Annotated in this window: 109 protein-coding genes and 1 riboswitch (2 of these 110 only partly in view); of the genes, 38 read left to right on the top strand and 71 right to left on the bottom strand. The window is 72.0% G+C overall.

The features are described from left to right. The 12 genes from NP777_RS11675 to hisI all read right to left on the bottom strand — a co-directional run. Positions 1-145, bottom strand: the start of a protein-coding gene (locus tag NP777_RS11675) for a VIT1/CCC1 transporter family protein (protein WP_256650050.1). Its footprint begins 587 nt before the window's first position; 145 of the gene's 732 nt are visible here — the first part of the coding sequence; the start codon lies at positions 143-145; its stop codon lies off the left edge, out of view. A gap of 188 nt (positions 146-333) precedes the next feature. Further along, positions 334-1,272, bottom strand: coding sequence for a prolipoprotein diacylglyceryl transferase (gene lgt, locus NP777_RS11670; protein WP_256650049.1), 939 nt, complete (start codon positions 1,270-1,272; stop codon positions 334-336). Between the two features lie 70 nt (positions 1,273-1,342). Then, on the bottom strand, positions 1,343-2,161 hold the full coding sequence (locus NP777_RS11665; protein ID WP_256650048.1) for a DsbA family protein: 819 nt from the start codon (positions 2,159-2,161) through the stop codon (positions 1,343-1,345). Between the two features lie 72 nt (positions 2,162-2,233). Next, positions 2,234-3,052: a tryptophan synthase subunit alpha gene (trpA, locus tag NP777_RS11660; RefSeq protein WP_256650047.1), complete on the bottom strand. Its 819-nt coding sequence runs from the start codon at positions 3,050-3,052 to the stop codon at positions 2,234-2,236. Further along, entirely contained in the window at positions 3,052-4,299 is a 1,248-nt protein-coding gene (gene trpB, locus NP777_RS11655; RefSeq protein ID WP_256650046.1) for a tryptophan synthase subunit beta, read from the bottom strand. Before trpB ends, trpA begins: the two co-directional genes overlap by 1 nt. A gap of 69 nt (positions 4,300-4,368) precedes the next feature. Next, complete coding sequence (gene trpM / locus NP777_RS48475; protein ID WP_369075658.1) at positions 4,369-4,521, bottom strand: tryptophan biosynthesis modulator TrpM; 153 nt, start codon at positions 4,519-4,521, stop codon at positions 4,369-4,371. Positions 4,522-4,544: 23 nt separating this feature from the next. Next, positions 4,545-5,354 (bottom strand): indole-3-glycerol phosphate synthase TrpC, encoded by an 810-nt coding sequence (gene trpC, locus NP777_RS11650; protein ID WP_256650045.1) that lies wholly within the window; start codon positions 5,352-5,354, stop codon positions 4,545-4,547. Positions 5,355-5,511: 157 nt separating this feature from the next. Further along, positions 5,512-5,922, bottom strand: a complete 411-nt coding sequence (locus NP777_RS11645; protein ID WP_256650044.1) for a DUF2752 domain-containing protein — start codon at positions 5,920-5,922, stop codon at positions 5,512-5,514. A 117-nt stretch (positions 5,923-6,039) separates the two neighbouring features. Next, complete coding sequence (locus tag NP777_RS11640; RefSeq protein ID WP_256650043.1) at positions 6,040-6,309, bottom strand: HGxxPAAW family protein; 270 nt, start codon at positions 6,307-6,309, stop codon at positions 6,040-6,042. A gap of 906 nt (positions 6,310-7,215) precedes the next feature. Continuing rightward, positions 7,216-7,911, bottom strand: coding sequence for a TIGR02234 family membrane protein (locus tag NP777_RS11635; protein WP_256650042.1), 696 nt, complete (start codon positions 7,909-7,911; stop codon positions 7,216-7,218). 116 nt (positions 7,912-8,027) lie between these two features. Continuing rightward, positions 8,028-9,563: an anthranilate synthase component I gene (locus NP777_RS11630; RefSeq protein WP_308405092.1), complete on the bottom strand. Its 1,536-nt coding sequence runs from the start codon at positions 9,561-9,563 to the stop codon at positions 8,028-8,030. 70 nt (positions 9,564-9,633) lie between these two features. Further along, a complete protein-coding gene (gene hisI / locus NP777_RS11625; RefSeq protein ID WP_256650040.1) occupies positions 9,634-10,011 on the bottom strand; it encodes a phosphoribosyl-AMP cyclohydrolase in 378 nt (125 codons plus the stop codon). A gap of 179 nt (positions 10,012-10,190) precedes the next feature. Here hisI and NP777_RS11620 point away from each other — a divergent pair, with 179 nt between their 5' ends. Together NP777_RS11620 and NP777_RS11615 are read left to right on the top strand one after the other, a co-directional pair. Continuing rightward, complete coding sequence (locus NP777_RS11620; protein ID WP_256650039.1) at positions 10,191-11,237, top strand: hypothetical protein; 1,047 nt, start codon at positions 10,191-10,193, stop codon at positions 11,235-11,237. A 273-nt stretch (positions 11,238-11,510) separates the two neighbouring features. Beyond that, positions 11,511-12,143 (top strand): TIGR03085 family metal-binding protein, encoded by a 633-nt coding sequence (locus NP777_RS11615; protein WP_256650038.1) that lies wholly within the window; start codon positions 11,511-11,513, stop codon positions 12,141-12,143. A gap of 163 nt (positions 12,144-12,306) precedes the next feature. Here the strand turns inward: NP777_RS11615 and NP777_RS11610 are convergent, their stop codons facing one another. The 3 genes from NP777_RS11610 to NP777_RS11600 all read right to left on the bottom strand — a co-directional run bounded on the left by NP777_RS11610 (position 12,307) and on the right by NP777_RS11600 (position 15,065). Then, complete coding sequence (locus NP777_RS11610; protein WP_256650037.1) at positions 12,307-13,137, bottom strand: endo alpha-1,4 polygalactosaminidase; 831 nt, start codon at positions 13,135-13,137, stop codon at positions 12,307-12,309. Positions 13,138-13,407: 270 nt separating this feature from the next. Further along, complete coding sequence (locus NP777_RS11605; protein WP_256650036.1) at positions 13,408-14,277, bottom strand: polysaccharide deacetylase family protein; 870 nt, start codon at positions 14,275-14,277, stop codon at positions 13,408-13,410. Between the two features lie 53 nt (positions 14,278-14,330). Then, positions 14,331-15,065 carry an SDR family oxidoreductase gene (locus NP777_RS11600; protein ID WP_256650035.1) on the bottom strand — a complete coding sequence of 245 codons (735 nt, stop codon included), beginning with the start codon at positions 15,063-15,065 and terminating at the stop codon, positions 14,331-14,333. A gap of 181 nt (positions 15,066-15,246) precedes the next feature. Between NP777_RS11600 and NP777_RS11595 the strand changes: the two genes are divergently transcribed. Continuing rightward, positions 15,247-15,717: an OsmC family protein gene (locus tag NP777_RS11595; RefSeq protein WP_256650034.1), complete on the top strand. Its 471-nt coding sequence runs from the start codon at positions 15,247-15,249 to the stop codon at positions 15,715-15,717. Between the two features lie 2 nt (positions 15,718-15,719). On the opposite strand, the gene NP777_RS11590 is transcribed toward NP777_RS11595, so the two are convergent. After that, on the bottom strand, positions 15,720-16,820 hold the full coding sequence (locus tag NP777_RS11590) for an alkene reductase (RefSeq protein WP_256650033.1): 1,101 nt from the start codon (positions 16,818-16,820) through the stop codon (positions 15,720-15,722). Positions 16,821-16,884: 64 nt separating this feature from the next. On the opposite strand from NP777_RS11590, the gene NP777_RS11585 reads away from it, so the two are divergent. The 3 genes from NP777_RS11585 (at position 16,885) to NP777_RS11575 (ending at position 19,060) form a co-directional block, all read left to right on the top strand. After that, complete coding sequence (locus tag NP777_RS11585; RefSeq protein ID WP_256650032.1) at positions 16,885-17,250, top strand: MerR family transcriptional regulator; 366 nt, start codon at positions 16,885-16,887, stop codon at positions 17,248-17,250. Positions 17,251-17,378: 128 nt separating this feature from the next. Then, positions 17,379-18,020 (top strand): RNA polymerase sigma factor, encoded by a 642-nt coding sequence (locus NP777_RS11580; protein WP_256650031.1) that lies wholly within the window; start codon positions 17,379-17,381, stop codon positions 18,018-18,020. Continuing rightward, the gene (locus tag NP777_RS11575) at positions 18,017-19,060 is read left to right on the top strand and encodes a CU044_5270 family protein (RefSeq protein WP_256650030.1); all 1,044 of its coding nucleotides are present in this window, start codon (positions 18,017-18,019) and stop codon (positions 19,058-19,060) included. The genes NP777_RS11580 and NP777_RS11575 overlap by 4 nt, the downstream gene beginning before the upstream one ends. 55 nt (positions 19,061-19,115) lie before the next feature. On the opposite strand, the gene hisF is transcribed toward NP777_RS11575, so the two are convergent. From hisF to hisD, 8 genes are read right to left on the bottom strand one after another with little or no spacing between them, the layout of a single operon-like run. Further along, positions 19,116-19,886 carry an imidazole glycerol phosphate synthase subunit HisF gene (hisF, locus tag NP777_RS11570; RefSeq protein WP_256650029.1) on the bottom strand — a complete coding sequence of 257 codons (771 nt, stop codon included), beginning with the start codon at positions 19,884-19,886 and terminating at the stop codon, positions 19,116-19,118. Beyond that, on the bottom strand, positions 19,883-20,293 hold the full coding sequence (locus tag NP777_RS11565; protein WP_256650028.1) for a Rid family hydrolase: 411 nt from the start codon (positions 20,291-20,293) through the stop codon (positions 19,883-19,885). The genes hisF and NP777_RS11565 overlap by 4 nt, the downstream gene beginning before the upstream one ends. Next, positions 20,290-21,021, bottom strand: a complete 732-nt coding sequence (gene priA / locus NP777_RS11560; protein WP_198276797.1) for a bifunctional 1-(5-phosphoribosyl)-5-((5-phosphoribosylamino)methylideneamino)imidazole-4-carboxamide isomerase/phosphoribosylanthranilate isomerase PriA — start codon at positions 21,019-21,021, stop codon at positions 20,290-20,292. Before priA ends, NP777_RS11565 begins: the two co-directional genes overlap by 4 nt. Before the next feature lie 54 nt (positions 21,022-21,075). Beyond that, positions 21,076-21,720, bottom strand: coding sequence for an imidazole glycerol phosphate synthase subunit HisH (gene hisH / locus NP777_RS11555; protein ID WP_256650027.1), 645 nt, complete (start codon positions 21,718-21,720; stop codon positions 21,076-21,078). Continuing rightward, positions 21,711-21,875 (bottom strand): hypothetical protein, encoded by a 165-nt coding sequence (locus NP777_RS11550; protein ID WP_256650026.1) that lies wholly within the window; start codon positions 21,873-21,875, stop codon positions 21,711-21,713. The genes hisH and NP777_RS11550 overlap by 10 nt, the downstream gene beginning before the upstream one ends. A gap of 1 nt (position 21,876) precedes the next feature. Continuing rightward, a complete protein-coding gene (hisB, locus tag NP777_RS11545; RefSeq protein WP_256650025.1) occupies positions 21,877-22,470 on the bottom strand; it encodes an imidazoleglycerol-phosphate dehydratase HisB in 594 nt (197 codons plus the stop codon). After that, on the bottom strand, positions 22,467-23,585 hold the full coding sequence (locus NP777_RS11540; protein WP_256650024.1) for a histidinol-phosphate transaminase: 1,119 nt from the start codon (positions 23,583-23,585) through the stop codon (positions 22,467-22,469). Before NP777_RS11540 ends, hisB begins: the two co-directional genes overlap by 4 nt. Further along, a complete protein-coding gene (hisD, locus tag NP777_RS11535) occupies positions 23,582-24,907 on the bottom strand; it encodes a histidinol dehydrogenase (RefSeq protein ID WP_256650023.1) in 1,326 nt (441 codons plus the stop codon). Before hisD ends, NP777_RS11540 begins: the two co-directional genes overlap by 4 nt. Positions 24,908-25,063: 156 nt before the next feature. On the opposite strand from hisD, the gene NP777_RS11530 reads away from it, so the two are divergent. The 3 genes from NP777_RS11530 to ybaK are packed head-to-tail and all read left to right on the top strand — an operon-like array spanning position 25,064 to position 27,964. Continuing rightward, entirely contained in the window at positions 25,064-26,659 is a 1,596-nt protein-coding gene (locus tag NP777_RS11530; protein ID WP_256650022.1) for an oxidoreductase, read from the top strand. Between the two features lie 55 nt (positions 26,660-26,714). Next, positions 26,715-27,455: an LON peptidase substrate-binding domain-containing protein gene (locus NP777_RS11525; protein ID WP_256650021.1), complete on the top strand. Its 741-nt coding sequence runs from the start codon at positions 26,715-26,717 to the stop codon at positions 27,453-27,455. 11 nt (positions 27,456-27,466) lie between these two features. Further along, the gene (gene ybaK / locus NP777_RS11520; protein ID WP_256650020.1) at positions 27,467-27,964 is read left to right on the top strand and encodes a Cys-tRNA(Pro) deacylase; all 498 of its coding nucleotides are present in this window, start codon (positions 27,467-27,469) and stop codon (positions 27,962-27,964) included. Positions 27,965-28,411: 447 nt separating this feature from the next. On the opposite strand, the gene NP777_RS11515 is transcribed toward ybaK, so the two are convergent. The 4 genes from NP777_RS11515 to NP777_RS11495 all read right to left on the bottom strand — a co-directional run bounded on the left by NP777_RS11515 (position 28,412) and on the right by NP777_RS11495 (position 33,013). After that, complete coding sequence (locus NP777_RS11515; protein ID WP_256650019.1) at positions 28,412-29,143, bottom strand: SLC41A family transporter; 732 nt, start codon at positions 29,141-29,143, stop codon at positions 28,412-28,414. 59 nt (positions 29,144-29,202) lie between these two features. Continuing rightward, a complete protein-coding gene (locus tag NP777_RS11510; protein ID WP_214669090.1) occupies positions 29,203-29,961 on the bottom strand; it encodes an ABC transporter permease in 759 nt (252 codons plus the stop codon). A gap of 273 nt (positions 29,962-30,234) precedes the next feature. Next, entirely contained in the window at positions 30,235-31,275 is a 1,041-nt protein-coding gene (locus tag NP777_RS11500; RefSeq protein ID WP_256650018.1) for an ABC transporter ATP-binding protein, read from the bottom strand. A gap of 421 nt (positions 31,276-31,696) precedes the next feature. Next, complete coding sequence (locus NP777_RS11495; RefSeq protein WP_256650017.1) at positions 31,697-33,013, bottom strand: NYN domain-containing protein; 1,317 nt, start codon at positions 33,011-33,013, stop codon at positions 31,697-31,699. A gap of 302 nt (positions 33,014-33,315) precedes the next feature. On the opposite strand from NP777_RS11495, the gene NP777_RS11490 reads away from it, so the two are divergent. Next, positions 33,316-33,495, top strand: coding sequence for a hypothetical protein (locus NP777_RS11490; protein ID WP_256650016.1), 180 nt, complete (start codon positions 33,316-33,318; stop codon positions 33,493-33,495). Between the two features lie 185 nt (positions 33,496-33,680). On the opposite strand, the gene dnaE is transcribed toward NP777_RS11490, so the two are convergent. After that, the gene (gene dnaE / locus NP777_RS11485; RefSeq protein WP_256650015.1) at positions 33,681-37,226 is read right to left on the bottom strand and encodes a DNA polymerase III subunit alpha; all 3,546 of its coding nucleotides are present in this window, start codon (positions 37,224-37,226) and stop codon (positions 33,681-33,683) included. Between the two features lie 214 nt (positions 37,227-37,440). Between dnaE and NP777_RS11480 the strand changes: the two genes are divergently transcribed. From NP777_RS11480 to NP777_RS11460, 5 genes are all read left to right on the top strand, one after another. Next, on the top strand, positions 37,441-38,766 hold the full coding sequence (locus NP777_RS11480; RefSeq protein ID WP_256650014.1) for a DUF2252 domain-containing protein: 1,326 nt from the start codon (positions 37,441-37,443) through the stop codon (positions 38,764-38,766). Between the two features lie 90 nt (positions 38,767-38,856). After that, the gene (locus tag NP777_RS11475; RefSeq protein ID WP_256650013.1) at positions 38,857-39,876 is read left to right on the top strand and encodes a thioredoxin domain-containing protein; all 1,020 of its coding nucleotides are present in this window, start codon (positions 38,857-38,859) and stop codon (positions 39,874-39,876) included. 64 nt (positions 39,877-39,940) lie between these two features. After that, complete coding sequence (locus NP777_RS11470) at positions 39,941-40,636, top strand: hypothetical protein (protein WP_256650012.1); 696 nt, start codon at positions 39,941-39,943, stop codon at positions 40,634-40,636. Positions 40,637-40,700: 64 nt separating this feature from the next. Continuing rightward, a complete protein-coding gene (locus NP777_RS11465; RefSeq protein ID WP_256650011.1) occupies positions 40,701-41,528 on the top strand; it encodes a thioredoxin domain-containing protein in 828 nt (275 codons plus the stop codon). A 168-nt stretch (positions 41,529-41,696) separates the two neighbouring features. Beyond that, on the top strand, positions 41,697-43,328 hold the full coding sequence (locus NP777_RS11460; RefSeq protein WP_256650010.1) for an alkaline phosphatase D family protein: 1,632 nt from the start codon (positions 41,697-41,699) through the stop codon (positions 43,326-43,328). Between the two features lie 37 nt (positions 43,329-43,365). Here NP777_RS11460 and NP777_RS11455 read toward each other — a convergent pair whose 3' ends face one another. Continuing rightward, entirely contained in the window at positions 43,366-43,956 is a 591-nt protein-coding gene (locus NP777_RS11455) for a dienelactone hydrolase family protein (protein WP_256650009.1), read from the bottom strand. A gap of 132 nt (positions 43,957-44,088) precedes the next feature. Between NP777_RS11455 and NP777_RS11450 the strand changes: the two genes are divergently transcribed. Continuing rightward, the gene (locus NP777_RS11450; protein ID WP_256650200.1) at positions 44,089-45,228 is read left to right on the top strand and encodes a mechanosensitive ion channel family protein; all 1,140 of its coding nucleotides are present in this window, start codon (positions 44,089-44,091) and stop codon (positions 45,226-45,228) included. Positions 45,229-45,270: 42 nt separating this feature from the next. Here NP777_RS11450 and NP777_RS11445 read toward each other — a convergent pair whose 3' ends face one another. The 4 genes from NP777_RS11445 to NP777_RS11430 form a co-directional block, all read right to left on the bottom strand. Continuing rightward, positions 45,271-45,735 (bottom strand): GNAT family N-acetyltransferase, encoded by a 465-nt coding sequence (locus tag NP777_RS11445; protein WP_256650008.1) that lies wholly within the window; start codon positions 45,733-45,735, stop codon positions 45,271-45,273. Further along, the gene (locus NP777_RS11440) at positions 45,732-46,673 is read right to left on the bottom strand and encodes an RluA family pseudouridine synthase (RefSeq protein ID WP_256650007.1); all 942 of its coding nucleotides are present in this window, start codon (positions 46,671-46,673) and stop codon (positions 45,732-45,734) included. Before NP777_RS11440 ends, NP777_RS11445 begins: the two co-directional genes overlap by 4 nt. An 85-nt stretch (positions 46,674-46,758) precedes the next feature. Beyond that, positions 46,759-47,346 carry a signal peptidase II gene (gene lspA, locus NP777_RS11435; RefSeq protein WP_256650006.1) on the bottom strand — a complete coding sequence of 196 codons (588 nt, stop codon included), beginning with the start codon at positions 47,344-47,346 and terminating at the stop codon, positions 46,759-46,761. Between the two features lie 70 nt (positions 47,347-47,416). After that, positions 47,417-48,157, bottom strand: coding sequence for a TraR/DksA family transcriptional regulator (locus NP777_RS11430; protein WP_256650005.1), 741 nt, complete (start codon positions 48,155-48,157; stop codon positions 47,417-47,419). Positions 48,158-48,776: 619 nt separating this feature from the next. Between NP777_RS11430 and ileS the strand changes: the two genes are divergently transcribed. Further along, on the top strand, positions 48,777-51,914 hold the full coding sequence (gene ileS, locus NP777_RS11425; RefSeq protein WP_256650004.1) for an isoleucine--tRNA ligase: 3,138 nt from the start codon (positions 48,777-48,779) through the stop codon (positions 51,912-51,914). A 300-nt stretch (positions 51,915-52,214) separates the two neighbouring features. Here the strand turns inward: ileS and NP777_RS11420 are convergent, their stop codons facing one another. From NP777_RS11420 to rsmH, 16 genes are all read right to left on the bottom strand, one after another. Beyond that, a complete protein-coding gene (locus NP777_RS11420; protein ID WP_256650003.1) occupies positions 52,215-53,399 on the bottom strand; it encodes a DivIVA domain-containing protein in 1,185 nt (394 codons plus the stop codon). Positions 53,400-53,448: 49 nt separating this feature from the next. After that, positions 53,449-53,745, bottom strand: coding sequence for a YggT family protein (locus tag NP777_RS11415; protein WP_014060001.1), 297 nt, complete (start codon positions 53,743-53,745; stop codon positions 53,449-53,451). Between the two features lie 82 nt (positions 53,746-53,827). Next, positions 53,828-54,448 carry a cell division protein SepF gene (locus tag NP777_RS11410; RefSeq protein WP_256650002.1) on the bottom strand — a complete coding sequence of 207 codons (621 nt, stop codon included), beginning with the start codon at positions 54,446-54,448 and terminating at the stop codon, positions 53,828-53,830. A gap of 123 nt (positions 54,449-54,571) precedes the next feature. Beyond that, positions 54,572-55,291 carry a YggS family pyridoxal phosphate-dependent enzyme gene (locus NP777_RS11405; protein ID WP_256650001.1) on the bottom strand — a complete coding sequence of 240 codons (720 nt, stop codon included), beginning with the start codon at positions 55,289-55,291 and terminating at the stop codon, positions 54,572-54,574. Positions 55,292-55,294: 3 nt separating this feature from the next. Next, positions 55,295-56,035 (bottom strand): peptidoglycan editing factor PgeF, encoded by a 741-nt coding sequence (gene pgeF / locus NP777_RS11400; RefSeq protein WP_256650000.1) that lies wholly within the window; start codon positions 56,033-56,035, stop codon positions 55,295-55,297. Positions 56,036-56,078: 43 nt separating this feature from the next. Next, positions 56,079-57,320 carry a cell division protein FtsZ gene (ftsZ, locus tag NP777_RS11395; RefSeq protein WP_256649999.1) on the bottom strand — a complete coding sequence of 414 codons (1,242 nt, stop codon included), beginning with the start codon at positions 57,318-57,320 and terminating at the stop codon, positions 56,079-56,081. A gap of 277 nt (positions 57,321-57,597) precedes the next feature. Beyond that, positions 57,598-58,395, bottom strand: a complete 798-nt coding sequence (locus tag NP777_RS11390; RefSeq protein WP_256649998.1) for a cell division protein FtsQ/DivIB — start codon at positions 58,393-58,395, stop codon at positions 57,598-57,600. A gap of 13 nt (positions 58,396-58,408) precedes the next feature. Then, complete coding sequence (gene murG / locus NP777_RS11385; protein WP_256649997.1) at positions 58,409-59,503, bottom strand: undecaprenyldiphospho-muramoylpentapeptide beta-N-acetylglucosaminyltransferase; 1,095 nt, start codon at positions 59,501-59,503, stop codon at positions 58,409-58,411. Between the two features lie 6 nt (positions 59,504-59,509). After that, a complete protein-coding gene (gene ftsW / locus NP777_RS11380) occupies positions 59,510-60,967 on the bottom strand; it encodes a putative lipid II flippase FtsW (protein ID WP_256649996.1) in 1,458 nt (485 codons plus the stop codon). 54 nt (positions 60,968-61,021) lie between these two features. After that, on the bottom strand, positions 61,022-62,473 hold the full coding sequence (gene murD / locus NP777_RS11375; RefSeq protein WP_256649995.1) for a UDP-N-acetylmuramoyl-L-alanine--D-glutamate ligase: 1,452 nt from the start codon (positions 62,471-62,473) through the stop codon (positions 61,022-61,024). Continuing rightward, positions 62,470-63,537, bottom strand: coding sequence for a phospho-N-acetylmuramoyl-pentapeptide-transferase (gene mraY / locus NP777_RS11370; protein ID WP_086884991.1), 1,068 nt, complete (start codon positions 63,535-63,537; stop codon positions 62,470-62,472). Before mraY ends, murD begins: the two co-directional genes overlap by 4 nt. After that, positions 63,534-64,973 carry a UDP-N-acetylmuramoyl-tripeptide--D-alanyl-D-alanine ligase gene (locus NP777_RS11365; RefSeq protein WP_256649994.1) on the bottom strand — a complete coding sequence of 480 codons (1,440 nt, stop codon included), beginning with the start codon at positions 64,971-64,973 and terminating at the stop codon, positions 63,534-63,536. The genes mraY and NP777_RS11365 overlap by 4 nt, the downstream gene beginning before the upstream one ends. Before the next feature lie 62 nt (positions 64,974-65,035). Further along, complete coding sequence (locus NP777_RS11360; RefSeq protein ID WP_391858481.1) at positions 65,036-66,796, bottom strand: UDP-N-acetylmuramoyl-L-alanyl-D-glutamate--2,6-diaminopimelate ligase; 1,761 nt, start codon at positions 66,794-66,796, stop codon at positions 65,036-65,038. A 12-nt stretch (positions 66,797-66,808) separates the two neighbouring features. Further along, complete coding sequence (locus tag NP777_RS11355; RefSeq protein ID WP_256649992.1) at positions 66,809-68,797, bottom strand: peptidoglycan D,D-transpeptidase FtsI family protein; 1,989 nt, start codon at positions 68,795-68,797, stop codon at positions 66,809-66,811. 139 nt (positions 68,798-68,936) lie between these two features. Beyond that, the gene (locus NP777_RS11350) at positions 68,937-69,569 is read right to left on the bottom strand and encodes a septum formation initiator family protein (RefSeq protein WP_256649991.1); all 633 of its coding nucleotides are present in this window, start codon (positions 69,567-69,569) and stop codon (positions 68,937-68,939) included. Next, positions 69,566-70,528, bottom strand: coding sequence for a 16S rRNA (cytosine(1402)-N(4))-methyltransferase RsmH (gene rsmH / locus NP777_RS11345; RefSeq protein WP_256649990.1), 963 nt, complete (start codon positions 70,526-70,528; stop codon positions 69,566-69,568). Before rsmH ends, NP777_RS11350 begins: the two co-directional genes overlap by 4 nt. A gap of 409 nt (positions 70,529-70,937) precedes the next feature. Between rsmH and NP777_RS11340 the strand changes: the two genes are divergently transcribed. The 4 genes from NP777_RS11340 to NP777_RS11325 all read left to right on the top strand — a co-directional run bounded on the left by NP777_RS11340 (position 70,938) and on the right by NP777_RS11325 (position 76,582). After that, a complete protein-coding gene (locus NP777_RS11340) occupies positions 70,938-71,492 on the top strand; it encodes a beta-class carbonic anhydrase (protein WP_256649989.1) in 555 nt (184 codons plus the stop codon). Between the two features lie 220 nt (positions 71,493-71,712). Continuing rightward, on the top strand, positions 71,713-72,765 hold the full coding sequence (locus NP777_RS11335; RefSeq protein WP_256649988.1) for an AAA family ATPase: 1,053 nt from the start codon (positions 71,713-71,715) through the stop codon (positions 72,763-72,765). Then, positions 72,765-74,153 carry a DUF58 domain-containing protein gene (locus NP777_RS11330; RefSeq protein WP_256649987.1) on the top strand — a complete coding sequence of 463 codons (1,389 nt, stop codon included), beginning with the start codon at positions 72,765-72,767 and terminating at the stop codon, positions 74,151-74,153. The genes NP777_RS11335 and NP777_RS11330 overlap by 1 nt, the downstream gene beginning before the upstream one ends. Then, a complete protein-coding gene (locus NP777_RS11325; protein WP_256649986.1) occupies positions 74,150-76,582 on the top strand; it encodes a transglutaminaseTgpA domain-containing protein in 2,433 nt (810 codons plus the stop codon). The genes NP777_RS11330 and NP777_RS11325 overlap by 4 nt, the downstream gene beginning before the upstream one ends. A 297-nt stretch (positions 76,583-76,879) precedes the next feature. On the opposite strand, the gene NP777_RS11320 is transcribed toward NP777_RS11325, so the two are convergent. The 3 genes from NP777_RS11320 to NP777_RS11310 form a co-directional block, all read right to left on the bottom strand. Further along, a complete protein-coding gene (locus NP777_RS11320; protein ID WP_030831620.1) occupies positions 76,880-77,272 on the bottom strand; it encodes a DUF3040 domain-containing protein in 393 nt (130 codons plus the stop codon). A gap of 271 nt (positions 77,273-77,543) precedes the next feature. Next, on the bottom strand, positions 77,544-78,326 hold the full coding sequence (locus NP777_RS11315) for a methyltransferase (RefSeq protein ID WP_256649985.1): 783 nt from the start codon (positions 78,324-78,326) through the stop codon (positions 77,544-77,546). Between the two features lie 149 nt (positions 78,327-78,475). Then, positions 78,476-79,006: an SAV_6107 family HEPN domain-containing protein gene (locus tag NP777_RS11310; RefSeq protein WP_256649984.1), complete on the bottom strand. Its 531-nt coding sequence runs from the start codon at positions 79,004-79,006 to the stop codon at positions 78,476-78,478. A gap of 191 nt (positions 79,007-79,197) precedes the next feature. Here NP777_RS11310 and NP777_RS11305 point away from each other — a divergent pair, with 191 nt between their 5' ends. The 4 genes from NP777_RS11305 to NP777_RS11290 all read left to right on the top strand — a co-directional run bounded on the left by NP777_RS11305 (position 79,198) and on the right by NP777_RS11290 (position 84,671). Beyond that, positions 79,198-80,070 (top strand): ATP-binding cassette domain-containing protein, encoded by an 873-nt coding sequence (locus tag NP777_RS11305; RefSeq protein WP_256649983.1) that lies wholly within the window; start codon positions 79,198-79,200, stop codon positions 80,068-80,070. After that, a complete protein-coding gene (locus NP777_RS11300) occupies positions 80,042-82,126 on the top strand; it encodes a YhgE/Pip family protein (RefSeq protein ID WP_256649982.1) in 2,085 nt (694 codons plus the stop codon). Before NP777_RS11305 ends, NP777_RS11300 begins: the two co-directional genes overlap by 29 nt. A gap of 35 nt (positions 82,127-82,161) precedes the next feature. After that, on the top strand, positions 82,162-82,782 hold the full coding sequence (locus NP777_RS11295; RefSeq protein ID WP_256649981.1) for a TetR/AcrR family transcriptional regulator: 621 nt from the start codon (positions 82,162-82,164) through the stop codon (positions 82,780-82,782). Between the two features lie 332 nt (positions 82,783-83,114). Continuing rightward, positions 83,115-84,671, top strand: coding sequence for a phytoene desaturase family protein (locus tag NP777_RS11290; protein ID WP_256649980.1), 1,557 nt, complete (start codon positions 83,115-83,117; stop codon positions 84,669-84,671). A 136-nt stretch (positions 84,672-84,807) separates the two neighbouring features. Here the strand turns inward: NP777_RS11290 and NP777_RS11285 are convergent, their stop codons facing one another. The 5 genes from NP777_RS11285 to NP777_RS11265 form a co-directional block, all read right to left on the bottom strand. Continuing rightward, complete coding sequence (locus NP777_RS11285; protein WP_256649979.1) at positions 84,808-85,833, bottom strand: hypothetical protein; 1,026 nt, start codon at positions 85,831-85,833, stop codon at positions 84,808-84,810. Positions 85,834-85,873: 40 nt separating this feature from the next. Then, positions 85,874-86,791 (bottom strand): methylenetetrahydrofolate reductase [NAD(P)H], encoded by a 918-nt coding sequence (gene metF / locus NP777_RS11280; protein WP_256649978.1) that lies wholly within the window; start codon positions 86,789-86,791, stop codon positions 85,874-85,876. Positions 86,792-87,167: 376 nt separating this feature from the next. Next, positions 87,168-87,857, bottom strand: a complete 690-nt coding sequence (gene thiE / locus NP777_RS11275) for a thiamine phosphate synthase (protein WP_256649977.1) — start codon at positions 87,855-87,857, stop codon at positions 87,168-87,170. Between the two features lie 84 nt (positions 87,858-87,941). After that, positions 87,942-88,307 carry an Rv2175c family DNA-binding protein gene (locus NP777_RS11270; RefSeq protein WP_256649976.1) on the bottom strand — a complete coding sequence of 122 codons (366 nt, stop codon included), beginning with the start codon at positions 88,305-88,307 and terminating at the stop codon, positions 87,942-87,944. Between the two features lie 114 nt (positions 88,308-88,421). After that, positions 88,422-89,675 (bottom strand): NAD(P)/FAD-dependent oxidoreductase, encoded by a 1,254-nt coding sequence (locus NP777_RS11265; protein WP_308405085.1) that lies wholly within the window; start codon positions 89,673-89,675, stop codon positions 88,422-88,424. Positions 89,676-90,273: 598 nt separating this feature from the next. Continuing rightward, positions 90,274-90,387: riboswitch (TPP riboswitch) on the top strand. A 75-nt stretch (positions 90,388-90,462) separates the two neighbouring features. Between NP777_RS11265 and thiO the strand changes: the two genes are divergently transcribed. The 5 genes from thiO to pknB all read left to right on the top strand — a co-directional run bounded on the left by thiO (position 90,463) and on the right by pknB (position 95,532). Further along, a complete protein-coding gene (gene thiO / locus NP777_RS11255) occupies positions 90,463-91,650 on the top strand; it encodes a glycine oxidase ThiO (protein ID WP_256650198.1) in 1,188 nt (395 codons plus the stop codon). Continuing rightward, the gene (thiS, locus tag NP777_RS11250) at positions 91,647-91,847 is read left to right on the top strand and encodes a sulfur carrier protein ThiS (protein WP_020872049.1); all 201 of its coding nucleotides are present in this window, start codon (positions 91,647-91,649) and stop codon (positions 91,845-91,847) included. The genes thiO and thiS overlap by 4 nt, the downstream gene beginning before the upstream one ends. A 182-nt stretch (positions 91,848-92,029) precedes the next feature. Then, positions 92,030-92,773, top strand: a complete 744-nt coding sequence (locus NP777_RS11245) for a thiazole synthase (RefSeq protein WP_256650197.1) — start codon at positions 92,030-92,032, stop codon at positions 92,771-92,773. A gap of 155 nt (positions 92,774-92,928) precedes the next feature. Further along, positions 92,929-93,387: an SRPBCC domain-containing protein gene (locus tag NP777_RS11240; RefSeq protein ID WP_256649975.1), complete on the top strand. Its 459-nt coding sequence runs from the start codon at positions 92,929-92,931 to the stop codon at positions 93,385-93,387. 204 nt (positions 93,388-93,591) lie between these two features. Further along, on the top strand, positions 93,592-95,532 hold the full coding sequence (gene pknB / locus NP777_RS11235; protein WP_256649974.1) for a Stk1 family PASTA domain-containing Ser/Thr kinase: 1,941 nt from the start codon (positions 93,592-93,594) through the stop codon (positions 95,530-95,532). Positions 95,533-95,639: 107 nt separating this feature from the next. Here the strand turns inward: pknB and NP777_RS11230 are convergent, their stop codons facing one another. Continuing rightward, positions 95,640-96,449: a maleylpyruvate isomerase family mycothiol-dependent enzyme gene (locus NP777_RS11230; protein ID WP_256649973.1), complete on the bottom strand. Its 810-nt coding sequence runs from the start codon at positions 96,447-96,449 to the stop codon at positions 95,640-95,642. A 129-nt stretch (positions 96,450-96,578) separates the two neighbouring features. Here NP777_RS11230 and NP777_RS11225 point away from each other — a divergent pair, with 129 nt between their 5' ends. Together NP777_RS11225 and NP777_RS11220 are read left to right on the top strand one after the other, a co-directional pair. Continuing rightward, positions 96,579-97,454 (top strand): deoxyribonuclease IV, encoded by an 876-nt coding sequence (locus NP777_RS11225; RefSeq protein WP_256649972.1) that lies wholly within the window; start codon positions 96,579-96,581, stop codon positions 97,452-97,454. Positions 97,455-97,559: 105 nt separating this feature from the next. Further along, positions 97,560-98,081: a DUF4396 domain-containing protein gene (locus NP777_RS11220; RefSeq protein WP_256649971.1), complete on the top strand. Its 522-nt coding sequence runs from the start codon at positions 97,560-97,562 to the stop codon at positions 98,079-98,081. A gap of 187 nt (positions 98,082-98,268) precedes the next feature. On the opposite strand, the gene NP777_RS11215 is transcribed toward NP777_RS11220, so the two are convergent. Beyond that, a complete protein-coding gene (locus NP777_RS11215; RefSeq protein ID WP_256649970.1) occupies positions 98,269-98,892 on the bottom strand; it encodes a sulfite oxidase-like oxidoreductase in 624 nt (207 codons plus the stop codon). A gap of 158 nt (positions 98,893-99,050) precedes the next feature. On the opposite strand from NP777_RS11215, the gene bfr reads away from it, so the two are divergent. Continuing rightward, a complete protein-coding gene (gene bfr / locus NP777_RS11210; RefSeq protein WP_086880960.1) occupies positions 99,051-99,566 on the top strand; it encodes a bacterioferritin in 516 nt (171 codons plus the stop codon). 43 nt (positions 99,567-99,609) lie between these two features. On the opposite strand, the gene NP777_RS11205 is transcribed toward bfr, so the two are convergent. Further along, positions 99,610-99,921 (bottom strand): (2Fe-2S)-binding protein, encoded by a 312-nt coding sequence (locus NP777_RS11205; protein WP_256649969.1) that lies wholly within the window; start codon positions 99,919-99,921, stop codon positions 99,610-99,612. Positions 99,922-100,071: 150 nt separating this feature from the next. Beyond that, the gene (locus NP777_RS11200; RefSeq protein WP_256649968.1) at positions 100,072-101,421 is read right to left on the bottom strand and encodes a class II 3-deoxy-7-phosphoheptulonate synthase; all 1,350 of its coding nucleotides are present in this window, start codon (positions 101,419-101,421) and stop codon (positions 100,072-100,074) included. 166 nt (positions 101,422-101,587) lie between these two features. Here NP777_RS11200 and NP777_RS11195 point away from each other — a divergent pair, with 166 nt between their 5' ends. From NP777_RS11195 to NP777_RS11190, 3 genes are all read left to right on the top strand, one after another. Further along, positions 101,588-102,175 (top strand): Uma2 family endonuclease, encoded by a 588-nt coding sequence (locus NP777_RS11195; RefSeq protein ID WP_256649967.1) that lies wholly within the window; start codon positions 101,588-101,590, stop codon positions 102,173-102,175. Between the two features lie 23 nt (positions 102,176-102,198). Further along, positions 102,199-102,255: a trp operon leader peptide gene (locus NP777_RS48470; protein WP_106516695.1), complete on the top strand. Its 57-nt coding sequence runs from the start codon at positions 102,199-102,201 to the stop codon at positions 102,253-102,255. A gap of 100 nt (positions 102,256-102,355) precedes the next feature. Then, positions 102,356-104,287, top strand: coding sequence for an anthranilate synthase family protein (locus NP777_RS11190; RefSeq protein ID WP_256649966.1), 1,932 nt, complete (start codon positions 102,356-102,358; stop codon positions 104,285-104,287). A 123-nt stretch (positions 104,288-104,410) separates the two neighbouring features. On the opposite strand, the gene NP777_RS11185 is transcribed toward NP777_RS11190, so the two are convergent. The 4 genes from NP777_RS11185 to NP777_RS11170 all read right to left on the bottom strand — a co-directional run bounded on the left by NP777_RS11185 (position 104,411) and on the right by NP777_RS11170 (position 108,406). Next, entirely contained in the window at positions 104,411-105,439 is a 1,029-nt protein-coding gene (locus NP777_RS11185) for a 6-phosphofructokinase (RefSeq protein ID WP_256649965.1), read from the bottom strand. A 181-nt stretch (positions 105,440-105,620) separates the two neighbouring features. Next, positions 105,621-106,301, bottom strand: a complete 681-nt coding sequence (locus NP777_RS11180) for a response regulator (protein ID WP_256649964.1) — start codon at positions 106,299-106,301, stop codon at positions 105,621-105,623. Next, a complete protein-coding gene (macS, locus tag NP777_RS11175; RefSeq protein WP_391858480.1) occupies positions 106,298-107,542 on the bottom strand; it encodes a MacS family sensor histidine kinase in 1,245 nt (414 codons plus the stop codon). Before macS ends, NP777_RS11180 begins: the two co-directional genes overlap by 4 nt. Before the next feature lie 138 nt (positions 107,543-107,680). Next, complete coding sequence (locus NP777_RS11170; RefSeq protein WP_256650195.1) at positions 107,681-108,406, bottom strand: lysophospholipid acyltransferase family protein; 726 nt, start codon at positions 108,404-108,406, stop codon at positions 107,681-107,683. A gap of 125 nt (positions 108,407-108,531) precedes the next feature. Here NP777_RS11170 and NP777_RS11165 point away from each other — a divergent pair, with 125 nt between their 5' ends. Both NP777_RS11165 and NP777_RS11160 read left to right on the top strand, forming a co-directional pair. Next, on the top strand, positions 108,532-109,350 hold the full coding sequence (locus NP777_RS11165) for an alpha/beta hydrolase (protein ID WP_256649963.1): 819 nt from the start codon (positions 108,532-108,534) through the stop codon (positions 109,348-109,350). Beyond that, positions 109,343-110,002: a hypothetical protein gene (locus tag NP777_RS11160; RefSeq protein ID WP_256649962.1), complete on the top strand. Its 660-nt coding sequence runs from the start codon at positions 109,343-109,345 to the stop codon at positions 110,000-110,002. The genes NP777_RS11165 and NP777_RS11160 overlap by 8 nt, the downstream gene beginning before the upstream one ends. A gap of 52 nt (positions 110,003-110,054) precedes the next feature. Here NP777_RS11160 and NP777_RS11155 read toward each other — a convergent pair whose 3' ends face one another. The 5 genes from NP777_RS11155 to NP777_RS11135 all read right to left on the bottom strand — a co-directional run. After that, complete coding sequence (locus NP777_RS11155) at positions 110,055-110,903, bottom strand: endonuclease/exonuclease/phosphatase family protein (protein ID WP_256649961.1); 849 nt, start codon at positions 110,901-110,903, stop codon at positions 110,055-110,057. Positions 110,904-110,919: 16 nt separating this feature from the next. Next, complete coding sequence (locus NP777_RS11150; RefSeq protein ID WP_256649960.1) at positions 110,920-111,861, bottom strand: ROK family glucokinase; 942 nt, start codon at positions 111,859-111,861, stop codon at positions 110,920-110,922. A 57-nt stretch (positions 111,862-111,918) separates the two neighbouring features. Further along, entirely contained in the window at positions 111,919-112,383 is a 465-nt protein-coding gene (locus tag NP777_RS11145; RefSeq protein ID WP_256649959.1) for a DUF5304 family protein, read from the bottom strand. A gap of 190 nt (positions 112,384-112,573) precedes the next feature. Beyond that, entirely contained in the window at positions 112,574-113,932 is a 1,359-nt protein-coding gene (locus tag NP777_RS11140; protein ID WP_256649958.1) for an ArsA family ATPase, read from the bottom strand. A 148-nt stretch (positions 113,933-114,080) separates the two neighbouring features. After that, a protein-coding gene (locus NP777_RS11135) for an SRPBCC family protein (protein ID WP_137977593.1) crosses the window boundary here: on the bottom strand, positions 114,081-114,319 show its 3' portion. Its footprint extends 202 nt past the window's final position; the window shows 239 of its 441 coding nt (coding positions 203-441); its start codon lies off the right edge, out of view; its stop codon occupies positions 114,081-114,083.

The raw sequence follows: 114,319 nt of genomic DNA, 5'->3' as shown, positions 1-114,319 counted from the left end.
CACCGGTCATCAGCGCGAGGTTGGAGACCAGTCCGTCCATGGCCCCGAAGACGGCGGGACGCAGCCAGCCGCCGTTCACATCACGGTGGGTGTGGTTGTCGCGGTGGGCGATGTGCGGTGACTCGGCGCTGTCGATGACGGACATATGAAGATGTGCTCCCTTCGAGAAGGGTGTGGCGATGCGGCCCTCACCCCAACGGTTCGAAGGTACGCACGAATTCCCCCGCTCCGCCAGCAAGGAAGGCCGAACTTACCTCGCTGACCTGCGCAAACGTAAGGAGGCCGCCGAACCCCGAGGGGTTCGGCGGCCCGATGGACGCACGCGGGCGCGCGTCAGGGATTCTTGGTGGGCTCCGCCTCGGCGGCCACCGCACCGGCCTCGTCCGCGCCGCCGCTCTTGGCCGGGGCGTCGCCGCTCGTCCCGGTGGCCGGGGCCGCGCCGTCCTCGACCGCGGCCGGTTCCACGACCTCCTCGCGGCCCGGGGCCCGCTTCGCGGAGATCACCAGATAGGCGATGGCGGCCAGGAAGACCGCGATGGACGTCCAGTTGTTGAGCCGCAGCCCCAGTACGTGGTGGGCGTCGTCCACCCGGAGATACTCGATCCAGAAGCGACCTACGGTGTACGCCGCGACGTAGAGGGCAAACGCCCGGCCATGCCCCAGCTTGAAGCGGCGGTCCGCCCAGATCACCAGCAGCGCCACACCGACGCACCACAGCGACTCGTACAGGAAGGTCGGGTGGTACGTGCCGGCCACCCGGCCCGCGTCGGCGTCGCCGTCGATCTTCAGCGCCCAGGGCAGTGTGGTGGCCTTGCCGTACAGCTCCTGGTTGAACCAGTTGCCCCAGCGCCCGATGGCCTGGGCGAAGGCGATCCCGGGGGCGATGGCGTCCGCGTACGCCGGGAGCGGGATCCCCCGGCGGCGGCAGCCGATCCAGGCGCCGAGCGCGCCCAGCGCGATGGCTCCCCAGATCCCCAGGCCGCCCTGCCATATCTTGAAGGCGTCCACCCAGTCACGGCCGTCGGTGAAGTACAGCTCGTAGTCGGTGATGACGTGGTAGAGGCGGCCGCCCACCAGGCCGAAGGGCACCGCCCAGACGGCGATGTCGGCGACGGTGCCGACCCGGCCGCCGCGGGCGACCCAGCGCCGCCCGCCGTACCAGACCGCGACGAAGACGCCGATGATGATGCAGAACGCATAGCCGCGCAGCGGGACCGGACCGAGGTAGATCACGCCGGACGACGGGCTGGGAATGTAAGCGAGGAGGTCCATGACAGGACCGACGCTACCTTGCCGGGCGGGAGATGCGGCAACCCACCCGGCAACGGCTGCGTAACAAGGATCAGTCGCGGACCGCCGCGAGGACCATGCGCTTGAGCTTGTTGGGACTCAGCGGCTTCTTGGGGTCACCGTAGATCGACTCCCCGTCCAGCAGCACGGTCGGGGTCGAGGCGTAGCCGGAGTGGGCGAAGACGTCGTTGGACTTGCGCACCCAGGCGTCGTGCCGGCCGTCCTCGACGCATGTCCGGAAGGCGGGCGTGACCAGCCCGGGGACCTGGTCCGCGAGCTTGATCAGCCTGCCGTTGTCGGCGTAGGTGTCCCGGGTCTCCTGGGACTGATGGCGGTAGAGCACATCGTGGTACGCCCGGAACTTCGCGGGGTCCTTGTCCTGGGCGCAGGCCGCCGCGTTGGCGGCGCGGAGCGAACCGGTGCCGCCGAGGTTTCCGTCGATGATCGTCACCAGGTGGTACTCGACCCTCATCCGGCCGGTGTCCTGCAGCTCGTGGACGGTCTTGCGGAAGACGTCCTCGAACTGCTTGCAACCCGGGCAGCGGAAGTCCTCGTAGACCGTCAGGGTCACCGGGCCCGCCTTGCCCGCCTTCCCCTCCTGCGCGGACTTCTCCGACTTCCCCGAGGGGATCACCAGACGGCCCTTGCCGACGGCTCCGCGCGGCGGCACCAGCGCGCTGCTCGACTTGCCCGAGTCGTCGCCGGTCCTGGACGCGAACATGCCCACGCCCACCGCCGCGCCGAGGACGGCCACCACCGCCCCCAGGACGCCCAGCGTCCGCTTACGCTTCGCACGCGCCCGGTCCCGCTCGCGTTGTTCCCGCAGGCGCTCTCGGGCGCCGCGCTTTCCCTCACGGTTTCTCTGGCTCACGCCCTCGCCTAACGAGGCGGAGGAGCACCGCTGAGCTCCTCCGCCCCGTTGTTCCCTCGAACGAGCGACCCTCTAACGGGCGGTGCGGACGCCCTCCGCCAGCTCACCCGCGAGTTCGCGCAGACCCGCCAGACCGGCCTCGGTGTCACCCTCGGCGTCCAGCAGCCGCTTGACGAAGGCCGAGCCCACGATGACCCCGTCGGCGAACACCGCGACCTCCGCCGCCTGGGTGGCGTTGGAGACGCCGAGGCCCACGCACACCGGGAGCGAGGTGGTGGCGCGGGTGCGCTCCACCAGCGCGCGTGCCTCCTGGCCCACCGATTCCCTCGTTCCGGTGACACCCATCAGGGACGCCGCGTAGACGAAACCGCTGCCCGCCGCCGTGATCTTCGCCAGCCGCTCATCACGGCTGCTGGGCGCGACCACGAACACGGTCGCCAGACCGTGCTGCTCGGCGGCCTTCCGCCAGATCTCCGACTCCTCGACCGGCAGATCGGGCAGGATGCAGCCCGCGCCGCCCGCCTCTGCGAGATCGGCGGCGAACCGCTCGACGCCGTACCGGTCCACGGGGTTCCAGTACGTCATGCACAGGATCGGGGCGCCGGTGCGGGCGTGCACCTCGCCCACCGTGCGGATCACATCGCGGATCCGGACCCCGTTGCGCAGCGCGATGTCGTCCGCGGTCTGGATCACCGGCCCGTCGAGCACCGGATCGCTGTGCGGCAGCCCGACCTCGACGATGTCGCAGCCGCCCTCGATCATGGCGGTCATCGCGTCAACCGCGCCGTCGATGGTGGGGAAACCGGCGGGCAGATAGCCGACGAGCGCGGCGCGCCCCTCGTCCTTGGCGGCCGCCAGGACGGACCCCAGCAACTCCAGGTTCCCGGTCATCACTTCGCCCCCTCGTCGCGTCGCTGGTCGTAGAGGCCGAAGTACTTGGCCGCCGTGTCCATGTCCTTGTCGCCGCGCCCGGAGAGATTGACCAGCACCAGGCCGTCGCTCCCCAGCTCCCGGCCGAGGTCCAGGGCGCCCGCGAGCGCGTGGGCGCTCTCGATCGCCGGGATGATGCCCTCGGTCTCCGACAGCAGCCGCAGCGCCCGCATCGCCTCGTCGTCGGTGACCGCCCGGTAATCGGCGCGGCCGATGTCCTTCAGATACGCGTGCTCGGGGCCGACGCCGGGGTAGTCGAGACCGGCCGAGATCGAGTACGGCTCGGTGATCTGGCCGTCCTCGTCCTGGAGGACATAGGACCGGGAGCCGTGCAGGATCCCGGGCTCGCCCTTGCTCAGCGTGGCCGCGTGCTCCCCGGAGGCCACGCCGTGCCCGGCGGGCTCGAAGCCGACGATCCGTACCTTCTCGTCCGGCAGGAAGGCGTGGAACAGCCCGATCGCGTTGGATCCGCCGCCCACGCAGGCCGCGACCGCGTCCGGCAGCCGCCCGGTCCGCTCCAGGATCTGCCGCCGCGCCTCCACACCGATCACCCGGTGGAAGTCGCGCACCATCGCCGGGAACGGGTGGGGTCCCGCCACGGTGCCGAAGATGTAGTGGGTGCGGTCGACATTGGCGACCCAGTCCCGGAACGTCTCGTTGATGGCGTCCTTGAGGGTGCGGCTGCCGGACTTCACGGCGATGACCTCGGCGCCCAGCATCCGCATCCGCGCCACGTTGAGCGCCTGCCGCTCGGTGTCGACCTCGCCCATGTAGATGGTGCACTCGAGCCCGAACAGCGCGCACGCGGTGGCCGTGGCCACCCCGTGCTGACCGGCGCCGGTCTCGGCGATCACACGGGACTTGCCCATCCGCCGGGTGAGCAGGGCCTGTCCCAGCACGTTGTTGATCTTGTGGGAACCGGTGTGGTTGAGGTCCTCCCGCTTGAGGAAGACCCGAGCGCCCCCGGCGTGCTCGGCGAACCGCGGCGCCTCGGTCAGCGCGCTGGGCCGACCGGTGTAGTTGACCAGCAGATCCTCGAGCTCGGCCGCGAAGGCGGGGTCCGCCTTGGCCTTCTCGTACTCGGCGGCGACCTCGTCCACCGCGGCGACGAGCGCCTCGGGGATGAACTTGCCGCCGAAGGCGCCGAAATACCCTTCGGCGCTGGGCACCTGGCCCTCCGGGTCAGGGATGAAGAAATCAGAGGACATGCGACGTACTCCTCGATCGGGGCAGCGCCCCGCGACAGGTGGGATGGTGGGGAAGCGTGCGGCGTGCGCTCAGCGCGCCGCCGCCCGGCGCCATCGCCGCCCGTTGATCTGCCCCGGCTCGCATCCGATGTGGTAGCGCACGCGCCGCCCCCGCACCCGCCTCGCGGGCGCGCGGCAGCCCCGGGGCCGACAGCCCCGTGCCAGGCGCGCGTACGTCTCCATGGTCCGCCGATCCCGCCCCGTCGTCAGTCCCGGCCGTGGCGCAGCGCCGGATGGGCGCCCGCCGCCACCAGATCGGCCACCGCGGCCTTGGGGTCGCGCCCGGTCACCAGGGACTCGCCGACCAGCACCGCGTCCGCGCCGTCGTTGGCGTAGGCGATCAGGTCGTGCGGGCCGCGCACCCCGGACTCCGCGATCTTGACGATATGGTCCGGGATCTCCGGGGCGATCCGGGCGAAGTTCGAGCGGTCCACCTGGAGGGTCTTGAGGTCGCGCGCGTTGACGCCGATGACCCGGGCCCCGGCGTCGACGGCCCGGCCGGTCTCCTCCTCGTCGTGCACCTCGACCAGGGGCGTCAGCCCGATCGACTCGGCCCGCTCGATGAGCGAGACCAGCGCCTGCTGCTCCAGCGCGGCGACGATCAGCAGGATGACGTCGGCGCCGTGCGCCCGCGCCTCCCACAGCTGGTACGAGGTGACGATGAAGTCCTTACGGAGCACCGGAATGTCGACCTTCGCCCTTACGGCTTCCAGGTCGGCCAGCGATCCGCCGAAGCGCCGCTGCTCGGTCAGCACGCTGATCACGGCCGCGCCGCCCGCCTCGTAGTCCGCGGCGAGCCCGGCGGGGTCGGCGATCGCGGCGAGCGCGCCCTTGGAGGGGCTGGACCGCTTGACCTCGCAGATCACCTTGACGCCGTCGCCCTTGAGCGCCGCGACACCGTCCTTCGCCGGCTGGGCCTTGGCCGCCCGCTCCTTGAGCTCGTCGAGGGCGACGCGCGCCTGCCGCTCCGCGAGGTCGGCACGGACTCCGTCGATGATCTCGTCGAGCACACTCACCGAGCGGCCCCCTTCCGTGACGGGGATGAAGCTTCTGATCTGTACCGGGTGAGGCGGTCCACCGCGTCACCTGGCACTGCGATGGTAGCCGCCGGTAGGCCGAGGTCTCGCATCCGGTTGACGCGGACGCTCGCCACATGCACATACACAACAGCGGTCAGGGCACCAGTAGTCCCCCGAACGGGAAATTCCGGACGATTGTGAAGACCAGGGCCAGCACACCGAGCGCCCCCGCGTGCCACAGCCGCGGCGCCGGGAAGCGTCCGCGTACGCACCACACCGCCCAGCAGACCGCGAAGACCGCGTAACAGCCGACGGCCAGGGCGTTGTCACGCAGCGCGGCCGCCAGATCGCCATGAGCCAGGGCATGGGCGCCGCGCAGCCCGCCGCAGCCGGGGCAGTACAGCCCGGTGAGCCGCAGCAGCGGGCAGACGGGGTAGTGGCCGGGCTCCCGGGGGTCGACGGCGGCGACGTAGCCGAAGGCGGCGAGGACGCCCGCGAGCACGCCGAACGGGGCGGCCAGACGCCGCACCAGGGGGGCCAGGACGGTCGGCGGTGGTTCGGTCACACCGCCGAGTCTGCCCGGGGATCCACGAAGGCGCAGCTCAGGGCCGGTGCGCCGACCTCCGTACGGCGCAGTGCCGCATGCGGTGGAGGCGGGCGCGGCCCCGGGCCGCGCCGGGGCTCACTGCTGGGTCTGCGCCTGCGACTGCGCCGCGGGCTGCGACTGCGCCGCGGGCTGCGGCTGCGGCGGGTGCTGCGCCTTGGGCATGCCCAGCCCGGCCGCGCGCATCGCCGCGCCGACGACACCGCCGAGGGCGATGATCACCATGCCCGCCCAGAAACCGAGCGGGTTGGCCGCCACGGTGAACGCGCCGGCGACGCAGAAGCCGATGAAGGCGATGGTGACACCGGTCCAGGCGGCCGGGGTGTGTCCGTGGTCGTGACCCGCCATGAATTCTCCTCGTAGCTGTACGCGCCTGCTCCGGGCGCTCGGGGGCGAACGCTCCCACGCCATTGTCCCCGATGCGCGAAACGCCCATGAGCGGGGGTGGGACCTTACGGTGCGGGGCCGTGCCGACGCGCGGCCCCGCCGCGTGGCAGGGGCTTCGCCCCTGGACCTCCGGGGGTGGACCTCCGAGGGTTTGGGGCGGAGCCCCGGTCCGGACGGAGTATCTGGGGCGCAGTCCCGCTCCGGGGTCAGGGACGTGGATCCCGCCCGGGAGCCTGGGGCGGAGCCCCGGTCCGGGGTCTGGGGCGGAGCCCCGGTTCGGGGGCTGGGGCGGAGCCCGGTCCGGGGTCAGGGGCACAGCCCGGTCCGGGGTCAGGGGGCGGAGCCCCGGTCCGGGGTCAGGGGCCACAGCCCGGTCCGGAGTCTGGGGCGGAGCCCCGGTTCGGGGGCTGGGCTCGGAGCCCCGGTCCGGGGTCAGGGGCGGAGCCCCGGTCCGGAGGCCGGGGCACAGCCTGCGGTCCGGGGTCAGGGGCGGAGCCCCAGTTCGGGGTCAGGGGCGGAGCCCCGGTCCGGAGGCCGGGGCACAGCCCCCGGTCCGGAGTCTGGGGCGGAGCCCCAGTTCGGGGTCAGGGGCACAGCCCGGTCCGGAGGCCGGGGCACAGCCCCCGGTCCGGAGTCTGGGGCGGAGCCCCGGTTCGGGGGCTGGGGCGGAGCCCCAGTTCGGGGTCAGGGGCACAGCCCGGTCCGGAGGCCGGGGCACAGCCCCCGGTCCGGAGTCTGGGGCGGAGCCCCAGTCCGGGGTCAGGGCCACAGCCCGGTCCGGGGTCAGGGGCGGAGCCCCGGTTCGGGGGCTGGGGCGGAGCCCCGGTTCGGGAAGGGGCGGGGAGGGGAGCAGCCCGCCGCAGGCGCCTAGGCGCCGCGCTCGGCCTCCCGCCGCGCCGGGGCCTCCGTCGGGTCCTCGCCGCGGTCCAGGGCCTTCCACAGCTCCTCGGGGCGGTCCGGGTCGGCTGCGGCACCGCCGCGCCGGGTGCGGCTCCGGGCCGCGGCGCCCGCGGTGCCCGCGCGCTCGTACCGGCCGGACATGGCGGGCCAGTGACGGCCGTAGCCCAGGGCGAGCAAGCCCGCGAGCAGCAGCAGCACCCCGCCCGCCGCGGCGATCCACGGCCAGGGGGTGTACGCCACGTCGTGGATCGGGCTGTGGGTCAGCCCGCTCACCTTGGACGCCTTCTCCTCCAGCGCCGCCTTGTCGGACGCGCCGAGGGCGGCGCTGACCACGATGCCCGCGCCGCTGAGGGCCAGCAGCCCCGCGACGACGAAACGGCCGAGGCGGCGCACGGCGAAGACGGCGACCAGCGCGGCGAGGCCGACGACCGCGAGGGCGCCGGGGAGTCCGGTGATGTCATCGCCGTTGGCGCTCTGCGAGAGGGACCCCTGGGCGACGGACGCGGTGCCCTCGGCCCATTTGCGGCTGGTGGCCAGCAGGACGAGGGCGGCGCCGAGCGCACCGGCGAGCAGGGCGATGGCAAGGCTGCTTCGGCGGCCGCGCGCGGCGGGGGCGGAGGGCTCGTGCTCGGCCCTGGGCTGGGGTACGGCTGCTGCAGTCACGCCTACCACTATCCCCCACCCGGGTACGGGACCGTTCCCGGGTGGGGGATATGGGACCTACCGGGAGCCACCGGCCACCGGAAACACCGCCCCGGCGAGCCACCCGCCACCGGGAACTACCGCCCCAGACGGCCCGCCGCGTGCACCGCCCGCAGCACCGCCGCCGCCTTGTTGCGGCACTCCGTGTCCTCGGCCACCGGGTCGGAGTCGGCGACGATCCCGGCGCCCGCCTGGACGTACGCCGTGCCCTCACGCAGCAGCGCGGTGCGGATGGCGATCGCGGTGTCGGAGTCGCCCGCGAAGTCGAGATAGCCGACACAGCCGCCGTACAGCCCGCGGCGGCTCGGCTCCAGCTCCTCGATGATCTGGAGCGCCCGCGGCTTGGGGGCGCCGGAGAGGGTGCCCGCGGGGAAGCAGGCGGTGAGCACGTCGAAGGCCGTACGGCCCTCGGCGAGGCTGCCGGTGACGGTCGAGACGATGTGCATGACATGGCTGTAGCGCTCGACCGACATGAAGTCGACGACCTCCACGCTGCCCGGCTCGCAGACCCGCCCGAGGTCATTGCGCCCGAGGTCGACGAGCATCAGATGCTCGGCCCGCTCCTTGGGGTCGGCGAGCAGCTCCTCGGCGAGCGCGGCGTCCTCCTGCGGGGTGGCCCCCCGGTGGCGGGTGCCGGCGATGGGGTGCAGCATCGCCCGGCCGTCCTCGACCTTGACCAGCGCCTCCGGGCTTGAGCCCACCACGTCGAAGCCCTCGAACCGGAAGAGGTACATATAGGGGCTCGGATTGGTGGCCCGCAGCACCCGGTAGACGTCGAGGGCACTCGCCGAGCACGGCGTCTCGAACCGCTGCGAGGGGACGACCTGGAACGCCTCGCCCGCGCGGATGCGCTCCTTGATGTCGTCCACCGCCGCCATGAAGTCCTCGCCGCCCCACAGCGCGGTGTACTCGGGCAGTTCGGAGTCGGGCAGCGCGGCGGGGTCGGTCGCGACGGGGCGGACCAGGTCGGCGGCCATCGCGTCGAGCCGGGCCACGGCGTCCGCGTACGCCTCGTCCACACCCGTGTCGAGGTCGTTGTGGTTGATCGCGTTGGCGATCAGCAGCACGGTGCCGTCCCAGTGGTCCAGCACCGCGAGGTCCGAGGTGAGCAGCATGGTCAGCTCGGGCAGGCGCAGATCGTCCCGCCCGTGCTCGCCGACCTTCTCCAGGCGGCGGACGATGTCGTAGCCGAGGTAGCCGACCATGCCGCCGGTGAACGGCGGCAGCTGGACCAGCCCCCCGAGGTCGCGCGGGGTGTGCAGGGTCTCGACGGTGGCGCGCAGCGCCTGGAGGGGGTCCCCGTCGATGGGGACGCCGACCGGTGGGGTGCCCAGCCAGTGGGTGCGGCCGTCGCGTTCGGTGAGGGTGGCGGCGCTGCGGACGCCGATGAAGGAGTAGCGGGACCAGGAGCGGCCGTTCTCGGCGGATTCGAGGAGGAAGGTGCCGGGGCGCTCGGCGGCCAGCTTGCGATAGAGGCCCACGGGGGTGTCGCCGTCCGCGAGCAGCTTGCGGCTCACGGGGATGACGCGGCGGTCGGCCGCCAGCTTGCGGAAGGTCTCGAGATCCATCGTGACAGCGTCCTGGGTCTGGGGCTGGGAAGCCCGGCGGGGCACGGGGCTGAGGCTTGGGCTTGGGCTTGGGCTTGGGTGGAGTGGGGTGGGGTGGGGTGGGGTGGTGGCCGGTCTACTGGTCGATCCGCGGGCCGAGCGGGAGCTCGTCGGCGTCGAAGCAGGTGCGGTCGCCGGTGTGGCAGGCGGCGCCGACCTGGTCGACCTTGACGAGGACGGTGTCGGCGTCGCAGTCGAGCGCGACGGACTTGACCAACTGGACATGGCCGGAGGTGTCGCCCTTGACCCAGTACTCCTGGCGGCTGCGGCTCCAGTAGGTGCAGCGGCCGGTGGTGAGGGTGCGGTGCAGGGCCTCGTCGTCCATCCAGCCGAGCATCAGCACCTCACCGGTGTCGTACTGCTGGGCGATGGCGGGCAGCAGGCCGTCGGCGCCGCGCTTGAGGCGGGCGGCGAGGGCCGGGTCGAGGACGGAGGGGCGGTCGGAGCCGGTCATGCGACCATTCTGCACGTCCGGAGGGGGGTCCCCACGAATGATCGCTGCCGGACCGGGGCCGGGCTGGAGAACCGGACCGGGGCCGGGCTGGAGAACCGGGCCGGAAATCCGGGCTGGAAAGCCGACCGGCGGGCCGGGCCGATGGACGGGTTGTCAGTGGAATGGGGCATGCTTCGGACATGACGTTTCCGCCGCCGTCGAACGACCCCAACCGGCCTGGAAACGGCGGGGGGTTCGGTCCACCGCCGCAGCCGCAGCAGCAACCACCACAGCCACAGCCCGCACAGCCGCAGCAGCCTGCGCAGCCGCAGCCGCCCGCCCAGGCGCAGCCGCCGCAGCAGGGCTTCGGGCCGCCGCCCCCGGCGGACCCGCCCGCACAGCCGGGCGGGACGGGGCCGCAGCCCCAGCCGGGGCCCCAGGCCCAGCCGAGCGGCGGTTTCGGGCCGCCCACCCCACCGGCCCTGCTGCCCGGCGGTCCGCCCCCGGGCGCGCTGCCGCCGGGGTCCATACCCCCGGGGGCGCTGCCGCCCCCTCCCCCGCCGCCCGGCACCGGCGGCTCCAGGACCACGGCGATCGTCATCGCGGCGGTGGTGGCCGTGGCGGTGGTCGTCGGCGCGATCGTCATCGGGACGAAGGACGACGGGGGCAAGGAGAAGTCGGCCGACGCCGGCCCGTCCGCCTCGGCCTCGGACCGCCCCTTCTCCTCGCCCTCGGCCGGCGAGTCGTCCGCCGCCCCGTCGGGCTCGGAGGATCCCGGCAAGGGCGCCCCGCTGGGCGGCGGCAGCGAGGCCCCCGACGGGGATCCGGGCGCCTCGGAGTCGGCGGCCCCGGACGCCTCGGAGTCCGGCGCGCCCGGTGACAAGGTGCCGTATGTGGTGCTCGACCCCGGCCAGTGCTTCGACCACCCGGCCATGGACAGCAGCGTCACCAAGGTCGAGAAGCGGTCCTGCCACGGCCCGCACGACGGCGAAGTGATCGCCAACGAGACGCTGAGCGGCGACTTCTCCACCGAGAAGGGGATTCAGACCAAGGCGCTCGCGCTGTGCGCGACGGATGCCAAGAAGCGGCTCCAGAGCGTCCCCAACGACGGCCGGATGTATTACTACTACGCGCTGTACCCCGCGCTGGGCACGTACTCCGTCCAGGGCGAGGACCAGGTCTCCTGCGCGCTCACGCTGAGCGCCGGGCGCGACGGCAAGAAGCTGAGCAAGCCCCTGCCGGGTTAGGGACTGTCCGGCGGATCCGGCGGATCCGGCGGATCGTGACGCCTGCGGCGGGCTGTTCCCCTCCCCGCCCCTTCCCACAACCGGGGCTCCGCCCCAGACCCCGGGATCCAGGTGGTCTGGGGCGGAGCCCCGACCACACGGCGGAGCCCCGACCACACGGCGGAGCCCCGACCACACGGCGGACGCCCCCGTAGCCGGGGCCGTTCCGCCCCGGCGGGGCGCGCGGCGGCGCTCCTCATGGCAGCGGGCGGGCCCCGGTCGTAGGGTGGACGCATGTCCACTCACGCGAAGCGCGAACGCCTGCTCCTCGCCGACCTCTTGGACGGCGCGGGCCCCGCGGCCCCGACGTTGTGCGAGGGCTGGAGCACCCGCGATCTGGCGGCCCATCTGGTGGTCCGCGAGCGCCGCCCCGACGCGGCCGCCGGGGTGCTGGTCAAGCCGCTGGCCGCGCGGCTGGCCCGAGTGCAGGAGGAGTTCGCGGCGCGGCCGTACGAGGAACTGCTCCAGCTGTTCCGCACCGGTCCGCCGCGGATGTCGCCGTTCGCGCTGAAGCAGGTGGACGAGGCGGCGAACAGCTTCGAGTTCTACGTCCACGCCGAGGATGTGCGCCGCGCCCGGCCGGACTGGACACCGCGCGAGCTGGACCCGGTCTTCGCCGACACCCTGTGGTCCCGCATCGAGCGCGGCGCCCGGATCTTCGGCCGCCGCTCCCCGGTCGGCCTGGTGCTGCGCCGCCCGGACGGCCGTACGGCGGTGGCCAACCGCGGCACCCCGGTCGTCACGGTCACCGGCGAACCGGGCGAGCTGGCGCTCTTCCTCACCGGCCGCCAGGAGTCCGCCCGGGTCGAGCTGGAGGGCGACAAGGGAGCCGTGGCCGCGGCGCACGAGGCCAAGCTGGGCATCTGAGCGGCCCGCCGAACGCGGCGCGTCCCCGCCCGCGCGACGCGTCCCCGCCCGCGCGGGGCGGACGGGGACGCGGACGGCACGAGGGAGTTCCCCAACACGAGGGAATTCCCCAACACGAGGGAATTCCCCAACACGAGGGAATTCCCCAACACGAGGGAATTCCCTAACAGGTCTCGCGAACGTAGCCATCCTCGCCCGCGGGAGAGACGTCCTCGTCCCGCCGGACGACGCTGAGCCGGTCGCCCCAGCCCTCGCACGCCTTGCTGAAGCCCTCGTCGCCGTACTCGACCACCACCACATGGTCGTCGTACGCCTTGGCGAACTCACCGCACTCGTCGTACTCGCCGCACTCCTCGACCACCGCGAAGTCCAGCCCGGCCGCCTTCCGGTCGGGGAGGAGTTCAGCGGTGTTCTTCTGCGCGATGGCCAGCCCCTGGGCGTGGGCGTGCTCCGACAGCAGGGCCATGAACGCCTTGGCGTGAGCAGTGGTCAGCAGCTTCTTGGAGCGTTCGTAGCTGTCGTAGTTGTCGGGCTCGACGGCGTCGAACCCCTTGTCGGCGCAGCCGTCGATCCAGCCGTCGACCTTGTCCGCCACCCGCTCGCGCTTCTTGGCGGTACGGAGGTCGAGCAGCGGTTCCTTCCACTTGGTGTCGATGACGAGATCGCCGTTGCGGTCGCGCAGCAGCAGGTCGTCCGGCCACTGGTCGCGCTCGCCCGGCTGGACCTGGAAGGCGTTGACGTAGCAGATGTTGTACAGCCCGTTCGCCGGGGAGTCCCCGCGGTCACGGCTGACGATGTCGACCCCCTTCGGCGGGGTGTACGCGCCGCCGATCTGGTAGTCGAAGCCACCGTGGACGGGCGGCAGCGCCACTTCGGACGCGCTGGCTCCCGAGGACATGGACACGGTCACGACGGCGGCCGCCGCGGCGGCGGCCGTCACCACCGACGCGAGGGCCCAGCGGCGACGAAGGCGTGCGGCATGGCTGGCTGGCATGAAAGCTCCAACACTCGCGGGTAGCGTCCCCGCCTCGGATGGCATCCGCCGTCCTGGCGACTGTGTCCGGGCTCGGGACCGGCACCGGGTCCCCTACCGGCTGGGCGCACCTCTTGCGCGGCACGGGGCAAGTACACCGTGCGCTGCTGTGATCAAAGCGGGCCCCGGCAACGGCGTCAAGTCGGCCGTCCCGCCGGACCAGAGACATCAAGGCGGCCGCCGCCTTCGACCACAGGCATCAAGGCGGTTGCCCATCCGGACCAGATGGCGTCAGATCGGCCGCTCCCCGGACCAGATCCGCTGGAGCGGCCGGTAGTCGATCACCACGATGCCCTCCTCCGCCAGCAGTTCGCGGGCCCGCGCCGAGGTCAGGAACGCGTGGTCGCCGTGGCGCACCCGCCATCCGCCGCCGGGCTCGGCGGCCCGCGACCGGCCGTCGTCAAGACCGGGGTGGACCGCCCACTCACTGAGCCCGGGTGGAAGGGCGCGCAGCAACTCGGCGTAGCGGGCGGCCTTGCCGTCGACGTCGACGTCGAGGGCGAAGCTGTCCAGGAAGTCATGGTCGGTGACCGGCAGCCCCCGCCCGCGCGCCGTACGGCGGCCGTCGTCGAGCCAGACCCGCACCGCCAGTCCGTACTCCCCCGCCAGCGCCACGGTCAGCTCGAAGACGTCCTCGTGGCCGCCGTCGGCCAGACAGTGCCAGTCCAGATGAGTCGGCGTCAGTCCCGTGTCGGCCACGGCCTCGATCTGGGCCCGGAACTCCCGCTCGACCTCCTCGGGGCGCGCCCGCGCGAACAGTTCTTCCCGCCGGTCGGCGGTGAAGAGCTCGCCCCGCTCGTCCAGCAGCGACGCCACCGTCCCCCTCGCGCTCAGCGGTCCCCATCGGAGGTGGTCCGCGTCGCGGACGAGCGTGAGGTGGATGCCGAACGGGATGTCCGGCCGCGCGCGTAGCATCCGCAGGGCCTGCGACGCCCCCGGGCACGGCACCATCAGACTGCAGGAGGCGGCGATCCCCTCCTCGATCGCGTCGATGACGGCGACGTTGACCGACTCGTGCATGCCGAGGTCGTCGCAGTTCACGATGAGCACCCGCGCGTCCGGCGGAAATCCCAGCAGCTGACTCGACGTGGCTCCATCCATGCCCTCAGTGTGAGCCGCCGCCGGCGACCGCCATACGGATTTTCCGCCCGCCCCTACTGGGCGCTCGCGGCCGGGCGCACCACGATCTCGTTGACGTCGACCTCGGGCGGCTGCCCGATGGCGTACGCGATGGCGTCGGCGATCGCGGAGGCGGGGATGGCCACCGAACGGTAGGTCTTCATGGCCTCGCGGGCGCTCGGATCGGAGATGGACTCGGCGAGCTCGGACTCGGTCACCCCCGGGGAGACCAGGCTGACCCGGATGTCACCGGCCGACTCCTGGCGCAGCCCCTCCGAGATGGCGCGCACGGCGAACTTGGTGGCGCAGTACACCGCGGCGGTGGGCGACACCTCGTACGCGCCCACCGAGGCGATGTTCACGACATGCCCGCCGCCCTGCTCCCTCATCACCGGCAGGGCCGCGGCGATGCCGTACAGCACACCGCGCACATTCACATCCAGCATCCGGTCCCACTCGTCGACCTTCAGCGCCTCGAACGGCGAGAGCGGCATCACCCCGGCGTTGTTGACCATCACGTCCACCCGCCCGAACCGCTCCCGGGCGGCCGCCACGAAGTCCCGCATGTCGTCGGCCGCGGTGACATCGAGCCTCTGGTAGGCCGCGCTGCCGCCCTCGGCGGTGATCTCCCCGGCCAGCTCCCCCAGCCGCTCGGTCCGCCGGGCCCCCAGATAGACCCGGTGCCCCTCGGCGGCGAGCCGACGCGCGGCCGCCGCCCCGATCCCGCTGCTGGCCCCGGTGATGAGTACGACCTTGCCGGTACTGGTCATGGCGTTCATGGTGGTTTCCCACTCCGTCCTGGTGTCGCTCTGTGCTGACCCCACCGAGTCTGCGCAGGTCAGAGCAGCCGTACCAGGACGTACTCCTCCTGGGTGCGACACTCCCAGTCAGCGCGCCGCACGATGTGCGGGGCCGCAGCACCGCTGGAATACGAGAGGGTGGGCACAGACGATGGGCCGACAGCACACCTACCGCACCACCGTCCGATGGACCGGTAACACCGGTTCGGGGACGACTGGTTACCGGGACTACGGGCGGTCGCACGACATCCTCGGCGAGGGGAAGCCGACCCTGCGGGGCAGCGCGGACCCCGCCTTCCTGGGAGATCCGGAGTGCTGGAACCCGGAGGAGTTCCTGCTGGCCGCGCTCTCGCAGTGCCACATGCTGAGCTACCTCTCGGTATGCGCCCGGAGCGGGGTGACGGTCACGGCGTACGAGGACGTCGCCACCGGGGTCATGGCGGAGACGGCCGGGCTCAGCGGGCACTTCACCGAGGTGGTGCTCAACCCGGTGGTCACCGTCGCGGACGAGTCGATGCTGGAGCGGGCGCGTTCGGCGCACGGGGACGCCCATCAGACGTGCTTCATCGCGAACTCGGTCAACTTCCCCGTCCGCCACCAGCCGGCCATCCGGGTCGGCTGAGCTCAGGCCGCCGTCAGGGTGGGGTAGTCCGTGTAGCCGGTCTCGCCGCCCACGTACATCAGGTAGGCGTCCCGGACGGGGTTGAGCGGGGCGCCGGTGCGCAGACGGGTCACCAGGTCGGGGTTGGCCAGGAAGGTGCGGCCGAGGGCGATCAGGTCGGCGCCCTCGGCCAGCAGCGCCCCGGCCTGGCGCATACCGCCGTCGGCGGGGACGCCGTCGCCGGGCAGCGACGGGTTGGCGATCAGCGTGGCCGGCCAGGATGCGCGCAGCTCCCGGAAGAGCGGCTGGTCCGGCCGGGCGCGGACGATGTGCAGATAGGCGAGACCGGTGTCCGCCAGCTCCTTGATGAGCGCGGGGTAGAGGGCCTCGGTGTCGCCCTCCTCGATGCCGTTGACGGTGGATCCTGGCGAGATGCGCAGGCCCACCCGCTCGGGGCCGATCGCGTCGGCGACGGCGTGGACCACCTCGGTCACGAACCGGATGCGCCCGGCCACCGAGCCGCCGTAGCCGTCGGCGCGGCGGTTGGTGCCCCGGGCCAGGAACTGGTGGAGGAGGTAGCCGTTGGCGGCGTGCACCTCCACTCCGGCGAAGCCCGCGTCGAGGGCGTAGCGCGCGGCGGCGGCGAAGTCGGCGATGGTGGAGCGGATCTCGTCGAGCGTCATCTCGCGCGGTACGACGGCCTGCCGATGGCCGTTCGGGGTGAAGATCGTCTCCGGGAGCGGCACCGGCGAGGGCGCCACCGGCATCAGCCCGCTGGTGTCCGGGTGGCCGACCCGGCCGCCGTGCTGAAGCTGGAGGAACATCCGGCCGCCCGCCGCGTGCACCGCGTCGGTCACCCGCCGCCATCCGGCCACCTGCGCCGCGTTGTGGATCGCGGCGATGTCGGGGTAGGTCTGCCCCACCGCGTTGGGTGTGGCGGCCTCGGCGACGATCAGCCCGGCCGTGGCGCGCTGGGCGTAGTAGGTGGCCATGATCGGCAGCGGTACGCCGTCGGCGGCGGCGCGGTTACGCGTCATCGGCGCCATGACCAGGCGGTTGGGGAGGTCGAGCGGGCCGAGTCGGGCGGGTTCGAAGAGGCTGGGTATCTCGGGTGTGTGCGTCATGCGGGTACGGTAGAACTTGCCATCGATGTCAGATTCAAGCCCGGACCGGCAGACGAGGTGAGGAATGCGGATCGGCGAACTGGCGCGGCGCACCGGCGTCAGCGAGCGCTCGCTGCGCTACTACGAGAAGCAGGGCCTGATGACGGCCGAGCGCACCCCGGGCGGCCATCGTGAGTACGGGGAGGGCGCGGTGGACCGCGTCATCCGCATCCAGGAGCTGTTCGCCGCGGGGCTGTGCAGCGAGAAGATCGCCCAGTTGCTCCCCTGCATGCGCGACTCGGACGGCGGTCCGTCGCGGACGGCCAACGGGCAGCTGGTCTCCGATCTGACCGTGGAGCGGGAGCGCATCGACCGTATGATCGCGGACCTGTTCCGCTCCCGTGAGGTCCTGGACGAGGTGATCGAGGCGGCGTCGGTCCCGGCCGAGTAGCCGGGCGCCCGCGGCTTCGCCGCGTGGTCCGCCGGACGCCCCCGTAAGCACCAGCGCCCCGCGTGTGGCGCAGGTCACGGGAACCACCTCCGCCGTGCGGAGAGGCACGGGTGTGAGGTGTGAACGAGATGAGTGATGGCCTGCGAGCGCGGATCCGGGCGGGTGACCGCGAGGCGTTCGCGGAGCTGTACGAGAGTTATGCGCGCACGGTCTACAACCATGCCTTCCGGCTGACCGGCGACTGGTCGGTGGCCGAGGAGGTGATGGGCGATACGTTCCTCGCCGCCTGGCGCACCCGGGAGCAACTCGAGCCGGGCGACGACACGTTGAAACCGTGGCTGCTGGGCGTGGCGACGAACAAGGCGCGCAACGCCAACCGCGGCATCGGCCGCCGGCTGGCCTTCCTGGCCCGCCGCCCGGCCCCCGCCCCGGTGGCGGACTTCGCCGACGAGGCGGCGGGCCGTATCGACGACGCCCGCCGGCTCGCCGCCGTGCGCACGGTGTTCGGCCGGCTGCGGCGCGGGGAGCAGGAGGTGCTGGCGCTGTGCGTCTGGTCCGGCCTGGACTACGCACAGGCGGCCGAGGCCATGGGCATCCCGGTGGGGACGGTGCGTTCACGGCTGTCCCGGGCCCGCGCCCGGCTGCGCAAGCTCGCCGAACAACGGCTCGCGGAAGAAAAGAAGGAACCGCCACACCGTCGCGGAGAGGTACAGCGTGAGGCCGCGTTCGCGGCCCTGCCCTTTCAGGAGTTTCAGGAGGACCCCCGATGAACGCCGTCGGCTCCGGGCCCGCCCGGCCCGAGCGCGAGCGCGAGGACGCCGCGTACGAGGACACCGCGCGCGAGGAGCTCGCCCGGCTGCTTCCTCCCGTCCCGGCCGAACGGGACGTGCCCTCCGCTCCGTACCTCCACCACAAGGACCGATTGATGCAGCACATCGATGACGACCAGAACCGCACCGCCGCGCCCGCCCGGAAGGTCCGGCGGCTGCCGCGCCCGGCGCTGCTGATACCCGCCGCGGCCCTGGCGCTGGCCGGGGCGCTGGCCGTCACCTTCACCGGGGGCGGGACGTCCGGCGACACCACCGCCCAGCCGCGCGAGACCGCCACCGTCCTGCTCGACCGGATCGCCGGGACCGCGGCGAAGTCGGACGTCAAGCCGGTGCGACAGGACCAGTTCGTCTACGTCAAGAGCCTGACGGCGGGGGCCGAGATGAAGGAGGACGGCTCCTCGAAACTGGAGCCGCGGCATGAGCGCGAGGTCTGGATGTCGCAGCGGGTGAAGCGGATCACCAAGACCGGCGAGATAAAGGAAAACGGGGAGTGGGGCCGGATGGCCGAGTTGGGCGGGTCCCCGGCGGGCCCCTACCGCCCCACGTACCAGTGGCTGGCGTCCCTGCCGACCGACCCGGACGCCCTGCTCGAGGAGCTGTACCGGATGGCCGAACCGGACGATGAGGGGGAGAAGGCACAGGCCGTCTTCAACCGGATCGGTTCCTTCCTGGGTGAGACGGTGATGCCGCCGGAGAACGCGGCCGCTCTCTACAAGGCCGCCGCGAAGATCCCCGGGGTGACGCGGAAGGAGGACGCGGTGGACGCGGCCGGCCGCCACGGGGTCGGCATCGCCCGCGTCGACAAGAGGTCGGGGGAGGCCACCGAGTGGGTCTTCGACCGGGACAGCCTGACCCTGCTCGGTGAGCGCAGCTACCTGACGAGGGACGTCGGGGCGGGCAAGAAGGGCGACGTCATGGAGAAGACCGCGTACCTGAAGCGCGGGATCGTCGACCACTACCGCGAGCGGCCGACCAGCTGAGACGCGACGCGGCGGGGGATCACCATCCGGTGGTCCCCCGCCGCCGTGACGTACCTCAGCGGACCGGGTGCCCCGCGTCCCGCAGCGCGTCCTTCACCTGGCCGATCCGCAGCTCGCCGAAGTGGAAGACGGAGGCCGCGAGCACCGCGTCGGCGCCCGCGGCGATGGCGGGCGGGAAGTCGGCCGCCTTGCCGGCGCCGCCGCTGGCGATCACCGGGACGGTGACGTGCTTGCGGACGGCCTCGATCATGGCCGTGTCATAGCCGTCCTTGGTGCCGTCCGCGTCCATGGAGTTCAGCAGGATCTCCCCAGCGCCCAGCTCCGCCGCGCGGTGGGCCCATTCGACCGCGTCGATGCCGGTGCCGCGGCGGCCGCCGTGGGTGGTGACCTCGTAGCCGGAGGGGGTCACCGTCCCCTCGGGGCAGCGGCGGGCGTCGACCGAGAGGACGAGCACCTGGCTGCCGAAGCGCTCGGCGATCTCGCGGATCAGCTCGGGGCGGGCGATGGCGGCGGTGTTCACGCCGACCTTGTCCGCCCCGGCGCGCAGCAGCTTGTCGACGTCCTCCGGGGTGCGGACGCCGCCGCCGACCGTCAGCGGGATGAAGACCTGCTCGGCGGTGCGGCGGACCACGTCATAGGTGGTCTCGCGGTCGCCGGAGGAGGCGGTGATGTCGAGGAAGGTGAGCTCGTCCGCGCCCTCCTCGCCGTAGATCTTGGCCATCTCGACCGGATCGCCCGCGTCGCGCAGATTCTGGAAGTTGACGCCCTTGACGACCCGGCCGTTGTCCACGTCCAGGCAGGGGATGACTCGGACCGCCAGGGTCATGACTGCCGTACTCCTCGGAATGCTTCCAGCTCGACTTCCACCAGGACCCGCGAGTCGACGAAGCCGGACACCACGACCAGCGTCGCGGCGGGGCGCACGGCGTCGAACAGCTCCTTGTGGGCCCGGCCCACCTCGTCCACGTCGCGGGCGTGGGTGATGTACATACGGGTGCGGACCACCGACTCGACGCCGAGGTCGAACTTCTTCAGCGCGTCGAACGCGTGGCGGAAGGCCGCGAGCGTCTGCTCGTACGGATCCCCCTCGCCCTCCAGCACGCCGCGCTCCGCGAGCGGCATCGTCCCGGCGACGAGCACCAGGTCACCGGCCTCGACGGCGCGGGCGAACCCGATGGTCTGCTCCCAGGGACTCTCGGTCTGAACCCGTCGCCCGAACTCGGGTGAGGTCATACGGCCACCGCCTCCAACGCCTCTTCCAAGGTGAACGCCTTGGCGTAGAGCGCCTTGCCCACGATGGCGCCCTCGACACCTTCCGGTACCAGGGTCGCAAGGGCACGCAGGTCGTCAAGCGAGGAAACGCCGCCGGAAGCGACGACGGGGCGGTCGGTCGCGGCGCAGACGTTGCGCAGCAGTTCCAGGTTGGGGCCCTGGAGGGTGCCGTCCTTGGCGATGTCGGTGACGACGTAGCGGGCGCAGCCCTCGGAGTCGAGGCGGGCCAGCGTCTCGTAGAGATCGCCGCCGTCGCGGGTCCAGCCGCGGCCGCGCAGCGTGGTGCCACGCACATCGAGGCCCACGGCGATCAGGTCGCCGTGCTCGGCGATGACCTTGGCGACCCACTCGGGGGACTCCAGCGCGGCCGTGCCGAGGTTCACCCGGGTGCAGCCGGTGGCCAGGGCGGCGGCCAGCGAGGCGTCGTCGCGGATCCCGCCGGACAGCTCGACCTTGAGGTCCATGGCGCGGGCCACCTCGGCGATCTGCGCGCGGTTGTCCCCGGTGCCGAAGGCGGCGTCCAGGTCCACCAGGTGCAGCCACTCGGCGCCCGCCCGCTGCCAGGCCAGGGCGGCCTCCATCGGGTCGCCGTACGACGTCTCGGAGCCGGACTCGCCGTGGACGAGGCGGACGGCCTGGCCGTCGCGGACATCGACGGCGGGGAGGAGTTCGAGGCGGTGCGTGCGCATGCGGAGAACCTTCGGTGAGAGCGTGCGGGCGGGGAGAGCTGACGCGGGGGCCGGTCAGAGCGTGTCGAGCCAGTTGCGGAGCAGCCGCGCCCCGGCGTCGCCCGACTTCTCGGGGTGGAACTGGGTGGCCCACAGCGGGCCGTTCTCGACGGCGGCGACGAACGGCTCGCCATGGGTGGACCAGGTGACCTTGGGGGCGGGGATATGCGGGTTGGTGACCTCGAGCTCCCAGGTGCGGACCGCGTAGGAGTGGACGAAGTAGTACCGCTCGCCCTCGTCCAGGCCCGCGAAGAGCCGCGAGTCCCCGGGCGCCTTGACCGTGTTCCAGCCCATGTGGGGGACGACGGGGGCGCGCAGCGGCTCGACCGTGCCGGGCCACTCGTCCAGGCCCTCGGCCTCGACGCCGTGCTCGATACCGCGCCCGAAGAGGATCTGCATGCCGACGCAGATGCCCATGACCGGGCGGCCACCGGACAGCCGACGCCCCACGATCCAGTCGCCGCGCGCCGCGCGCAGCCCCTTCATGCAGGCGGCGAAGGCGCCGACACCGGGGACGAGCAGGCCGTCGGCGGCCATGGCCGTGTCGTAGTCACGGGTGATCTCGACCTGCGCGCCGACATGGGCGAGGGCCCGCTCGGCGGACCGGACGTTGCCGAATCCGTAGTCGAGGACAACGACGCTCTTGGTGCTCAATTCCATACCTCAAGCCGCAGGACGCCGGCGAGCAGCGCCATCGTGGCGCCGATCCCGAGCAGCGTGATGATGCTCTTGGACATGCCCTGCTTGACGAAGGAGATGACCCCTCCGAGCAGAAAAAGTCCCAGGAGGATGAACGCGGTCGACAGGCCGCTCATGTCAGAGGGCGCCCTTCGTGGAGGGGAGGATCCCGGCGGCGCGGGGGTCGCGCTCGGCGGCGTAGCGCAGGGCCCGCGCCAGGGCCTTGAACTGGCACTCCACGATGTGGTGGGCGTTGCGTCCGTAGGGCACGTGGACATGCAGGGCGATCTGCGCCTGGGCCACGAAGGACTCCAGGATGTGCCGGGTCATCGTGGTGTCGTACGTGCCGATCATCGGCGCGATGTTCTCCGGCTCGGTGTGCACCAGGTACGGGCGGCCGGAGAGGTCGACCGTCACCTGGGCCAGCGACTCGTCCAGCGGCACCGTGCAGTTGCCGAAGCGGTAGATGCCCACCTTGTCGCCGAGCGCCTGCTTGAAGGCGGCGCCCAGCGCGAGGGCGGTGTCCTCGATGGTGTGGTGGGTGTCGATGTGCAGGTCGCCCTCGGTCTTGACGGTGAGGTCGAAGAGGCCGTGGCGGCCGAGCTGGTCGAGCATGTGGTCGTAGAAGCCGACCCCTGTCGACACATCGACCTGGCCGGTGCCGTCGAGGTCGATCTCGACGACGACCGAGGTCTCCTTGGTGGTGCGCTCCACGCGTCCCACGCGGGTCATGCGCTCGTCTCCTTCATCAGCTCGCGTACCGCGTCGAGGAACGCGTCGTTCTCGGCCGGGGTCCCCGCGGTCACCCGCAGCCATCCCGGTACGCCGTTGTCCCGGACCAGGACGCCCCGGTCCAGCAGGCCCTGCCACGCCGCGTGGGCGTCCTCGAAGCGGCCGAACTGGACGAAGTTGGCGTCGGAGTCGGTCACCTCACAGCCGATGGTGCGCAGCTCGCTCACCAGCCGGTCGCGCTCGGCCTTGAGCGCCTCGACGTACCCCAGCAGCGTATCGGTGTGCTCCAGGGCGGCCAGCGCGGTGGCCTGGGTGACGGCGGACAGGTGGTACGGCAGGCGGACCAGCTGGACGGCGTCGACGACCGCCGGGTCGGCGGCGAGGTAGCCGAGCCGCAGCCCGGCCGCGCCGAACGCCTTGGACATGGTCCGCGAGAGCACCAGCCGCGGCCGCCCCTCGATCAGCGGCAGCAGCGACGGACGGTGGCTGAACTCCCCGTACGCCTCGTCCACGACGACGAGCGCCCCGGCGGCGTCCGCCCTGGCGTCCTGCGCCGCGTCGTGCAGCGCCAGCACCGTCTCGGCGCCGACCGCCGTCCCCGTCGGATTGTTCGGCGAGGTGATGAAGACGACATCGGGGCGGTGCTCGGCGATGGCCTTACGGGCGGCATCGACATCGATGGTGAAATCGGCGTTCCGGGGACCGGAAATCCAGCCGGTGCCGGTCCCTCGGGAGATCAGCGCGTGCATCGAGTACGAGGGCTCGAAGCCGATCGCGGTGCGCCCCGGCCCGCCGAAGGTCTGCAGCAGTTGCTGGAGCACCTCGTTGGACCCGTTGGCCGCCCAGACCTGGGCCACGCCGACCTCGAGACCGGCCGTACGGCTGAGGTAGCGGGCCAGCTCGGTGCGGAGCTCGACCGCGTCCCGGTCCGGGTAGCGGTTGAGGTCGCGGGCCGCCTCGGCGACCCGCTCGGCGATCCGGGCGACCAGCGGCTCGGGCAGCGGATAGGGGTTCTCGTTGGTGTTCAGCCGTACGGGCACGTCCAGTTGCGGAGCGCCGTACGGGGATTTGCCACGGAGCTCGTCCCGGATCGGGAGATCGTCAATGCCGGTCACTTGCTCGGTGGCACCTTCCAGTCGAACCTTGCCTTCACCGCGGCGCCGTGGGCGGGCAGATCCTCCGCCTCGGCCAGCGTCACCACATGGCCGGCGATCTCGGCCAGCGCGTCCCGGGTGTAGTCCACCACATGGATGCCGCGCAGGAAGGACTGCACGGACAGCCCCGAGGAGTGGCAGGCGCAGCCGCCGGTGGGCAGCACATGGTTGGAGCCCGCCGCGTAGTCGCCGAGCGACACCGGCGCGTACGCCCCGACGAAGATCGCCCCGGCGTTGCGCACCCGGGCCGCGACGGCCGCCGCGTCCTCGGTCTGGATCTCCAGGTGCTCGGCCGCGTACGCGTCCACGACGGCCAGGCCCTGCTCCAGACCGTCGACCAGCACGATGCCGGACTGCCGCCCGGCCAGCGCCGGACCGATCCGGTCCGCGACATGCTTGGCGGCCCCGACCTGGACCTCGAGCTCCTTCTCGACCGCGGCGGCCAGCTCCTCGGAGTCGGTGACCAGCACGGACGCGGCCAGCGGATCGTGCTCGGCCTGGCTGATCAGGTCCGCGGCGACATGCACCGGGTCGGCGGTGGCGTCGGCGAGGATGGCGATCTCGGTCGGCCCGGCCTCGGCATCGATGCCGATCCGGCCCTTGAGCAGCCGCTTGGCCGCCGCGACCCAGATGTTGCCAGGACCGGTCACCAGCGAGACCGGACGGCAGTCCTCGGTGCCGTAGGCGAACATCGCCACGGCCTGGGCGCCGCCCGCCGCGTACACCTCGTCCACGCCCAGCAGCGCGCACGCCGCGAGGATCGTGGGGTGCGGCAGCCCGCCGAACTCCGCCTGCGGCGGGGAGGCGACGGCCATCGAGGCGACCCCGGCCTCCTGCGCGGGCACCACGTTCATCACCACGGACGAGGGGTAGACCGAGCGCCCGCCCGGTACGTAAAGACCGACGCGCTCGACCGGCACCCAGCGCTCGGTGACCGTGCCGCCCGGCACCACCTGGGTGGTGTGGTCGGTGCGCCGCTGGTCGCGGTGGACCAGCCGGGCCCGCCGGATGGACTCCTCCAGTGCGGCCCGCACGGCCGGGTCCAGCTCGGCGAGGGCGCTCGCCAGCGCCTCCGCGGGGACCCGCACCCGCTCTATGGTCACGCCGTCGAACCGATGGGCGTAGTCGATCAGCGCAGCGGTACCGCGATGGCGCACGTCGTCGCAGATGGGCCGCACCTTCTCCAGGGCGGCCTCGACGTCGAGCTCGGCACGGGGCAGCAGGTCGCGGTCGATCCCGCCCTCCGGGAAGGCGGCGCCGCGCAGATCGATACGGGAGATCACGCGATCAATTGTCTCAGACCCGCCATGCGGCCCCTCCCCCCGTATCAGCCAGTGATACGGACCCCCTAAGTTGACCCTGACCGTTGGCGTTCAACCGGTTACTCAGCGGGAATGTGCTCCGTACGGGGACACGGAGAATCAGGAGGGGACACGGCTGTGACCGAGCCGCACGATGGCGACCCACCCCCGGGCCTCGATCTGACCACCGCCGAATGGGGCATGTGGCAGGCGTTCCGCAATGGCAGCACCCATGATCTGCGCACGTCCCACCCGCAGCGGAACGACCCCTCCGGCCCGTACGCCTGGGGACCGGAGCGCAGTGTCCGCGCGCGTGTCGTGGCCCTCCTGCTGCTGGACGGGCCGCCCGCGCAGCCGGGCCGGGTCGCGGCGCTGAAGCTCAACGGGGTGCACATCACCGGCACGCTCGATCTGGCCGGCGGAAACATCGAGCCCTATGTGGAGCTCAAGAACTGCCGCTTCGAGCGGGAGGTGCTGGTCCCCGAGGCGCAGTTCACCACCCTGCGCCTGGTGGGCTGCTCCCTCCCCCGGCTGGAGGCGGCCCGGCTGCGCACCGAGGGCGATCTGCATCTGCCGCGCTGTGTCGTCGAGCACGGCATCCGGCTCACCGACGCCCATATCGGCACCGATTTACTCCTCAACCAGCTCATCGTGCGCCGTGACCGCCGGGGCATGTCGATCAGCGCCGACGGGCTGACCGTCGCCCAGGACTTCCAGGCCGACATGATCGAGTCGTACGGCGAGCTGAGCCTGCGGGGGGCGCAGATCGGCGTGTCGCTCAGCCTGCGCGGCAGCCGGCTGCGCAACCCTTACGGCCGCCGGGCGCTGAACGCGCCGCAGCTGACCGTGGAGCGCAGCCTCTACCTCACCGCGGGCGGGGTGAGCACCTACTCCAGCGGCTCCACCCCGCCGTACGGCACCGCCTCCACCCCCACCCGCGGCACCCGGATCCAGCGCTTCGAGTGCGAGGGCGGGATCCGGCTGGACGACGGGCGGATCGGCGACGCGATCGACTTCGACCAGGCCCGCTTCATCATGGAGAACGACCAGGAGCTGTCGCTGCGCCGGGTCCAGACGCCCGAGCTGCGCTTCCTCGGGGAGCGGCCGCAGCGCGGACGGGTGATCCTCTCCGGCGCCCGGGTGGTCAATCTTGTCGACAAGTCGGTGAGCTGGCCGGGGCCCGGCGGGCTGACCATGGCCGGGTTCAGCTATGAGTGCCTGATCCCGCGCGGCCACTTCCCGCTGGCCAGGCGGCTGGAGTGGGTGGCCGCCGCCACGCCCGAGTACGCGCCCGAGCCGTACGAGATGCTGGCCAACACGATGCGGGCCAGCGGCGAGGACGCCGACGCGCGCGAGGTGCAGCTCGCCAAGCAGCGTCGCCGCCGGGAGACGCTGCCGCTGGCCGGGAAGGTGTGGGGCTATCTCCAGGACTGGACGGTGGCCTACGGCTACCGTCCGGGCCGGGCTGCGGTGTGGATGGCGGTGCTGTGGGCGGTCGGCTCGGTGTTCTTCGCCCACAACCGGCCGGAGGCGCTGAAGCCGGATGAATCGCCGAACTGGAACGCCTCGCTGTACACGCTCGATCTGCTGATCCCGGTCATCGATCTGGGCATGGACGGCTACTGGAAACCCCAGGGCGCCGTCCAATGGGCGTCCATCATCATGATCCTTCTGGGCTGGGTGCTGGCCACCGCGGTCGCCGCCGGCGCGTCCCGGCTGCTGCGGCGCCAGTGACCGCTGCCCCGGCACCAGTGAAAGGGAACGCGCGGGGCCATTAGGCTTACGCCCCGTGACCTCCGCGCGCCTTCCGCTCTTCCCGCTGAACACGGTGCTGTTCCCGGGGCTCGTCATGCCCCTGAACGTCTTCGAGCAGCGGTATCGCTCCCTGATGCGCGATCTGTCGGCGCTTCCCGAGGACGCGCCCCGCCGGTTCGGGGTGATCGCGATCAGGGACGGCCATGAGGTCGCGCCGAGCGCGATCGGCCTCCCGGACACCCACACGATGCCCGACCCCGGCCCCGCGGCCGGGTTCGGCCCCGACCCCGCCAAGTCCTTCTACTCCGTGGGGTGCGTCGCGGACGCGGCCACCATCCGGGAGCAGGAGGACGGCACCTTCGAGGTGCTGGCCACCGGCACCACCCGCTTCGAGCTGGTCTCCGTGGACTCCTCGGGCCCGTATCTGACGGCCGAGGTCAAGGAGCTGGCGGAGGAGCAGGGCGAGGGCGCCGGGGCGCTGGCCTCGGGGGTCGTACGGGCCTTCCGCCTGTACCAGAAGCGGCTCGCGGGGGCCCGGGAGCGGACCCTGGCGGCCGAGCAGGACCTGCCGGGCGAGCCGTCCGTCCTCTCCTACCTGGTGGCGGCCGCGGCCGTGCTCGACACGCCCGCGAAGCAGCGGCTGCTGCAGGCACCGGACACCGCGAGCCGGCTGGCCGACGAGCTGAAACTCCTTCGCGCCGAGAGCGCGGTCATCGGTAAGCTCCCGTCGCTCCCCGCCGTCGATCTGACCCGCGGTCCCACCAGCCCCAACTGACGCGGACGAACATGCCGAAGAAGACCAGGAAGAACTCGGCGGGCACCCCCGCCACCACCGCCCTCACCGCCGCGGGCACGGACTTCACCGTGCACTCCTACGAGCACGACCCGGCGGCCCCGTCCTACGGCGAGGAGGCCGCCCAGGCGCTCGGCGTCGCACCGGAGCGGGTCTTCAAGACCCTCGTGGCGAGCGTCGACGACCGCCTTACGGTCGCCATCGTGCCCGTCTCTGCCACGCTCGACCTCAAGGCGCTCGCCTCGGCGGTCGGCGGCAAGCGCGCCACGATGGCGGACCCGGCGGTGGCCGAGCGCACCACGGGCTACGTACGGGGCGGGATCTCCCCACTCGGCCAGCGCAAGCGCCTCCCGACGGCCCTGGACGCCTCGGCCGACGACCACGAGACGATCTGCGTCTCGGCGGGCCGCCGCGGCCTGGAGGTCGAGCTGTCCCCCAAGGACCTGGCGTCGCTGACGGCCGCGGTGGTGGCCCCGATCGCCCGCGCGTAGCCGCGCCGGCGGCCTCGGCCGCCCACCGACAGCTCTCGCGCGACACCCCAGCGACGGGAGGCCCAGCGCCCCGCCCATGGCCCGCGTGGCGGGGCCGAGCGGCTGAGGCGGACCCTGCGGGGTGCCGGGCGGACGTCCGCGCGGCGGAGCCGCGTGACAAGGCTCCGCCTCTGGACCGCCGGGGCCGACGAGTCGGCCGCCGCCGCCGTGAACGCCCACACCGGCGAGCCGACCGCCATCGGCACGCCGACGCGGCGGATGACCGGGCGGACGTCCGCGCGGCGGATGGCCAGACGGACGTCCGCGCGGCGGATGACCGGGCGGACGTCCGCTCATCTCCGGGCCGTCCAGCCGGGGGCCGGAGCGGAGCCCCGGTTGGGGGAAGGGGCGGGGAGGGGCACAGCCCGCCCGCGGGCGGCGAGACCGCCGGACATCCCCTGGCCGCTGCTAGCGCGCCTGCGGGGCGGGCTCCGGGTCCCTCGGGCCGAAGAGCCCGGTCAGCGCCAAGTGGATCACCATCGCCGACACCGACCACGCCAGCAGCGCGCCCTTCGCGCCCAGCTTGAGCGGCCCGTCGAAGGTGACGCCCTTACCGGCAGCCTTGGCGTGCGCCACGACGTCCGACGTGGGCCCCAGCCATACGCCCAGCCGCCAGGCGATCACCGAGGCGAGCACCCCACCGACCGCCAGCCCGACGACCAGCGCGATACCGCCGTGGCGGAAGAGCAGAAAGACAACGATGGCCGAGACGGCGCCGAAGGCGAGGCCGAGCAGCGTGAACATGCCGTCCGCGCCGATCGCGTCCTCCCCTTCCGAGTTCTTCAGATAGACGGCCGAACCGTCCGAGACCAGGGGAACCTTCGGCGCCAACCACAGCCACAGCAGCCCGAGAAGCACCCCGGAGACCGCCACCGCGATGGCGACCAGGGACGCCTGCACCAGTTCGGCACGCAACTCGGGCCCGGGCTCGGAGTGCTCGGAGAACTCCGCGTGCTCATCGGAGTGCTCAGCGTGCTCGGCGTGCTCCGGATGCCCCGAAGCCTGCCCCGGGTGCGCGGGATACCCGGTGGGGTACGGCGCAGCGGAGTCCCCGGCAGACTGCTCGTGGGACGGCGGCCGGCCCTCTGCGGGCTCGTCGTGCGGCGAGTGCTGATCATGCGGCGTCAACGGTGCGGTCACCCCGTCATCGTGCCAGGCGGACGGCGTACTTCGGTCGGCGGGACGTTCGCTGCGGCGCGTCACCGCACCGCCGCCCGCCGATAGGCCCAGGTCGCGGCGGCGAGGGACACCACGGCCACCCCGGCGCACACCCCGAGGTCGGCGCAGACCACCCACCAGTCGGGCTGCCCGTCGAAGGACCGGGCCAAGGCCTCCACACCGTACGTCGAGGGCAGCAGATCGCGCGCGTACGACACCACCTGCGGCATCCGGGCCGCGGGCAGCACGCCGAGCAGCAGCGCGGCGGACATCCCCAACTGCCCGCACAGCGTGGCGAGTTCCTGGCGCGGGGCGAGCAGCCCCAGCGCGGCGCCGAGTCCGGCGAGGGCGGCGCCGGACAGGGGGATCACGGCGAGGAGGATCCACAGGTTCGTCATGGGCAGTTGGAAGAGCACACTGCCCATGACCGCGGTGACGGCGGTCCCGGGCACGGTGAAGGAGGCGTACGCGGCGGCCGCCCCGAGCACCACGGCCGAGGGCGGCACCGGCAGGGTCGCGTAGTGGTCGAGACCGCCGCTGGCCCGCAGCTGCCCGAAGTACTGCGCGAGCAGGTTGAGCGCCACGAAGGCGACGACCAGCACGCTCGACCCGGCCACCACCGCCCGCGCCTCGCTTCCGCCGTCCACCACCCCGCGCATCAGGATCATGATCCCGATGGACTGGAAGGTGGCCACGAAGAGCAGCGGGATCCGGGCCACCCGGGCCCGTGAGAGCTGGGCGCGGTAGACCGCGACGAGCGCGGGGAAGAGCCGCGCCCGGGCCGCCAGCGGCGCGGGCATGTCACCGGCGTCACCGGCGTCACCGGCGTCACCGGACGCCCCCGAGGTACCGGACGCACCGGAGACACCGGACGCCCCCGAGGTACCGGAGACACCGGACGCACCGGACGGCCCAGCAGACGCACCGGACACACCAGGCACACCAGCGGCCCCGGACACACCGGATACACCGGGCACGGCGGGCATGACACTCACGTTGTGCTGCTCCTCTTCGCCTCTTACGGCCTGAATACGGTCACGGTCACCGACGCGTTCACCGGCTCGCCCCGGCGGTCACGCCTTCACCAGCCCCTCCGCGCCCTCGGCACGGCCCCCCAGGGCGATGTACACATCCTCCAGGCTCGGCGTGGCAAGGGTGAAATCGTCCAGCGCGGCGAAGGCGGGGCCGCCGGTCACGGTGGCGATGGCGGCACGCGCGTGGTCCGGCGGCAGCCGGAGCGTCCAGCGCCGCCCGGAGGCGCCGTCGGCGGCCCGGGCCGCCTCGGCGGTCTGCCACAGGGCGGCGACCTCCGGCACCTCCAGCGGCGGCTCGGTGCGCCACACCAGCTCCAGCCGCACCTCGTCGGCCACCAGCGCCTTGAGCCCGGCGGGCGTGTCACAGGCGATGACCCGGCCGCGGTCCAGCACGGCGACCCGGTCCAGCACCGTCTCCGCCTCGATCACATTGTGGGTGACCAGCACCACCGTCACCCCGCGCTCGGCCCGCCGCCGGTCCACGGCCGCCCATACGGCGCGCCGGGCGACCGGGTCCATCCCGCTGGTGGGCTCGTCCAGCACCAGCAGCGGCCGCTCCCCCACCAGCGCGGCGGCGACGCAGGCCAGCCGCCGCTGGCCCCCGGAGAGCTTCTTCAGCGGGCGTCCGGCGACCTCCCCGAGCCCCAGCTCCTCGATCACCGCGTCCCGCTCGGCACGGGCCGCGCGGGTCTCCAGGCCGCGCAGCCGCGCGGTGGTCTCGGCGGCGAGGGAGACGGTCAGCTCGTCCAGCGCGGTCGAGTCCTGGCCGAGATAGCCCAGCAGCCGGGCGGCGCGCTCGGGGTGGCGTACGAGATCGTGGCCGAGCACCCGCACCTGGCCCTCGTCGGGCCGCAGCAGGCCGGTGAGCTGCCGTACGAGGGTGGACTTGCCGGCGCCGTTGGGCCCGAGCAGCCCGAAGACCTCGCCGCGCACCACATCGAGGTCGATGCCGTCGCTGGCCCGGACGGCGGGCGTGGCGGGCGCGCCGCGCCGGCCGCGCGCCGCGGGATAGGTCTTGACCAGGCCGCGCACGGTGCACACCACATCGCCGCTCGTCGCCTGTTTCGCGCCCGTCCTCACGAGCTATGAGGGTACGCGCCCAAACACCCGCTCCCGTCCCCGGGGCCCTCGGGGCGCGGTCCGCGAGACAGGGCCGACCCGCGGCCCACGGGGTGTCCGGCGGGTCTTTTCCCCTCCCCGCCCCTTCCCGATACCAGGGGCGTCGCCCCTGGACCCCGGGCCCTGGGGCGAGGCCCCGGAACCCCGGCCCGGGGCACAAAGCCCGGTCCAGGAGCCCTGGGACGAAGCCCAGCCACGCGGCGGAACCGCATATCGACACCGCGGGAAGGGGCGGAGCCCCGACCCGGGGCCTGGCACAAAGCCCCGGTCCAGGGGCCCTCGGGGAGAGCCCCACCACGCGGCGGAGCCGCATGTCGATGCTGTGGGAAGGGGCGGGGCGGGGAACAGCCCGCCGCAGGCGGCACGATCCGCCGGGCGGCCCCTACCCCCCGGTCTGGACGTGCTCCGCCGCCGAGCGGAGGTCGATCTCGCGCCAGAAGCCCGCCCGGATCGCATAGCGGTCGTGCTCGTCGATCTGGTCGTCCTTGTGGGCCAGCAGCCCGAAGCGGGCCGCGTAGCGCAGCAGTTCGCCGTCGATGCGGTGCGGGATGCGGGGGTACTCCGTGGAGAGCTGCTGGAGGTGGCCCGAATCGGCGAGCCGGTCGGTCCAGCGGCGGGCGAAGACCTGGCCGACCTCGAACGGGTCGCCGCTGACCGCGGTGATGTCCTCCTCGCGGTCGGCCCAGCGCTGCTCGGCGCTGGTGAGCTGGGCCAGCATGGGGAGGTTGGCGGTCTCCGGCGGCTCCCCCACCCCGGAGCCGGGACCCCGGTCGACCCAGCCCTTGTCGGAGGACCAGCGCAGCGTGGCGCCGGCCGACTGCCGGTCCGCCTGGCCGCCTGGCCCGGCCGGGCCGCGACCCAGGCCGGCGAGGTCCTTGGGGGTGGGCACCCCCTTGGCCGCGGCCCCTGCCGCGACGTCCGCGCCCGCCCCGGCGGCCGCGGCGGCGGGACGGCCGGGGGCGTCGGCCGGGCCGGCCACGTCGGTGCCGGGCCGGGCGGCGCCGTTACGGCCGGGGGCCGCCTCCGCCGCGCCGGGCGCCGCCGCCGCGGCGGCAGCAGCGGCGGCCGTGGCGGTCTCCGGCAGCGGGGCGGAGAGAATGGCCGCGATCTCCGGGCGCGGCTCGGAGACGGGCGCACAGGGCCCGGGAAGCTCCTTGGCGCGCACCGCCCGGGTGATCCAGGCGCGGTCCAGGACGCGGCGCTCATCGGCCTCGGCCACGAGGTCCTCGGACTGGTTGTAGTCGCCGTCGGCGGCCTGCACCGCCCAGAGGTGCACGGCGACGCCGTGCTCCTTGGCGGACATCAGCCCGGGCAGCAGATCCCCGTCGCCGGTGACGAGGACGATGTCGGAGCAGGCCCGGTTGCGGGCGAGCTCGGTCAGCTCGGCGTGCATCGCGGCGTCCACGCCCTTCTGGGCCCAGCGGCCGTCGCTGCGGGTGAGCGCGCCGAGCCGCACGGTCACCCGGGGCATCACGCGCAGCCGCCGGTGCTCGGGCTGCGGTACGCGATCGGGGGCGCCGTCGAACCAGTAGATCCGCAGCAGCGGGCGCTCGGTCTCGGCCTCGGCCCGCTCCCGCAGGCCCTGGATGAGGGTCGCGTGGTCGACGGAGATGCGCGATCGGGCGGGCTCCCCGGCCAGCAGGCTCGCGGCGGCGCCCAGCAGGTACCCGGCGTCCACCAGGACGACGCAGCGGTCCACGTTCCACCCTCTTCCCTGACGAATCCAGTCCTCGGTCGCCCCCCGCGCACAGCCGTCCCCGGATGTGGCCTTTCCGCTTTACTTCGAGTCTGCCCGACCGTGCGGGGGTTATCAGTCCGAACTGGATCACCGGCGTGGCGGATACGGCTTACCCGCCAAGACCCTCCTTCTCACTCACCGTAATTGCCCGAAATGCACGGGTCACCGTGGCATGTCACTGTTCTTCCCGAAGGGCTTCTCCCCGAGAGCTTCTCCCGGGGGCCCTTCACCGGGGGGCTGATCCCAACTGGAGGAACACCACCATGGGCAAGAACAAGAACCGCGATCGCAAGCAGCAGCAGGAGCGGCGTCAGGAGCACGGCATGGCCGACCGCCCCGCCGACCAGCAGTCCTCGGTGGACGGGCAGTCGCAGGCGATGCGGTCGGAGGGCAGCCCCTCGACGCCGCGCAAGGACCGGCAGAAGAGCTTCGGCCACAACTGACGCACCGCGCACCGGCGCTGGGCCACCGCGGTGGCGGGGCGCGCGACACGGCCCCAAGGGGCGCGCCCGACACGGGCGCGCCCCTTGGGCGTTTTGTGCGTTCTCGCCGGTCGCCGCTTTCGTCGGAGCCGGATGGCCTCTGCTTCCGCCAGGCCGGGCGGCCGCCGTTCGTCAGGGCCGGGCGGTCACCCGGCCAGGCAGGACGCCCCCAACAGCACCTTGAGATCACCGAAGAGCGCCGGGTCGGCGGTGACACGGTGCCGGTCGAGCCGCAGCACGGTGGTCTTCCGCGCCCCCTGGAGCTTGATCCGCACCTCGGTGGAGCCCCGGTGGTGGGTGAGCACCTCGCCCAGCTTCTCGACCAGCGGCGGGGTGACCTTGACCGTGGGAATGGTGATCGTCACGGGCGCGTTGGCGCCCGCCTCGGACAGATCGGGGACCATCAGCTCCATGGCGACCAGCCGGGGCACGTCCTCGCGCTTGTCCAGCCGCCCCTTGACGAAGACGACCACGTCCTCGATGAGCTGGGTGGAGACGAGCTGATAGGTGGCCGGGAAGAACATGCACTCGATGGAGCCGGCCAGGTCCTCCACGGTGGCGATGGCCCAGGCGTTGCCCTGTTTGGTCATCTTGCGCTGGAGGCCGGAGATGATGCCGCCGATGGTGACGATCGCGCCGTCCGCGTGTTCGCCGCCGGTGAGCGCGGAGATCGCGGCGTCCGCCTTCTCGTTCAGCACATGCTCGATGCCGAACAGCGGATGGTCGGAGACATACAGGCCCAGCATCTCCCGCTCCTGGGCCAGCAGATAGGTCTTGTCCCATTCGACGTCCGAGAACTCGACGTCGAGGCCGAAGCCCGGCCCGTCGCCGTCCCCGCCGTCGCCGCCCATGCCGCCGAAGAGGTCGAACTGCCCCTCGGCCTCCTTGCGCTTGACGGCGACAACATTGTCGATCAGCGCCTCGTAGTGCGCCGTGAGCCCCTTACGGGTGTGGCCCATCTCGTCGAAGGCGCCCGCCTTGATCAGCGATTCGGTGGTGCGCTTGTTGCAGACGACCGCCTCGACCTTGTCCAGGTAGTCCGGGAACGAGGCGTACTTCCCCTTGGCCTTACGGCCGCGGATGATCGCCTCCACCACGTTCTGACCGACGTTACGGACCGCCGTGAGACCGAAGAGGATCACATCGTCACCCTGGGCGGTGAAGTTGGCCTCGGACTCATTGACGTTCGGCGGCAGCACCTTGATGCCCATGCGGCGGCATTCGTTCAGATAGACCGCCGACTTGTCCTTGTCGTCGCGGACCGAGGTGAGCAGCGCCGCCATGTACTCGGCCGGGTAGTTGGCCTTGAGGTACGCGGTCCAGTAGGTGACCAGGCCGTACGCGGAGGAGTGCGCCTTGTTGAACGCGTATCCGGCGAACGGGACCAGCACGTCCCACACCGCCTGGATGGCCTCGTCGGAGTAGCCGCGCTCGCGGCAGCCCTTCTGGAAGGGCACGAACTCCTTGTCGAGGACCTCCTGCTTCTTCTTGCCCATCGCGCGGCGCAGCAGGTCGGCCTGTCCGAGCGAGTACCCCGCGAGCACCTGGGCGGCCTTCTGCACCTGCTCCTGGTACACGATGAGGCCGTAGGTGATGCCCAGGACCTCCTTGAGCGGCTCCTCCAGCTCGGGGTGGATCGGGGTGATCTCCTGCTGGCCGTTCTTCCGCAGCGCGTAGTTGATGTGCGAGTTCATGCCCATCGGGCCCGGCCGGTAGAGGGCCGAGACGGCGGAAATGTCCTCGAAGTGGTCGGGCTTCATCATGCGCAGCAGGGAGCGCATCGGGCCGCCGTCGAACTGGAAGACGCCCAGGGTGTCACCGCGGCAGAGGAGTTCGAAGGTCTTGGGGTCGTCCAGGGACAGATCGAGCATCTTCAGGTCGACGCCCTTGTTGGCGCGCACCATCTTGACGGCGTCGTCCATGATGGTGAGGTTGCGCAGCCCCAGGAAGTCCATCTTCAGCAGGCCGAGGGACTCACAGGTGGGGTAGTCCCACTGGGTCACGACCTGGCCGTCGTTCTTCGGCGAGAAGACGGGCACATGGTCGGTCACCGTCTCGCTGGACATGATCACACCGGCGGCGTGCACGCCCATCTGCCGGACCAGGCCCTCGATTCCGCGCGCGGTGTCGATGACCTTCTTCACATCCGGCTCGTTCTCATACATCCCGCGCACCTCGCCCGCCTCGCTGTAGCGGGGGTGCTTCTCGTCGGTGATGCCGGAGAGCGGGATGCCCTTGCCGAGGACGTCGGCGGGCATGGCCTTGGTGATGCGGTCGCCCATCGCGTACGGATAGCCGAGCACCCGGGCGGAGTCCTTGATGGCGTTCTTGGCCTTGATGGTGCCGTAGGTGCCGATCTGGGCGACCTTGTCGGCACCGTATTTCTCGGTCACGTACCGGATGACCTCGCCGCGCCTGCGCTCGTCGAAGTCGATGTCGACATCGGGCATGGACACGCGCTCGGGGTTGAGGAACCGCTCGAAGATCAGCCCGTGCTCGACCGGATCGAGGTCGGTGATGCCCAGGGCGTACGAGACGATCGAACCGGCCGCGGAGCCTCGGCCGGGGCCCACCGCGATGCCGTTGTTCTTGGCCCACATGATGAAGTCCGCGACCACGAGGAAGTAGCCCGGGAACCCCATCTGGATGATGACGTCCATCTCGTACTCGGCGAGCTTCTGCCGGTCCTCGGGGACGCCGCCGGGGAAGCGCTGGGCCATCCCCTTGCGGACCTCCTCCTGGAACCAGGTGACCTCGGTGTACCCCTCGGGCACGTCGAACCGGGGCATCAGGTCGCGCTTTTCGAACCAGCCGGTGTTGTCGATCTGCTCGGCCACCAGGAGGGTGTTGCGGCACCCCTCCTGCCAGGCGTCCGAGGAGTCGATGGCGTACATCTCGTCCGTGGACTTGAGGTAATAGCCGGTGCCGTCGAAGCGGAACCGGTCCGGGTCGGAGAGGTTCTTGCCGGTCTGGACGCATAGCAGCGCGTCGTGCGCCACGGACTCGCGGGAGTAGGTGTAGTGCGAGTCATTGGTGACCAGCGGCGGGATGTCCAGCTTCTTGCCGATCTCCAGCAGCCCGTCCCGGACCCGGCGCTCGATCTCGATGCCGTGGTCCATCAGCTCCAGGAAGTACCGGTCCTTGCCGAAGATGTCCTGGTACTCGGAGGCGGCCTTCAGCGCCTCGTCGAACTGGCCGAGCCGCAGCCGGGTCTGGAGCTCGCCCGAGGGGCAGCCGGTGGAGGCGATCAGGCCCTCGGACCACTGGGCGATGGTCTCCTTGTCCATCCGCGGCCACTTGACGAAGTAGCCCTCCATATAGGCGTCCGAGGAGAGCCGGAAGAGGTTGTGCAGACCGGTCTTGTTCGACGCCCAGATGGTCTTGTGGGTGTAACCACCGGAACCGGAGACGTCATCGCGCTTCTGGTGCGGCTGGCCCCACTGCACCCGGCGCTTGTAGCGCCGCGACTCGGGGGCCACATACGCCTCGATGCCGATGATCGGGGTGACCCCCGCGCCCGTCGCCTGCTGGTAGAAGTCATACGCGCCGTGGAGGTTGCCATGGTCGGTCATGGCGATGTGGGTCATGCCCATCTCATTGCACGCGTTGAACATGTCCTTGAGCCGCGCCGCACCGTCCAGCAGCGAGTACTGGGTATGGACATGCAGGTGCGTGAAGGGCGGCTTGGTCACGGTGGAAGACCTCCGGCGAACAATCGATGACGGCAGGGCGAGACAGCTCCGAAGGTTACCCCTCCGCACTGACAAGAGCCGGGCACTCGCGAGTAGCCTCGGGCGTTGATCCCGACGGGTCATCCGGTCTTCCCGCGCGCCCGGCGGGACGGAACATACCCTGTCGTATCTGCCCCACCGATCATCTCTCTCATGCCCCAGGAGGCGTTCCGCGATGTCGACCCAGCAGACCCAGGCGGAACAGCGCGGCGAGCACATCCTCGCCGTTTTCGACACCGCCTTCGGCGAGCTGCTCGCCGCCGACCCGGCCGCCTTCCGCGTCAAGTTCCGGAAGATGGCGGCCTCGGCGTTCGCGTTCTACCGCGGCACCGCCTGCCTGTTCTATTCCGATGTGGAGCGGGAGCGCTCCGGTGGGCCGTACCTGGACGACCGCACCAGCCGGGTGTGGATCCACGGCGACCTCCACGCCGAGAACTTCGGCACCTACATGGACGCCAACGGCCGGCTGATCTTCAATGTGAACGACTTCGACGAGGCGTACGTCGGCCCCTTCACCTGGGACCTCAAGCGCTTCGCCGCCTCCGTGGCGCTCATCGGCTACACCAAGGCGCTCAGCGACGAGAAGATCACCGAGCTGGTGCGGACGTACGCCGGCGCCTACCGCGAGCGCATCCACGCCCTGGCCACCGGCGCCAAGAACGACGAGGTGCCGCCCTTCACCCTGGAGACCGCGGAGGGCCCGCTGCTGGACGCGCTGCGTGACGCCCGCTCGCTGACCCGCTTCGGGCTGCTGGACTCGATGACCGAGATCCGCGACTTCGAGCGCCGCTTCGCGGCCGGCGGCGGGTCCATCGAGCTGGACGCGGCCACCCGCTACAAGGTCCTGGCCGCCTTCGACGGCTATCTGGAGACGCTCCCCGAGTCCAGTCTCTCGCGCCCGGACTCCTACCGCGTCAAGGACGTGGTGGGCCGCCGGGGCATCGGCATCGGCAGCGCCGGGCTCCCCTCGTACAACATCCTTCTGGAGGGCAACAGCGACGCCCTGGAGAACGATGTGGTGATCTACATGAAGCAGGGGCAGACCCCGGCGGTCTCCCGGCACATCACCGATGAGCGGGTGCGGGCGTACTTCCACCACGAGGGCCACCGCACGGTGATCTCCCAGCGTGCGCTCCAGGCCCACGCCGACCCGTGGCTGGGCTGGACCGAGCTGGACGGGGCGGGACAGCTGGTCGCCGAGGTGTCGCCGTACGCGGTGGACCTGGACTGGTCCGACATCGACGACCCGGCCGAGATCGCGGCGGTCGTGGCCGACCTGGGCCGGGCCACGGCCACCATGCACGCGGCCGCGGACGACCAGAGCGGCCACTCGCTGGTGCCGTTCTCCACCGAGCGCGCCATCGACGCGGTGATCGCCGCCGACGAGGACGGCTTCGCCGACCTCCTGGTGGACTTCGCGCACTCTTACGGCGCCCGCGCCCGCGCCGACCACCAGATCTTCGTGGACCTCTTCCGCAACGGCCGGATCCCCGGCCTCTGATCGCCTCCCCGGGGGCGCCCGTCCCCCGGGGTCGTTGATCGCCACCCCGGCCATGGCCGGGATGCGCTCGTCCCCCTATCGTTGACGGTCATGTGGCCTGGACAGCAGCCGCCGGGGGGCGAGCGAGACCCGCAGCAGAATCCGTACCAGCAGCCGGGTCATCCGCCGCCCCCGGATCAGCCTCCGGGCTTCCCGCCCGCTCCCCCGCCGCCCCAGGGCCCACCGCCCGGCCCGGGTGGCGGGCCCTGGGGCGGCGCCCCAGGGCCCTGGGGCGGCGTCCCCGACCCGGCGGACCGACAGCGCAAAGCCGGCCTTACGGCCGTCATCGCGGTGACGGTGGCCGCCGCGGTGGTCGCGGGCGTGCTCGTGTTCACGGATGACGACAAGGGTTCCCGGGGCGGCTCGCCGGACGATGTCGCCCAGGGCCCGCCGGGAGTGCCGGGGCCGGGCGGTTCCGGCGGCTCCGAGGGCCCGGACGGCTCAGGTGGTGGCTCACAGGGCCCGGGAAACCTGGTCACGCCCGCCCACAGCTCCGGTCCGAGCGGCACCACCGTGGTGATCGGCGAGGCCGACGCGGGACACACCCTCGATGTCTACGAGGACGTGCGCTGCCCGCCGTGCGCCTCCTTCGACCAGGCGGTCGGACCGACCATCGCCAAGGACATCGAGGCCGGCAAGTACAAGGTCTCGTTCCACTTCGCCGCCATCCTCGACAAGAACATGGGCGGCAGCGGCTCCGCGAACGCCCTGAGCGCCCTCGGGGCGGCGCTGGACGTGAGCCCCGACGCCTTCCTCGACTACAAGGCCGCCCTGATGTCGTCGAAGAACCACCCGGAGGAGAGCAAGGACTCCTACGCCGACGACGACCAGCTGCTGACCGTCTCCCAGGAGGTGTACGCGCTCAAGACGAACGCCTCCTTCCGGGAGGCTCTGCGCGCGGGCACCTACGACCCCTGGGCGAAGAAGATGATCGCCAGCTTCGACGCCTCCGGGGTGAACGGCACTCCCACCGTCAAGCTCGACGGCTCCCCGCTGACCGGCGGTGGCGGCTCCGCCCCCGCGACCGGGACGGAGTTCACGGAAGCGGTGGACAAGCAGCTCAAGGGGTGAACCGGCAGGTCAAACGGGTAGCCGGCCGGCGGGCCAATTCTTCACATGGTCCCTACAGCCGTTCATGGCAGAATTCGAAGTCATGGACGGCACCGGACCGCAGCTGAGGGCAGTGCGCGCGGCGCTCTTCACCGCGCTGTGCGTCACGCTGTCCTCGGCTTCGCATGTCCTGCTGTCGCGGGCCCCGCTGCCGCTGGGCACCGTCGCCGGGCTCGCGGTGGCCGTCTTCGCCGTCGCGTACGCCCTCGCGGGCCGGGAGCGGGGCTTCTGGTCCATAGCGGCCCTGATGATCCCGCTGGAGCTGGCCGCCGACACGATCTTCACCACCGGCCAGCAGGCGTGTTACGGACAGTCCGGCGGCCCGGTGGCGGGCTCCTTGCGCTCCATGGGCGTCACCGTGCTGTGTGGCGGCGACCTCGGCAGTCCGCTGCCCGGGATCTCCCAGAACGGCGTCACCACCCCGCTGGCGGCCGCCGTCAGCTCCGCCACCCCCTGGCTGCTGCTCGCCGCGCATATCGCGGTGGGTCTGATCGCCGCGGCCTGGCTGCGGCGCGGCGAGGCCGCCCTGAGCCGTCTGCTGGTCTCCCTGGCGGCCTTCGCCTTCCGGCCGCTGCTGCTGGCCGTCGCGGTCCACGCGGTGGCCCTGCTGCCCCACCGCCGGGCCCCGCGGCCCGTACGGCCGGTGCTCCCGGCGCCGGCCCTCCCTCTCCTCGTGCACTCCGTGGTGCGTCGTGGACCGCCCCGCTCGGCCGCTGCCTGAGCACAGCGCTCCACACCCCCCGTACGCATCACAGACGACGCACACCCACGGAGATCGAACCATCATGAGCAATCGCAACAGCAAGCAGAACAAGCAGGCCGCGCGCGAACGGCTGCGCGCCGAGCGCGAGCGCCAGGCCAAGAAGGACCGGACGCGGCGCCAGCTGTTCGTCGGCGGCGCGGTCGTCGCGGTCCTCGCGATAGCCGGCGGCATCGGCTACGCCGTCACCAACATGAACTCGGACGACGCCAATCAGAAGTGGCGGTCGGCGGCCGAGAAGAAGACGTTCGCCAAGCCCGCCAACGCCACCGGCCCCCAGGGCACGACGATCGTCATCGGCGACAAGAAGGCCAAGAACACCCTGCACGTCTACGAGGACATGCGCTGCCCGGTCTGTGCCCAGTTCGAGAAGCTCACCGGCCCGACCGTGCTCAAGGACATCAAGGACGGCACCTACAAGGCGCAGTTCACCATGGGCACCTTCCTCGACGACAACAAGCAGCAGCCCGGCGCCGGCTCGAAGAACGCGCTGAGCGCGCTCGGCGCGGCCCTCAACGTCAGCCCGCAGGCGTTCCTGGACTACAAGGAGGCGCTGTACGCGCCGAAGAACCACCCGCAGGAGACCGATGACGCCTTCGCGAACAACCAGAAGCTGATCGACATCGCCCAGCAGGTCAAGGAGCTGAAGGGCAACACGGCCTTCGAGAAGGCCGTGAAGAACGGCACCTACGACCGGTGGGCGCTGGCCATGTCCAAGTCGTTCAACGACACCAAGGACGTCACCGGCACCCCGTCCTTCAAGCTGAACGGGAAGAAGCTGGAGGTGGGCGGCAACCCGCCGATGACCCCGGACCAGTTCACCCCGCTCGTCAAGCAGAACCTCGAGAAGTAGCGTCCGGCCCTTCTCGGGCCGAGTCGGCGGGCGTGCCCTCGAGGGCGCGCCCGCCGACGGCGTTCCGCCCCGGTGGGCCACGGCCGTGGTGACCTGGCGGCGACGGGTGGGCGAACATCCCCCAAGCCCTCTGTCCCCAAGGGCTACTTGTCAGTAATCTCCTCGGCCGTGACCGACCTCCACATATCGCGCCGAAGCGCCGTCACGGCCGCGGCGGCCGCCGCGGCCGTGCTGCCCCTCGTCCCGGGCCCCACCGCCACCGCCGCCTCCGGACCCGCCTTCCTGCACGGCGTCGCCTCGGGCGACCCGCTGCCCGACGGGATCCTGCTGTGGACCCGTATCACGCCCGCCCCCGACGCCGTGCCCGGCTCGGGGCTCGGCCCCGCCACCGAGGTGACCTGGGAGGTCGCCGAGGACCGGGACTTCCGCTCGGTCGTCGCCCACGGCACCGTCAAGGCCGCCGCCGACACCGACCACACCGTCAAGGCCGATGTGCGCGGGCTGCGGCCCGCCACCGGCTACTTCTACCGCTTCGGCGTGGACGGCGGCGTCCGCTCCCCCGTGGGGCGCACCCGCACCGCCCCCGCGCACGACGCCGCGACCGACGGGGTGCGCTTCGGCGTGGTCTCCTGCGCCAACTGGGAGGCGGGCTGGTTCTCCCCGTACCGCCATCTGGCCGCCCGCACCGATCTGGACGCGGTGCTCCATCTGGGCGACTACATCTACGAGTACAAGAGCGGCGAGTACCCGGAGGCCAGGTACGCCGTCCGCCCGCACGCCCCCACCCACGAGATCGTCACGCTCGCCGACTACCGCGTCCGGCACGGGAACTACAAGACCGACCCCGACGCCCAGGCGCTGCACGCCGCGCTCCCCCTGATCGCGATCTGGGACGACCACGAGTTCGCGAACGACGCCTGGTCCGGCGGGGCGGAGAACCACACGCCCGGCACCGAGGGGGCGTGGGCCCAGCGGGTGGCCGCCGCCAAGCAGGCGTACTTCGAGTGGATGCCGGTGCGCCCCTCCACCCAGGGCACCACCTACCGGCGGCTGCGCTACGGCAACCTCGCCGATCTCCACCTGCTCGACCTGCGCTCGTTCCGCTCCCAGCAGGCGTCCACCGGCAGCGCGGACGTGGACGACCCGGAGCGCACCCTGACCGGGCGCGCCCAGCTCGACTGGCTGAAGTCGGGCCTGACCGCCTCGGACACCACCTGGCGGCTGGTGGGCAACTCGGTGATGATCTCACCGGTCGCCTTCGGGGCCCTCCCCGCCGAGCTGCTGGGCCCGCTGGCCGAGCTGCTGGGGCTGCCCAAGGGCGGGCTGGCCATCAACACCGACCAGTGGGACGGCTACACGGACGACCGGCGCGAGCTGCTCGCCCACCTCACCGACCACGGGATCGGCAACACGGTCTTCCTCACCGGTGACATCCATATGGCGTGGGCCAACGACGTACCGGTGAAGGCCGCCACCTATCCGCTCTCCCGGTCGGCCGCGACCGAGTTCGTGGTCACCTCGGTGACCTCGGACAACCTCGACGATCTGCTCCACGTGGCACCGCAGACCGTGTCCCTGGCCGCGGCCGCCGCGATCAGGGCCGCCAACCGCCATGTGAAGTGGGTGGACATGGACTCGCACGGCTACGGCGTGCTCGATGTCACCCCCCGGCGGGCCCAGATGGACTACTACACCGTCTCCGACCGGACCGATCCGCACGCCACGAGCGCCTGGACGCGGTCGTACCGCACCCAGGCGGGCAGCCAGAAGGTCGAGCGCGCCGACGCACCGGTGCGTTGACCCCGCGCGAAGGACTCACCCGTGCGCCGATAAAGGCTCACAGACTCGCCAGGAAGCCGAGCGCCACCCGCCAGGTGGCCTCGGCGGCCTCCTTGTCGTAGTCCGGCAGCTCGGGGTCGGTGAAGATGTGCCCGGCCCCGCCGTAGCGGAAGACCTCCACATCGGCACCGGCCCGCCGCATCCGCAGATACCAGGCGTTGAGCCAGTCGTGCGGCTCGAACGGGTCGGGGTCGGCCACATGCAGCTGCACCGGCAGATCGTCGGCCGTGGCGTCGTCGGCGATGTCCGAGGTGCCGTGCAGCAGGAGCAGTCCGCGCGCCTTGTCGTCGGCCAGCGCCAAATTCTGCGCGAGGGAGCCGCCGAGCGAGAACCCGGCGTAGACCAGCCCGCGGTCCGAGTACGGCGCGGCGGCGGTGATGGCCCGTTTCAGCAGCTCGTCGCGGCCGATCCGCTCCTTGATCACCATGCCGTCCTCGACGGTCTCGGCCGTCTCCCCCTCGTACAGGTCCGGCACGACCACCTCATGCCCGGCCGCGCGCAGCCGGCCGGCCGCCTCGTGCACGGCGGGCCGCAGCCCGTACGCGGAGTGGAACAGCACAATCGTCGAGGTATCGGCCACCGCCGTCACTTTCCTTCCCGTTTCACTTTCCGTGGGTCGCCCCCTCCTATCGTGCCAGTCACAGTCTGAGGGCACCTGATCCGGGGAAGGCGGGACAGGACACCCTGGAGTCTCCCCTGGGGAAGGATGAGGTAGGTGTCCATGGAGGACGTGCTGCGTCCGCTCGTCGTCATCGGCGGCTCACTGGCCATAACGCTGTTCATCGGCTGGGCCGTCGACTGGCTGCTGCGGAGGGTCGATGCCCGGCATCCCGAGACCCCCCTGTGGGGCCATCTGCGCCGCTGCCGGCTCCCGCTTCAGGTGACGGTGTGCACGGCGTTGCTGAGCGGTTCGTACGACAAGACCCGGGCGAGGGTCGTCCAGGAGCACGAGTCGGCGATCGGCCAGTTGCTCGCGCTGGTGCTCATCGCGGCCACGGCATGGCTCATGGTGCGGGTCTCCTCGGCCGTGGTGGAGTCCTCCTATTTCCGCTACGCCTCCTCCAGCGCCCACGACCCCGCCCGGGTGCGCCGGGTGCGCACCCAGGTGACGCTGATCCAGCGGGTGGTGGCCGCGATCGTCGGCGTGGTGGCGGCCTCCGCCATGCTGCTGACCTTCCCGACGATGCGCACGGTCGGCACCTCCATGCTGGCGTCCGCCGGAATCCTCGGTGTGGTCGCCGGTGTGGCCGCCCAGCCCACGCTGGGGAACCTCTTCGCGGGGCTGCAGATCGCCTTCGGCGACATGGTGCGGATCGGCGACACGGTGGTCGTGGACGGCGAGTGGGGCACGGTCGAGGAGATCACGCTGACCTTCCTGTCCGTACGGACCTGGGACGAGCGCCGGATCACCATGCCGGTGTCGTACTTCACCAACAAGCCGTTCGAGAACTGGTCGCGGGGCGGCACCCAGAAGGTGGCCACGGTCTACTTCCACCTGGACCACGCCGCGCCCATCGAGGAGATGCGGGAGCACCTGCGCGAGATCGTGCAGAAGTCTCCGGCCTGGGACGGCCGGGACTGGAACCTGGTGGTGACGGACACCACCCCGAGCACCATCATGGTGCGGGCGCTCATCACGGCGCGGGACCCGGACGACGCGTGGACCGTGCGTTGTGAGGTGCGCGAGAAGATGATCACGTGGCTGCGGGACGCCCATCCGTACGCGCTGCCGCGCATCGCCACCGCCTCGGCCGTCCAGGCCCCGCAGACGCTGCTGGAGAGCGAGCGCCGCCGGGAGCGCCACGACCATTTCGCCCGCTTCGAGGACGGGCTGCGCAAGGACGCCCGGCACTCAGGGTGAGCCCGGCGGCCCGCCACCGCGGCGACCGCCGTCGCCCGGTCGCTACAGCGACCGCCGCATGGCCCGGTGCGGGATGCCGCTGCCCTCGTCGAACTCGGGGCCGAACGCCTCGTAGCCCAGCCGCTCGTAGAAGCCGAGCGCATGGGTCTGGGCCTCCAGATAGACCTCGGCCAGACCGCGCCGGTGGGCCTCCGCCTCGACGGCCCGGACCAGGTCGGCCCCCAGCCCCGCGCCCCGCGCGGCCCCGGCCACCGCGAGGCGGCCGAGCACGGCGGTGGTGGCACCGTCGACACCGGCATGGCCGTACTTCTTGTCGGCGGCAGCGCCGTGCAGGAAGCGGACGGTGCCCACCGGGCGGCCCCCGCCGTCGGTGGCCAGGAGGTGGACGGCGTGCGCGTCGTACGCGTCCATCTCCTCCTCCTCGGGGATCCGCTGCTCCACCACGAAGACCTCGCGACGGACCGCGAAGCAGCCGGACAGGTCCCCGTCGGCCACGACCTCGATCACGCGCTCTCCGCCTTCACGATGTCCAGCGCCCCGCGCAGATCGTCCGGGTAGGCGCTCTCGAACTCGACCCATCCGCCGTGTGCGGGGTGCTCGAAGCCGAGCCGCACGGCGTGCAGCCACTGCCGGGTCAGCTTCAGCCGCTTGGCGAGCGTCGGGTCCGCGCCGTAGGTGAGGTCGCCGACGCAGGGATGGCGATGGGCCGCCATATGCACCCGGATCTGGTGGGTGCGGCCGGTCTCCAGCTTGATGTCCAGCAGGCTCGCGGCCCGGAACGCCTCGATGAGGTCGTAGTGGGTGACGCTCGGCTTGCCGTCCGCGGTCACCGCCCACTTGTAGTCGTGCTGGGGGTGGCGGCCGATCGGGGCGTCGATGGTGCCGCTCAGCGGGTCGGGGTGGCCCTGGACCAGCGCGTGGTAGCGCTTGTCCACGGTGCGCTCGCGGAACTGCTGCTTGAGCACGGAGTACGCGAGCTCGGACTTGGCGACGACCATCAGCCCGGAGGTGCCGACGTCCAGCCGGTGCACGATCCCCTGACGCTCGGCGGCGCCCGAGGTGGAGACGCGGAAACCGGCGGCCGCCAGTCCGCCGATCACGGTGGGGCCGCTCCAGCCGGGGCTGGGGTGGGCGGCGACGCCGACCGGCTTGGAGACGACCACGATGTCCTCGTCGTCGTGCACGATGTCCATGCCCTCGACGGGCTCGGCGACGATCCGCACCGGCGGCGCGGCCTGCGGCAGCTCGACCTCGAGCCAGGCACCTCCGGAGACCCGGTCGGACTTCCCGGCGACGCTGCCGTCGAGCTGCACCTTTCCGGCGGCGGCCAGCTCGGCCGCCTTGGTCCGGGAGAAGCCGAACATGCGGGCGATCGCGGCATCGACGCGCTCGCCCTCCAGACCGTCCGGTACGGGCAGGGTGCGGATCTCGGGAATCGTACTCACCCGACGAGTATGCCGGACCGGGAGCACCGGTTCGCACGCCCGTCGGATACCGGCCGTGACGCCGCTCCCCAGGGCGCGGCCGGTGTCAGTCCTTGTGGACCGTGCCGTCCGGGTCCAGGCCGCGGAAGGACAGGATCACGATCAGGAAGCCACCGCACACGATGGCGGAATCGGCGAGGTTGAAGACCGCGAAGTGGGAGGGCGCGATGAAGTCGACGACCGCCCCCTGGAAGTCCCCGGGCGCCCGGAAGATCCGGTCGGTGAGATTGCCGAAGGCGCCGCCGAGCAGCAGCCCGAGCGCGATGGCCCAGGGCAGGCTGTGGAGCTTGCGGGCCAGCCGCGCGATCACCACGATGACGCCGACCGCGATCACCGTGAAGACGATGGTCATGGCCTCGCCGAAGCCGAACGCCGCCCCTCGGTTGCGGATCACCTCGAACTGCAGCCAGGTGCCGATCACCTCGACCGGAGCGTGGTGCTCCAGCTTCGCGACCACGGCCAGCTTGCTGGTCAGATCGATCAGATAGGCCACCGCCGCGACCACGAGGAGCACTCCGACGCGCCGCTTCCCCCTGCCCGCCGCGGCCTCATCGGATCCGGTGGCGCTGGTCCCGGCGCCCCCCTCTGCCTTCCCCGCGTCCGGCGTACCGATGGCCTGCTCCGCCTCTGTCACGTGAGTCCCTCAACCTCGTGGGCCTGTCTCCCCCTGTGAGGGACGAGGGTACGGCACACACGTACGGGCGTCAGCGCCGCTCCTGGCGCTGCTTGCACTCGACGCACAGCGTGGCCCGGGGGAACGCCTGCATCCGGGCCTTGCCGATCGGGTCGCCACAGCTCTCGCACAGCCCGTACGTCCCGGTGTCCAGCCGGTCCAGGGCGCGCTCGGTCTGGAGCAGCATCTCGCGGGCGTTTCCGGCCAGGGCCATCTCATGCTCGCGGGTGATGTTCTTGGTTCCGGTGTCGGCCTGGTCGTCGCCCGCGCCATCACCGGAATCGCGCATCAGCCCGGTGATCGCCTCCTCGGAGGCGAGGATCTCGGTGCGCAGCCGGCCGGCCTCGGTCAGCAGCCCGGAACGCGCCTCGTCCACCTCCTCGGCCGACCAGGGGTCCTCGCCCGGGCGGACCGCGAGCTCGCCGGGGTCGACGGGGGCGCCCGCCGCACGGGCCTTGGGCAGGGGCGGCGCGGTCGTCGTGGCCTTCTTGCCGGTCGGCGCACCACCCGAGGTCTTCTTCGCAACCACTTTCCTGGCTCCCGTCTTCTTCGCGGGCACCGCCTTGTCGGCGGGCTCGGCCTTCTTGGCGGGCGGCTCCGACTTCTTCCTCGGTGCGCTCTTCTTCGCCGCCTTGGCGGCGCCTTGCGCGGCGGCCCTGCCGGGTGCCGCGGTCTCGTTGACGGCCTTCTTGCCCGAGGCGCTCTTCTTGCCGGGCGCGGCCTTCGTCGCCTTCGCCGTGCTCTTCTGCACGGTGGTCTTTCTCGCCACCATGGCCGCGGCCCCTTCACATATTGTGATCTTGCGCGCGAATCGTTCCGGAACGATAAATCGACTCCGAGCGGGCGGCAACGGGGCACGCCGCCCGATTCGCCCGGCTTGCCCGTACGACAACCCGGTCTCCACCGTTGTGCCCCACTCCGCGTCCGGTAATCCGTCCGGGATCCGGCATCCGGCGGTCACCCAGCGTGACGGCCCTGATCGCGGCCCCCTGCGTCCGGCCATTCGGGTCGGTCCCCGGAGCCAGCCGTCGCCCACTCGGCGCAGTGCCCCAGCGGTGACCGGGCAGTGCCATATTCGGTCGGCCCCGGTCTCCTCGGCCCCGTACACTGGGGCGCAGCGAAAGGCGTGGATGGGGACGAGTAGCGTCGTAGGCGGCCCAGAGCGACCCGGGGACGGTGTGAGCCCGGGGGCGAGCGCGATGTGAAGGATCACCCCGGAGCCGCCGGAGGAACGCCCGCCCTGGGTCAGTAGAACCGGCATCGCGATCCCAATGAGGGGGCCGGGAGCCGACCGCTGCCGGTCAAGGAGGGTGGTACCGCGGGAGCCCACGGCTCTCGTCCCTCCGACGGAAACGGAAGAGCACGTGTCCGCCGGAGGAAGAAGAGCCCCGATGACGCCGCAGTACCGCCAGGTGCCCGCCCAGGTCGACCTGCCCGCCCTCGAGCACGCCGTGCTCGACTTCTGGCGGGAGAACAAGATCTTCGCCCGTAGCCTCGAGCAGTCCGAGGGGCGGCCCGAGTGGGTCTTCTACGAGGGCCCCCCGACCGCGAACGGCATGCCGGGCGCCCACCACATCGAGGCCCGCGTCTTCAAGGACGTCTTCCCGCGCTTCCGCACCATGCGGGGCTACCACGTCGACCGTAAGGCGGGCTGGGACTGCCACGGCCTGCCGGTCGAGCTGGCGGTCGAGAAGGAGCTGGGCTTCAACGGTAAGAAGGACATCGAGGCGTACGGCATCGCCGAGTTCAACGCCAAGTGCCGGGAGTCCGTCACCCGGCACACCGACGCCTTCGCCGAGCTCACCACCCGGATGGGGTTCTGGACCGACCTCGACGGCGCGTACTGGACCATGAACCCCGGCTACGTCGAGTCGGTGTGGTGGTCCCTGAAGGAGATCTTCAACAAGGGGCTGCTGGTCCAGGACCACCGCGTCGCCCCCTGGTGCCCGCGCTGCGGCACCGGGCTGTCCGACCATGAGCTGGCCCAGGGCTACGAGACGGTCGTCGACCCCTCGGTCTTCGTCCGCTTCCCGCTGACCTCCGGCCCGCTGGCGGGCGAGGCGGCGCTGCTGGTGTGGACGACCACGCCGTGGACCCTGGTCTCCAACACCGCCGTGGCCGCGCACCCGGGGGTGCGCTATGTGGTCGCCACCGACGGCGAGGAGAAGCTGGTCGTCGCCGAGCCGCTGGTCGAGAAGGCGCTCGGCGAGGGCTGGACGGTCACCGGCGAGTCCTTCACCGGGGCCGAGATGGAGCGCTGGACCTATCGGCGCCCCTTCGAACTGGTGGAGATCCCCGACTCCCACTTCGTCGTCAACGCCGAGTATGTGACGACCGAGGACGGCACCGGTCTGGTCCACCAGTCCCCCGCGTTCGGTGAGGACGACCTGCTGACCTGCCGGGCCTACGGGCTGCCGGTGGTCAACCCGGTCCGCCCGGACGGCACCTTCGAGGAGGGCCTCGACCTGGTCGGCGGCCAGTTCTTCAAGAAGGCCGACGAGGCGCTGACGGCGGACCTCAAGGCGCGCGGGCTGCTGTTCCGGCATGTGCCGTACGAGCACAGCTACCCGCACTGCTGGCGCTGCCACACCGCGCTGCTCTACTACGCCCAGCCGTCCTGGTACATCCGCACCACCGCGATCAAGGACGCGCTGCTGCGGGAGAACGAGAAGACCAACTGGTATCCCGAGTCGGTCAAGACCGGTCGCTATGGCGACTGGCTCAATAACAACATCGACTGGGCGCTGTCGCGGAATCGCTACTGGGGCACCCCGCTGCCCATCTGGCGCTGCGCCGAGTCCCATCTCACCTGCGTCGGCTCCCTCGCCGAGCTCTCCGAGCTGACCGGCACCGACCAGAGCGGTCTCGACCCCCACCGGCCGTACATCGACGCGGTCACCTTCACCTGCACCGCCGACGGCTGCTCGCTGACGGCCGAGCGGGTGCCCGAGGTCATCGACGCCTGGTACGACTCGGGCTCGATGCCGTTCGCGCAGTACGGCTACCCGTACCGCAACAAGGAGCTCTTCGAGCGGCGCTACCCGGCGCAGTTCATCTCCGAGGCGATCGACCAGACCCGCGGCTGGTTCTACACGCTGATGGCGATCGGCACGCTCGTCTTCGATAAGTCCTCATACGAGAACGTGGTCTGTCTCGGTCACATCCTGGCCGAGGACGGTCGCAAGATGTCCAAGCACCTGGGCAACATCCTTCAGCCGATCCCGCTGATGGATCAGCACGGCGCGGACGCGGTGCGCTGGTTCATGGCCGCGGGCGGCTCGCCGTGGGCGGCCCGCCGGGTGGGCCACGGCACCATCCAGGAGGTCGTGCGCAAGACGCTGCTCACCTACTGGAACACGGTCGCCTTCCAGGCGCTGTACGCCCGCACCTCGGGCTGGGCACCGTCCGCGGCCGACCCGGCCCCGGCCGAGCGGCCGCTGCTGGACCGCTGGCTGCTGGGCGAGCTGGGCACGCTCACCGAGCAGGTCACCGAGTCCCTGGAGGCGTACGACACCCAGCGGGCCGGAAAGCTGCTGTCGGCCTTCGTGGACGATCTGTCCAACTGGTACGTGCGCCGCTCCCGCCGCCGCTTCTGGCAGGGCGACGCGGCCGCGATGCGCACCCTGCACGACGTCATCGAGACGGTCACCCGGCTGATGGCGCCCCTGGTGCCCTTCATCACCGAGCGGGTCTGGCAGGACCTGGTCGTCCCGGTGGCCCCGGAGGCCCCCGCCTCCGTGCACCTGACCACCTGGCCGGAGCCGGACCGGTCGATGATCGACCCGGCCCTCTCGGAGCGGATGGCGCTCGTACGGCGCCTGGTGGAGCTGGGGCGCGCGACCCGCGCGGAGTCCGGTGTGAAGACGCGCCAGCCGCTGTCGCGCGCACTGGTCGCCGCCTCCGGCTTCGAAGCCCTCGGCGCCGAACTGCGGGCCCAGATCGAGGAGGAGCTGAACGTCTCCTCGCTCGCATCCCTGAGCGAGGTCGGCGGCTCGCTGGTCGACACCACCGCGAAGGCCAACTTCCGTGCCCTGGGCAAGCGCTTCGGCAAGGGCACCCAGCCGGTCGCCAAGGCGATCGCGGAGGCCGACGCCGCCGCGCTGTCGGTCGCGCTGCGCGAGGGGAACGCGTCGGTCGTGGTGGACGGCGAGACGCTCGCCCTCTCCCCCGACGAGGTCATCATCACCGAAACCCCGCGCGAGGGCTGGTCCGTCGCCTCCGACGCGGGCGCCACGGTCGCCCTCGACCTGGAGATCACCCCCGAGCTGCGGCGCGCGGGTCTCGCCCGTGACGCGATCCGGCTGATCCAGGAGGCCCGTAAGAACAGCGGGCTGGATGTGGCCGACCGGATCGCGCTGCGGTGGCGGTCGGCCGACGAGGAGCTGCGTCAGGCCCTCGCCGACCACGCCGAGCTGATCGCGGACGAGGTCCTCGCGACGGACTTCGCCTCCGGAGACGGCGAGGAAGGCTACGGCGACGAGTTCACCGACGCCCCGCTGGGCCTCACCTTCCGCCTCCGCAAGGCGTAACGTCGGCCGGCTCCGCCCCGGACCCCGGTCCTCAATCGCCGGACGGCCTGATTTCAGCCCGTCCAGGGGGCACCTCCCAGCGGTAGCTGGGGGAGATTGAGGACACGCCCGAAGGGCGTCCGGGGGGCGGGGGCGGAGCCCCGCCACGCGGCGGAGCCGCATATCGGATGCTGCGGGTAGGGCAAAAGCCCCCGCCCCCACAGCCCGCGCACGCACGGCAAAGGGCCGGGTCCCAGGAGGAGGCTCCTGGAACCCGGCCCTTGCGATTGCCGAACGCTCCGCGTCGCTACGCGGCCCGCGTCAGTTGTCGTCCTCGTCGATGAGGAAGCCCCGCATCGGGCTCGGCGCCTGCTGCATCGGCTGCGGACTCTGCGGCCGCACCGGTGCCATCGGCTGGGTCATCGCGGGAGACATCTGCTGCTGGCCACCGTAGGACGGCGCTGCACCGTTCTGGTTGTGGCCGCCCATGGACTGGTTGCCACCCATCGTGTGGCCACCCATCGTGCCGGCACCGGCCGAGGCCATGGAACCGCTCATCGAGGGGGACGGCGGCAGCGAGGCGGTCGCCGGGGTGCGCGGCGGGGCGAGCGAGTCGTCGGCCTGGTTCTCCAGCTGGCGCAGCTGGCTCTCCAGGTACGACTTCAGCCGCGTGCGGTACTCGCGCTCGAAGCCGCGCAGGTCCTCGACCTTGCGCTCGAGCGTGGCGCGAGCGGACTCCAGGGAGCCCATCGCGACACGGTGCTTCTCCTGCGCGTCCCGCTCCAGCGCGTCGGCCTTGGCGCGGGCGTCCCGCTCCAGGCCCTCGGCGCGGCTGCGGGCCTCACCGACGATCTTGTTGGCCTCGGAACGGGCCTCCGCGATCGCCTGGTCGGCGGTCTGCTGCGCGAGCGAGAGCACGCGCGCGGCGCTGTCGCCGCCCGGGCCCTGCCCCGGCTGCGGCAGCTGCGGGCCGCCAGGACCGCCGGGGCCACCCGGGCCACCGGGACCGCCCATCGGTCCACCCATGGGACCGCCGGGACCCATGGGACCGTTCTGGCCCATGGGACCGGGTCCGCCCTGCTGCATCGGACCAGGGCCGCCCTGCTGCATCGGGCCGGGACCACCCTGCTGCATCGGCCCGGGGCCGTTCTGGCCCATCGGGCCGGCCGGCAGCTGCGGGGCTCCGCCCGGGAGTTGGGGCGGGCCACCCATCTGCTGCTGGCCGGGGGGCACCGGCTGCGGCGGTCCTGATATGGCGGCGGGCACGGGTGCGCCCGGCCGCTCCTGCTGTTCGGGAGGCTTGCGCATGCCTTGTTGCTGACTCTGGGCCGCGGCACGCGTCGCGGCGGCCAGCTTGGCACGCAGGTCCTCGTTCTCCCGCAACAGCCGGGTCAGTTCGGCTTCGACCTCGTCGAGGAAGGCATCGACCTCGTCCTCGTCATAGCCTTCTCGGAGGCGGACGGTCGTGAACTGCTTGTTCCGCACGTCCTCGGGGGTCAACGGCATCTCTACTTCACCTCAACGTAGTCGTCGGCAATCGGCAAGACCGTATCGTTCACACCCTGCTCGCAAAATTGCTCACGACGGTGATCAGGATCCAGACGATGATCATCAGCACGAAGAAGGACAGGTCGAGCGCCACACCCCCGAGACGCAACGGCGGAATGAACCGCCGCAGCAGCTTGAGTGGCGGATCGGTCACAGTGTAGGTGGCCTCGAGGATGACCACCATCGCCCTACCGGGTTGCCACGAGCGCGCGAACTGGAAGACGTAGTCCATCACGAGCCTGAAGATCAGCACGATCAGGTAGCAATAGAGCGCGATGTAGATCACCTGTAGTGCGATGCCCATCCCGCGCGTCCCTCTCCCCTGGTTCGTACTCGGCCTTTCGGCCTCGGATGACTCGGTGTTGCCGGTTTGCCGTTTTTGCGTCTCAGCTCTGGTTGAAGAACCCGCCCTCTGCGATACGGGCCTTGTCCTCCGCCGTGACATCGACGTTAGCAGGAGACAACAGGAACACCTTCTGCGTCACCCGCTCAATGCTCCCATGGAGGCCGAACACCAGACCGGCCGCAAAGTCGACAAGTCGCTTCGCATCCGTGTCGTCCATCTCCGTCAGATTCATGATCACGGGAGTGCCCTCACGGAAGTGTTCCCCGATAGTACGGGCCTCGTTGTAGGTCCGGGGGTGCAGCGTGGTGATGCGGTACGGCTCCCGCTCGGACACGACCTTGGGCATGATCACTGGCGCGTTCTTCTCCAAGTTCTGACGTTCAGGTGTGATGGACGCCACGGGGGCAATTCGCGCGGGTCGCCCGGTTTCCACCGCAAGTGGAGCCGGTTCGCGTTGTGCGGGAGGGTGGACGACTCGCACGGATTCGCCCCTTTCCGGCCGCGGTTCGGTCTCCACCACCTGATGCCGCCGACGGTCCCGCTCCCGGTCCGGCTCCGGCTCGGGCTCGAACTCGTCGTCGGGGTCGAACCCCCGGCCGTCGTACCCATCGTCCTCCACGAGGCCGAGGTAGACCGCCATCTTGCGCATCGCGCCGGCCATTTTCTGCGTCCTCCGCTCTGTGGTGGATCGGCTCCGCCACCGGATGCCATGGATCCACGTGGCCCGCCCGCCTTTTGACGGGAATGACCATATTTTCTGCTGTGGTCCGACTTCTTCGCGACGTTACCGGAGCCTGGGTCGGACTCCGAGTACCGCAGTGCCGACGCGCACATGTGTCGCCCCCGCCGCCACCGCTTCCTCGACATCCGAGCTCATCCCCGCCGAGACCATGTTCGCAGCCGGATGGGCCACGCGCAGGCGGGATGAGATTTCCATCAGCCGGTCGAACGCCGCCCGCGGCCGCCCCTCGTAGGGACCCGCCAGCGGGGCGACGGTCATCAGACCGTCGAGCCGGAGCCCTTCGGCCTCGGCCACCGATTCGGCGAGCCGTTCCACTCCGTCCGGTCCCACCCCTCCGCGCTCTCCCCGGTCACTGGAGTCCACGTCGAGCGCGACCTGAATCAGGACGCCCAACTCTCGCGCGGCCCCCACAGCCGCACGGGAGAGCGCGTCGACCAATCGCTTGCGATCGACAGATTGCACCACATCGGCATAACTCGATACGGAACGCACCTTATTGGTCTGCAGTTGCCCGACAAAGTGCCAAATCAGTGGCAGATCCGCGCATTCCGCGGCTTTGGGGGCGGCCTCCTGGTCGCGGTTCTCGGCGACATGCCGTACGCCGAGTTCCGCGAGCAAACGGACATCGCTCGCCGGATAGGTCTTGGTGACCACGATCAGGGTCACCTCTTCGCGCTTGCGACCGGCCCCGGCGCAGGCGGCAGAGATACGTTCCTCCACCCGGGCCAGATTCGCGGCCAGTTCCGCCTTGCGATCCGTCACAGCTCAGCCGCCCAACCAGACATAGCTCGCGAGCCGCCCCGTGGTGCGCTCGCGCCGGTACGAGAAGTGGTCCGCCGACTCCAGCGTGCAGATGTGAGATTGTCCATCCGTCCCTGCCATCCGCACACCCACGCGCGCCAATTGGGCCCGCACACCGGCCGCCACATCAACGGCGGGGGTACCCCAGCTGGTCTCGGCCCACGCCTCCGGCACCGTCTGGGCGACATCGGCGCGCATCTCCGCGGGGACCTCATAGCAGCGGCCGCAGACCGCGGGCCCGGTTCGGGCGACGATCCGGGCGGGCTCGGCGCCCTGTTCGGTCATCGCCTTCACCACCGCCGGAACCACTCCGGCGACCAGTCCCGGCCGACCGGCGTGGGCGGCGCCGACGACCCCGGCCACCGGATCGGCCAGCAGCACCGGGGTGCAATCGGCGGTGAGGACGGCCAGAGCGAGGTCCGGACGCCGCGTCACCACCGCGTCCACCGCCGGGATCTCGCCGTCCGACCACGGTCCGTCGACCACCGCGACGTCCCGGCCGTGCACCTGGTTCATCCAGACGACCGCCGCCGGGTCCAGGCCCATCGCCTTCGCGGCCAGCTCGCGGTTGGTCCGTACGGCCTGGGGGTCGTCACCGACCGCCCCGCCGAGGTTGAGCTCGTCATACGGAGCGGCGCTCACCCCGCCCCACCGGTCGGTGAAGGCGAAGTGCGCGCCGCTCGCGTCGTGCTGTTGCGCTATCACGTCTGGTTCACTTCAAAGTCGCCGCCGAGCCATGCCGGACGGCTCACTTCAGGAAGTCCGGGACGTCCAGCTCCTCGGCCTGGCTCTCCGGGTAGGGGCGGGCCGGGGGGACCTGGGGGTGCGGGGTGGGCGCCGGGGGCGGCGGCACCTCGGCGACCGGAGCCGGGTCCGCCGGAGCGGGCTCCTCCTCGCGCGGGGTGACGCTGCCGAGCCCGCCGAAGGACGGGCGGCTGCCGCTCTCCTGGCCGGCCGGGCGGTTCGAGGAGGCGCCGGGTCCCTCTTCGCGGTTGCCGCCGCTGTAGGAACCGAGCACCTTGTCGCGGTTCTTCGCGGGCGGCTGACCGCCGTCGAAGCCCGCCGCGATCACGGTGACCCGGACCTCGTCGCCGAGCGCGTCGTCGATCACCGCGCCGAAGATGATGTTGGCCTCGGGGTGGGCGGCCTCGCTCACCAGCTGGGCGGCCTCGTTGATCTCGAACAGGCCGAGGTCCGAGCCGCCGGAGATGGAGAGCAGCACGCCCCGGGCGCCGTCGATGGACGCCTCCAGCAGCGGTGAGGAGATCGCCATCTCGGCCGCGGCCACCGCGCGGTCGTCGCCGCGGGCCGAGCCGATGCCCATGAGCGCGGACCCGGCCTCGGACATCACGGACTTGACGTCCGCGAAGTCGAGGTTGATCAGACCCGGGGTGGTGATCAGGTCGGTGATGCCCTGGACACCCGACAGCAGCACCTGGTCGGCCGACTTGAACGCGTCGAGCACGCTCACCTGACGGTCCGAAATGGACAGCAGCCGGTCGTTCGGGATCACGATGAGGGTGTCGACCTCGTCCCGCAGACCCGCGATGCCGTCCTCCGCCTGATTGGCGCGGCGGCGGCCCTCGAAGGTGAACGGACGGGTGACCACACCGATCGTCAGTGCGCCCAGCGAGCGGGCGATGTTCGCGACCACCGGGGCACCGCCGGTGCCCGTGCCGCCGCCCTCACCCGCCGTCACGAAGACCATGTCGGCCCCCTTGAGGACCTCCTCGATCTCCTCGCGGTGGTCCTCGGCGGCCTTACGGCCGACATCGGGATTGGCGCCGGCTCCCAGGCCTCGGGTGAGCTCGCGGCCGACGTCCAGTTTGACGTCCGCGTCACTCATCAGCAGGGCCTGCGCATCGGTGTTGATCGCGATGAACTCGACGCCCTTGAGCCCGACCTCGATCATCCGGTTGATGGCATTCACGCCACCGCCGCCGATGCCGACGACCTTGATGACTGCGAGGTAGTTCTGCGGTGCTGCCACGTCGAAGGCCTCTCGCCTCGAGTTACGTGTCGCCACCCCGCCGTTGCCGCGGTGCGCCGACTGATGCCGAATGGGACGGTTCCGATTGCCGACCCCAACCCTAACGCTGAAGTTTAGGGTTACCAGTGCCTCTGTTTCCCGGACTCTTCGGAACAGGACACTAAGTCGACAAGTGGCGCGCGTTCAATGAACACGCCGAACCTCCCGCTTTTCTTTTCACCCTATGTGATCACCCAGTGGGCTAGCCAACCAGGGTGCTGGCCTGCCGCTATCCACGTCAACTGCGAGACACCGCGGGGGCACTCGGCGCCTGGACGTCGAAGTGGCCGGCGTCCGGTCGCGCTTTCATCAGGGCGGTGAGCGCCTTCGCCTTCGCCTCGCCGCGCTCTCCGCTCCCCCAGGTGATGGTACGGCCCCCGGTCAGCTCCAGGGTGATCGAATCGTACGAGCGGACCCGGAGGGAACGGGTGTCCTGGCGGACCTTCTCGGGGAGTTGGGTGACTACCCGGACCGCCTCGCGGCGCAGTCTGGTCGGGCCGAAATGGCGCGAACTCGGCGACCGATCAGGCTCCATTTCCAGCAGCGGAACCCCCTTCGGACGCTTGCTCAGGGTGGAGAACCGGACCCCGGTGGCGTCCACTTCGTGGAACTTCCCGTCCTCTTCGACAATGGCTTCGGGCCTGCGTTCCGTCACCACCAGACTGATGGTGTGCGGCCATGACCGGGATACGTCCACTTTCGCAATCCGCTTCAGCCGCTCGCGCACCCGATGTTCGATCGCTCCCGTGTCCACCGCCACCAACGGGGTGTTCAGGGAGACATCGGCGGCGTCGCGCACCTCCTCGGCGGTGAGGGCGGTGGTACCGGCCACCCGCACCCGCTCGGCCCGCAGCCAGCTCGAGCCGTAGAGCAGCCAGACGGCCCCGGCGCCGAACAGGGTCACCGCCACCGCCGTCACCAGCAGCGTGCGGCGGCCGGGCGGCCGGAGCCTGCGGCGGACCCGGAGCAGGCGTGGGGGCGGGCCGGACGGAGTCGTCCCTCGTGCACCGCGCTCGGCGGTCGACGGTCCGGCCACGCTCCCTGCCTCCTCACGCCTGGCGGCGTGCGCTGATCGCCTCGTACACCATGCCGACCAGCAGCTCGTCGGCGTCCCTGCGGCCGAACTCGGCGGCGCGCCGGGACATCTCGTACAGCCGGTGCGGGTCGCCGAGCACCGGCAGCACATTGCTCTGCACCCACTCGGGGCTCAGCTCGGCGTCGTCGACCAGCAGCCCGCCGCCCGCCTTGACCAACGGCTGGGCGTTGAGCCGCTGCTCACCGTTGCCGATCGGCAGCGGAACGTAGGCGGCGGGCAGCCCGACGGCGGACAGTTCGGCGACGGTCATCGCACCCGCGCGGCAGAGCATCATGTCGGCCGCGGCGTACGCGAGGTCCATCCGATCCACGTACGGTACCGGGATATAGGGCGGCATTCCGGGCATGTTGTCCACATGCGGCAGTTCGTTTTTCGGACCGACCGCGTGGAGCACCTGGATCCCGGCGCGCTGGAGGAACGGCGCCACCGTCTGGACCACCTCGTTCAGCCGCCGCGCGCCCTGCGAGCCGCCGGAGACCAGCAGCGTCGGCAGGTTCTGGTCGAGCCCGAAGGCCGCGCGGGCCTCGGGGCGGACCGCAGCCCGGTCGAGGGTGGCGATGGAGCGGCGCAGCGGGATGCCCACGTAGCGGGAGTTGCGGAGCTTGCTGTCCGGGGTGGAGACCGCCACGAAGTGGGCGTAGCGGGAGCCGATCTTGTTGGCGAGGCCGGGGCGGGCGTTGGCCTCGTGCACGACGATCGGCACGCCGCGCCGCTTGGCGGCCAGATAGCCGGGCAGGGCCACATAGCCGCCGAAGCCGACGACACAGTCGGCCTTGGTGCGCTCCAGGATCTGCTCGGCGGCCTTGATGGTGCCGCGCAGCCGCCCGGGGACGGTGATCAGTTCGGGGGTGGGCTTGCGCGGCAGCGGTACGGCCGGGATGAGCCCCAGCTCATAGCCGCGCTCCGGTACGAGCCGGGTCTCGAGCCCGCGCTCCGTACCGAGCGCCGTGATCCCCACGGTCGGGTCCTGCCTGCGCAGGGCGTCCGCGAGGGCGAGCGCGGGCTCGATGTGGCCGGCGGTCCCCCCACCGGCGAGTACGACATGCACCGAAATTCACCGCTCTCCGGACGGCCGCCTCTTGACGGGCCGTCTCATCGTCTTCCGTCTCACCCGAGCCAGCTTCTTCCGCAAAGCAGGCTGCCGCATGGCCAGCGCCGCCCGCGCACCGGGCTCCGCCCGTGCGAAGGCGATCAGCAGGCCCACGGCGAACATGGTCGGCAGCAGGGCGGACCCTCCGTAGGAGAACAGCGGGAGCGGAACACCCGCGATCGGCAGCAGACCGAGCACCGCGCCGATATTGACCACGGCCTGGGCCGTGATCCAGGTGGTCACACCTCCCGCGGCGTACCTCACGAAGGGGTCCTCCGTGCGTCCGGCCACGCGGATACCCGCATAGCCTAGAGCCGCGAAGAGAACGAGAACCGACAGCGTCCCCGCCAGGCCGAGTTCCTCCCCGGTAATGGCGAAGATGAAGTCAGTATGCGGTTCGGGTAGTTCGCCCCATTTCTCCATACTCGCCCCGAGTCCCGAGCCGAACCATCCGCCGTTGGCGAGCGCGTAGATCCCGTGCACCGCCTGCCAGCACTGATCGTGGGCGCCGGGCTCGGTGGCGCCGATGCAGGCGAGCCGGGACATCCGGTTGGCGCTGGTCCTGATGAGCAGCATGCCGATGACCCCGGCGAAGGCGAGGACGCCCACGAAGAGCCGGGTGGGGGCGCCGGCCAGCCACAGCAGGCCGAAAAGGATCGCAGTGAGAATGATCGCGGTGCCCATGTCCCCGCCCAGCATGATCAGGCCGAGCAGCATGCCGGTCGCGGGCACCAGCGGGACCAGCAGGTGCTTCCACTGGGCCAGCAGCCGCTTGTCCTGTTTGCGGGCGAGAAGATCGGCGCCCCACAGGACCAGCGCGAGCTTGCCGAACTCACTGGGCTGGAGCAGGAAGGGGCCGCCGAAGGAGATCCAGTTCTGATTGCCGTTGACCGCGATGCCCATGCCCGGGACCTGCACCAGACACATCAGGAAGACCGAGACCGCGAGCAGCGGATAGGCGAAGGCACGGTGCAGTTTGATGGGCATCCGCACGGCGAGCAGCATCAGCGCGCCGCCGAGCGCGGCGGCGAAGAGCTGTTTGCGGAAGAAGTACGACGGCGAGAGGCCGGACTGCAGCGCCTTGATCTGGGAGGCGGAGTAGACCATGACCAGCCCGAGCACCAGGATCAGCAGCGAGCCGCCGAGCAGCAGGTAGTACGCGGTCAGCGGGCGGTCCCAGGCCCGCCGGAGGCGCTGCTGGAGCCCGCGCAGGGCGTCCAGGGCGTTCACCCTCGACGGGCGGCGGGGAGGCCGGGAGGCGCCCGCCGTGCCGCGCGGACGGGCCGGTGACGCCGCCCGGCCCCGGCCCCGGCCCCGTACGGCCTCCCGCAGCCGCGGGGCGCCGCCCGGCCGCGGCACCGGGCGGCCGGTGCCGGGGCGGGCCGTCCGGGAGCGCGGGGCGGCGGGCTGGTCGGGCGTCATGTCGTATCCCCTCCGGTTTTCCCGCGCGGGCGGTCCTCGCGGGGGACCGGCGGGCTACTGATCGTCCGGGACCCGGCCGGAGGCCAGGCCATGAACCGCCGCGGCGAAGGCATCGCCCCGCTTGTTGTAGTTGGTGAACATGTCCATCGAGGCACAGGCCGGGGCCATCAGGACGGTATCGCCCGGCCGGGCGAGGCGCGCCGCTTCGCGCACAGCCGCAGCCATCGCCCCAGTGTCGGTCCGGTCGAGGTCCACGACCGGGACATCTGCTGCGTGTCGCGCGAGCGCTTCGCGGATCAGGGCGCGGTCGGCGCCGATCAGCACCACGCCGCGCAGCCGCTTGGCCGCCGTAAGGACCAGCTCGTCGAAGGTGGCCCCCTTGGCGAGGCCGCCCGCGATCCACACGATGTGCTCATAGGCGCCCAACGACGCCTCCGCGGCATGGGTGTTGGTCGCCTTGGAGTCGTCGACGTAGGCCACGCCGTCGACGTCCGCCACGTGCTCCACCCGGTGCGGATCGGGCCGGAAGGCGCGCAGGCCGTCCCGTACGGCCGTCGGCGGGACACCGTAGGCGCGGGCCAGGGCGGCCGCCGCGAGGGCGTTGGCGATGTTGTGCGGGGCCGGCGGGTTCACATCGGAGACCTCGGCGAGCTCCTGCGCCTGCTTCTGCCGGTCCGCCACGAAGGCCCGGTCGACGAGGAGGTCCTCCACGACGCCGAGCTGGGAGGGGCCGGGGGTGCCGAGGGTGAAGCCGATCGCCCGGCAGCCCTCCTCGACGTCGGCCGCGCGCACCAGGTCCTCGGTGGCGGGGTCGGCCACGTTGTAGACGCAGGCCACCTGGTTGCCCTCGTAGATCCGGCCCTTGTCGGCCGCGTAGGCCGCCATGGAGCCGTGCCAGTCGAGGTGGTCGGGGGCGAGGTTGAGCACCGCCCCGGAGTGGGCGCGCAGCGAGGGCGCCCAGTGCAGCTGGTAGCTGGAGAGCTCGACGGCCAGTACGTCGTACGGCTCGTCGCCCAGCACGATGTCCAGGAGCGAGACACCGATGTTGCCGACGGCGGCGGTGCGCAGCCCGGCCGCTTCCAGGATGGCCGCCAGCATCCTTACGGTGGTCGTCTTGCCGTTGGTGCCGGTGACCGCGAGCCAGGGCGGGGCGTCCGTCCCGCGCAGCCGCCACGCCAGCTCCACATCGCCCCAGATGGGCACGGACGCCTCGGCGGCGGCCAGGAAGAGCGGGCTGGTGGGCTTCCAGCCGGGGGTGGTCACGATCAGCTCGGTGCCGTCGGGAAGAGTCGCCCCGTCGCCGAGGCGGACCGTGATGCCCAGCGGCTCCAGCTCGGCCGCCTGGGCGCGCTGCGGTTCGCCGTCGCTGCCGTTGACCACGGTCACCGAGGCCCCGAGGCCCCGCAGCGCACGCGCTGCGGGGACCCCGGAGACGCCGAGTCCGGCGACGGTGACCTGCCGTCCGGCGAGGTCGGACACGTCGAGGGAGGCGGCGCCCGACGTCACGAGGCCCGCCACCCCGCGTAGAAGAGGCCGAGGCCGACGATCACGCACATGCCCTGGATGATCCAGAACCGGACCACCACAAGGACTTCGCTCCACCCCTTGAGTTCGAAGTGATGCTGGAGCGGTGCCATCCGGAAGACCCGTCGCCCGGTCGTGCGGAAGGAGCCGACCTGGATGACCACGGACATGGTGATCAGGACGAACAGACCGCCGAGGAGTGCCAGCAGCAGCTCCGTACGGGAGCAGATGGCGAGGCCGGCGAGCGCGCCGCCGAGCGCGAGCGAACCGGTGTCACCCATGAAGATCTTGGCGGGTGAGGTGTTCCACCACAGGAAGCCGAAGCACGCGCCCATCAGGGCGGAGGCGACGACGGCCAGATCGAGCGGGTCGCGGACCTCGAAACAGGACGCCGGGTTGGTGAGGGTCTGCGCGTTGGCGCAGGACTCCTGGTACTGCCAGACGCCGATGAAGGTGTAGGCGCCGAAGACCATCACGGAGGCGCCGGTGGCCAGACCGTCGAGACCGTCGGTGAGGTTCACGCCGTTCGACATCGCGAGGATCATGAACAGCGCCCAGATCGCGAAGATCACCGGGCCGAAGGACCAGCCGAAGTCCTGGACGAAGGAGAGCCGGTCGGAGGCGGGGGTCTGCTGGCGCGCGTCGGCGAAGTTCAGTGCGAGGATCGCGAAGGCGATACCGACGATCAGCTGACCGGCCATCTTGGCCTTGGCCCGCAGACCCAGGCTGCGCTGCTTGACGATCTTGATGTAGTCGTCGAGGAAGCCGACCAGGCCCATGCCCGCGAACAGGAAGAGCACCAGCACGCCCGAGAAGGTCGGCTGGCTGCCCGTGATCACCTTGGTCAGGGCGTAGGCGATCAGCGTGGCCAGGATGAAGGAGATACCGCCCATCGTGGGCGTGCCCTTCTTGCTGCCGTGCGTCCGCGGACCATCGTCCCGGATGTACTGGCCATAGCCCTTGCGGGCCAGCAGCTTGATCAGCAGCGGTGTGCCGATCAGGGTCAGAAAGAGCCCGATGGCTCCCGAGAAGAGGATCTGCCTCATGCCCATCGGCCGGCGACCTCACCCTCACCGTCGAGCAATGCCTGAGCAAGCCGCTCCAGGCCGACCGACCTGGATGCCTTCACCAACACGACGTCCCCCGGTCGCAGCTCGCTGCGCAGCAGATCGACCGCTGCCCGCACGTCGGACACGTGCACCGACTCCTCACCCCACGAACCCTCGTTCTTGGCGCCCATGTCCAGCCAGGCGGCCTCCTGGCCGCCGACCGCCACGAGCTTGCTGACGTTGAGCCGGACGGCCAGCCGCCCGACCGCGTCGTGCTCGGCCAGTGACTCCTCGCCCAGCTCGGCCATCGGGCCGAGCACCGCCCACGTGCGACGCCCCGGTGTGACAGCGCCCATGGCGACCAGCGCACGCAGCGCTGCTCGCATGGACTCGGGGTTCGCGTTGTAGGCGTCGTTGACGACCGTCACGCCGTCCGAGCGCTCGGTGACCTCCATCCGCCAGCGGGAGAGCTGCCCCGCCTCGGAGAGCGCCACGGCGATCTCGTCGACGGACATGCCCAACTCGTGGGCGACGGCGGCCGCGGCGAGCGCGTTCGACACGTGGTGCTCACCGTACAGGCGCATGGTCACTTCGCTGCACCCGGTAGGGGTGTGAAGCGTGAAGGCCGGACGGCCGCCATCGGCGAGCCGGACATTCCCGGCACGCACATCGGCGTCCTCGGCCTCGCCGAACAGGACGGTACGGGCCTTGGTGCGCGACGCCATGGCGCGCACGAAGGGATCGTCGGCGTTGAGCACCGCCACCCCGCCCTCCGCGGCGGACGGCAGCGACTCCACGAGCTCGCCCTTGGCCTCGGCGATCTGCTCCCGGCCGCCGAACTCCCCGATATGGGCGGTGCCGACGTTGAGCACGAGTCCGATACGGGGCGGGGTGAGTTCCGTCAGATACCGGATGTGGCCCTTACCGCGGGCACCCATCTCCAGCACCAGGTGCTGGGTGGCCTCGTCGGCGCTCATCGCGGTGAGCGGCAGGCCGATCTCGTTGTTGAGCGAACCCGGCGTCCATACGGTGGGGCCGCGGCGCTGGAGCAGCTGGGCGACGAGGTCCTTGGTGCTCGTCTTGCCCGCGGAGCCGGTGAGGGCGACCACGGTGGTGCCCAGGCGCTCCACGACGGCGCGTGCGAGCGCTCCCATGGCGGCGATGACGTCGGGGACGACGATCGCCGGTACGGGGGCGCCCGGGGTGCCGACGGGACGGGCGGCCAGGACCGCCACGGCGCCCGCCTCGACCGCGCCCCTGGCGAAGTCGTGGCCGTCCACGCGCTCCCCGGGGAGCGCGGCGAAGAGGCTGCCGGGCCGCACCTCACGGGAGTCGATCACGACGGGGCCCGTGACCTTCAGGTCCGGGTCCGGTATGTCGTGCGGCTGTCCACCGACTAGGCCGGCGATCTCGGTGAGGGACAGTGCGATCACTGATCACCTCCGGCCGTGCGGGAGAGCTGCCTGGAGGGGGCTGGTGCGCGCATGGCGGTCTGTCATCCCTGGTCGTCTAGGTGTTTGTCCCGGTGCTGTGGGCTCGCCTCGGGGCGCGTGGCATCGCGCCTGTGGGCTCGCTCACTGAGCTCGATGGCTTCGCGGAGTACCTGGCGGTCGTCGAAGGCCCGGACCACGCCCGCGATGTCCTGGCCCAGCTCGTGGCCCTTGCCCGCCACGATGACGGTGTCACCCGGCTCGGCGCGGGCGACGGCGGCCGCGATGGCGTTGGCCCGGTCCTCCTCGACCAGCACATCACCGCGCTCGTGGGCGGGCACCTCGGCGGCGCCCGCGAGCATGGCGGCGAGGATCGCGAGCGGGTCCTCGGAGCGGGGGTTGTCGGAGGTGAGGACGGCCGTGTCGGCGTACCGGGCCACCGCGGCACCCATGGGGCCGCGCTTGAGCCGGTCGCGGTCCCCGCCGCAGCCGAGGACGGCGTGCAGCTTGCCGTCGGTCACCTTACGGAGGGCACGCAGCACCGACTCCACGGCGTCGGTCTTGTGGGCGTAGTCGACAACCGCGAGATAGGGCTGGCCCACGTCGACCCGCTCCAGCCGGCCCGGTACGCCGGGGACGGCGGCGACACCGTCGGCGGCCGTCTGCGGGTCGATCCCGGCGACGGCGAGCGCGACGACGGCGGCGAGCGCGTTGGCCACGTTGAAGGGGCCCGGGAGGGGCGCGGCGGCCCGTACGGACTCACCGTTCGGGCCGACGGCGGTGAAGGTCGAGCCGAGCGGGCCCACCTCGACGTCCGCGGCGCGCCAGTGGGCGTCGGGGTGGCCCTCGGCGGAGAAGGTGGTGACGGGCACCTCGGACTGCTCGATCAGGCGGCGGCCGTACTCGTCGTCGTAGTTGATCACGCCGAGCCGGCTGCGGGCCTTGGTGAACAGCTGGGCCTTGGCCTGGAAGTAGTCCTCCATGCCGGAGTGGAACTCCATGTGCTCCGGGCTGAGGTTGTTGAAGACCGCCACGTCGAAGACGCAGCCGTCGACGCGGCCGAGGACCAGGGCGTGGCTGGAGACCTCCATGACGACCGAGCGGACGTCGCGCTCCCGCATCACCGCGAACAGGGCCTGAAGGTCGGTGGCCTCGGGGGTGGTGCGCTCGGACTTGATGCGCTCGTCGCCGATCCGCGTCTCCACGGTGCCGATGAGACCCGTAAGGCCGCCGTCGTGCTTCGCGGCGGCCTTGAGGCCGCCCTCGATGAGATACGCGGTCGTGGTCTTGCCGGAGGTACCGGTGATGCCGATCTGGAGCAGGTCGTGACCCGGCTCGCCGTAGATCGTGGCGGCCAGCGCGCCCATCCGGCCGCGCGGGTTGTCCACCGCGAGGACCGGCAGGCCGGTGGCGGCGGCGCGCTCGACGCCCGCCGGGTCGGTCAGCACCGCGACCGCGCCGAGGTCGGCGGCCTGGGCGGCGAAGTCCGCGCCGTGGAGGCGGGCACCGGCCAGCGCGGCGTACACATCGCCGGGGCGTACGGCCCGCGAGTCATGGGTGATCCCGGTGACCGCGGCCCCTTCCGAGGCTTCGGGGGCTTCGGCGCCCAGCTGATCCGCCAGCTCCGCCAGCGGGATCGGGCGGACCTGGAGAGGGCGGGGCGCTCCCGGGTATTCCACAGAAACGTCCTTCTGAGGGGTTTGGGACTGATCAGCGTGGGGCACGGCGGTGAGCGTACCCGGGACACCCGCTCCGCCGCGAAATGAGGCGGCGGTGCGAGGCCGTACCGGACCGTGGTTCCCGGGGTCCGGCGTGATCGTCATCACTGCTGGGTCCGCTCACTGGCCCGGGTTGTAGCTCACCGGGAGCCGTTTGGGCTGCTTCCCGGACGGCGGGACCTGCAGGGCCTTGAGGCCGAACTCCATGACCTTCTTGTAGACCGGTCCGCAGACCTGACCGCCGAAGTAGCTGCCCTTGGTCGGGTTCTGAACGGCACAGTAGACGGTCAGCCGAGGTTTGTCGGCCGGGGCGAAGCCGGCGAAGGACGCGGTGTAGCCGCGGTAGCGGCCGGTCTTGGGGTCCACCCGGTTGGAGGTGCCGGTCTTGCCCGCGACACGATAGCCCGGGATCTTCGCCTTGGCGCCGGTGCCCTCCTGATCGTCGACGACCGACTCCAGCATCTCGGCGAGCGTCTTCGCGGTCTCCTTACTGACGACACGGGTCTTCTTGGGGGTGGGCGCGGCGGTGAAGTCGCCGCCGGGCCCCCTGGCGCCGCGGACGAGGGTGGGCGCGATGCGCTCGCCTCCGTTGGCGATGGTGGAGTACACCGAGGCCGCCTGGATGGCGTTGAGCGACAGCCCCTGGCCGAAGGGGATGGTGTACTGCTGTGAGGCGCTCCAGTCCTGCGGCTTGGCCAGGATGCCCGAGGTCTCGCCGGGGAAGCCGAGCCCGGTGGGCTGGCCGATACCGAACTTGCGCAGGTAGGAGTAGAGGATCTGGTTCTTCTGCCGTTTGGTCCTGGCCAGCTGCTCGGTGGCGAGGATCGTGCCGATGTTGCTGGACTTGGCGAGCACGCCGTTGAGCGTGAGATACCAGGTCGGATGGTCGATGTCGTCGGCGAAGGCGCGGTCCGCGCGGGGCAGCCGGTTGGGGACCACCACATGGGTGTCCCAGCGCGCCACGCCCTCCTGGAGGACGGCCGCCATGGACATCAGCTTGCTGACGCTGCCGGGCTCGTAGGCGTCGGAGGCCGCGGCGTTGCCGAGGGCGTCGGCGTCCGTGGTGTTGATGTCGTTGGGGTCGAAGCCGGGGGCGTTGGCCATGGCCAGGAGCTGTCCGGTGCGGGTGTCCTGGACGATGACGTAGCCGCGGTCGGCCCCGGACTTGCGCACCTGGTCGGCGATGGCGCTCTGGGCGGCCCACTGGATGTCCCGGTCGATGGTCAGCTCGTAGTCGCTGCCCGGGACCGCGGGCTGCTCCCGGACGTCGCCGGTGGGCACCTGGTGACCGCCGGACTGGGCGTAGACGCGCTTGCCGTCCTTGCCCGCGAGCTTCCTGTTGAGCTGCTGCTCGAGCCCGGCGGAGCCGCGGCCGTCGGCGCCCACGAATCCCAGTACCCCGGCGGCGAGGTTCCCGTTCGGATAGACCCGCTTGCTGTGCGCCTCGCGGTTGACCCCGGCCAGGACATTGGTGCCCTTGCCCTTGGCCGCCGCGTCGTCCAGGGCGCTCTTCAGGTCCTTGATCTGGTTCCAGACCTGCGGGGACTGCTGCCGGGCGAGCACGACGTACTGCGACCTGGGGTTGTCGGTGAGCTTCTGCTCCAGGTCCGCCTGGTCCTTGCCGAGGATCGGCGCGAGCAGAGCCGCGGCCTGACGCGGCGCGTCACGGGTCTTGGCCGTCTTGGGCGCGAGGAGGTCGGGGGCGGCGGTGATGTCGTAGGCGTCCACCGTGGTCGCCAGGTCGACGCCGTTGCGATCGGTGATGGAGCCGCGCTCGGCGGACAGCTTCACCGGGATGTAGCGGTTCACGTTGGCCTTGGCCGCGTAGGCGCTGGCGTCGACGGCCTGCACCTGGAGCAGCCGTACGACGAAGACCAGCATGACGAGGGTGAGGCCGAGGCTGATCAGCCGCAGCCGGGGGCGCGGGCTGCCGAGCCGCAGTTGCTGGGGAGCGCCGGGGCGGGGGCGCGGGGCCGAACGGCCGGACGGCCCTCCCCGGCGCTGACGCTCGCCGGGGCGCCGGGGCGGGTCCTGGCGCGGGCGACGGTCGCGGCGGGGACCGGCCGGGCCTGGCACCCCACGGCGGCGGGGGTCCTGGGGGGCGCTCACGCGACGGCCGTCCTCGGGTCGACGGCCGCCTTCGGCTCAACGGCCGTCCTCGGGCCGGTGGCCGTCCGCCGCGCGCGGGCGGTCGTCCGCGCGGGCGGGGTGGGCTGGGCGCAGGCTGGGGGTCGCGTCACCGTGTCACCTACTGAGGGGCCGGGGTGGAGTTCGCGGAGGCGGAGGAGGAAGCGGGGGCGGAGTGGCCGGTGGGCAGCCCCCACGGGGCCACCGAGGCCGTGCTGGACGCCGTGCCCGCGCCCGCCCCGGACGGGGTGGCGGCCGACGGCTTCGGCGGCGCGAGGGCGGACGGAGTGGGCGACGCCCCGGACCGGACGGGCGACGCCCCGGACCGGACGGGTGACGCCTCGGACGGCGTGGTGCCGAGCGAGGGCGGCAGCACCCGGCCGCGGCTGCCGAGCACCGACGGCTGCCCCGTGGCGGGCGCGGGCACCCCGCTGACCGAGCCGTCCGGGTTGAGGAAGACGGGGGTGCCGCCGGGCACCATCCCCAGCTCCCGGGCGCGCCGTTCCAGCTTGCCTGGCGCGGAGAGCTTGTCCACGTCCTGCTGGAGGGCCTGGCGTTCGTCGGTGAGCTCGTCGGTCTGCTTCTCCAGCCTGCTGAGCTCGAACGACCCCTGGTTGAGGGAGGAGTTCAGTAACAGCAGCGCGATCAGGCCGGAGCCGAGCAGAACCACGACGAGCAGCACGAAGGGCGTGCGCCTGGCCGTGGTGGCGCCCGGCGCCGACCGTCCTTTCGGACCCGTCCCCCGCGCGCTCATGGAGCGACCTCTTCCCGGATGCGCTCCGCCCCCCGGAACCGCGCCGGGGCGGCCCGGCGGTTCTCGGCGATCTCCTCCTCGGTGGGCAGCTCCGCGCCACGGGTGAGCAGCTTCAGCCGGGGCTGGTACTGCTCGGGGATGACCGGCAGCCCCGGGGGCGCCGTATGGCTGGCACCGGCCGCGAGCACCTGCTTGACCAGGCGGTCCTCCAGCGAGTGATACGACAGCACGGCGATCCGCCCGCCGACCGCGAGCGCCCTTACGGCCGCCGGGATGGCCCGCTCCAGGACCGCGAGCTCGCCGTTGACCTCGATCCGCAGCGCCTGGAACGTGCGCTTGGCCGGATTGCCGCCGGTGCGCTTGGCGGCCTGTGGCAGCGCCTCGCGGATCAACTCGACGAGCCGGGCGCTGTTGGTGAACGGCTCCTTGACGCGCTCGCGCACCACCGCGTCCACGATCTTCTTGGCGAACTTCTCCTCGCCGTACGTCCGCAGGATGCGCACCAGATCGCCCGGCGGATAGGTGTTGAGCACCTCGGCCGCGCTGACTCCGGTGGTCTGGTCCATCCGCATGTCCAGCGGGGCGTCCTGGGCGTAGGCGAAGCCGCGCCCGGCCTCGTCCAGTTGCATGGACGACACGCCGAGGTCGAAGAGGATCCCCTGGACGCGCGGGACGCCGAGCCGGTCGAGGACCTCGGGCAGTTCGTCGTAGACCGCGTGGACCAGCGTCGCCCGATCGCCGTAAGGGGCGAGCCGCTCCCCGGCGAGCCGCAGTGCGGACGGGTCGCGGTCGAGCGCGATGAGCCGGGCCTCGGGGAAGTCGCGCAGCAGCGCCTCACTGTGGCCGCCGAGGCCCAGGGTGCAGTCGACCACGACCGCGCCGGGCTGGGCGAGAGCGGGGGCCAGCATGTCCAGGCAGCGCTGGAGCATGACGGGAACATGGAGAGCGTTGCTGCTCATTGCGCTGCTCGTGCGCCCTTCTGAGGATCGGGCGAGGATGATACGCACCGCCGGGTCCCCACCCGCTCTGAAGGGGAAGTGGCCTACTGGCGCCGGGGAAGTGACGTCAGGCGACCGGAGCGGGAGGAGGCCGAGGGGTACGTACGCACCGCGCTCACGCGAAATTCCGGGATCCGAGGGGAGCGTCACGCCTCCCACTTCGCGCCACTTTAGTCCACTCGTCCCTTCGGTCAACCAACCGGCCTGCGCGTCCCGCCCCAGGGGTGGTATCCCCTCTCCTGGGCGTCGGATCGCGGGGCGCGAGGGGTTGTGGATTGCCTCACATCACCCCTTCGGCCCACCCCGTTGCCCTCGTTTGCCCTACCTAAAGAGAAGACAAAATCCCCTGGTGAGAGGTAGCGTCGTCATCATGTCGATATCAGCGCCGCAGCCGAACCCGTCCACCGACCGCGACGCCCGCACGGGAGACACGGTCACCGACAGCCTCGTGGAGGCCAACCGCAGTTACGCCGAGAAGTTCACCGACCCGGGGATGGACGCGCGGCCGGTGCGGCGCGTCGCCATCGTCGCGTGCATGGACGCCCGCCTGGACCTGCACGAGGCACTCGGCCTGGAGCTGGGCGACTGCCACACCATCCGCAACGCGGGCGGTGTGGTCACCGACGACATCATCCGGTCCCTGACCATCAGCCAGCGGGCCCTCGGGACCCGCAGCGTCGTGCTCATCCACCACACCGGCTGCGGTCTGCTGAACCTCACCGAGGACTTCCGGCACGAACTGGAGGAGGAGGTGGGACAGCGCCCGTCGTGGGCGGTCGAGGCGTTCAAGGACCTCGACGCCGACGTCCGCCAGTCGATGGAGCGGGTGCGTACCTCGCCGTTCCTGGTGCACACCGACGACGTCCGCGGCTTCGTCTTCGATGTGACGACGGGTCTGCTGCGGGAGGTCGCGCCGCGGACGTGAGAGGTGCTGAAGATACGGAAGGGATTCAGCACTCGAACTCGTACAAGCGTGACAAATAACCCCGGGTTATCCACAGCCGAGTGACGCGAGGCCGCGGAGACCGCAAGAATGCATAGGTGACGTCGTCCCCCGCAACCACGCGGGGGACCGATGTCAGCGTTTGCGGTGGGCCGGTCCGTTCCGAGGGCAACGGCCCTGAGAACGGGCCGAGGAGGGCCGGGTGACGACCTATGACGAGCGAGCGAGCCTCAGCGATCTGACCACCACAGCGGAGCGGATCCGCAGGTCGGTGGAGGGTGTGATCGAGGGCAAGCCCGAGGTCGTACGGCTTTCGCTGACCGTGCTGCTCGCCGAGGGACATCTGCTGATCGAGGACGTCCCGGGCGTGGGCAAGACGATGCTGGCCAAGGCGCTCGCCCGGTCCATCGACTGCTCCGTGCGGCGGATCCAGTTCACCCCGGATCTGCTGCCGTCCGACATCACCGGCGTGAGCATCTTCGACCAGCAGCGCAAGGAGTTCGAGTTCAAGCCGGGCGCCATCTTCGCCCAGATCGTGATCGGCGACGAGATCAACCGCGCCTCGCCCAAGACCCAGTCCGCGCTGCTGGAGTCGATGGAGGAGCGCCAGGTCACCATCGACGGGGAGAGCTATGAGCTGCCCAACCCCTTCATGGTGGTGGCCACGCAGAACCCGGTCGAGATGGAGGGCACCTACCCGCTGCCCGAGGCGCAGCGCGACCGCTTCATGGCCCGCGTCTCCATCGGCTACCCCAGCCCGCAGGCCGAGCTCCAGATGCTGGACGTCCACGGCGGGGTCTCCCCGCTGGACGACCTGCAGCCCGTCGCGCACGCCCATGAGGTCGTCAAGCTGATCGAGGCGGTGCGCTCGGTGCACGTCGCCGAGGCCGTCCGGCGTTACGCGGTGGACCTGGTGGCCGCCACCCGCAACCACCCCGATCTGCGGCTGGGCGCCTCGCCCCGCGCCACGCTGCATCTGCTGCGGGCCGCCAAGGCGTCGGCCGCGCTGGCCGGGCGGGACTTCGCGCTGCCGGACGATGTGCAGGCCCTCACCGTCGCGGTGCTGGCCCACCGGCTGTTGCCCACCGCGCAGGCCCAGCTGAACCGCCGCACCTCCGAGCAGGTCGTCGCGGACATCGTGCAGCGCACTCCGGTGCCCACCTCCGCCCAGCGCGGCGCGGGCGGGATGCCCCCCATGCCACCCATGCCCCCGGCCGACTTCGGCCGGCAGCAGCCGGGCGCACGGAGGCTGTGATGGCCGCAGGGGGGACGGACATGGATCCCGAGGGGCCCGGCGCCGGCGAGCAGCCGGGCGGGCTGCGGTCCGCCCTCGCCGGGCTGACCACCCGCGGCCGTTCCTTCCTGGCCGCCGGGGTGGCCGCCGCGGTGTGCAGCTATGTCCTGGGCCAGGCGGATCTGCTGCGGGTCGGGCTGCTGCTTGCCGCGCTGCCGCTGGTCTGCGTGGCCGTGGTCTACCGCACCCGGTACCGGGTGGCGGGCAGCCGACGGCTCGCGCCCGCGCGGGTGCCGGCGGGCTCCGAGGCCCGGGTGCACCTGCGGATGGACAATGTCTCGCGGCTGCCCACCGGGCTGCTGATGCTCCAGGACCGGGTGCCCTATGTGCTGGGGCCGCGCCCGAGGTTCGTGCTGGACCGGGTGGAGCCGGGCGGCCGCCGCGAGGTGTCCTACCGGGTCCGCTCGGATCTGCGCGGCCGCTATCCGCTGGGCCCGCTGCAGCTGCGGCTGAGCGATCCGTTCGGGATGTGCGAGCTCACCCGGGCCTTCAGCGCCTACGACACGCTCACGGTGGTGCCCCGGGTCGAGCCGCTCCCCCCGGTGCGCCTGACCGGCGAGGCCGCGGGGTACGGGGACGGGCGGCACCGCTCGCTGGCGCTGGCCGGTGAGGACGATGTCATCCCGCGCGGCTACCGCATAGGCGACGATCTGCGCCGGGTGCACTGGCGCTCCACCGCGCGCTACGGGGAGCTCATGGTCCGCCGGGAGGAGCAGCCGCAGCGGGCCCACTGCACGGTGCTGCTGGACACGCGGCGCACCGCCCACTACGGCTCCGGGCCGGACTCGGCCTTCGAATGGGCGGTCTCCGGGGCGGCCTCGGCCGCGGTCCACCTGCTGGAGCGGGGCTATGCGGTCCGGCTGCTGACCGACACCGGAAGCTCGGTGCCGGGCCCGGACGGCGGAGGCGGCTTCACCGGTTCCACCCATGACTCGGCGGAGACGGCCGGGCTGATGCTGGACACCCTCGCCGTGGTGGACCACTCCGACGGCGGAGGGCTCTCGCCCGCCTTCGAGGTGCTGCGGGGCGGCGGTGAGGGCCTGCTGGTGGCCTTCCTGGGCGATCTGGACGAGGAGCAGGCGGCGACGGCCGCCCGGATGCGGCACCGCACCACGGCCGCGGTGGCCTTTGTGCTGGACGGCGCCGCCTGGTCGCGCGGGGGGGAGTACGGGAGCACACCGGAGCTGGAGGACCGGCTGCGGCGGCTGCGCGAGGCGGGGTGGACGGCGCTGCCGGTCGGCCCCGGCGCCTCGCTGGCCCAGCTGTGGCGGCAGGCCGACTCCCAGGGCGCCACCCGGGCGGACGCCGGAGGCCGCGTGGTCGGCGGCATGACAGGGAGCTGGACATGAGTGGAAGCGTTCGGCTCGCGATATGTGCGGCGCTGGCCACGGTGGCGGCGGCCTGTGCGCTGCTGCCGCTGGTGGATCCGGCGAGCTGGCTGTTGCAGGCCGTCCTGTTGCTGACGGTCCAGAGCGCCGCGGGCGCGGCCGCCCGCCGGGTGCCACTGGCCCGCCCGCTGACGGTGGCCGCGCAGGCCGTGGTGACGCTGCTGCTGCTCACCGTGGCCTTCGCGCACGACCAGGCGCTGGGCGGGCTGCTGCCCAGCCCGCAGGCGCTCCACGAGTTCGCGCTGCTGCTGCGCGACGGCGCCGACGACGTGGGGCAGTACGCGATCCCCGCGCCGCTCACCGACGGCATCCGGCTGATGCTGGTGGGCGGGGTGCTGGTGATCGGCCTGGTGGTCGACGCGCTCGCGGTGACGTACCGCAGCGCGGCCCCCGCCGGGCTTCCGCTGCTCGCGCTGTACTCGGTGGCGGCCGGTCTGTCCGACGACGGGAGCGACTGGCTGTGGTTCCTGCTGGCGGCGGCGGGCTATCTGCTGCTGCTCCTGGCCGAGGGCCGGGAGCGGCTGTCCCGGTGGGGCCGGGTGTTCAGCGGCGGCGCCCCGCATCCGGCGGGTATGCCGCCCTCGGGCCTGGCCGGGGCCGGGGGCAGCCCGGCGCTCGCCCCGGTGCGCACCGGCCGCAGGATCGGCGTGCTGGCGCTCGGCATCGCGCTCGCGGTGCCCGCGGTGCTGCCGTCCCTGGACGGCGGGCTGCTGGACCGGCAGGGCGGCAACGGCGGGTCGGGCAGCGGCGGCGGCACGATCTCGGCGGTCAATCCGCTGGTGTCGCTCCAGGACAGCCTGAACCAGCCGGAGAACAAGGAGGTGCTGCGCTACCGCACCTCCTCGCAGACCACCCAGGACCTCTATCTGCGGATCGTGGCGCTGGACCGGTTCGACGGCACCTCGTGGAAGTCGTCCGAGCGGCATGTCACCGATGTGCCCGGTCAGCTTCCCTCGCCTACCGGGCTCGGCCCCTCGGTCCGGGTCTCCTCGATCGACACCTCGATCTCGGCCGCCGACTGGTACGCGCAGAACTGGCTGCCCCTCCCCTACCCCGCGTCCAAGGTCGAGATCGACGGGCGCTGGCGCTATGAGCCGGAGGGCCGCACGCTGGTCGGCGACCGCGGCCAGACCACCCGGGGCGCACGCTACCGGGTCACCAGCCTGCTGGTGGAGCCGACGGCCGACCAGCTGGCGGCCGCCCCGGCACCGCCCTCCCGGCTGCGGAACGAGTACACCGAGGTGCCGGACTCGCTGCCGTCCGTGGTGGCCCGTACGGCGCGGGAGGTGACCGCCGGCGCGGGGAACGCGTACGAGAAGGCGGTCAAGCTCCAGGACTGGTTCGCGGTGAACGGAGGATTCCGTTACGACACCCAGGTGCAGTCCGGCAGCGGCTCGGCCGCCATCGTGCGGTTCCTGAAGCAGAAGGAGGGCTTCTGCGTCCACTTCTCCTTCTCGATGGCGGCGATGGCCCGGACGCTGGGCATTCCGGCGCGGGTCGCGGTCGGGTTCACCCCCGGCACCGCCCAGGCGGACGGCTCGGTGTCGGTGGGCCTGAAGGACGCGCACGCCTGGCCCGAGCTGTACTTCGAGGGCGTGGGCTGGACCCGTTTCGAGCCCACTCCGAGCCGGGGCACCCAGCCCGACTACACGATGGAGCAGTCGCCCTCGGACACCCCGACCGACGAGCCGACGACCGAGCCCACCGGGACCTCGGAGCCGACGGCCGCGCCGACCGCGTCCGACAGCTGCCCCCCGGACATGAAGAAGCTGGGCACCTGTGGCGGCGCCGCGGCCCAGCAGCCGGACAACGGCGCCTCGGGCGGGGGCTGGTCGGCGACCAAGGTCACCAGCTGGAGTTCGCTGGCGGTGCTACTGGCCGCGGTGCCCCTGCTGCCCATGCTGTGGCGGCGGCGGATACGGACCCGCAGACTGAACGGCTCGGGCGGGCGCACCGAGCAGGACGCCGCCGACCGGGTGCTCGCCGCATGGCGTGAACTCACCGACTCGGCCTGGGACTTCGGTGTGTTGCCGGACGACTCGCTGACCTCGCGCAGAGCGGTGGCCCGCATGGTGCGGACCGCCGGGCTCGACGACGAGCCGGCCCGGGCGGCGCAGCGGGTGGCCGAGGCGGTCGAGCAGACGCTGTACGCACCGCGTCCGCGCCCGGTCGCGGGCGTCGCGGACGACGTCCGGCTGGTGCTGGCCGGATTCCGGGCCAAGGCGGGGCGGGGCGAGCGGCTGCGGGCGCTGCTGGCCCCGCGGTCCGCGGCCCAGCTGATGTGGGCGGCCGGACAGCGCTGGTCCGCGCTGGTCGATCGGTGGGGGGCGCCCCGCTGGGCCCGCTGGGCCGCCCAGCTCCGCACCCCGCGCGGCCAGCAGGAGAACTGATCCCGGGGCGGCCCCGAGCGCCCATGGCTGAGCCCCGCCCCATGCGCGGGGCTCAGCCATGGGTGGAAGGGGGTACGGCGGGCCCGGCCGCGGCTCGGCCGAAGGCGGAAAGGGCCACGACGCGGCCGAAGAGCCGCACCGGGGCCGAAGGGGCTACGGCGGGGCCGAAGGGCTACGGCGGGGCCGAAGGGGCTACGGCGGGGAAACGCACCGCGGAAAAGGCACCGGAAACGCACCGCACGGTTGAGGGGCGGTCGCCAGTCGGCGACCGCCCCTCAACCGCTCATCCGTGAATTCTCAGTGACCCTGCTCATCGCGGCGCCGCTGCCACCGCTCCTCGATGCGTGTCATCATCGAGCGGCGCTGACGGCCCTGACGGCGGGGAGCCGCCCCGCCGCCACGCTGTGCCTCACCGGGTTTGGGAGCCTTGCGCCAACCGGTCACCGCGAGCACCGCGCATCCCAGCATGATCAGGAAGCCCACCACGCTGATCCAGATCTGGGGAACGATCACCCCGACCATGAGGAGTGCGATGCCCACCAGAAAACCCGCGACCGCCTGGTAGACCCGTCGCCGGGTGTACGTTCGCAGGCCGCTTCCCTCAAGCGCTGTCGCGAACTTGGGATCTTCGGCGTACAGCGCTCGCTCCATTTGCTCGAGCATGCGCTGCTCGTGCTCCGAGAGCGGCACGGAGTCCTCCTACTCGTCGGTCGCGGGGGGCGACCGGGTGCGACCCTTTCAGGATAGGCAGGGAATCGCCCCCGTGAAACCCGCCCCTCAACGCCAATTCGCCCACCCCTTGGGGCGTGGCGAAAGTTGACGCTGAGACGTCCATTCCCCTCCCGCCGATTGGCCATGCCGGACGGTGTACCCCGATCATACGGCGCCGGGCGGCCGAGCGGGCCTCCTGTGGCCGACTCCACCTGCGCCGCCCGTCGTCGGATGGGGCGGAAGGAGCGCTCTAGTCCCGCTCGGCGAGAACGTGCAGCTGAGTGGCGACGGAGCGGAAGGCGGGCAGCTCGGCGGCGGCCTCCTCCAGCTGCAACAGGGCATCCAGCGCCCCGGGCTCGGTGTCCACGAGCACCCCGGGGACAAGATCGGCGAAGACCCGCACCCCGTGCACCGCGGCGATCTCCAGACCGGCCGCGCGCACCAGCCCGGACAGCTGGTCCTCGGTGAAACGGCGCGGCATCGGGTCCCCGGAGCCCCAGCGGCCCTCGGGGTCGGTAAGCGCTTGCCGGGCCTCGGTGAAGTGACCGGCCAGGGCGCGGGCCAGTACGGCGCCGCCCAGGCCCGCGGCGAGCACGCTGAGGGTCCCGGCGGGGCGGAGGGCCGCCGCCGCGTTCCGCAGGCCCTCGGCGGGGTCGTCCACGTACTCCAGGACGCCGTGGCAGAGCACCACGTCGTAACCGCCGCGCTCGACCACGTCGAACAGCCCGTGGGCATCGCCCTGGACCCCGCGCACCCGGTCGGCGACATCGGCCTCGGCGGCCCGCCGCTCCAGCGCGAACAGCGCGTTCGGACTCGGGTCGACCACGGTGACGCGGTGGCCCAGGCGGGCCACGGGGACGGCGAAATTGCCGCTGCCGCCGCCGGTGTCCAGGACGTCCAGCGCGCCGTGCACGGCCTCGCCCCCGGCGGGCTCCCGGCCCGTGGCCTTGGCCCGCCGTTCCAGGGCGTCTTTCAGGACCTCCCAGACCACGGCGGTACGGAGGGACGCACGGGGGCGCTGCGGGTCTGACACGGCGGGTGGCTCCTCGGCGCGGTGCCGCCACCGCCCGGAGGCGGTGACGACGGCTTGCTGAACGTCGGCGCTCCCAGCCTATTGCCTCCATGGGGCGGGCCGCGCCGAGGCGGCCGGCGGACCGGAGCGACGCGATACCGGGCCGCCTCTCAGGCCCCCGGCGGGCCCGGCTCGTCGTCCGGTCGCTGGTGGGGCAGGGCCGGCTGCAGCATCAGCATGCGCTCCACCAGGCGCAGGAACATCGCTGTGGCGCGCAGCAGATCGTCCGCGTCCCGCGCGCTCGCGGCGCCCGGTATCCCCGCCTCGGCGCGGGCCCGGCGCTCCGCGCCGGAGGCGAACAGGGCGCTCCACTCGGCCAGTTCGGGAGCGACCTCGGGCAGCACCTCCCAGGCGCTGCGGATCCGGGCGCGGCGGCGCGCGGTGGGCTCGGGGCGGCCGTGCACGGCGAGCACGGCGGCGGCCGTGCGCAGTGCGGCCAGATGTGCGGTCGCAAAGCGCTCGTTGGGGGTCTCGAGCGCGTCGGCCTCCTCCAGGCCCTCATGGGCCTGGGTGAGCAGGGCCGCGGCGGCGGGCGGGGCGGACGCGCGGCGCAGCACGGGGTGGACATCGCTCGCGGGACCGGTCAACGAGGGGGCAGGGGCGGCGGCACGGTGCCGGCGCGCTGCGGCGGTACTGGCCATGACGAACCTCCTGTCGTCGCGTGGCGGCCGCTCGTGTGGTAAAGCGACCGCCGTATAGGGCCATCGTGGGGCACACCACTGACAATCGGCCCTGACCAGCGCGAACACCCCCGGCGCCGCACCCGGCTCGGCCATGCCCCATACTGGTTTTGCACTGACCAGTCAGTTCAAAAATCAAGGAAGTGATCTGTGTGGGGGGCACCCCAGAAGCGGGGACCGGAGCGGCGGTGACGGCCGAGGGGCTCGGCGTCAGGGGGTCGCACGGCTGGGCGTTCCGCGGTGCCGACATCGCCGCCGATCCGGGTGCGCTGATCGCCGTCGAGGGCCCGTCCGGCTCGGGCCGCACCTCCCTGCTGCTCACGCTCACCGGCCGGATGCGCCCCACCGAGGGACACGGCGGTGTCGGTGGCCTCCGAGTGCCCCAACAGATGGCGCGCATACGCCGGATCAGCGCGCTCGCGCATGTGCCGGGCGTCTCCGAGCTCGACCCGGTGCTCACGATCGCCGAGCATCTGCGCGAGCGGGCCCTGCTGCGGCGCCGGTTCGCCGACTCCCCGCGCGGGCTGCTGCGCCCGCGCCGGGAGCGTGCCGCCGCGTCCCGGGCCGCGATCGACACCGCCCTCACGGCCGCCGGGCTGGACCTCGGCACGCTGCCCAAGGGGCCGCGTACGGCCGTACGGGACCTGGAGCGGCTGGAGGCGCTGCGGCTGTCGATCGCGCTCGCGCTCATCGCCCGGCCGCGGCTGCTGGCCGTCGACGACGCCGATCTGAAGCTCTCGGACGCCGACCGCGAGCGGGCCTGGGCGCTGCTGCGGGAGATCGCGGAGGACGGCACCACGGTCCTCGCCGTGTGCAGCCAGGCCCCGCCCGGGGCGGTCGTGGTCCGCACCGCGCGCACCGGCGCCGCCGAGGGCGACGAGAACGGCGAGAACGGCCAGAACGCCGGGAGCGACGAGAAGGCCCGCCGGACCCGGAAGGCCGACGCGCCCGCCGCCGAAGGACACGAACACGACGAGAACGAGGAGGGGTCGGCGGATGCGCTCGCCGAAACTCGCCGCGCTTGAGCTGAAGCGGTTCGGGAGGGGCAAGCTGCCGCGCGCGGCGCTCGCCGCCCTGCTCCTGCTGCCGCTGCTCTACGGCGCGCTGTACCTGTGGTCGTTCTGGGATCCGTACGGCAAGCTGAACAAGATCCCGGTCGCCCTCGTCAACTCGGACACCGGCGCCACCGTGAAGGGCGAGCACCTCACCGCTGGCGACGACATCACCCACAAGCTGCTCGACAGCGACACCTTCGACTGGCACCCCACGAGCGCCGCCGAGGCCCGTAAGGGCGTCGCGAACGGCACGTACTACCTCTCGCTGACCGTCCCCGCGGACTTCAGCCGGCAGATCGGCTCCAGCTCGGGGAAGTCCCCGGAGACCGGCGCCCTCAAGGTGCGCACCAACGACGCCAACAACTACATCGTCGGCCAGATCTCCCGCTCGGTCTTCTCCGAGGTGCGCGCCGCGGCCTCCACCAAGGCGTCCCGCGGCTTCTACGACAACATCTTCATCTCCTTCGCCGACATCCACGGCGAGACGGAGAAGGCCGCCAAGAGCGCCGACAAGCTCGGTAAGGGCATCGGCAAGGCCAAGAAGGGCGCGGACGACCTCGCCGAGGGCCTGGCCAAGGCCAAGGAGGGCAGCCGCGATCTGAAGTCCGGGCTCGGCACGCTCTACAAGGGCTCCGGGACGCTCGAGACCGGCGCGGGCGGGGTCGCCGACGGCACCCAGTCCCTGTCCGACAAGGTCAACGACGTGGCGGCCAAGGTCCGCCCGTTCCTCAAGGAGCACGGCAAGGAGATCGGGGACATCTCCCAACTGGTCGCCGACGCCTCCCAGAAGGCGTCCGACAACCTCGACACCCTGCCCGAGACGACCTCCACGGCGGCCACCAAGGCCCGTAAGGCGTCCGACGACCTCGCCGCCGACTACCGGGCCCGCTGCGAGGGTGCGGTGCCCACCGACCCGGACTGCCCCGCGCTGAAGAAGTCGGTGGCGGCGGCCGGCACCGCCGCCGATGTGGCCGAGGACGTCAACAAGCTGGTCCAGGACCACACCGGTCAACTCGACACCCTCGGCGGCCATCTGGACGATCTGCACGACCAGGCGCTCTGGCTCGCGCACAACGCCCCGCACCTGGACACCGACCTCGACTCCGCCGTACGGAAGATCAACACCCTCAACTCCGGGGCGCGGAAGGTCGCCAAGGGCGCCGGAACCCTGCACACCGGGCTGAGCACCGCCAAGACCGGCGCGTCCGACCTCGACAGTGGCGTCGGTAAGGCGCGCGGCGGCGCGGACACCCTGGGCGGCGGGATGTACCGGCTCGTGGACGGCTCCGGGAAGCTCTCCGGCGGTCTGCACGACGGCGCGGCCAAGATCCCCGACTACGGCGAGCAGGACCGTGACGCCCGTACGGAGGTGATGTCGGATCCGGTGCGGCTGGTGAACCAGGCGCTGCACAAGGCGCCCAACTACGGCACGGGTTTCGCCCCGTACTTCATCCCGCTCTCCCTGTGGGTCGGCGCGATGGTGGCCTACATGCTGATCCAGCCGCTCAACGGGCGTGCGCTGGCGGCGGGCGCCTCGTCCTGGCGGATCGCGTTCGCGGGCTGGCTGCCGGTCGCCGCGATCGGGGTGCTCCAGACGCTGGCCCTGATGGCGGTGTTGCACTGGGCCATCGGCCTCGAAATGGTGCGGGCCGCGGGCACGCTCGGCTTCCTGATGCTGGTGACGGCCTGTTTCGCGGCGATCGTGCAGTGGCTGAACGCCCGCTTCGGACCGGCCGGCCGGATCCTGGTACTGGCCCTGCTGATGCTCCAGCTGACCTCGGCGGGCGGCACCTATCCGGTGCAGACCAGTCCGCGCTTCTTCAACGCCATCCATCCCTTCCTGCCGATGACCTACGTGGTGGACGGGCTGCGCCGGCTCATCACCGGCGGCGGGCTCGGCCCGGTGTGGCTGGCCTGCGGAGTGCTCCTCGGATTCACCGCGGCCGCCCTGGCGCTCACCGTGTGGTCGGCGCGGCGCCGGCAGGTGTGGACGGTGGACCGGCTGCACCCGGAGCTGAGCCTGTGAGCGGGACAACATCGACAACGGGCAGAATCGGCGCCATGGACAGCAGCAGCACGCGCCGCCAGGCCACCCGGCAGAAACTCTTCGAGGCAGCGGTCACCCTCATCGCCGAACAGGGCTTCTCCTCCACCACGGTGGACGAGATCGCCGAGCGGGCCGGGGTGGCCAAGGGCACGGTCTACTACAACTTCGCCAGCAAGACCGTGCTCTTCGAGGAGCTGCTGCGGCACGGCATCGAGCTGCTGACCGCCTCGCTCCAGACCGCCGCCGACGAGAACGCCGAGCGCGGTGGCAGCCATGTGGACGCGCTGGACGCCATGGTCCGGGCCGGACTGGACTTCATCTCCCGCTATCCGTCGCTGACCCAGCTGTACGTGGCCGAGCTGTGGCGCACCAACCGCGCCTGGCAGTCCACCTTGATGATGGTCCGTCAGCGGGCCATAGCGGTGATCGAGGCCGAGTTGCGGGCCGGGGTGGCCACGCACGAGTTCAGCGAGGACATCGACATCCCGCTGACGGCGTCCGCGCTGTTCGGAATGGTGTTGGTGGCCGCGTTGGACTGGCAGTCCTATCAGCCGGAGCGGTCGCTGGAGGATGTGCACGCGGCGCTGTCACGGCTGCTGCAGGGCCGCGTCGGCGGGACCGTCGCCTCGGGGTGAAAGCAGAAGGCGCTGTTCCGGCAGATCGACTTTCGTCGACCTGACCGGAACAGCGCCTCCCCCCGTAGCTCCCCCGTACATCCCCCGTTGGAGGCTCCTGGTCCGGAGACTCCCGGTGACTCCCACCTTTCGTCCGGGCCCGCGCCGTTCCGCCGCCCCGTGTCGGCGGTGCGACGCGCGCCCTTCCGTGTGCTCCACTCTCTCGTCCGCGCAGGTGGCGGCCCATCCGCGCGGCTACTCATCTCCCCGGCTGAGTACGCGTACTCAGCTCTGCGCGTTCGTCCCCAGGCACGGTGACCCGGCTGTCGGTGGGGGCGGATAAAGTCACGGTCATGGCACGGATTGTGGTGATCGGCTCCGGGATGGGCGCCATGGCGGCGGCCGCCCGGCTGGCCGTGGCGGGCCACCGGGTGGTGGTGTACGAGCGCGGGCGCACCCATGGCGGCGGGGTCGGCCGCTTCGAGCGGGACGGCTTCCGCTTCGACACGGGCCCGGGGCTGCTGCATCTGCCCGCAGTCCACCGGGATCTGTTCGTGAAGACCGGCAAGCAGACCCTGGAGCAGAGCGTCGAGCTCGTCCAGGTCGACCCGGCGAGCCGGCACCTCTTCACCGAAGGCACGGACGTCCGGCTGCCCAACGCCTCGCGGGCCGGGGTGCTCCAGGCGCTGGACGGCGCCTTCGGCGCGGGCGCGGGCGAGCGCTGGAGCGATCTGGTCAACCGGGCGCGCGAGGTGTGGGACGCCACCCGCAGACCGCTGCTGGAGGAGCCGCTGCGCGCCGACTGGCACGTCCTGGGCCGCGACCCCTATCCGGCCGCCCCCGTGCGGCGTGGCAGGCTCGGCGGCCTGTTCCGCCGGGGCGGCGCCGCCGGGCCGCCCACGCTCGCCGAGGTGGCCCGCCGTGAGCTGGGGGATCCGCGCGCCGTGGCCCTCCTGGAGAGCCATGCGCTGGCGCACGGCATGGACCCGCGTGCCGCCCCCGCCGCGGCCACCGTGCTGCCCTATGTCGAGCAGACGTTCGGCACCTGGTATGTGCGCGGAGGGATGCGGGCACTCGCCGATGCCCTCCGTGAGCGCTGCCGTCAGCGGAAGGTGGAGTTCCATTTCGAGGCCGAGGTCACCGGCATCGTCGAGAAGGACGGCCGTGCGGCGGGTGTGGAGCTGGCCGACGGCACGGTCGCGGAGGCCGACGCGGTGGTCTCGGGCATCGACCCCGCGCTGCTGCCCCCGCTGCTCGGCGGGCAGCGGCCCTGGCGGGAGGGGGACGTGCGGCCGGAGCCCGGCGCGGGCGGCGGCACACCGGGGCGGCTGACCGTCTTTCTGGCGCTGCGCGGCGCCCGCCCCGAGGACACCGCGCACCGCACCGTGGTCCACGCCCCGGACCGCGACGCGGAGTTGGCCGCCGTCTTCGGCGACGGCCAGGGGCTCCGCGAGCCCTGCCCCCGCCCCACGGTGACCGTGCTGCGCCCGGACGACCCCGAGGTGCGCCCGGACGCGGAGCACGAGGCCGTCACCCTTACCGCCGTCGTCGCCCCGCACGGCCCGGTGGACTGGACGGACGGCACGGACGCGGAGCGGTACGCCCAGCGGCTGATCACGGCAGCCGAGGCCGCGATACCGGATCTTCGGGGCCGGCTGCTGTGGCATGAGGTCCGCACGCCCGCCGACACCGCGGCGGAGACGGGCGCCCGGGGCGGTGGCGTTCCGGGCCCGGCGCTCGCCGGGGCGGACGGCGCGTTCCTGCGGCCCGCCAATGTCACCCGGATACCGGGTCTGTACCTGGCGGGCGGCTGGGCCCATCCGGGCGGCGGGCTCGCCCACGCCGGGATGTCGGGCGCGCTGGTGGCCGGGCTGATCGTCGAGGGCGGGGACTGGCGCGGCTCCCAGTAGCGCGGGCCCGAGCGGTGCGTCCCGGCGCGGGCCCCGGGAAACCGGCGGGCCCCGGAAGCGCGCGGGAGACCAGCGGGCCCCGGAAGCGCGCGGGTGGGTGCCGCTCCCGGGAGCGGCACCCACCTGGCGGCGGGGCTCAGTAGCGGTACTGCTCGTCGAAGCCCTGGGGGTAGCCCTGGTTCTGACCCTGGTTCTGGCCCTGGTGCTGGCCCTGGTACGGGTACTCCTGCTGGTCCGCCGGGGGCGCGGCGTCGCCCTCGCGCTGCTGCGGCACCCAGGGCCCGCCGGACTGCATCACGTCGTACGCCGGATCCGCCGAGGGGTAGCCGGCCTCGGCCGCCCAGTGGTCGCCGCCGCCGTAGGCCCCGCCGTACGGATCCTGCTGGCCGTAGGCCGCGTACTGGTCGGCGTACTGCTGCTGGCCGTACGCCTGCTGATCGTAAGTCTGCTGGTCATAGGGCTGGGCCTGTGCCTGGGGCTGGGGCTGGGCGCCGTACGGGTCCTGGCCGTAGGCCGCGTACGCCTCGTTCCCATAGCCGTACTGCCCGGCGGCCTGGCCCATCTGGTCCGCGTAGACGTCCTGGCCGTAGCCGTGGCCCTGCCCCTGGCTGTGGTCCTGCTGCGCGCCGTAGCCGCCGTACGTCTCGTACGCGCTGTAGCCGTCCGCCGCCGCGTCGCTGTACGCGCCCGAGGCCGGGGTGAAGGGCGACGGCTCGTCGTAGACGCCGTACTCGCCGGTGTCGTCGGGCATCGGCTGCGGCTGGTAGGTGGGCGGCTGCGGCTGGTAGGTGGGCGGCTCCGGCTGCGCCGCCGGGACCGCCTCCAGGTCGGAGACCTCGAGGATCGGCTCCTTATCCGCTCCGTCGGGCCGGATGCTCTTCCCCTCGCGCCCCAGCAGCCCCGGCAGCCCGCCGCGCAGCGCCCAGCCCGCGGCGAAACCGCGCCGGAAGGAGAGCGTCACATACGTCTGGCCGACGGCGAAGGCGATCGCGCCCACCCCGATCACCGGAACCGACGGGATCAGCACGCCGAGAACCACGCCCAGGAAGCCGACGAAGGCCAGCAGCCGCCAGCGGAGCCGCGCCTTGTACTGCAGGAGGACCTCTCCCAGCAGCCACAGCGCGACGACGCCGAAAGCGATGTAGAGGACCGTCCAGCCCATGCCCGCCCCTCTCAATGCGGCCGCCCGTCGGCTGCCGTCATCAGGACCGCTGATGCAGTCCCAGATTCTCGTAGATTTCCAGCGTCGCCGTGGAGTGGTTCAGGGTAATGAAGTGCAGCCCGGGGATCTCCTCGGCCATCAACCGCGCGCACAGGTCCGTGGCGTAGTCGATTCCGATCGAGCGTACAGCCGCCGGGTCGTCCTGCACCGCCAGGATCCGCTCAGCCAACTCGGGCGGGAACGCGGCGTTGCTGAGCTGCGCGAACCGCTCGATCTGCTTGACGTTCGTGACCGGCATGATCTCAGGGATGATCGGTGTCGTACAGCCCGCTGCGGCGACCCGGTCGCGCAGTCGCAGATAGTCCTCGGGATAGAAGAACATCTGCGTGATGGCGAAGTCGGCGCCCGCGCGGCACTTGTCGATGAAGTGACGGATATCGGTGTCCCAGTCCGTCGAGCGGGGGTGCATCTCGGGGAACGCGGCCACGCCGACACAGAAGTCGCCGGACTCCTTGATCAGCCGGACCAGATCGGCGGCGTAGGTGAGACCGTCGGGGTGCTGGACCCACTCCCCCATGGGGTCGCCCGGCGGGTCGCCGCGCAGGGCCAGCATGTTCCGGATCCCGGCGCCGGCGTACTGCCCGATGATGTTGCGCAGCTCGGCCCGGGAGTGGTTGACGGCGGTCAGATGGGCGACGGGGGTGAGCGTGGTGTCCGTCGCGATGCGCTCGGTGGCACGCACGGTGCCCTCGCGGGAGGAACCGCCTGCTCCGTAGGTCACGGAGACGAAGGTGGGCGAGACGGCTTCCAGCCTGCGGATGGAGTTCCACAGCGTCTGCTCGCCCTTCGCCGTTTTGGGGGCGAAGAATTCGAAGGAATACGACTGCTCGCCCGACGCGAGCAGATCGCGCACGGTCAGGGCGCGATCGGTCCTGGTGGAAGCGGTGCCTAGGGCCATATGTGAAGGCTATCCACCCGGCCCGGTTACGCCCACCCGGCCTCGGAGATATGGGGGTTTTGCCAGCTTCCTGTCCGCAGTGCGGACAGTTCCGTACACCTTCGACCGGCGGGCGGGCGGGGCCGGATGAAAGGTGGGTGAAACCCAGGTGAAAAGCCGGGCCGGGTGGTGGGGCGGGCTCCACCTCGGGTCGTCCCGGTCTGGCGGCGGGCCCGGCCTGCCCGAGCCCGGCGTCGGGCCCCACCCCGGGTCGTCCCGGTCGGGCCCCACTCCGGGTCGCCCCGGTCGGGCGGGATCCCGGTTGCCCCAGTCGGGCCGGACCCGGGTCGCCCTGGTCGGGCCGCACTCCGGTCACCCCGGTCGGGCCGCACCCCGGTCAGGCTGCCGCGCGGACCCGCTTCGCCAGCTCCGCCGTCGCCGCCGCCGGGTCGTCGGCGGCCGTGATGGCCCGGACCACGACGATGCGGCGGGCGCCCGCCGCCAGGACCTGGTCCAGGTTGGAGACGTCGATTCCGCCGATGGCGAACCACGGCCGCTCCGTGCCCAGTGCGGCGGCGTAGCGCACCAGGGACAGCCCCGGGGCGGGGCGGCCCGGCTTGGTGGGGGTGGGCCAGCAGGGGCCGGTGCAGAAATAGTCCACACCGGGCTGGACGGCCGCCGCGTCCACCTCCGCCTCCGCATGCGTGGAGCGCCCGATCAGCACGTCCTCGCCGAGGATCCCGCGCGCCGCGGGCACCGGCAGATCGCCCTGGCCCAGATGGAGCACATCCGGGCCGATGGCATGCGCGACATCGGCCCGGTCGTTGACGGCCAGCAGCTTGCCGTGCCGGCGGCAGGCGTCCGCGAAGACCTGGAGGTGCTCCAGTTCCTCGGCCGCCTCCATCTCCTTCTCCCGCAGCTGGACGATGTCCACCCCCGCCCCCAGCACGGCGTCCAGGAACTCCGGCAGATCACCCTGGCGCTTCCGGGCGTCGGTGCACAGATAGAGACGGGCGTCGGCCAGCCGCTCGCGAGCGGTGGCGGTGGCGGTGGCGTTGGCGGTAGCGGTGGTCACGGTGGTGGACATGGGTACCCCCCGGAGGGTCGGGCGGCGTACGGGCCATGAGCGGAACCAGGCCCGTACGCCAGATGCGATCGGCGGGCGAGGGCGTCAGACGGCGAGGGCCTGAGCGCGCCGCTTCACTTCCGTGCCGCGATTCTCGCTCAGCGCCCGTGCCGGGGTGCCGGGCAGGCTCGGGTCGGGGGTGAAGAGCCACTCCAGCATCTCTTCGTCACTGAAGCCGTCGTCCTTCAGAAGCGTCAAGGTCCCCACGAGGCCCTTGACGACCTTTCCATCACCGACGAACTCCTCGGGCACCTGAAGGACCCTGTTCTCGCCACGGCGCACGGCGATCAGCTGGCCCTCCTTGACCAACTGCCGGACGCGCGTCACCTCGACCCCCAGTCGTTCGGCGACATCGGGGAGGGTGAGCCAGGCGGGGACGAGAGCATCGATCTTTGCGTCAATCTCGGTCACGGGACAAGCCTGCCATCTGGGACTGACAGTGGGTAGCCGGGCGCCCGCCGCGCGGGCCGCCCGCCCCGCCTCCGGGCACGTCGGCCGACGCCCGACCGGCGGTCGGCCCGCCGGTCAGAGGACCGCCGACTTCAGCGGCACCGAGGGGTCCTCGGCCCGCGTCCGGTCCAGCCGGGCGCCGCGCTCGATCAGCTTGCGCCCCTGGGCCAGATCGCGCGGACGGCCGACGGCCAGCAGGGCGACCAGTGCGCCCTCGCGCAGCCAGCACACCGACCAGGCGGCACCGGCCGGATCGCCGCGCCAGACCAGTTCGTCGGCCTCCGAGTGGTGCCCTGCGTACTGCACGAAGCGGCCGAACTGCTCGGACCAGAAGTACGGCACCGGGTCGTAGACCACCCCGGGGAACTGGGCGGCCGTCCGGCTCCCCACCACATTGGCGGCGACGGTGCGCGGCCCCTGGAGCGCGTTGTCCCAGTGGTGCACCAGCAGTCGCGTTCCGTAACGGGCGGACGGGAAGGAGGCGCAGTCGCCGACCGCGTAGACGTCCGGCGCGGAGGCGCGCAGCCGGTCGTCGGCGGCGACGGACCGGTCCTCGGCCAGCTCCACGCCCGAGCCGGCGAGCCAGTCCGTGGCGGGCCGGGCCCCGATTCCGACGACCACCGCGCCCGCGCGCAGCCGGGTGCCGTCGCCGAGCAGCAGCCCGCTCTCGTCGACGGAGGCCACTCGGGCGCCCGTGACCAGCCGGGCGCCGTAGTCCTCGTACCAGGCCGCCATGGGGGCCGCGACCTCGGCCGGGAGCGCGCCCGCCAGCGGCCGGTCCGCGGCCTCGACGACGGTCACGGCGCAGCCCGCCTCGCGTGCCGCGGTGGCGAACTCCGCGCCGATCCAGCCCGCCCCCACGACCGCGACCTCGCGCTGCCGGGCGAGCACCGGGCGCAGCCGCTCGGCGTCGTCCAGCGTGCGCAGCAGATGGACGCCGGGCTCCCCTTCGCCGCCCGGCAACGGGATCGGCTCGGCGCCGGTGGCGATCACCAGGACGTCGTACGGGAGCTGGCCGGTCGCGGTCTCGACGAGCCGCTTGTCCGGGCGCAGGCTGGTGACCTGGACGCCGAGGCGCAGGCCGATGCCCAGCCCGGCGAAGTCCACGTCGAGCGTCGAGCCCTCGGCCTTTCCGAGCAGTACGGCCTTGGACAGCGGGGGCCGGTCGTAGGGCTGGTGGGGCTCCGCGCCCAGCAGGACGATTTCCCCGGTCCAGCCCTGTTCGCGCAGCGCGACGGCGGTTTGCACCCCCGCCATGCCCGCTCCGACGATCACCACGCGCTGTCCGGCGCCGTTCGAGGACGGCTTCGTCGTCGTCTCATCGCTCACACGATCACTGTATTGCGGCTGGTGGGGCGGACTGGAGAGCGGCTTACGAGAGGTCGGACACAGAGCGGGGGCCGGACGGGGGTGGGAGGGGGCGGGCGGGGGCCGGGCGGGGGCGGCGGGCGCGGGCCGGGTTGTGGGCGCCTCCGGCGGTGAGCCCCCACCCCGCCCCTTCCCGAAACGATGGGGCTCCGCCCCCTCGCACCCCGCCGGGGCTCCGCCCCGGACCCCGCTCCTCAAACTCCCCCAGCTACCGCTGGGAGGTGCCCCCTGGAGGGGCTGGGGTGGCACGCGAGGGAGGAGCTGGCGTCGGAGACGTCGTGGGGCTGGGGTAGTACGTGCCGGAGGGGCTGGGGCCGGAAACGCCGGAGGGCTGTGGCGGGACGCGCCAGGGCCGGGAGGCAACGCACCGGAGGGCCACAGAGGCGCAACGCACCGGGGGACCGGGACACAACGCACCGGAAGGCCAAGGCGCAACGCGCCAGAGGGCCGCCGATGCGCAACGCGCCGGGGGACCGAGGCGCAACGCGCCCCGGGGCTGGGCTTCCCGGTGTACGGCCGGTCTTTCGGGTGATTCGGGGCACGTACTAGGGTGGCGGGGCAGAGCACTCGCGGGAGCCCGGGCGGACCGGGCTGAGAGGGAGGCTGGAACGGCCTCCGACCGTACGAACCTGATCCGGGTCATGCCGGCGAAGGGAGGGGCAGCGTGTCCACGCACGCACCAGGTCATGAGGACGGACCTCACACTTCAGACGGGCCGCCACCCGGCGGGCGCTACGACGCCCTCGTCATCGGGGGCGGCGTCATCGGGCTGGTCACGGCCTGGCGGGCGGCCCAGCGCGGGCTGCGTACCGCGCTCGTCGACCCGGCGCCCGGCGGCGGAGCCGCCTGGGTCGCGGCCGGGATGCTGGCGGCCGTCACCGAGTTGCACTACGGCGAGCAGACCCTGCTCGGCCTCAACATGGCCTCCGCGCGCCGCTATCCGGACTTCGTGGCGGAGCTGGAGGAGGCCGGCGGCCAGGACGTGGGCCATCGCGTGTGCGGCACGCTCGCCGTCGCGTTCGACGCCGACGACCGCGCCCATCTGCGCGAACTCCACACCTTCCAGCAGGGGCTCGGGCTGGAGTCCGAGTGGCTGACGGGGCGTGAGTGCCGCCGTCTGGAACCGATGCTCTCGCCGGGCGTACACGGCGGGCTGCGCGTCGCCGGTGACCACCAGGTGGATCCGCGGCGGCTGACGGCGGCGCTGCTCATCGCCTGCGAGCGGGCCGGGGTCGCCTTCCACCGCGACCGCGCGGAGCGGCTGCTGCTGGACGGCGACCGCGCCGCCGGGGTCGAGCTGACCGGGGGTACGCGCCTGGCCGCCGAGCGGACCGTACTGGCCGCCGGAAGCCTCAGCGGACGGCTCGCGGGCGTCCCCGAAGACGTCCTGCCGCCCGTACGGCCCGTCAAGGGGCAGGTGGTGCGGCTGTCGGTGCCCGAGCGGTACGCGCCGTTCCTCTCCCGGACCGTACGGGCCGTGGTGCGCGGCGGGCCGGTCTATCTGGTGCCGCGCGAGAACAGCGAGCTGGTCATCGGCGCGACCAGCGAGGAGCTGGGCTGGGACACCACGGTCACCGCGGGCGGGGTGTACGAACTGCTGCGGGACGCCCATGAGGTGGTGCCCGGCATCACCGAACTGCCCCTGGTGGAGACGAGCGCCGGGCTGCGCCCCGGCTCCCCCGACAACGCCCCGATGCTCGGACCGACCGCACTGCCGGGGCTGCTGCTGGCCACCGGCCACTTCCGCAACGGCGTGCTCCTCACCCCGATCACCGGCGACGTCATGGCCGAGGCGCTCACCAGCGGTGAACTCCCCCCGGAGGCCCGGCCGTTCACCCCCCAGCGCTTCGCGGCCCCCTCGGCGGCCCCCTCGGCGGCGCCTTCTCCCGGCGCTCCCGGCGCCGCGCACTCCCCAGCACAGGAGCAGCACACATGACCGTCTCCGTCAATGGCGAGCCCCGCGAGGTGCCCGAGGGCACCACGCTCGACCGGCTCGTCGCGACCCTCACCCAGGCGCCCTCGGGTGTCGCCGCCGCCGTCAACGAGACGGTTGTTCCGCGCACCCAGTGGTCCGCGACCTCGCTCGGCGACGGTGATCGCGTCGAGGTCCTCACCGCGGTCCAAGGAGGCTGATCCCACCCATGGCTCCCACCACCACGACCACCACGGCCGCCACCACGGCCGCCACCACGGCCGCCACCGACGCCACCACCGGCCCCGACGCCACGACGGCCCACGGCGCCGCCGACCGCGCGTCGCTCACCGCGCCCGATCCGCTGACCATCGCCGGGACCGACTTCGGCTCCCGGCTGATCATGGGCACGGGCGGCGCGCCCAGTCTGGAGGTGCTGGAGCGTTCGCTGCTGGCCTCCGGCACCGAGCTGACGACCGTCGCGATGCGGAGGCTCGACCCCACGGTGCAGGGGTCGGTGCTCTCCGTGCTCAACCGGCACGGCATCCGCCCGCTGCCCAACACCGCCGGGTGTTTCACCGCCGGTGAGGCCGTGCTCACCGCCCGACTCGCCCGGGAGGCCCTGGGCACGGACTGGGTCAAGCTGGAGGTGGTCGCCGACGAGCGCACCCTGCTCCCGGATCCGATCGAGCTGCTGGACGCCGCCGAGACCCTGGTGGACGACGGGTTCACGGTTCTGCCGTACACCAACGACGATCCGATCCTGGCCCGGAAGCTGGAGGACGTCGGCTGCGCCGCGATCATGCCGCTCGGCTCCCCGATCGGCTCCGGGCTCGGCATCCGCAATCCGCACAACTTCCAGCTGATCACCGAGCGCGCCACCGTGCCGGTGATCCTGGACGCGGGCGCGGGCACGGCGTCGGACGCCGCGCTGGCCATGGAGCTGGGGTGCGCCGCGGTGATGCTCGCCTCGGCAGTCACCCGGGCCCAGGAGCCGGAGCTGATGGCGGGGGCGATGCGGTACGCGGTCGAGGCGGGCCGGCTGGCCCACCGGGCGGGCCGGATCCCGCGCCGCCACTTCGCCGAGGCATCGAGCCCGGCGGAGGGCCTGGCCGCCCTGGACCCCGAGCGCCCGGCCTTCGGTTAGCTCCCCTCCGGCGGTTAGCTCCCCTCCGGCGGTTAGCTCCCCTCCGTCGGTTGGCTCCCCTCCGGCGGTTGGCTCCTCTCCGGCCGCCGGTGTGCGGGCCCCGTGGGGCCCTACCGTGGAGGGAGGGAGCAGCCCACAGCCCGGAGGTGGTCGCCGTGACCGTGACCGTGGACGACCGGATCGAGCGCGAGGTGTACGTACCGGCGCCGATCGACCGGGTGTGGCGGGTGCTGACGACGCCCGAGCACATCCGCGCCTGGTACGCCCCCGGCGGCTGCGAGATCGATCCGCACCCGGGCGGGCGGCTCCGGTTCCGCTGGGACGAGCACGGAGAGTTCCACGGCATGGTCGAGCGGGCGGTTCCGGACGCCCTCTTCCGCTTCCGGCTGGCCCTGGAGCCCGATCACGCCCCCTCGGACCCCGGGGAGGCCACCCTCGTGGAGTTCGCGCTCTCGCCCGAGGGGCGGGGCACCCGGCTGCGGTTCGCGGAGAGCGGTATCCGCGCCCTGGCCGTCCCCGACGACGCCAAGGCCAAGCACGCCGAGTACGCCACGCTGTCCTGGACCTCCGCGCTGGAGGAGCTGGCCGCGATCGCCGCCGCGTCGCACAACTGACCCACCGGTGTCACCGTGATTACCGCCCCGCCGTTGCCACCGTTGCCGACCCGCCGGTGCCCCCGTTACCGCCCCGCCGGTGCCACCGTTACGCCCCGCCCTTGGCACCGATACTGACCCGCTGCTGTCACCGTTCCGCTGCAGTACCCGCCCCACCTGGGGCGGGCGGTCCTGGCCGATATCGGTGCCTCGTAGACTTCCCCCGTGGATACGACCCTCCAGGACCCCCTCGTCGGGCAGGAGCTCGACGGCCGCTACCGCATCGAGGCGCGCATCGCCGTGGGCGGGATGGCGACGGTCTACCGGGCCGTCGACACCCGGCTGGACCGTGTGCTCGCGCTGAAGGTGATGCATCAGAGCCTCGCCTCCGACGCCGCCTTCGTCGAGCGCTTCATCCGGGAGGCGAAGTCCGTCGCGAGACTCGCGCACGCCAATGTGGTCGCCGTCTACGACCAGGGCACGGACGGCAGCCATGTCTATCTGGCCATGGAGTACGTCTCCGGCTGCACCCTGCGCGATGTGCTCCGCGGGCGCGGGGCCCTGCATCCGCGCGCCGCGCTGGACATCCTGGAGCCGGTGCTGGCCGCGCTCGGGGCGGCCCACCGCGCCGGTTTCGTCCACCGCGACATGAAGCCCGAGAACGTGCTGATCGGGGACGACGGCCGGGTCAAGGTCGCCGACTTCGGCCTGGTCCGGGCGGTGGACACCAACACCAGCGCCTCCACCGGCAGCGTCCTCGGCACCGTCTCGTATCTCGCGCCCGAGCAGATCGAGCACGGCACGGCCGACACCCGCGCCGATGTCTACGCCTGCGGTGTGGTGCTGTACGAGATGCTGACCGGCGCCAAGCCGCACGGCGGCAGCACCCCGGCGCAGGTCCTCTATCAGCATCTGAACGAGGACGTCCCGCCGCCGTCCGCCGTCGCGCCCGGGGTCGCCCCGGAGCTGGACGCGCTGGTGGCCTCGGCCACCGCGCGGGCCGTCGATGCGCGCCCCGCCGACGCCGTCACGCTGCTGAGCGCGGCCCGCGCGGTGCGGGCCGCGCTGACCGACGAGCAGCTGGACGCGGTGCCGCCGCAGGCCAAGGAGGACCTCTCGGGCGGGTCCGAGAACCGTACGTCGGTGATTCCGCGCCCGGCGGCGGTCGTCGACGACCAGGACCGGCTCAACCACACCAGCCGTCTGGAGCTGCCCCCGGAGCCGCCCCGGCCGGAGGGGCACCGCCGGGGCGACCGCGGCGGCCGGGGCCGGTTGCCGCGCCGTGGGATCGTGACGATCGTCGCCGCGGTGCTGCTGGCGATCGCCCTCGGCGTCGGCGTCTGGTACATCAGCGTCGGCCAGTTCACCGAGGTTCCGCCGGTGCTGCGGAAGACCCAGGCGGAGGCCGAGAAGAAGCTGCACGCCGCCGGTCTCGATGTGAAGGTCGTCAACGAGTTCAGCGATGTCATCCCCAAGGGCAAGGTCATCGGCACCAAGCCCGGTCCGGGCGAGCGCGTCCGCGACACCGGCGCGGTGACCATCCGGGTCTCCCAGGGTCGGCCGCGGGCCGAGGTGCCCAATGTGGTGGGCATGCCGCTCGCCGAGGCCAAGCGGAAGATCGCGGACCAGGGGCTCACGGTCGGCAAGGTCACCGGCCGCTTCAGCAGTGAGACGGCCCAGGGCTCGGTCCTCTCCACCAGCCCGGGGCCCGACTCCGTGCGCCGCCCCGAGACGCCGGTGTCGATCGTGGTCAGCAAGGGCCAGCCGGTCTACGTCCCGGACGTGGTGGGCGGTTCGGTCGACGAGGCCCGGTCCACGCTGGAGGGCGAGGGCTTCAAGGTGAAGATCGCCGAGCGGCAGGTGTTCTCGGAGGAGGACAAGGGCTCGGTCGCCGAGCAGTCCCCGTCGGCGGACGACCGGGGCGCCAAGGGCGACACGGTGACGCTGACGGTCTCCAAGGGCGTGCAGATGGTCGAGGTGCCGGACGTCACGGGGAAGAACGTGGACGACGCCAAGGCGGAGCTGGAGGGCGCCGGGTTCAAGGTGAACGTCAAGAAGGCGCTGCTGTTCCCCGGGGACAAGGTGCAGGACCAGTCGGTGAAGGGCGGCGACGAAGCGCCCAAGGGCAGCACGATCACCATCAGGACCGAGGGCGGCGTGTTCTGACGGCTCGGGGACGGATGGCGGCCGCCGGACCCGGACGGCGAACGCCAACCGCCCGGCCGCGCATCCGGCGAACGCCGTCCGCCCGGCGAACGCCACCGGTCCGCCGCTCATCCGAAGCTGACCCGCTCCAGCCAGAAGTCCAGCAGCTTCTCATCGCCCAGGATCTCCACGCCCGCGCCGCGGGCCGGGCACCGCTTGTAGATGATCAGCAGCAGGTCGGTCAGCGGCCCGCGCACCGCGACCGCGGCCTTCTCATGCGCCCGCCGCCAGATGATCGCGTCGCCGGTCAGGTCGACCACCCACTCCGCCGCCACCTCCGGCGCGGTGTCGGTCGCGTGGAAGTGCAGGGTGCGGCCGTGGCCGAGCAGCTCGCGCATCCAGGGGTGGATCTCGAAGTGCATCGGCAGCGAGCCGAGCGCCAGCCACTCGTCGAACCCGTCCAGGGCCACCTCCTGGTCGAGGGTGTACTCACCGCCGAGGGCCAGGACCGCGTCGGCCCGGTGAACCGCCGTCTCATGGGTGAAGCGGCGGGCGTAGAAGTCCGCGCGCCCTCCGGCGACCTGCCCCAAGTCCGGCACCGGGGTCCACAACCGCGCCTCGGGCCCCGCCTCGCGCAGCGTGTCGGCCAGCATCTGGGCGCCCTCGACCAGCCAGGGGGCGAGCTCGGCGGCGTCCTCCTGCGCGTACGGCGACAGATCGCGGAAGTGCTCATCGGGCAGCGCTTCGGTGGCCCGGGTGCGCACCAGCTCCTCGGCCCACCGGTGGGCTCCGCCGAGATGACGCAGCAACTGCCCGACGTTCCAGCCGGGGCAGGTGGGCACGGGGCGGGTCAGATCCGCACCCTCGATCGCGCCCCGCAACAGCTGGGTCTGCGCGACGATCTCGGAGCAGCGGCGGTCAAAGCTCAGCAGAGTCATATACGTCACAGTAGGGGCGCCCACCGACAGCCGGCCCCGGACCGGGGGCCATAACCTCGCCCCGGCCCGGGGCCATGACCTCCCCCAGGGGCGACCACGCGGGCCCTCGCACCTGGGACCCTTGATGGCGTGAGTACGCATCGCATCCGCAACCCCATCGGTGGCCATATCCGTGTGGCCGGTGGCCTCGCCACCGTCGGTCTGGCGCACGCCGCCGACATCGGCGCCGAGACCGTCCAGGTCTTCGTCGCCAATCCGCGCGGCTGGGCCACCCCGGCCGGTACGCCCGCCCAGGACGAGGCGTTCCGCGCCGGCTGTGCCGAGCGGTCGATACCCGTGTACGTCCACGCCCCCTACTTGATCAACTTCGGTTCGCACACCGAGGCCACGGCCGAACGCTCCGTGGACTCCCTGCGCCATTCGCTCCGGCGCGGCCGGGAGATCGGTGCGCTCGGCGTGGTCGTCCACACCGGCTCGGCGACCGGGGGACGCCCCCGTGCCACCGCGATCGCGCAGGTGCGGGAGCGGGTGCTGCCGCTGCTGGACGAGCTGAGCCGGGACGACGACCCCTGGCTGCTGCTGGAGCCGACCGCCGGGCAGGGCACCTCGCTGTGCGCGCTGGTGGAGGATCTGGGCCCGTACTTCGAGGCGCTGGACCGGCATCCCCGGCTCGGGGTCTGCCTGGACACCTGCCATGTGTTCGCGGCGGGTCATGACCTCGCCGCCCCGGGCGGTGTGAAGCAGACGCTGGACGAGCTGGTGGCCGTCACCGGCGAGGGGCGGCTCAGGCTGATCCACGCCAATGACTCCAAGGACGTGGTCGGCGCCCACAAGGACCGGCACGCGAACATCGGCGCCGGGCACATCGGGGCGGAGCCGTTCCGCGAGCTGTTCGCCCACCCCGCGACCGACGGGGTGCCGCTGGTGATCGAGACACCGGGCGGTACGGAGGGGCATGCGGCGGACGTGGCCCGGCTGAAGGAGCTGCGCGCCGGGGTGGCTTGAGAACGCTCCCGGCGCGTTGAGGAACACCCCTGGACGGGAATACCCCTAGGGGGTATAGCGTTGGCAGTGGTCGACGAATCCGCGATCACCGCTGGGGGTACGGACATGCGACAGCATGAGCACGCGCAGAGCGAACCTCATGGGCACCACGAGCACCACGAGCACCACGGGCACCACGAGCACCGGGGGGCCACGACGAGCTGGTCGATGGCCGCGCAGGCCACCCTGCACTGCCTCACCGGCTGCGCCATCGGCGAGGTCGTGGGCATGGCCATCGGTACGGCCCTGGCCTGGCACAACGTCCCGACCATGATCCTGGCGATCGTGCTCGCCTTCGTCTTCGGCTACTCCCTGACCATGCGGGGCGTGCTGCGGGCGGGGCTCGATGTGCGCAGCGCGCTGCGGGTGGCGCTGGCGGCCGACACCGTATCGATCACGATCATGGAGCTGGCCGACAACGCGACGATCGTCGTCTTCCCGGGCGCGATGGACGCGACGCTGTCGGACGCTCTCTTCTGGCTCAGCCTGGCCCTGTCGTTCGTGGTGGCGTTCCTGGTCACCACGCCGGTCAACAGGTGGATGATCGGGCGGGGCAAGGGGCATGCGGTGGTCCACCAGTACCACTGAACGCGACGGGCGGCCCGGCGGCCCGGCCTACGGCCTACGCGGCGCCCGACGGGCCTTGCCGCCTGCGGCGGGCCGGCCCCTCCCCGCCCCTTCCCACAACCGGGGCTCCGCCCCAGACCCCCGGGGTCCAGGGGCGAAGCCCCTGCCACGCGGCCCGCCCCGGACGCCCCCTAGGGCCTGCCTGGCCCTAGAGCTCCGGGCCGTCGCCCGGCTCCTCCTGGTAGGAGTAGCGCTTCTCCGTCCAGGGGTCGCCGATGTTGTGGTAGCCGCGCTCCTCCCAGAAGCCGCGGCGGTCGGCGGTCATGTACTCCACCCCGCGCACCCATTTCGGGCCCTTCCAGGCGTACAGATGGGGCACCACCAGCCGCACCGGAAAGCCGTGCTCGGCGGTGAGCAGCTCACCGTCCTTGTGGGTGGCGAAAATCGTGGTCTCCGCCGTGAAGTCGGACAGCCGCAGATTCGAGCTGAACCCGTATTCGGCCCACACCATCACATGGGTGACATCGGGCGCCGGCGGTGCGAGCTTCACGATCTCCAGCGAGGAAACCCCGCCCCATTCGGCGTCGAGCATGCTGAATTTGGTGACGCAGTGCAGATCGGCCACGACCGTCGAGTACGGCAGGGCCGAGAACTCCTCATGCGTCCAGCAGTGCTTTTCGCCGTCCGCCGTGGCGCCGAAGACCCGGAACTCCCATCGGTCCGGCTTGAACTTGGGGACCGGCCCGTAGTGCGTAACCGGCCAACCGCGCTGCAGTCGCTGCCCAGGGGGCAGCTTCGCGAGCTCCCCCTCGCGGCTTTCCGACTGACCCATGGGCTCCATGGTCTCAGACCGCCGGGGGTGGTCGTGACCAGGGCATCGGGGACGGGCACAACTCGTACTAAGCGTGCACTTACTGGACGCCCCAACAGGCGCGGTGCGACGATGCGCGGAACCTGCCGTTCCCGATCGGATTGGAAGGAGCCCCTCCGATGCAGGGTGACCCCGAGGTCCTCGAGTTCCTCAACGAGCAGTTGACCGGCGAGCTGACCGCGATCAATCAGTACTTTCTGCACTCAAAGATGCAGGACAACTTTGGCTGGACTCGGCTTGCCAAATACACCCGGTCGGAGTCTTTCGACGAGATGAAGCATGCGGAGATCCTCACCGACCGCATCCTTCTTCTGGATGGGCTGCCCAATTACCAGCGGCTCTTCCATGTCCGGGTGGGCCAGACGCTGACCGAGATGTTCCAGGCCGACCGGCAGGTGGAGATCGAGGCGATCGACCGCCTCAAGCGGGGCATCGAGCTGATGCGGTCCAAGGCGGACATCACCTCGGCGAATCTCTTCGAGTACATCCTCGCCGACGAGGAACTCCACATCGACTATCTCGACACCCAGCTGGAACTGATCGAGAAGCTCGGTGAGCCCCTCTACATCGCCCAGCAGATCGAGCAGCCCAGCGACAACGGCGACAACTACTCCGGGAGCGGCAAGGGCCACTGAGCCCGCGGCGGCAGAACTCGCGGCGACCGAGCCGGTCCGCCGGTCAGGCCGCTTCGGCCGCCGTCGGCTCCGGAACGGAAGCGGCAGCGGCAGGGGCAGGGGCAGGGGCGGCGACAGCAGCGGGCGCCGTCGTCGCGGGCGCCGTCGTCGCCGCCGTCGTCAGGACGACCGGGTCCAGCGCCTCGCGCCGGGGGCAGGCACCGCGACCCAGCAACGCCTGGATCTTCCGCACGCACGATCCGCAGTCCGTGCCCGCCTTGCAGGCACCGGCGATCTGGCGCGGGGTGCACGCGCCCGTTTCCGCGTGCTGACGCACCTGCTGCTCGGTGATGCCGAAGCATGAGCAGACGTACACGGGCTCTCCAGCGGTGGCGACGGCGATGGCCTTGATCAGTGAGGTAACCCTTACCTTACCTGCCGCATCCGGCCCCCACAACGCACAGCGGGCGCGGATCGTTGTGATCCGCGCCCCACCTGCGTCTTTATGATCTCTACGGGCCGAGCCCTACTGGTCCCGGTACATCTCCGCCACCAGGAACGCCAGGTCCAGCGACTGGCTGCGGTTGAGCCGCGGGTCGCATGCCGTCTCGTAGCGCTGGTGCAGATCGTCGACGAAGATCTCGTCGCCGCCGCCCACGCACTCCGTGACATCGTCGCCGGTCAGCTCCACATGGATACCGCCCGGATGGGTGCCGAGCTCCTTGTGGACCTCGAAGAAGCCCTTGACCTCGTCCAGCACATCGTCGAAGCGGCGGGTCTTGTGCCCGGACGCCGCCTCGAAGGTGTTGCCGTGCATCGGGTCGCAGACCCAGACGACCTGCGCACCGGAGGCGGTCACCTTCTCCACCAGGTTGGGCAGCTTGTCGCGGATCTTGTCCGCGCCCATCCGGGTGATGAAGGTCAGCCGGCCCGGCTCGCGGTCCGGGTCGATCCGCTCGATCAGCGACAGCGCCTCTTCCGGCGTGGTCGACGGGCCGAGCTTCACGCCCACCGGGTTGCGGACCTTGGAGGCGAACTCGATATGCGCCCCGTCCAGCTGCCGGGTGCGCTCGCCGATCCAGACCATGTGCCCGGAGACGTCGTACAGCTCACCGGTGCGCGAGTCGGTGCGGGTCAGCGCCGTCTCGTAGTCCAGGATCAGCGCCTCGTGCGAGGAGAAGAACTCGACGGTCTTGAACTCCTCCGGGTCCACCCCGCAGGCGTTCATGAAGGCCAGCGCCCGGTCGATCTCGCGCGCCAGCGCCTCGTAGCGCTGGCCCGAGGGCGAGGACTTCACGAAGTCCTGATTCCAGGCGTGCACCTGCCGCAGATCCGCGTAGCCACCGGTGGTGAAGGCGCGCACCAGGTTCAGCGTCGAGGCCGACGCCTGGTACATCCGCTTCAGCCGCTGCGGGTCCGGGATCCGCGCCTCGGGGGTGAACTCGAACCCGTTGACGGAGTCGCCACGGTAGGTGGGGAGGGTCACCCCGTCCCGGGTCTCGGTCGGCTTGGAGCGCGGCTTGCTGTACTGCCCGGCGATCCGGCCCACCTTCACCACCGGGACGGACCCGGCGTAGGTCAGCACGGCGCCCATCTGGAGGAGCGTCTTGAGCTTGCTGCGGATCTGGTCGGCGCCCACGCCGTCGAATGCCTCGGCGCAGTCACCGCCCTGCAGCAGAAACGCCTCGCCCCGCGCCACGGCCCCCAGGCGGTGCCGCAGCGCGTCGCACTCGCCCGCGAAGACGAGCGGCGGATAGGACTCGAGCTCAGCGATCACATCGCGCAGAGCCGCTCGGTCCGGCCAATCGGGCTGCTGCGCCGCGGGAAGAGACTGCCAGGTGTGGCCACCGGCGTGGGTTTCAGCGTTCACGGTCACCCGCACAAGGTTACGGGGTCTCCACGGCCGTCCAGCCCGCTGCCCAAAGGATGAGACACGGTCCGTCACGCCGTGGACCACCCCGCCCATCCGAAAACGTCGGCCCGGCCACCGGGACCGGCCAACTCCGGCCCCGGGCCACCCCTCCCCCGCGTAGTCTTGCCCCATGAGTGCCGAGCCGCTGCCCGACTGGGTGATCCCGCCGCCTGGCGGCTTCACCGCCGAGGATCTCCTGCGGCTGCCCGGCCTCCCTCCCCATACCGAGCTCATCGACGGGAGCCTCGTCTTTGTGAGCCCGCAGCAAAAATGGCACAGCCGGGTGATCAATCTGCTGGTCAGGGAGCTGGACCAGCAGGCCCCGGACGCTTTGCGGGCCGATCGTGAGATGACCGTGCGCCTCGCCAAGCGCCAGGCTCCCGAGCCGGACGTCATCGTGGTGACCCGTGAGGCGTACGAACGCGACGAGCCGTCCACGTTCTACCTGCCGGAAGACGTCGTGCTGGCGGTCGCGGCCGTGTCGCCGGACTCCGAGGAACGGGACCGCGACACCAAGCCGCGGAAGTACGCCAAGGCCGGCATCCGCCACTACTGGCGGGTGGAGAACGACGAGGGCCGCACCGTCGTCTACACCTACGAGCGCGACCCGGCCACGGAGTGCTTCTCGCTGACCGGGATCCACCATGACAAGCTCGCGATCACGGTGCCCTTCACGGTGGACATCGACCTCACCACCATCGGCAAGCGCTCCGGCTGATTCCTTGAGGTAGAGTCCACCGCATGTTCGCGCGACTGACCATGACCTGGTGGTGGACCGCTCATCCGGCGGCCCACTGAATCGCGCACTCCCAAGATCTCGCGAAGGCCGCCCGAGGGGCGGCCTTCGGCGTTTCCGCGGGTCGTTCCTCCCTTCTCCATCCGGAAGGAATCACCCGCCATGCGGAACCCCCACGCCCGAGCCGTCGTCGCCCGGCTGCTCTCCGACGACGCGCCGCCCTTCGCCCTGCTGCACCGCCGCACCCCCGGCCGGGCGCCCGACACCGTCGAGGTGCTGCTCGGCCCAGTCGACGAGGTGGAGCGGCTGACCGACATCCCGCTGCCGACCGGGGCTCCCCGGGACGGCGCCCCGGTGGCGGACGCGCTCGCGCTGGTGCCGTTCCGGCAGATCCGCGAGCGCGGGTTCGAGGTGCGCGACGACGGGACGCCGCTGGCCGTGCTGCGCCCGGAGGAGAGCTACGAGCTGCCGCTCGCCGAGGCGCTGGAGGCACTGCCCGAGCATCCGGTGCGGGTCGAGAACGGGGCGTTCGACGTGGACGACGACGCGTACGCGGACATCGTGAGCCGGGTCATCGAGGACGAGATCGGCACCGGCGAGGGCGCCAACTTCGTCATCCGAAGGGCCTTCCGGGGCGAGATCCCGGGGTTCGGGAGTACCGACGCGCTCGCGCTCTTCCGGCGGCTGCTGGCCGGGGAGCGGGGCGCCTACTGGACGTATGTGGTGCGGCCGGCGGACGGGCGGACGCTGGTGGGGGCCAGCCCCGAGGTCCATGTGCGGATGTCCGGGGGAACGGTCGTGATGAACCCGATCAGCGGGACGTACCGCTATCCCGAGGGCGGGCCGAGCGCCGAGGGGCTGCTGGAGTTCCTGCACGACCGCAAGGAGGTGGAGGAGCTGTCCATGGTCGTGGACGAGGAGCTGAAGATGATGTGCACGGTCGGCGACATGGGCGGGACGGTGATCGGGCCCCGGCTCAAGGAGATGGCGCACCTCGCGCACACCGAGTACGAGCTGCGCGGCCGCTCCTCGCTCGACGTCCGGGAGGTGCTCCGCGAGACGATGTTCGCGGCGACCGTCACCGGCTCCCCGGTGCAGAACGCGTGCCGGGTGATCGAGCGGTACGAGCCCGGTGGCCGCGGCTACTACGCGGGGGCGCTCGCGCTGATCGGACGGGACGGCGGCGGCGCCCAGACCCTGGACTCGCCGATCCTGATCCGGACCGCCGACATCGACCCCGGGGGATCGCTGAAGGTGGCCGTCGGCGCCACGCTGGTCCGCCACTCCGACCCGCGCGGCGAAGTGGCCGAGACCCATGCGAAGGCGGCCGGGGTGCTGACCGCGCTGGGCGTGCGGCCCGCGCCCGTACGGCCCGAGGAGGAGGGCCCGCGGCCGCGGCTCGCGGACGATCCGCGGGTACGGGCGGCGCTGGACGCGCGGCGCGCGGACCTGGCGCCGTTCTGGCTGCGGATGCAAGCCCCCGAGCAGCCTGAGATCGGGGGGTTGTCCGGGCATGCCCTGGTGATCGACGCCGAGGACACCTTCACCGCGATGCTCGCGCATCTGCTGCGCACCTCGGGGCTGACCGTGACCGTGCGGCGCTACGACGAGCCGGGGGTGCGGGAGGCGGCGCTGGCGCATCAGGGGCCCGTGGTGCTCGGCCCGGGGCCCGGTGACCCGGGCGACACGGCCGACCCGAAGATGCGGTTCCTGCGGGCGCTGGCCGCCGAGCTGGTGGCCGGGCACCGGCACGGGCTGCTGGGGGTGTGCCTGGGGAACGAGCTGATCGCGGCCGAGCTGGGGCTGGAGATCGTGCGCAAGGACGTGCCGTTCCAGGGCGCCCAGGAGCGGATCGACTTCTTCGGACGCGAGGAGACCGTCGGCTTCTACAACACCTTCACGGCGCGCTGCGACGAGGCGGCGGAGGCGGAGCTGGCGATGCACCGCGTGGAGCTGAGCCGGGACCCGGCGACCGGCGATGTCCACGCGCTGCGCGGACCGGGCTTCGCCGGGGTGCAGTTCCACCCGGAGTCGGTGCTGTCGCGGAACGGGGCGGCGCTGGTGGCGGAGTTGCTGGCGGCCGTGCTGGTCTGAAGGGTCCGCCCGCCAAAGGGACGGCTGGTCCGACGGGCCCACCGGCCCGGAGGAGGGCGGCGTGACGATGGGCCGGGCGCGACTTCCGCGCCCGGCCCATCGCCGTACTGCACCCAGACGGCCTCAGCCGAAGAAGACCTCGGCCTCGGCGTAGAGCGAGGGATCGACCGTCTTGAGCCGTGCGGTCGCCTCGGCAAGCGGTACCCGGATGATGTCGGTGCCGCGCAGCGCGACCATCTTTCCGAAGTCCTCGTCCCGGATCGCGTCGATGGCGTGCAGCCCGAAGCGGGTGGCGAGCCAGCGGTCGAAGGCGCTGGGCGTGCCCCCGCGCTGGACATGGCCGAGGACGGTGGTGCGGGCCTCCTTACCGGTGCGCTTCTCGATCTCCTTGGCCAGCCACTCGCCGACCCCGGAGAGCCGGACATGGCCGAAGGAGTCGAGCGTGTCGTCCTTGAGGACGGCGTCGCCGTCCCTGGGCATCGCGCCCTCGGCGATCACCACGATCGGGGCGTAGCGGATCTTGAAGCGGGATTCGACCCAGGCGCAGACCTGGTCGACATCGAAGCGCTGTTCGGGGAGGAGGATGACGTTGGCGCCGCCGGCGAGCCCCGAGTGCAGGGCGATCCACCCGGCGTGACGGCCCATCACCTCGACGACGAGCACCCGCATATGGGATTCGGCGGTGGTGTGGAGCCGGTCGATGGCCTCGGTGGCGATGTTGACGGCGGTGTCAAAGCCGAAGGTGTAGTCGGTGGCGGACAGATCGTTGTCGATGGTCTTGGGGACGCCGACACAGCGGAGGCCGTAGTCGCCGGAGAGCCGCGCGGCGACGCCGAGGGTGTCCTCGCCGCCGATCGCGATCAGCGCGTCGACCTCCTGCTTGACCAGGTTCTCCTTGACCCGGCGGATGCCGTCCTCGCTCTTGAGCGGGTTGGTGCGGGAGGAGCCGAGGATGGTGCCGCCGCGTGGCAGGATGCCGCGCACCGCGCGGATGTCGAGGGGAACGGTGTCGTTCTCGAGAGGGCCGCGCCAGCCGTCCCGGAAGCCGATGAAGTCATAGCCGTATTCCTGTACGCCCTTGCGCACGACGGCGCGGATGACCGCGTTGAGCCCGGGGCAGTCACCGCCGCCGGTCAGCACTCCGACCCGCATCGTTTCTTCCCTTCTCCCGTGGAATCCCGTGATTGGGCCCGGTACGGAGAGCCACGCTAACGGTGATCCAGGTCACACGGGATGGGGCGTCGGACGATTCCCGTGCGGATCAAGGGAGTTGGTTTTGAACTTCACCCGTACGAGGGGGTGACGCGGTGTCACCGGCCGCGACCGGCCGGCGTCAGGCGTCGTCCAGGCCGCGCTCGATGGCGTAGCGGACCAGCTCCACGCGATTGTGCAGCTGGAGCTTGCCGAGGGTGTTCTGGACGTGGTTCTGCACCGTGCGGTGCGAGATGACCAGCCGCTCGGCGATCTGCTTGTACGAAAGCCCCTTGGCCACCAGCCGCAGCACCTCCGTCTCACGCTCGGTGAGCTGCGGGGCGGCGGGCTGGTCGGCGGCGGTGGGGGCGGGCTCGCCCGCGAGCCGCCGGTACTCGCCGAGCACCAGGCCCGCGAGGCCGGGGGTGAACACCGGGTCGCCGGCCGCCGTGCGGCGCACCGCGTCCAGCAGTTCCTCGGTGCTGGCCGACTTCAGCAGATAGCCGGTGGCCCCGGACTTGACCGCCTCCAGGACGTCCGCGTGCTCACCGCTCGCGGAGAGCACCAGCACCCGCAGCTCGGGGCGGTCGGCGACGACCTCCTTGCACACCTCGACCCCCGGCAGTCCGGGCAGGTTGAGGTCGAGCACCAGGACGTCCGGCCCGGCGGCCTTGGCCCGGCGGACCGCCTGCGGGCCGTCCCCGGCCGTGGCCACCACGTCGAACCCGGCCTCGGACAGGTCCCGGGCCACCGCGTCGCGCCACATCGGATGGTCGTCGACCACCATCACCGTCACCGGGCGGCCGTCGTGCTGAGCGGTCATCGTGCCGCTTCCCCCTTCTGCTGCGCCTTCTTCGCCGACGCCTTCGGAACCGTCAACTCCACCTCGGTGCCCTGCCCCGACGCCGAGATCCACTCGGCGGTGCCGCCGAGGTCGCGCAGCCGTCCCCGGATCGACAGGGCCACCCCGAGCCGCCCCTCCGCCTCGGCGTCCGCCAGCCGCCCCTCCGGGATGCCGGGGCCGTCGTCCCGTACGGTCACCATCACCGCGTCCGGCTCGTCCTCCAGCAGGATCCAGGCGTGGGCGTCCTCCCCGGCGTGGACCCGTACATTGTCCAGGGCGGCGCCGACGGCGGCGGCCAACTCCCCGGCCACGCCCGCCGGGAGGAGCACCGGGGCGCCCGGTTCGGAGAAGGTGACCCGGGAGCCCGCGTGCGGGGCCAGCAGGGCCCGCAGATCGCAGGGGCCGCCGTCGGAGCGCTCGGGGCCGGGGAGGCAGGGCGGAACCGGCGGGCCCCCCGCGTCCGGCAGGCCGCCCCGGTCGGGCACGGCCTCCGTCCCGTCCCCCGTGCGCTGCCGGGCCACCAGTCCGGTGGAGACCAGGGTGCGCAGCGCGATCTCCTGCTCCCCGGCCATCCGGCCGAGTTCGGCCGCCTCGCCGCCGATCGCGGCGCCGCGCCGCTGCACCATGGCGAGCACCTGGAGCACGCTGTCGTGGATGTCGCGGGCCAGCCGCTCCCGCTCCCGGGTGGCCGCCTCGATGCGCAGGGCGCGGGCGAGGGTGCGCTCACTGGCGCGGGCCACCTCGACCACATAGCCGATGCCCACGCTCGCCACCCACACCAGCGACAGCATGTGGATGGTGTCCTGGGCGAATCCGCCGCGCTCGATCACATTGGCGGCGCAGACCACGGTGGACGCCGAGGCGCCCCAGCGCCAGCCGCCCTTGATGGCGAAGCCGAGGACCGCGCCCATCGTCCATATGGAAGGCAGCGTGGGCGTGCCCTCGGCGATCCGGTCGTGGCTGTCCACGAGCGGGGTGAGCAGAATGCCGATCACCGCGATGCTGAGGTCGCCGACGAGGAACCGCCGGGTGCAGCGCTCGGCCGAGGCGACCATCCGGAAGGTGAGCGCCGTCCACAGCGTCAGCACCGCCATGTAGACGACGGCGCCGACCGGATGGTCGTAGTCGTCGAAGGAGTAGACGCACAGGCCGAGCGCGTAGAGCAGGGTGAGCACCCGGTAGGCGGTCAGCGCCTGCCACAGCGGCTGCTCGACGGACATCCGCACCACGCGCTCGCCCCCGGCGCGCTCCCGTCTGGACCGTTCTCTCGACCGCTCCGTCAACGTCCCCCACCCCCGGTGCCGACGCGCCTAGGGCCTGTCCGGGGTTGTGATCTGGATCACAACCCCGGACAGGCCCTAGGCGCCGGACTTGTGTTTGTCCTTCTCCTTCTCGGCCTGCTTCCGGGCCGCCTCCGCCTCCGCGAGCTGCCGCTTGGCGGCGGTGGCGTAGACGTCCACGTACTCCTGGCCGGAGAGCTTCATGATCTCGTACATGACCTCGTCGGTCACCGAGCGCAGGATGAAGCGGTCGCCGTCCATGCCGTGGTAGCGGCTGAAGTCCAGCGGCTTGCCGATCCGGATGCCGGGCCGCATCACCTTCGGCATGACCTTGCCGGGGGGCTGGATCTTCTCGGTGTCGATCATCGCCACGGGGATCACCGGGGCGCCGGTCGCGAGCGCGACCCTTGCCAGACCGCCCGGCTTGCCCCGGTAGAGCCGCCCGTCGGGCGAGCGGGTGCCCTCGGGGTAGATGCCGAAGAGCTCACCGCGCTTGATCACCTCGATGCCCGCCTTGATGGCGGCCTCGCCGGCGCCGCGCGAGCCCGAGCGGTCCACCGGCAACTGCCCGACGCCCTTGAAGAAGGCCGCCGTGAGCCGCCCCTTGACCCCGGGGGTGGTGAAGTACTCCTGCTTGGCGATGAAGGTGACCTTGCGATCGAGCACCGCGGGCAGGAAGAAGGAGTCGGAGAAGGAGAGGTGGTTGCTCGCGAGGATGGCCGGACCCTCGGCGGGGATATGCTCCAACCCCTCCACCCAGGGCCGGAAGGTGAGCTTCAACGCGCCACCCACCGACAGCTTCATTGCGCTGTAGAACAACCGGGACCTCCTGTATCCGACGAGGAGACCTTAACCTGCCTACCCCGCATGCGGCGCGCCGCGTACGCTGAGGACCTCGAGCCCGCTTCCCCAGCGAACGGAGATCCGTGGTGCCGCTCCTGCCCGGAGCCGAGCCGTTCCGCCACGACGGCGGAGAGATCGGCGTACTCGTCTGTCACGGATTCACCGGCTCCCCGCAGTCCGTGCGGCCCTGGGCCGACCATCTCGCGGCCCGCGGTCTGACCGTCTCACTGCCGCTGCTTCCCGGCCATGGCACGCGCTGGCAGGACCTCGCCGTCACCGGCTGGCAGGACTGGTACGCGGAGGTGGACCGCGAGCTGACCAGGCTCTCCCGCACCTGCGAGCGGGTGTTCGTCTGCGGTCTGTCGATGGGCGGGGCGCTCGCGCTGCGGCTGGCCGCCCAGCACGGCGCGGCGATCAGCGGCGTGGCCGTGGTGAATCCGGCCAACCGCATCCACGATCCGCTGGCCGTGGCCCTTCCGGTGCTGCGTCATCTGGTGCCGTCGGTGAAGGGCATCGTGAGCGACATCGCCAAGCCGGGGGCGCAGGAGTCCGGCTACGAGCGGATGCCGCTGCACGCCGTGCACTCGATGCGCCGCTTCTACCGGGTGGTCGACGCCGAACTGCCGCAGGTGACCCAGCCGCTGCTGGTGATGCACAGCCCCCAGGACCATGTGGTGCCGCCGGCCGACTCCGAGCGCATCCTGAGTCAGGTGTCCTCGCGGGACGTCACCGAGCGGCTGCTGGAGCGCAGCTACCACGTGGCGACGCTGGACCACGACGCCGAGTTCATCTTCGAGGAGACGGACACGTTCATCACCCGGCTGACGACGGGTATGGGTGAAGACACCACCCGGACCGGCCTCGGGAAGGGCAGTGGAAAGGAGGGGGCGGCGGCCAGTGGCTGAGCGCGACTCGAATGAGAACGAGGCGGACGCGCGGCGGGACGACGACGCCGCCTTCGCCGCGATCGTCGCCGCGTACGGGGAGGAGCCGGAGGACCCGCCAGGCGCCGAGCGATGGCCCGCCGCCGAGAACGTCGACGAGGAGCGGGACCGGGACCACCGGTCCGCGGCGGACGGCGACGCCGACGGGTCCGGTGGCGGCGACCGGTCCGGTGACGGCGACGGGTCCGGTGGCGGCGAGGCGGCCACGGGCGGGCTGACCAAGCCCGACAAGACCGAGAGGCCGGGCGCAGGGAAACCGGGCGCCGGGAAGCCGGGCGGCTTCATCGTCTACGCCCCGGGCGTGGGCCCCCGCGACTGGGAGCCCGAGGAGCCGTCCGAGGACGACTTCGACGAGACCGACGAGGGCCATTTCGTCCCGCCCGAGCCGCCCCCGCTCCCCGAGTCCGACACCACCTCCCGCTTCGCCTGGCTCGGAGTGCTGGGCGGGCCGCTGCTGCTGCTCGGAGTGGTGCTGTTCCAGGTGGAGATGGTCTGGTGGATCGCCACGCTGGGCGTCGGCGGTTTCCTGGGCGGCTTCGTCACGCTGGTGCTGCGGATGAAGGACGACGACGAGGAAGAGGACGACGACCCGGGCCGCGGCGCCGTCGTCTGACCCCGCCGCTCCGGAGCCGGGCGCGCCCCGGCTCCGGCTCCGGCCCGGCCGCTCAGACCGATGACACCCGGGGCAGCCTGAGCGCGGCCAGCACCGGAAGGTGGTCCGTGGCCGCGCGAAGGTCCGCGTCGGTGACGCCCGGCAGTCCGGCCGGGACCCCACAGCCGATGATCTCGATGCCCTCCGAGGCGAAGACCCCGTCGATGCGCTGATGCGGGTCCTTGGGGGAGAAGGTGGCCTCGCTCCCCCAGGGCTCGGTGGCCCAGCCGTCCCGCAGCTTCCCCGCGATCCGGCGGAAGGCGCGGCCGTCCGGCCGGTCGTTGATGTCACCGGCCGCGATGGCGTACGGGACGTCCAGCGCGGCCAGGTGGTCCAGCAGCATCCCGGCCTGTTCGTAGCGCTCGGCCGCGGCGAGGCTCAGATGGCAGCTGACCACGCCGAGCCGGACGCCGTTGCCTTCGCCGTTCTCCCGGTGGCCGTTCTCCGGATGGCCGGTGTCGCGGTGGCCGGTTTCGCGGTGGCCCGTGTCGCGGTGGCCGCCGCCGAAGCGCAGTACGGCGGTGGCGAAACCGCGCCGGTGCAGCCCGGGGACGCGCGGCAGCAGAGTGTCCTCGGCCCGCTCCACATGGGCGCGCAGCGAGGTGAGGATCATCGGGCCGGCGGCGGTGGCCCCGCCTGTGGTGTAGACGAGGCCGGTCTCCCGGGCCAGCCAGGCGGCGGCCTTGCGCCAGCGGAAGAAGCGCGGCGCCTCCTGGACGCAGACGACATCGGGGGCACAGGCCCGGATCACCCGGGCCAGCGCCTCGCGGTCGTCCCGCATCGAGCGGATGTTGTAGCTGAGCACCCGCACCACCGCCGCGTCCGGGCCGGTGGTGGATCCGGGCAGGTCCGCGAGCGGCACGTTCCCCCCTCGCGTCTCAGCCCTGGCGGGCCAGGTCGGCGGCGCCGACGAGCCCGGCCTTGCCGCCGAGCTGGGCGGCGAGCACCTGGGCGTGCGGACGCCACTGATTGCCCACCAGCCAGCGCCGGAAGGACTTGCGGATCGGCTCCAGGACGAGATCGCCCTCGTCGGAGACCCCGCCGCCGACGATGAACGCCGAGGGGTCGAAGAGCGAGGCGAGGTCGGCGAGCCCGGCCCCGGCCCAGCGGGCCAGCTCACGGAAGGAGTCGATGGCGACGGGGTCGCCCTGCCGGGCGGCGTCGCTGATGTGCTTGCCCTCGATGCCCTCGGAGGTGCCGTCGCCGAGGCCGAGCAGGACCGTGGCGTTCTCCGGGGTGGCGGCGGCGCGCTGCTTGGCGTAGCGGACCAGGGCGCGGCCGGAGGCGTACTGCTCCCAGCAGCCCTGGCTGCCGCAGCCGCACAGCAGTCCGTCCGGGACGACCCTTATGTGGCCGAACTCGGCCGCGACGCCGAACCGGCCGCGGTGCAGCTTGCCGCCGATGATGATGCCGCCGCCGAGGCCGGTGCCGAGGGTGATGCACACGACGTCGTCATGGCCGGCCCCGGCGCCGAAGCGGTACTCGCCCCAGGCCGCGGCGTTCGCGTCGTTCTCCACCACGACGGGCAGGCCGACGCGCTGCTCGACCTTGTCCTTGAGCGCCTCGTGCCGCCAGTTGATATTGGGCGCGAAGAGCACCGTGGCGCGCTTGTCGTCCACATATCCGGCCGCGCCGATGCCGACGGCCTCGATCTCATGCCCCTCGCTGACGATGCGCACCGCGTCCGCGATGGCGTCGACGACTCCCTCGGGAGTCTGCGGGGTCGAAACCTGGCTCGTCTCGAGAATCGAGCCCTCTTCGTCGACCACGCCGGCCGCGATCTTCGTGCCGCCGATGTCGACGCCGATGGTGAGTCCCATGAGTCCCTCAGTTATTTGGTCGAACCCCGCCGAGGCTAACGGTACCGGAGGTGGCGCTCAGTCGAGGTCGATGTGTTCACTACTCGAACTCTCCGATTTCTCACCGCTGCCCTTGGAGTCGCCCTCGGCACCCTGGGTCCAGCGTCGCTCCTGGCCGGTCACGGCGGCACGATAGGCGGCGAGGAGCTCGGATCCGGCGCTGGCGAGGTGTTCGAAAACCTCTGGATTGCGCTCTATGACCGGTTCTACGCCGGCTTTCGCCTGTGCGATCAATTGTTGTACGGCCCCCTGAACGGCCGTCCCGGCGATCGGCGTCTGGGCGACCTTCTCGGCGAACGCGTCGGCCAGCTTGAGGAACTCCTCGGCCACGCTCCCCGGCTCCTCGGTGGTCTGCCGGGCCCGCTGCCTGGCCCGCTCGGCGGCGAGGTCCTCCTCACAGGCCCGCTCCCAGGCGTCGGGGTCGATCTCGGTGACCGGCACATCGGTGACCGGGGGCTCGGGGCGCTCGGTGGCATCGCTCATGGCGAACTCCTGCGGCGGGGATGCTGGCTGCCCGGTCTGTTCATCCGGGCTTGTGACCGACGTTACCCGAAGGAGGGGGGCGGGGTCAGAGCCCGAGACCGGCCGTCGTGGACACGGGTGCCGGAGCCCCGGACCGGCCGTCGTGGACACGGGTGCCGGAGCCCCGGACCGGCCGTCGTGGACACGGGTGTCAGAGCCTCTTCGGCCACAGGTCCGGGTCGGGCGTGAAGCGCACCTGGAGCCATCCGTCGCGCAACCCGGCGCCGGAGACCGTGCAGCGGCGCAGCGCGGACGGCAGCGGCAGCACCCGGTGGAACGGCGCGACGGTGACGATCAGTTCGTCGCCCCGGCGCACCAGGGAGAGCCCGTCGCGGTCGGCTCCGGGCAGCGGCAGCCGCCACAGCAGCACCCCGTCCTCGGCCAGCCGGTCCTCGACGGTCCAGGGGTCGGGGGCGGGCCGGTCGGGCCGCGCCCCGGGGGCCCCGACGACCCCGGCGAGATCGGCGAGTCCGGCCGGGGCGCGCCCGGGGCCGTCGCCGGGGTGCGGCTCGGCGGGCCGCGAGTCGCCGGGGTGCGGCTCCCCGGGCCGCGAGTCGCCGGGGTGCGGCTCCCCGGGCCGCGGGTCGCCGAGGCCGTGCGGATCGCGGCCCAGATGCGGCAGCTCACGGACCGGGACGGCGGGGGCCCACTGCTCGTACAGCTCCTTGAGCGCGTCCTGCTGCTGGCCCGACAGCGCGGCGAGCCACGGGTCGGAGGTGCCGGTGGGCAACAGCCGGTTGGCGATCACCGCCTCCACCCGGCAGCCGTGCAGCGCCAGACCGGCGCGGGCGGTGCGCAGCGCCCGGTCGGCGAGCGGTCCGGGCTCCACGACCAGCCGTACGGTGGTCGCCTCGGACTCGATCACGCCCTGGACGGCGGTCAGCTCCCGCTCCCAGCGCTCGGCCGTCTCGTACAGCTTCTGCGCGGGCATCGGCACCCCCGCGAGCTGGGCGAGCATCGGCCGCAGCGCGCGGGCCGCCTGCCGCTCGGCGGGCAGCAGCCGGCGCAGATAGCGCCGGAGCTGCTCGGGCAGCGCGAGCAGCGCGACGGTGTCCGGCGCGGGCGGCATGTCGACGACGAGGACGTCCCAGCCGGTGCCGGGCGGGGCGGTCTGGGCGGCGCGCAGGGCGCGCAGCAGCGCGATGGCCTCCACCCCGGGCAGGGCGGTCAGCTCCTCGCCGTCCAGCGGGGTCGCGCCGAGCAGGTCCAGCAGGCCGTGGCCGCGGTCCTGGAGGGCGATCAGCTCACCGCGGAACCACTGGTCCGTGACGACCCGCGCGGCCCACAGCCCCGGCGCGAGCTCGGCGGGTACGGACCACGGCAGCCGGTCCGCCGAGCGCCCGGGTACGGACCACGGCGCCCCGATGCCGAGCAGCGCCTCGGGGGTGCCGTCCGCATCGGCGGTGAGCAGCAGCGTCCGCTGCCCCTCACGGGCGGCGGCGAGGGCGGTCGCGGCGGCCACGGTGGTGCGGCCCGCGCCGCCGGTACCGGTGACGAGGACCGTACGCATGAAGAGAGCCTCCGGCAGGGGGTTACGTCGGTGTGCGCGGCGCGGGTCCGGTGATCCGCACCCGCCGGAGCGTACCCCGCGCCGTGGATTACCCCGGGCACCGTCGGGGCCCGGGGTGGTCCGGGTGATCCGGGGTGGTCCGGGCGGGTCAGGCGCCCTCGACGCGCTTCTTCAGGCCCGCGAGCGCGCGGTCGATGATGACCTTCTCGGCCTTGCGCTTGATCATGCCCAGCATGGGGATCTTGACGTCGACCGTGAGCTGGTACGTCACCTCGGTGCTCTTGCCTCCGTCGAGCGCCGAGAGCCGGTAGGAGCCGTCAAGGGTGCGCAGCATCTGGGACTTGACCAGGGACCAGTTGACCTGGTCGTCCCCGGTCCAGCTGTACT

The sequence above is a fragment of the Streptomyces rugosispiralis genome, from assembly GCF_024505145.1.
GTDB classification, from domain to species: Bacteria; Actinomycetota; Actinomycetes; order Streptomycetales; family Streptomycetaceae; genus Streptomyces; species Streptomyces rugosispiralis.
Note: the sequence above shows the minus strand (reverse complement) of the source record. Positions and strands in the feature narration are given on the sequence as shown.

Coding starts and splice junctions, on each gene's coding strand:
- trpA (WP_256650047.1), bottom strand. CDS start 3,052: ATGACCGGGAACCTGGAGTTGCTGGGGTCCGTCCTGGCGGCCGCCAAG.
- NP777_RS11615 (WP_256650038.1), top strand. CDS start 11,511: ATGTCCACTCACGCGAAGCGCGAACGCCTGCTCCTCGCCGACCTCTTG.
- ftsW (WP_256649996.1), bottom strand. CDS start 60,967: ATGACGCCCGACCAGCCCGCCGCCCCGCGCTCCCGGACGGCCCGCCCC.
- NP777_RS11185 (WP_256649965.1), bottom strand. CDS start 105,439: ATGCGGGTCGGAGTGCTGACCGGCGGCGGTGACTGCCCCGGGCTCAAC.
- lgt (WP_256650049.1), bottom strand. CDS start 1,272: ATGGACCTCCTCGCTTACATTCCCAGCCCGTCGTCCGGCGTGATCTAC.
- ybaK (WP_256650020.1), top strand. CDS start 27,467: ATGCCGAAGAAGACCAGGAAGAACTCGGCGGGCACCCCCGCCACCACC.
- priA (WP_198276797.1), bottom strand. CDS start 21,021: ATGCGCACGCACCGCCTCGAACTCCTCCCCGCCGTCGATGTCCGCGAC.
- NP777_RS11230 (WP_256649973.1), bottom strand. CDS start 96,449: ATGACTCTGCTGAGCTTTGACCGCCGCTGCTCCGAGATCGTCGCGCAG.
- NP777_RS11350 (WP_256649991.1), bottom strand. CDS start 69,569: ATGAGCGCGCGGGGGACGGGTCCGAAAGGACGGTCGGCGCCGGGCGCC.
- NP777_RS11490 (WP_256650016.1), top strand. CDS start 33,316: ATGGGCAAGAACAAGAACCGCGATCGCAAGCAGCAGCAGGAGCGGCGT.
- NP777_RS11640 (WP_256650043.1), bottom strand. CDS start 6,309: ATGGCGGGTCACGACCACGGACACACCCCGGCCGCCTGGACCGGTGTC.
- NP777_RS11620 (WP_256650039.1), top strand. CDS start 10,191: ATGACGTTTCCGCCGCCGTCGAACGACCCCAACCGGCCTGGAAACGGC.
- NP777_RS11580 (WP_256650031.1), top strand. CDS start 17,379: ATGAGTGATGGCCTGCGAGCGCGGATCCGGGCGGGTGACCGCGAGGCG.
- ileS (WP_256650004.1), top strand. CDS start 48,777: ATGACGCCGCAGTACCGCCAGGTGCCCGCCCAGGTCGACCTGCCCGCC.
- NP777_RS11430 (WP_256650005.1), bottom strand. CDS start 48,157: ATGGTGGCGAGAAAGACCACCGTGCAGAAGAGCACGGCGAAGGCGACG.
- NP777_RS11595 (WP_256650034.1), top strand. CDS start 15,247: ATGGGCCGACAGCACACCTACCGCACCACCGTCCGATGGACCGGTAAC.
- hisI (WP_256650040.1), bottom strand. CDS start 10,011: ATGACCGGCTCCGACCGCCCCTCCGTCCTCGACCCGGCCCTCGCCGCC.
- NP777_RS11450 (WP_256650200.1), top strand. CDS start 44,089: ATGGAGGACGTGCTGCGTCCGCTCGTCGTCATCGGCGGCTCACTGGCC.
- NP777_RS11605 (WP_256650036.1), bottom strand. CDS start 14,277: ATGGATGGAGCCACGTCGAGTCAGCTGCTGGGATTTCCGCCGGACGCG.
- NP777_RS11420 (WP_256650003.1), bottom strand. CDS start 53,399: ATGCCGTTGACCCCCGAGGACGTGCGGAACAAGCAGTTCACGACCGTC.
- NP777_RS11245 (WP_256650197.1), top strand. CDS start 92,030: ATGGGCACGGGCGGCGCGCCCAGTCTGGAGGTGCTGGAGCGTTCGCTG.
- NP777_RS11300 (WP_256649982.1), top strand. CDS start 80,042: ATGCGCTCGCCGAAACTCGCCGCGCTTGAGCTGAAGCGGTTCGGGAGG.
- NP777_RS11590 (WP_256650033.1), bottom strand. CDS start 16,820: ATGACGCACACACCCGAGATACCCAGCCTCTTCGAACCCGCCCGACTC.
- hisF (WP_256650029.1), bottom strand. CDS start 19,886: ATGACCCTGGCGGTCCGAGTCATCCCCTGCCTGGACGTGGACAACGGC.
- NP777_RS11565 (WP_256650028.1), bottom strand. CDS start 20,293: ATGACCTCACCCGAGTTCGGGCGACGGGTTCAGACCGAGAGTCCCTGG.
- NP777_RS11465 (WP_256650011.1), top strand. CDS start 40,701: ATGAGCAATCGCAACAGCAAGCAGAACAAGCAGGCCGCGCGCGAACGG.
- NP777_RS11290 (WP_256649980.1), top strand. CDS start 83,115: ATGGCACGGATTGTGGTGATCGGCTCCGGGATGGGCGCCATGGCGGCG.
- NP777_RS11170 (WP_256650195.1), bottom strand. CDS start 108,406: ATGAAGCTGTCGGTGGGTGGCGCGTTGAAGCTCACCTTCCGGCCCTGG.
- NP777_RS11295 (WP_256649981.1), top strand. CDS start 82,162: ATGGACAGCAGCAGCACGCGCCGCCAGGCCACCCGGCAGAAACTCTTC.
- NP777_RS11180 (WP_256649964.1), bottom strand. CDS start 106,301: ATGACCGCTCAGCACGACGGCCGCCCGGTGACGGTGATGGTGGTCGAC.
- thiS (WP_020872049.1), top strand. CDS start 91,647: ATGACCGTCTCCGTCAATGGCGAGCCCCGCGAGGTGCCCGAGGGCACC.
- trpB (WP_256650046.1), bottom strand. CDS start 4,299: ATGTCCTCTGATTTCTTCATCCCTGACCCGGAGGGCCAGGTGCCCAGC.
- NP777_RS11575 (WP_256650030.1), top strand. CDS start 18,017: ATGAACGCCGTCGGCTCCGGGCCCGCCCGGCCCGAGCGCGAGCGCGAG.
- NP777_RS11190 (WP_256649966.1), top strand. CDS start 102,356: ATGCGGAACCCCCACGCCCGAGCCGTCGTCGCCCGGCTGCTCTCCGAC.
- hisB (WP_256650025.1), bottom strand. CDS start 22,470: ATGACCCGCGTGGGACGCGTGGAGCGCACCACCAAGGAGACCTCGGTC.
- hisH (WP_256650027.1), bottom strand. CDS start 21,720: ATGGAATTGAGCACCAAGAGCGTCGTTGTCCTCGACTACGGATTCGGC.
- NP777_RS11150 (WP_256649960.1), bottom strand. CDS start 111,861: ATGGGACTCACCATCGGCGTCGACATCGGCGGCACGAAGATCGCGGCC.
- trpM (WP_369075658.1), bottom strand. CDS start 4,521: ATGGAGACGTACGCGCGCCTGGCACGGGGCTGTCGGCCCCGGGGCTGC.
- NP777_RS11610 (WP_256650037.1), bottom strand. CDS start 13,137: ATGCCAGCCAGCCATGCCGCACGCCTTCGTCGCCGCTGGGCCCTCGCG.
- NP777_RS11550 (WP_256650026.1), bottom strand. CDS start 21,875: ATGAGCGGCCTGTCGACCGCGTTCATCCTCCTGGGACTTTTTCTGCTC.
- NP777_RS11145 (WP_256649959.1), bottom strand. CDS start 112,383: ATGAGCGATGCCACCGAGCGCCCCGAGCCCCCGGTCACCGATGTGCCG.
- mraY (WP_086884991.1), bottom strand. CDS start 63,537: ATGAGGCAGATCCTCTTCTCGGGAGCCATCGGGCTCTTTCTGACCCTG.
- rsmH (WP_256649990.1), bottom strand. CDS start 70,528: ATGAGCAGCAACGCTCTCCATGTTCCCGTCATGCTCCAGCGCTGCCTG.
- macS (WP_391858480.1), bottom strand. CDS start 107,542: ATGTCCGTCGAGCAGCCGCTGTGGCAGGCGCTGACCGCCTACCGGGTG.
- NP777_RS11480 (WP_256650014.1), top strand. CDS start 37,441: ATGTCGACCCAGCAGACCCAGGCGGAACAGCGCGGCGAGCACATCCTC.
- NP777_RS11195 (WP_256649967.1), top strand. CDS start 101,588: ATGAGTGCCGAGCCGCTGCCCGACTGGGTGATCCCGCCGCCTGGCGGC.
- NP777_RS11285 (WP_256649979.1), bottom strand. CDS start 85,833: ATGGGCTGGACGGTCCTCTACATCGCTTTCGGCGTCGTCGCGCTGTGG.
- NP777_RS11510 (WP_214669090.1), bottom strand. CDS start 29,961: ATGCCCGCGCCGCTGGCGGCCCGGGCGCGGCTCTTCCCCGCGCTCGTC.
- NP777_RS11340 (WP_256649989.1), top strand. CDS start 70,938: ATGTCGATATCAGCGCCGCAGCCGAACCCGTCCACCGACCGCGACGCC.
- NP777_RS11215 (WP_256649970.1), bottom strand. CDS start 98,892: ATGGGTCAGTCGGAAAGCCGCGAGGGGGAGCTCGCGAAGCTGCCCCCT.
- NP777_RS11600 (WP_256650035.1), bottom strand. CDS start 15,065: ATGACCAGTACCGGCAAGGTCGTACTCATCACCGGGGCCAGCAGCGGG.
- NP777_RS11415 (WP_014060001.1), bottom strand. CDS start 53,745: ATGGGCATCGCACTACAGGTGATCTACATCGCGCTCTATTGCTACCTG.
- NP777_RS11220 (WP_256649971.1), top strand. CDS start 97,560: ATGCGACAGCATGAGCACGCGCAGAGCGAACCTCATGGGCACCACGAG.
- NP777_RS11475 (WP_256650013.1), top strand. CDS start 38,857: ATGTGGCCTGGACAGCAGCCGCCGGGGGGCGAGCGAGACCCGCAGCAG.
- bfr (WP_086880960.1), top strand. CDS start 99,051: ATGCAGGGTGACCCCGAGGTCCTCGAGTTCCTCAACGAGCAGTTGACC.
- NP777_RS11140 (WP_256649958.1), bottom strand. CDS start 113,932: ATGCGTACGGTCCTCGTCACCGGTACCGGCGGCGCGGGCCGCACCACC.
- NP777_RS11310 (WP_256649984.1), bottom strand. CDS start 79,006: ATGGCCAGTACCGCCGCAGCGCGCCGGCACCGTGCCGCCGCCCCTGCC.
- NP777_RS11330 (WP_256649987.1), top strand. CDS start 72,765: ATGGCCGCAGGGGGGACGGACATGGATCCCGAGGGGCCCGGCGCCGGC.
- NP777_RS11410 (WP_256650002.1), bottom strand. CDS start 54,448: ATGGCCGGCGCGATGCGCAAGATGGCGGTCTACCTCGGCCTCGTGGAG.
- NP777_RS11470 (WP_256650012.1), top strand. CDS start 39,941: ATGGCAGAATTCGAAGTCATGGACGGCACCGGACCGCAGCTGAGGGCA.
- thiE (WP_256649977.1), bottom strand. CDS start 87,857: ATGTCCACCACCGTGACCACCGCTACCGCCAACGCCACCGCCACCGCC.
- NP777_RS11325 (WP_256649986.1), top strand. CDS start 74,150: ATGAGTGGAAGCGTTCGGCTCGCGATATGTGCGGCGCTGGCCACGGTG.
- metF (WP_256649978.1), bottom strand. CDS start 86,791: ATGGCCCTAGGCACCGCTTCCACCAGGACCGATCGCGCCCTGACCGTG.
- NP777_RS11585 (WP_256650032.1), top strand. CDS start 16,885: ATGCGGATCGGCGAACTGGCGCGGCGCACCGGCGTCAGCGAGCGCTCG.